Genomic DNA, 115,343 nt, shown 5'->3' with positions numbered 1-115,343 from the left:
GGTGCTTATTATTCTAGTTTTGCAATTAATACAATTGGACATATTCCTACGATGTGGACAGCAGTGTTTTGGGTGCTGGTAGGAGCGTTCTTTGCACTGATCGTTAACCGGGATAAATTTGAATTGGAAGAAAAGAATAGTGCGGATAGTAAATTTAAAGAGCTAATCAACGGAATAACCATTTTAAAAAGAGAACCAAAAGTGGCAATTGCTGGCTGTGTTAGGATTGTTAACCAAGCCTCTCAATACGCTTTTCCACTGTTCTTACCTATTTATTTAGCTGATCAAGGGATAGAAACGACGGTATGGTTAAATATTTGGGGAACGATCTTTATTTCAAATATTGCTTTTAACTTGATATTTGGTTATGTTGGCGACAAATTAGGCTGGAGAAATACGGTTATGTGGTTTGGAGCTGTTGGCTGTGGGTTCTTTACGCTATTAATGTTTTACGTACCACAGGTATTTACAGGTAACGTTTTCTTAATTGGGACAATTGGTATGTTATGGGGAGCTTGTCTAGCTGGCTTTGTCCCATTATCTGCTTTAACTCCTTCTCTAGTTGGTGATGGGGATAAAGGTGCGGCAATGTCCATTTTGAATTTAGGGGCAGGATTATGCGTGTTTGTTGGTCCAGCTCTAGTTACTTTATTCTATGACTTGATTGGTACACAAGGATTAATGTGGTTACTAGCTGCATTATACTTTGTGGCAGCATTTTCAACTAAATTCTTGAAATTACCAGAAGATCAATTGGAAGGTTCAGATAAAGAGGAAGCACACTCTGTTGTGTAATGGAATAATAGTATTGTATGGAGAGCCCAAATTTGACCTCTCCATACAGGATATAAACCAATTATGATAAACTTATAGATAGTAAAATTATTGATTTTTCATAAAAATAGAAAAGTATAATAGCGAAGTATTTGCACGTTTAATTATAACTATTTAAATGAGAGGTGTGCATCGATGAAGAAACTGTTAAATAACCCAACGAATGTGGTAGAAGAGATGCTAGAAGGATATGTAAAAGCACATCCGGATTATATCAAACAATTACCTGAAAACCAACGTTCACTCGTCACAGTAAGGGAAACAAGAGATGATAAAGTTGGTATCCTTATTGGTGGCGGATCCGGGCATGAGCCAGGCTTTATGGGTTATGTTGGAGAAGGGATGGCAGATGGTGTAGCAGTTGGTAATATTTTTGCATCACCCTCACCAGATCCTATTTTAGAAGTAACAAAAGCAATTGATAAGGGTGCAGGAGTTGCTTACTTATATGGGAATTACGCAGGTGATGTAATGAATTTTGGTATGGCGGCTGAAATGGCTGATCTAGAAGAGGAGATTCAAGTGCAAGCAGCATTGGCTACGGATGACGTAGCATCTGCTCCCAAAGAAGAGCAGGAGAAACGTCGTGGAATTGCTGGAGAGCTGTTTATCTTTAAAGCTGCTGGTGCAGCAGCTGAATTTGGCTATGATTTAGAAAATGTCATCCGAGTGGCAGAAAAAGCAAATGCTAATACGCGTTCTATGGGAGTAGGATTGTCTCCATGCTCTTTACCACAAACAGGAGAGCCCAGTTTTGAATTAGGTGAAAATGAGATGGAGATTGGATTGGGTCATCATGGAGAACCTGGTATAGAAAAAGGGCCATTAGAAACCGCTGATCATGTTGCCGAGCGTTTAGTGAAAGATATATTGGAAGATATGCCAATTAATCAAGGGGAGCAAGTAGCTGTTTTAGTAAATGGTTTAGGTTCCACACCACGAATGGAATTATATCTCATTTATCGAAGAGTTGAACAATTACTAGCTGAACGCGGGATCGTCGTATATCGTTCCTATGTCGGGGATTATATTACATCTTTAGAGATGGGTGGATGTTCAGTTACGGTAATGAAGCTAGATGAGGAATTAAAACAGACGATTGATCATCCTGTGAATTGTCCAATGTTTGTTCAAAAATAAAATCCTAATAGGAGGATCAAATAATGGAGCTAACATCTAGAGATTTAAAGGATTATTTCCACTTAATTGTAAATATGGTTGAAGAAGAAAAGGATTATTTATGTGAACTTGATCGTAAAATTGGTGACGGAGATCATGGTGTTACGATGTCTATTGGCTGGCAAGCTGTAAATGAAAAGCTCGTAAATGAGTTGGTTGACGAAGAAGACCCTGCGAAAATAAGTCTTGTTGTTGGGAAGACATTTTTAAGTGCGGTTGGATCATCTGTCGGACCGCTGTATGCAACCGGCTTTATGCGAGGGGCAAAAACGTTGAAAAATAAAAATACACTACATGATAATGATCTTACAGCATATTGGGTAGCTTTTGCAAATGGAATTAAAGAGCGAGGGGAAGCAGAAGTAGGCGATAAGACAATGGTGGATACGCTGGAACCATTTGCCGAATCATTGACATCCCAATTTGCAGACACGCAAGATTTCCTGACCGCTTTTCAAATTGCGGTTAACGATGCAAAAAAGGGGATGGAGTCAACGAAAAAGCTTATCTCAAAGAAAGGACGTTCAAGTCGCTTAGGTGAACGTTCTGTTGGTGCACAAGATCCAGGGGCAACTTCTGTATACTTCATACTTGCGACCTTCTTAAGTTTTATTGAAGAAAGAAAAGCAAAAGTAAGTTAAACATTATTATGAATAGAAGAGAAAACAATAGGAAATGAAAAAAATAGGGTCAGAGATTTTTTTCTGATTCTTTTTTTCGTCCAAATCCAACTAAACGAAAAAAAACGATTAAAAACGAAAGTATTAAAGTTGTTTTTTGTTGTAAATTAATTTAAAATGAAAAAATAAATAGGGAGGATGTTCAACATGAAGATAGGGATTGGCAGTGACCATAACGGATTTGAATTAAAAGAGGCGATTAAAGAATTCATATCAAGTACAGAGCGTGAAGTGGTTGATTATGGTTGTCATTCCTGCAATGCAGTGGATTATCCAGATGTTGCTTTTGATGTTTCGAAGGCGATTAGTGAGGGGGATTTGGATCGTGGTATTTTAATATGTGGAACGGGCATTGGTGTATGTATAGCAGCAAATAAATACCCGGGTATAAGGGCAGCGCTTGCTCATGACACGTATTCAGCAGAACGAGCTCAATTAAGTAATAATGCTCAAATTCTTACCATGGGCGCTCAAATTATTGGTGTTGAACTTGGTAAGAAGGTGGTTGAGTCCTATCTAAATGCAGAATGGGCAAACGGATCAAAACGAAAAGTTGATAAAATTATAGAAAATGAAAATAAATTTTTGCGTGATCATTATCAAGAAGCAGCTGCAGGTAATCAGTGTAGTTAAATGGGAGGTTTCATTTGATGGAAGCTTTATTATTCGATTTCTTAAAAGTTACCGAATTAGCTGCAATTGCATCGAAGCCCTGGGTTGGTAGTGGGGATAAAATTGCTGCTGATGATGCCGCAACGACGGCGATGAGAAGACAATTAAATGCGATGAATATGCAAGGCACCATCGTCATTGGTGAAGGGGAGATTGATGAGGCTCCAATGCTGTATATCGGAGAAAATGTTGGCACAGGGAGGGGGGGGCCAGCAATTGATATTGCTGTCGATCCCATTGAAGGAACTACCCCGACGGTCAATGGCCAACCAAACGCAATTACTGTTATTGCAGCTGCGCCAAAAGGTACGCTGCTTCACGCACCAGATATGTATATGAAGAAGTTAGCAGTTGGTCCAAGAGCAAAAGGGAAAATTAATATTGAAGCGTCTTTGGAAGATAATATGATAGCAGTGGCTAAAGCTCAAAATAAAAAGATTAGTGACTTAACGGTATTCATTCAGCAACGTCCTAGACATCAAGAGTACATTGATGAAATCCGAGATATTGGTGCGAATGTACATTTATTCAATGATGGAGACGTAATCTATGCAACATCTACTTGTATGGAAGATTTAAATATTGATATGTTTTTTGGAATTGGTGGTGCTCCTGAGGGGGTATTAGGTGCCGTTGCAGTTAGGTGCCTTGGCGGTGAGATGCAAGCGAAGCTGATACCAAGAAATGAGACAGAGATCGAACGTTGTTTGGAAATGGGAATAACGAACCCGAATGAAGCCTTATCCCATTCGCAATTGGTTCAAACAGATGAATGCATATTTGCCGCGACAGGAATAACAGCCAATCTATTTTTAAATGGTATAAAAACAGGAAATGGAAACTATTTAACACATTCGATTTTAGTTAACGGGAAGGATCAACAATTACACTATATTGAAAGTATGCATCAGATTCTTGAGACAGCCTAGTGCCTTACTGGTTGAAACATGAACCTGTATAACCCTTTGCCATATGTAGACACTAAGGGAGAAAATATATAGATAGAAATGCGGCATATAGGTTATGTAAACGCAACCGGAAAATCCATTTCTATAATTGACTTTACTCCCGTTCAATTGTAGACTATACTAAGCAATATATTTATTGTATGAGGTGAAAACAATGGTTCAACCAGTACTTACAATTGGAGCAATTTTAGCAGCCATTCTTATTGCGCTTAGTTTCGTTCTTATTAAAGCAACATCGAAGAAAAGCTATGTTGCCTACTTCCCTGGTTTCGTTGTTGCTACAGCAGGAATTGTGTTTCTAGTGTTAGCTACGATGGCTGGCAAGGTAGACATTATGGGAGCTGGTTTTGGTGGCTGGGGTATTGCATCATTATTTGCCGCTGCAATTGGCTTGATTATTACAGCTTTAACAGATTCTTTTGCGAATGCGAAAGCATAAAAGAGCGGATAATATATCCGCTCTTTTTTAATGTTTATTACTGAATTAGATAGGTATTACCTTGTTTCTGCTCCACTTTTCCTTCTTTCATTAGCTTACCCAAGGCTCGTTTAAAAGCAGCTTTGCTTATTTGAAACGTTCCTCGTATATCATCTGAATCACTCTTATCACTAAACGGAATAACACCATTATTGGCTTCTAAGTGTTGTAAAATGACTTCTGCATCTTCATACATACTGTGCTGTTTTAATGGCCGAAGTGAAATATTTAATGTGCCGTCAGATTTAACTTCAATTACTCTGCCAGTAACTTGTTCCCCTAAACGCGGTTCCTCTTTTCGCTCGGTATGATGAATAAACCCACGGTATTCTTGATTCGTAATAACTGCAGACCCTTCTCTGCTTGTATGGTATACGGTTCCTTGTATGGTAGTATTTAAGAGCGAATCAGGTGCTAATTCCACCATTCTTGCCATTACCCCTTCTGATGCTGGTATTGCTAGTAGTCGTCCTTTCCTGTCTTTGCCTAATGTGACAAAAAGACGATCATCCATTTGTGGCCAAACTTCCTCAAATAAAGGAAGATCATCCTTAGAAACGAGGATTTCTTTTGTCGTACCAATGTCAACAAAAACACCAAGATTAGGGAGGACGTTTTTGACTTGTCCCCAACCGTACTCATCCATCTTGACATTAGGCAAATAGGAAGTGGCAACAACCTTTCCTTTTTTGTCCATGTATAAAAAAACATTTACTTCTTGATTCGGTCTTAATTCATTCTTTGCTTCATTGTAATGCAAAAGAACTTCATCCATTTCAAATGTTAGTACATAGCCTGTATCAATAATTCGATCAACGATCATCGTTTGGGTAGTTCCGATTAAATGTTTCAATTACATTACCTTCTTTCTATATGTATTGGAAAAGGGATACTCATCTTAAGAGTACCCCTTTGTTTTTAAAGTAACACATAAGTTTTTCATTTTATTGAGAGTAAAAGCTGGATAAAGCTTTTACTCCTTTTATTTTTACTCCCGATAAATGTTCATCGGGTGGGAAATTCTTATTATCCAATGTTAAAATTAATTAAACTGTATGAAATATGCAGCATGCCATATTTCTCTTTGTTTCATCTTCGATGATTTTTATTTCGAATTTCACTTTAACCGCGGTATATGTTCCACTGGATGTCCTCTAACTTAAGCAACGTAAGCCCTACCTGCTCTTACGTCCTTGCGACCCCGAAGTCGCGCCAGTGTGAATAAGCATCTTCAAAAACATTGTAGAATGCCAGATCACTTATCTGTTACTTCGGTTTATTAACCTTATTATATTCTCATATACTGTTTGAAATGTCAAGAAGGTATGGAATTTTAATGTTTGATAACGAAATGAAATGTTTCTTATGGGTGTATTAGGGGTATTCAACTAACACGGATAAAACGAAAGGATGAGAAAGATGATACGTACGATTTTAATGATTATTGGAGCAATTGTCGTAATTGGTTGGATCGTCTCTTTATTCTAATTAACGATAAGATTCAAACTTTTAAATAGTTAACTCGAAATACTTCCTTTATAATGGATGAAGGGAAAGTCATTTCGGGTTTTTATATGTAGAAGGAGATGATTACATGGATATGCAGTTACAAGATAAAACAGTCATTGTAACAGCTGGGAGTAAAGGTTTGGGGAAAGCTATTGCTACAGCGTTTGCTGAAGAGAGAGCAGTTGTCTATATTAGCAGTCGTAATGAAACAAATCTCAAGCAGGCAGTGAAAGAGATCAAACAGAAGACGGGTAATAATTCCGTTTCTTATGTTGTTTGTGATATGAAAGATCCTCAAGCGATTAAGCAAATGATTCACTCTATTTTAGACCAACGGAAAACAATTGATGTGTTAATTAATAATGCAGGAGGACCTCCAGCAGGAAGTTTTTTAGAAATGAACGATGAAGATTGGTATCACGCCTTTGAATTAAACTTACTTAGTTTTATACGAACGATTAGAGCGGTAGTACCACAAATGCAACAGCAGCAAGCCGGTCATATTGTCAATGTTGCATCGTCATCAATTAAGCAAGCCTTAGATAATTTGGTGCTTTCAAATACAATGCGTCCAGGTATTGTCGGATTATCTAAGACATTGGCTCAGGAACTAAGCCAGGACAATATATTAATCAATACTGTGGGGCCTGGTTCAGTAAAGACAGACCGAATTCTTGATTTAAATCGAAAACAAGCTGGAAAGCTAGGGGTATCAGAAGAAGAAGTAATGAACAAAGCAGAGGCCCAAATACCAATGAAACGTTATGGAAGACCAGAAGAATTTGCAAAAGCAATCCTGTTTTTAGCTTCAGCTTCCAATACGTATATTACTGGGCAGTCACTAATTGTTGATGGCGGGTTAATAAAATCCTTATAATTTAGAGTGAAAGGGAAACCCAGTGTTCCTTACATTGTGTTTCCCATTATATTCGCACTCTTAGTGGAATAGGCTAGTTATTCCCAAAGCAATTAATAGAAGTGGCGGAAGAAACGTCATTCGTTGTAATTGTCTGCTTTTAGCTAACCATATCCCTGCTTTTAATCCACAAAATAGAAATGTACCACTCATTATTGCAATTAAACCAGCTGTTAAAAATGCCCCATAGCCTAACATAGAGGCGCCAATTCCAGCACCGAATGCATCAAGCGCTAATGCCGAACCTAGCAGGATTGCCTCGGTTGGAGAAATAACACCAGAGCGATCTAAGTCAGCTTTATCTGGAGTAGATAGAACAGTGGACAAAATATTTTGATTGGTATCTTTCTCTTCTATTTCTTTTCTGGGAGTGATCAAATTAAATAACGCAAAGCTCCCTAGTATAATTAATATGCTTCCACCAAGCATCCCAGCAATATTTGGAGAAAGAATGGAAGTTAACATATTTCCAATCGTCATTGACAGCAAAACGATAATACCTGAGCAAAGCATAATAATAAGTAATGCATTTAATGGTACACGAATATTTCGCATGCCATAAGTTATACCTACTCCAAACCCGTCTAAGCTAACTGCAATAACTAAAAAAATTAAACCAGTATAAAAAAGCATGGCACCAATTCCTTTATCTATTTCTAAGGTATTGTATGGTTATTTTATATTTGTTGTGCGTATCCAACTTTTTATCATGAGTTAGTTTAGCTGCTTTAATCTGAAACGGAAGGTGAAATGTGATAAGATAAAGGATAGGTCTTTTAAGAAAGGATTTTAAAGATGAGTAAAATAGTTGTTTTAGCTGAGAAGCCTTCCGTTGGCCGTGATATTGCTCGAGTTTTAAAGTGTAATAAAAAAGGCAATGGTTTTATGGAAGGTTCCCAATATATCGTAACCTGGGCGTTAGGTCATCTTGTTACATTAGCAGACCCTGAAGTATATGATAATAAATACAAGACATGGAAGCTTGAAGACTTGCCTATGCTTCCGTCTAATCTAAAACTATCGGTAATTAAGAAAACCGGCAAGCAATTTAATGTTGTTAAGACACAGCTTCATCGTAGTGATGTGAATCAAATCGTTATCGCCACAGATGCAGGAAGAGAAGGAGAGCTTGTTGCCCGTTGGATTTTGGAAAAAGCACGTGTTCATAAGCCGGTTAAACGCTTATGGATTTCCTCTGTTACGGATAAAGCCATTCGTGATGGCTTTCATCAATTAAAGTCAGGTACGAAGTTTGAAAACCTTTATGCATCAGCGGTTGCACGTTCAGAAGCCGATTGGTATGTAGGTTTAAATGCTACAAGGGCATTGACGACGAAATATAATGCCCAATTATCTACTGGCCGAGTACAAACGCCAACCCTTGGGATGATAGCGGCAAGAGAAGAGGAAATCAAATCCTTTATTCCAAAGAAGTATTATGGAATAGCTGCCAGAACAAATCGAGGCTTTTCGTTAACTTGGCAAGATAATAAAAATAATAAACGAATATTTTCCAAAGAAGCAGCACAAACAATCGAACAGAAAGTGAACAATCAACCACTGACAATTAAACATATTGATAAAAAACACAAGAAAAAATCAGCCCCTCAACTTTATGATTTAACAGAATTGCAGCGTGATGCAAACCGTATGTTTCATTTTTCTGGGAAACAGACTTTATCGATCATGCAGAAGTTATATGAACAACATAAGGTTTTAACATACCCGAGAACCGATTCACGGGTCCTTTCAACCGATATTGTTTCTACGTTGAAGGATCGTGTCAAAGCTTGTGGTGTCGATCAATACGCTCGTACAGCGTATAAAATTCTAAACAAAGATTTAAATTTAACAAAATCGGTTGTGGATAACTCCAAAGTATCGGATCACCATGCAATTATTCCAACAGAAGAAAATGTTGTGCTTGCTGATTTAAATGATAAAGAGCGGAAAATTTATGATTTAGTAGTGAAACGTTTTCTAGCTGTATTGTCTGATCCATTTGAATATGAACAAACAACCATCTATGCAGAAACAGAGGGAGAACAGTTTACAGCTAGAGGAAAAGTCATTCAAAAACAAGGTTGGAAAGAAGTTTATAATCATCGTTTTGATGAGGGGGAAGCAGAAGATGATCAACAGTTACCTGCTTTAGAAACAGGTCAAACCCTTTCAAATATAACGTATACCATAACAGCTGGTGAAACGAAACCACCAGAACGTTTTACCGAGGGCTCGCTGTTACAGGCAATGGAAAATCCTGTACGTTACTTGAGTTCAAATGACAAAAAACATGCAAACACGTTAAACAAATCGGGTGGAATCGGTACAGTAGCAACCAGAGCTGATATTATTGAGAAATTATTTAATAACATGTATATGGAAATGAAAGGAAAGTACATTTTTATTACATCGACTGGAAGGCAATTACTCGACTTGGTTCCAGAAGAATTGCGTTCTCCAGCATTAACAGCAGAATGGGAAGATAAATTGACAAAAATTGCAGATGGCAAATTAAACAAAAACCAGTTCATGTCTGAAATTAAAGGTTATACGAAGCAAGTAGTTCAGCAAATTAAATCGAGTCAGGAAAAATTCAAGCATGATAATATGACTGGAACAAAATGTCCAGAATGCGGAAAGTTGATGTTAGAAATTGCAAACAAAAAAGGAAGAATGCTTGTTTGTCAGGATCGTTCCTGTGGCCATAAGAAAAACATTGCTAAACAAACAAATGCACGTTGTCCGAATTGCCATAAACGCCTTGAGCTACGTGGTGAAGGAGATGGACAAATCTTCATGTGTAAATGTGGGCATCGTGAAAAATTATCAACGTTTCAAGCACGTAAAGATAAAGAAAAGAAACATAATGTTTCCCGAAAGGAAGTCAATAAGTATTTGAAGAAACAAGATGAAGGGTTCAGTAACAATGCCCTTGCCGAACAACTTGCAAAATTTAAAAATAAATAAAAAACGTGTCAGATTAAATCTGACACGTTTTTTCTATTTAATATCTTGTTTCTTCGACAATATTGTGGAATTTATCCAATATTGTAACCTTACTAGGACTGTTTTCTTTCGCCATTCGTGTTGCTTCGCTAATCGCTTCATCTTTTGCATCATATAACTCTTCCGGAGCTACATCCTCTAACTTTACGAACCATCCTGTTGCATCTACATTTGGTGTTACCGTATATGTTTTCATTATTAAAACTCCTTTATCTTTATCTAGTGATAATTATGGAATTCCCGCATTTTACAAATTTAAAACCGTAATTGGTAATCAATTCATATTTATAAATTTTCCTAAAATAATATACATTGTCTGAATTTTTCGGTATACTTTTGTGTAATAAAGTTTTTAGAATAATGTCGCAAAATACAGGGAGGAATGAAACAGTGGCGAGCATAAGAGAAAGTCTTTTACATCATATCCAAGATGACGTTATTCAAATGCGCCGTCATTTACACCAAAACCCAGAATTAAGCAACCAAGAAGCGGAAACTTCCCGTTTTATACAAGAAAAACTGAAAACGTATGGAGTAACCTTTCAAGCTGGTTTTGCTAAATATGGTGTGTTAGGAATTATTGAAGGAAAGCATCCGGGAAAGACAGTAGCCTTGCGAGCTGATATGGATGCTCTGCCAATACAAGAGTTAAATAATCACGATTTCACTTCAAAACATGCAGGGATTATGCATGCATGTGGACATGATGCTCATACTGCTATGTTGTTAGGGGCGGGTTATGTCCTCCAACAGATGCGGGAATCATTACATGGGACAGTTCTATTAGTCTTTCAACCTGCTGAAGAGGATTCTCCTGTTGGTGGCTCGAAGGTCATGTTAGATGATGGGGTGTTTCATGAGTATACACCAGATATTATTTATGGACAGCATGTATGGCCAGACCTACCAGTAGGACAGATTGGTATCCGCGATAAAGAAATGATGGGAGCTTCCGATCGCTTTAAAATCATCTTAACAGGAAAAGGTGGACATGCAAGCATGCCACATCAAACCAATGATGTGATGGTTGCGGCAGGCCATTTAATTACAAGTTTGCAAACGATTGTGAGCAGAAGTTTAGATCCATTAGAAGCATCTGTTGTTACCATTGGAACAATCGAGGGTGGAGAAGCACCGAATATCATTCCGAATCAAGTAACACTACAAGGATCAATTCGTAGCTATGCTCCCCATATTCGTAAACGATTAAAGGAACGGTTCTTTACGATTACCAATCAAGTCGCAGAAACCTTTGAAGCAAAGGCAGATATTACTTATTTAGATGGGTATCCAGCTACCATTAATACACCAAAATGGGCAAGGCTTGCTCGAACTTCTGCAGCTCGCGTTCAAGGAGAAACACCAGAAGTGAATCCTTCTTTAGCGGGTGAAGATTTTAGTAGATTTTTAGAAAAATATCCTGGTGCATTTATTTGGCTAGGAACCCAAATAGAAAATGCTGATGAACAGGCACCCCTTCATGATGCTCATTTCCAATTAGATGAACGTGCATTGCCACTTGGAACTTCAATGTTCGTACAAGTTGCTCTTGATACGTTAAATGCGTTAGCAACGGGTGATAGCTAATGAAGGGATTTATTGAAAGCATAACACCTCAGCTCATACAATGGCGCCGTGATTTTCATCAATATCCAGAATTAGGGTTTACCGAATATGTCACGAGCTATAAATTGGCTAAGGAATTAGAGCGGTTAGGGTTTACCATCCATATTGGAAAAGATGTTATGAAACAAGAAGCACGGCTTGGTATCCCATCATCAAAAGAGCTTCAATTTTATGAATCAAAGGCAATCAAGCATGGGGTAGAAAAAGACATTCTTGATCGTATGCAAGGTGGTATGACAGGAGTAATCGCAACCTGGAATACAGGGAGGCCCGGAGATCATGTAGCCTTACGATTTGATATAGATGCACTCCCAATCCAAGAAACTAGAGAAACTTCCCATTTCCCTCATCAACAAGGCTTTATTTCCTTAAATGAGCAAGTAATGCATGCATGTGGACATGATGGCCACATGACCATTGGTCTAGGTGTAGCATCTTTCATTTCGGATTACCACGAACGGTTATGTGGTAAATTCACCTTACTGTTCCAGCCTGCTGAAGAAGGAGGCAGGGGAGCGAAGGCGATTACAGCAAATGGCTGGCTTGATGATGTCGATTATTTTTATTCGGGCCATATTGGAATCGAATCGTTGCCGGTAGGAACAGTTGCAGCAACAGTAGATGGATTTTTAGCATCTTCAAAATTAAATGTAACATTTAAAGGTGTATCCTCTCATGCTGGCATGAAACCAGAACTCGGCAAGAATGCCTTACTAGCAGCATCGTCTGCTGTTTCCAGCTTATATGGAATTTCCCGTCACAGCGGTGGAATTACCAGGATAAATGTAGGGAAAATGATGGCAGGTAGTGGGCGAAACATCATACCTGCTGATGCTTATTTGGAAATCGAGACACGTGGTGAAACAGAAGAAATGAATTCCTATATGCAAAATGAAGCTAAACGCATTATTAAGGCTTCAGCGATGATGCAAGGGGTAGAATATCAAATAGAAGCTGTTGGTCAAACAGAACAACTAAAAGGTAGCAACGAACTTATATCTTCCATTGAAATAGCCTGTGATAAAGGTAAGTATATTGAACAGGTTTGGCCTGTAGCTCTTGTTTCTGGATCCGAAGATGCAAGTTTTATGATGAATCGTGTTCAAGCAAATAACGGGTTAGCCACCTATATGCTGTTTGGTACACCTTTAGATTTTCCACATCATCATCCTTCGTTTGATTTTCAAGAAGATGTATTGCCAGTTGCTGTGGAAGCACTAACGAACATTATACAGACAAATCACAGCAATAAATGATTTGGAAAGGATGGAAAGAATGGCAGCAAAGAAGCAGAAATCATTTATGACTAGCTTTTTAAATAGAATTGAGCGGGTTGGAAATAAGCTGCCTGATCCATTTATACTGTTTATCAGTTTAGCCGGAATTGTCATTTTACTATCTTGGATCATCTCATGGTTTGACGTGACATTTACCCAGCCTGGAGATGGACAGGAAGTAGCCATCAAGAGTTTAGTATCTGAAGAAGGTTTAGAGTATATCCTCACATCTATGTTGGATAACTTTGTAGGTTTTGCACCACTTGGTATTGTTTAGCAACGATGTTGGGAATTGGATTAGCCGATAAAGTTGGAATATTAGAAACGGGGATTAAAAGTACGATATTAAAAGCCCCACCTGCATTCGTAACCTATGCTGTTATTTTTACAGGCATCCTTGGAAATATTGCTTCGGATGCTGCGTTTGTTATTGTACCTCCGCTGGCAGCAATGGTCTTCTATAATATAGGTCGACATCCGTTAGCCGGTTTAGCTGCAGGGTTTGCTGGGATAGGTGCTGGTTTTACTGCCAACTTTATGGTGACAGGAACCGATGCATTGTTATCAGGTATTTCCACTGAAGTTATGAAAACATTAGATGAAAAACATCGTTGTAACGCCGGTTGATAACTGGTATTTCATGATTGCGCCCGTCGTTGTTTTATCTATTATCGGAGCAATTGTGACTGAAAAAATCGTAGAACCTCGTTTAGGCAATTATGAAGGGGAATTGAAGAAGGAATTTGAAGCAGCCAAACCAATGGAAATTAAGGGGTTGAAAAATGCAGCAATTGCCAGCATTGCCTATATAGCCCTTATTTTAATTGTACTATTTTTATCAAACTCCCCACTTCGTAGTGAAGATGGAAGTATTGTGCCTTCTCCATTTTTAAATGGAATTATCCCACTAATTTTAATTTTATTTATTATCGCTGGAGTTGCATATGGTGTAACCGTAAAAAATATTACAAGCTCAAGGGACATCGGAAAATATATGGGGGAAGCGATGAAAGATATGTCTGGTTTTATCGTACTCATTTTTGCTGCGGCGCAATTTATTGCTTATTTTGAGTGGTCAAATATTGGATCATGGATAGCTGTCAGCGGTGCTAATTTTCTTGAGTCCATCGGATTCACAGGGATTACGGTCGTTATTGGCTTTGTGATATTAACAGCGGTACTGAATTTATTTATTTATTTATTTTCAGCGGGTCTGCACAATGGGCGCTAGAGGCGCCTATATTTATTAAGATGTTCTATTTCTTGGATTATCACCCAGCGTTTATTCAGGCAGCATATCGTATTGCAGATTCTTCAACAAATATTATTACACCGATGAATCCATATATTATTATCGTACTTTCCTTTATGCGTGAATACGATAAAAAAGCGGGTATCGGTACATTAATTGCCCTTATGTTACCATATTCAATCTGTTTCTTACTAACCTGGATCGTATTATTACTGTTATTTGTATTTTTAGGTATTCCATTTGGTCTTGGTGTCGAGATTTATCTATAGACTGAATTATCTCTAAGCTGTTTACTTGCAATGCATACGTCATGTATCATTAAATAAGAAGTGGACAAGACTTGTTTTTAAAGAGATAAGGAGGTTAAACTAGATGGCATTTGTAATCTTAGATCCATGTCAAAGTGAAAAGTCAGGTGAATGCGTAAGTGTTTGCCCTGTTGATTGTATAGAAGAAGGCCCTGATCAATTTTACATCGATCCTGATATTTGCATTGATTGTGGTGCCTGCAAAGCAGTTTGCCCAGTAGATGCAATTGAAGAAGAATATGATATAACGGAAGAACAGGAAGTTTTCCTAGAAAAAGCAGAAGCATTTTTTGCAAACAAGTAGCAATCCGATTGATTACTTATATATGCTGTATCGCCTCTATCTAGGTGATTCGGCTTTTATATTTATCAAAGTAAAAGTATAGGCTGGGACAAAACCCTGGTAAGGCGAATCTTCTAATGATAAGAACTGTCTGACATTTATCCTATACACTTAGGGTGACTTACACTGCAGATGCCTGCCTGCTATCTGCGGGTACGGCTTTAGTCAGACAGCTTTCGTTTCACTCAGCTGCCGTATCCATATCTTAAGAACAACCCACACAAAAGCGGGTTCGATCATCAAAATACGATAATAAAACCCGCTTTAGCTTGTTCTTGGCTAATGATGTCCCAGCCTCTACTCTTATTTTTCGTTATCCTCTACTCTAATTGCTAGTTTACTGGCAATCCAACGTTTTGCTGTTTCCTTATCAACAACATACGTTTTTCCTGCACGAAGGAGATCACCATGATAAGCTGTTTGTACATTCATCTTAACCTTCATTCTTAATTACTCCCTTTGTTAAACTAATCCAATTATAGCATGAAATCAGGAAATAATAGATTAGATGAATTTATGTGAACGTAATTCTAAATGAAATGATTCTTTTATGTTTAACTTGTAATTGCTTTTAAAGCCTCAGCTAAATCTGTTGTCGGCTGCTTACAAGCAAAATTCTCGCATATATAGATGGTTGTGGCGTCGTTGATTTGCTCATAAGCTGTTGCAAAGTCAGCAATTCCTTTTGCTTGCTCTTTGTTTTCGAGCGATAAGACAGATACATCAGGTAAGAACATTTCTTGTAATTGTTGTAGAAACGCTTGTTTTTTTGGGTCGGTATCTGATCCAATTACGACGACTTCTTTTGTAGGTTTGTCAATAAGTAGAAGGCTTTGAATAAAGAAGGGGCTAGCAGATGCTTGCCTTTCGATATCCTCATAAAACGTATAAAACATTTCTTCTACATGGTCGAGATAAGTGGTGTTACCTGTTAAGTAGCCGATACGAGCTAGCATAACAGCTGCAACACTATTCCCAGATGGAATTGCACCATCATATACTTCCTTATCTCTAGCAATTAATGCTTCACTATCTTCACCAGTAAAGTAGAAACCACCATTTTCCCTATCCCAAAATAATGCAAGCATTTGATCTGCTAGCTGTTTTGCTTGTTGTAAATAAGCAAGCTTAAATGTCGCTTCATATAGCTCGATATAGCCCCATAACAGAAAAGCATAGTCATCAATATAAGCTGGATATCTTGTATCCCCATCACGATACCTGGCCATCAAGCGACCATGATCAATTAAATGATCCTCTATAAAAGATATTGCTTTCTCAGATGTAGCGATATAATTTTGGTTTTGAAAAGCTTTGCCGGCTTTAGCAAATGCAGCAATCATGAAGCCATTCCAGCTGGTTAGTATTTTATCGTCCACATGGGGATATACACGTTTTTGTCTTTCCGTAAAAAGAGCTTGTCTGGCTGTTTCTAATTTATTCATGATCATCTTTTCTGGGAGTTTCAGTTCTGAAGCCAGTTGTTCGATATTAGCTTCAATCAAATTCGGTATGTTTTTTCCTTCAAAATTACCTTCTGGTGTAATATCATAGCATCTTGTATAGATGTCACCAAGTTTTTCCCCAAGTATGTCGATAATTTCTTGATAATCCCAGACATAGTATTTTCCTTCTATACCTTCTGAATCCGCATCAATAGCTGAATAAAACGCCCCATCTTTGGTGGTCATTTCACGCAAGATAAACGTAATTAGCTGATCACTAATATTCTTGTAATAGGGACGTTGCGTAAGTTGATAGGCTTCTGTATATGCAATTAGCAAAAGTGCATTATCATATAACATCTTTTCAAAATGAGGGATGAGCCATTGCTCATCGGTAGCATATCGAGCAAATCCGAAGCCAATATGATCATAGATCCCACCAGAGCCCATGGATTGAAGTGATTTTTCGGTAATTTTTAAAGCAGCACTGTTATTAGAAAAATAAGCATATCTGAGTAAAAATAATAAATTTTGTGGCATTGGAAATTTGGGAGCTTGTCCAAACCCACCATGTACAAAGTCGAAGCTTTTGCCAAGTTGTTGAAATGCTTGGTTTATATGTTCTTTGGACATACGATTGTTGCTTTTTGAGCCAAGACTTTGTTTAAGAGCTTGTTCGACACTCTCTGTTACTTCGTCTATATGCTCCGGATCTTGTTTAAATTTGCGATAGAGTTGTTGTAGGATATTAACAAACCCTGGCATCCCATATTTTTTATGTTTGGGAAAATAAGTTCCTGCATAGAACGGAATTTTATCTGGTGTCATGAAGATGGATAAGGGCCAACCCCCATGCCTTGTCATCATTTGACATACCTTCATATAAATCGAGTCAATATCTGGTCGTTCTTCTCGATCTACTTTAATCGCGATATATTTATCATTGAGAATGGAGGCAACCTCAGCATCTTCAAATGATTCATGCGCCATAACATGACACCAATGGCAAGTACTGTATCCGATTGAAAGAAAAATGGGCTTCCCCTGTTTTTTGGCAAGTTGAAAAGCCTCTTCGCCCCAAGGATACCATTGAACCGGGTTATCCTTATGCTGTAATAAGTAAGGTGATTTTTCCTTTTGCAACTGGTTTGGCATTGTAAACACTTCCTTCCTATTCACACTATACACGAAATAAAAGGTTTCCAAACAAGTAAAACCTTCATTTAGCAACAGGAATTAATAAGGAAGGAAAGATATTTACGTAAAAAGGTACCCATCAAGAGTACCTTTCATTTCGTACATTTACGATATTTGTATAAATTATGGAGGAGAAAGTGGGATTTGAACCCACGCGACGCTTGCACGCCCTAACGCATTTCGAGTGCGTCCCCTTCAGCCAGACTTGGGTATTTCTCCAAATCAGCTCTATGAATCTATGTTAAACTAAAGAATCCAACAAAAGATATTGTAATAAATAATGACACTATTTACAACTATAATGCTCTCTAATTTGTAGTTTATCTTTTCTTGACTTTCTTCGTTATGGTAACATAGAGTATTAACTAAAAAGAAATGTAGAGGTATGTTTTCTATGAATCACTATATGAAAGAAAGTATTGACCAATTTAAAGAAGCTCATTTAAATAAAGCACGCTTCCTAATTAAATGCCCAGACCAGCCAGGAATAGTCGCTGCGATTTCAGAATTCCTATATAACCATGACGCTAATATCATTGCGTCTGATCAGTATACCATCAATCCAGAGGGTGGACAGTTTTTTATGCGAGTTGAGTTTGAATGTCCAGATTTAAACACAAAAGCAGCAATATTAGAAGCAGAATTTCAACCTATTGCTACCCAATTTGATATGGATTGGAAGCTGCTTTATGTGAGCCAATTAAAAAATATGGCTATCTTTGTTTCAAATGAACCACATTGTTTATTGGAATTATTATGGGAATATCAAAGCGGAGATTTAATGGCTAATATTGCTTTAGTTATTAGTAATCATGAGTCCTCCCGTGAGACAGTAGAGGCACTAGGTATCCCGTTCTATTATATTCCTGCAAATAAATCGATTCGAAAAGAAGTGGAGAAAAAGCAGTTGGAATTAATGGAAACTTATCAGATTGACTTTATTATTTTAGCAAGGTATATGCAAATTCTCACTAGCGATTTTGTCGATAAGTATAAAAGTCAAATTATCAATATACATCATTCATTTTTACCTGCGTTTGTTGGTGCGAAACCTTACGAACGTGCCTACCAACGTGGGGTGAAGATGATTGGCGCTACTTCTCATTATGTTACGAACGACTTGGATGAGGGGCCAATCATCGAACAAGATATTGGTCGGGTTGATCATCGAGATAACAGTAAAGATATGAAAAAGATTGGTCAGACAATTGAACGTACGGTTTTAGCAAAAGCAGTAAAGTGGCACTTAGATGATCGTATTATTGTTCATGATAATAAAACCATTGTGTTTTAGATAAACAACTGTATGTTATAGAAAGCTTGTAAAGATTCTTCTTTACAAGCTTTTTTGTTTTTTAGAGTGAAGATTAATAAATAGGCCAATGGAAGGAATGTTGAAATTCTTTAACAGAGAAATAAATTATGAGAGGAATCGTTACTACAACTTTTAACACTTTTGCTATCTAATAAATAGGAATCAGTTTTAGATTCATCCTTACTCTAGTATATTTTTTGAACCCTACTAAATTACCATTGATTGGAAATTATTGATTATGATAATCTTTAATTGACTACATAGTCATTTATAGAACTTTTTAGTTCTACGAAGGAAAAGGAGGAGGTACAGTGCCAAAATATGCAATTGTTAATCAAGATACCTGCATTGCTTGTGGAAACTGTGAAGATGTAGCTCCAACAATTTTCGAATTGGATGAAGAAGGACTGGCCTATGTAAAAGTAGATCAAAATGAAGGGGTAACACCAATTACGGAAGAAAAACTAGAGCAGCTGGAAGAAGCTCAAGAAGAATGCCCTACAGATTCCATTATTGTAGCTGAGCAGCCGTTTAAGTAACGTTTGTGTTACACAAATTATTTCGAAGGGAGTCTTCTCTATGAATAAAGAGGTAGTTTTATTAAATGAAGTGAAATCATTTGGTACACGGTCGGAAGAATTTTTTCCATTAGCTTGGTATAAAGAAATGCTTGATAATCAGCCTGTTTATTATCATGAACCAACGAAAACATGGAATGTTTTTAAATATAATGATGTAAAGGAAGTATTAAGTAATTATGAATACTTCTCTAGTGAGGGAGCTAAAACAACTATTCCTGTTGGAGCAAGTAATAAAGAAGGGAGTATCCCAGATAAAGTCAATGTTAACTTTGTTGATCCTCCAGACCATCGAAAGCGTCGTTCGTTATTATCAGCAGCTTTTACACCACGAAGTTTAAAAAATTGGGAACCTCAAATTCAACGAATCGCTTCCGAACTTGTGGATGAAATAAAGGAGAAGGACACCGTTGATATCGTCCAATCCTTCGCTGCACCTTTACCGAGTTTAGTAATTGCAGAGTTGTTTGGTGTACCGATTAAAGATAGAGATCAATTTAAGCATTGGGTAGATATAATATTCCAACCTTACACGGAGGAAAATGCCAAAGAAGTAGAAGAGAAGAAACAAATAGCTGCCAAAGAGTATTATCAATATCTCTATCCAATCGTAGCGGAAAAGCGCATAAATCTTACCGATGATATTATTTCAGATCTTATCAGGTCAGAAGTAGATGGAGAACAATTTACGGATGATGAAATTGTCCGCGTAACCATGGCGCTTTTAGGTGCAGGGGTAGAAACGACTGGCCATATGTTGGCAAATACGTTTTACTCGTTACTTTATGACGATTCGTCACTATATGAAGAGCTTCGTAATGATTTAGAACTGGTACCTCAGGCAGTTGAAGAAATGCTTCGCTACCGATTTCAAATTTCTAAGCGGGATCGTACGGTGACACAGGACAATAATCTATTAGGTGTGAACCTTAAAAAAGGCGATTTAGTCATTGCTTGGATGAGTGCTGCAAATATGGATGAGGCAATATTTGAAGATCCTTTCACACTAAATATTCACCGAGAGAATAATAAACGGCATATGACGTTTGGAAAGGGTCCCCATTTTTGTTTGGGTGCTCCTCTTGCTCGATTAGAATTAAAAATTGCTTTAAAAACATTTTTAACCCAATTTTCGAAGATTGAACCGACTGAATCCTTTCAGCTGGAGGAGAATTTAGTTGAATCTGCAGCTGGTCAGTCTTTGAAACAGCTGCCATTAAAATTACATTCATAAAGAATAACCGTGCCAAGGGCTGGCCTTGGCACGGTGTTTATGTTTTTTGGTATGGCAGGTTGTTGTTTAATTTCATTCGTAATTCATCGAGAAATGGATAGTTCTTAAGATTATGAAGCATTCCTCTAAGAATAACAGCTCTTGGTTGTAGCTTCATCAGTTCTTCTTCCATTATACATAAGGATTGGATGCCATCTTCCTTTTCTGCTTCGGTAAACGTACTTTTATTTAGTTTCAATTTCATTTGTTGAATTACCTCTAGCGGATTAACTTCTTCTTGATTCACATCTTCCAAGTATATATCCCATAAATTTTTATTTACAATGGCTTCCACTTTTTGATGCTTTACCCCTTCCATGATAAAATCCATTTGTTTTACTAAAAAAGGAAGTACTTTTTTGATAGGGATTGGAAGCTGTTTTAACATAATTAGTTCCATATATTGTTTAAGCATACCAGTCAAAATAAATGCCCCATCCGCTGCAAAACCACTAATTTCCTGGCCATATATAGCGATTAAATAATTTTTGATACGTTTAATTTGTACAATATTTTGTCGTCGTAAAAACTGATAGATGTTTTGGTCAGACAATCCTGGTAATTCTTGAATTTGCAGTCGATAAAATGCTTGATTCTCCATGTAATGATTTAATTTGATTTCAATTTCTCGAATAAATCTATCTTTATCCGTCAAGGATGTGTCCTGTTCAAGAGCGATAATTTGTTCTTCAATCGAATGAAAGTAATACTTGAGAATATGTAAAAGTAAGTCCTCTTTCGATTTAAAATAAATATATAATGTTCCTTTGGAAATTCCACAAATATTAGCAATCTCTTGCATCGATGTTCGGTTGTAATTTTTCGATGAAAAAAGTTTCATAGCTGTTTTGATAATATGTGTTTCTTTATCCGTGTTCTTTCGCTTCATCACGATCACCTCAGAAAATTGTCCATGGTTAACTTATTAGAGTTTATAATAACATAGGGCAATACGTCTATAAGGGTTTAAATATTTAAGTTTATTCAAGTAATGTTGTAACAAAAAAGCTGCCCCCGTAGTCAGCTTGGATTTTATAAGTACTAGAGTAATTGAAAAGGGTTATATTACCGGTCGAAGGAGTATAAACAAAAATGATCGTGTCTTATATGGATAATAACAATTACGTAATTAAGTTTAGAAAACTATCCTTTTAAAGGCTAGAGTTGAAAAAGCTACAACCCTCACGCTTGTGGGGCTTTACTTCATGTTTATGGTGAATGTAAAAATAATACAGCTTTAATAATATTATACTATAGCACACCAAAGTTCGATTTCAATTTTTAACTCCGGCCATCCTAAAGCAGAAATATAAGCAACTGTCATAGATGGATATGAAGTTTCGAATAACTTACCCCATTGAGGATATAAATGATCCCAGTCTATTTCCTCTGTTGCCCATATATTAACTTTTATAACGTTTTCTTCAGTCAAACCTTCTGATTCAAGTACCTTTTTCATGTTTGCAAAAGTATTTGTTATTTGGGCGTTTAAACTTGAAGGAATATTACCATCCATATCCGTTCCTACTTGGCCTGATGTTACAACTAAACCTGCACCCTTTGGCACTCTAGTGATGTGACTGTAGTTTCCTACTGGTTTTGGCATAAACTCGGGATTAGTTCTAGTGATTTTTTTCATAGTATTACCTCACTTATCATTTTTTCTACTATTTACGCTTCAAATTAGACGGACTTAACCAATTTTTATACATTAGAAAGGGAGAGTATCCTTTTATACTATATCTTTAGGAAGATGAGAGCTTTTGGCTTATTGTTACTATCGACAGAAATGAGGAAATTTTTAAGTCAGATAATTTCCTTTCAAAAAGGGAGCCATCACCATTTTATTCTTCGAATATAATTCTCTGTTTTCCAAAGTGAAATTGCAGTAACAGCCAACCACATATACATAGATCCATAGAGTATCCGTTGTAATAATCCTCAATGATAGGGTGAACAAATTTGGTAAGATGCGAGTTGAAAAGGAACCGTCAATGTCTAGTATATGTATAATGAGCAGCACTTAAAAGGCATCTAATGATACCTTTTAAGTTTTTTTCCCCGCAATATACTTGGGGGATAGTTAGGGAAAGGGGCTGCTCACTTATTAATTTCCCTACTCTAAATTTGATAATCTTTATAAGTTTTACGTTTTCTTTACATGTTTAAGCCCCTTCTGATCTATGCGAGGACAGAGGGGCTAGAGTAAAGGTGTTAAAGACTTTTGAGTCAATGATAGTATTTCTATATATTGATCATCCTAAACCAAAAATTGTATTCTTTGACTAAGAAACTTGTCCAATCAACTTTCTTTTACGCTCATACTATGTAGTAAAAGAAAGGAGGGTTATCTTATGTATTATTATGATCCTTTTGAAAAGAAGCATCACCACTATTGTGATTGCTGTAAAAAGAAATATGATTGTTGTTATGAAGAAGATTATTACTACGATCCTTGTTATCATGACGATCCATGCAAAAAGAAGAAAAAGAAAAAACATTGCAAGAGTTGTGGAAGATACTATTAAAATTTTTTAGGAACCTACGGGTTCCTTCCTTTACCTAATCAACAGTAAAATAGCCCTTTGTACTGATAGAGGGCTAAGGAAAAATTGTTTAAATTGACCATTTAGCCCCTTCAATTAGAGGTATTATGATCAATTTGATTATTGTATCCGTGATTTGGTTTTTAACACTCTGTATTCAACAATTTAGCCTATTGTGGCATAGGACGAAAAACCTTAATTAAAAAAACTTTTTATTCTTTCTTGGTTAAATTAAAACTTTGCTCAATTAAGTTATAAACCTCTTCGTTTGGGTCGGTACGATCTAAAACAAATGAAATCCAATTTTCTTTATCCATATGATATCCAGGTAGAATATTTTTTCCATTTCTTAAACCATCAATTATTTCAGGAGGGCATTTTAAATTCAGAACATCTATTTCTTCATTTCCTTCTAGTCCTAGTTTTTTAGGGAGAACATTCATTATAAGGGCATACCATTTTTTGTTAGATGCATGTCTTAAGATTGCATAGTTTGGGAATTTTTGAAATGGATAATCAGGTGATGTGCCGTATTTTTCTTTGGCGTGCTTAAAGATGGTTTCTCTTGTTATCATACTGAATAATTCCTCCCTTGGCATTCACTAACACAGGTAGTGCAAAGAATACTCAACTTTATTGAATTTATATTGCTCATGTAGATATAGGAGTTTTCAAACTGGCATAACATTTCCTAGTACCACTTTATATCGTTCCTATAATAAACGTAAAGTCAACAAGTTTAACTTTATTTTCAAGATAAGGAAACCCGTCGTTATGTCTCATTTGATAAAATATAACTTCTCTTTTATTTAACCCAATTTCTTTTCTGTTAAACATTCTGCCCTAGTGCTTCTCCAGATTTTTCAGCGCATCATAAATGTTACTCTTTTGCTGTAATTCCCCTTTGATTTTAATTTCTATCAAAGCCACAGCTGTAAATTAATAATTATAATGGGATGATTTGTGTTATTGTTGTATGAATAGATTAAAAAACTCATTGTTTAATAAGAGTTTCTGTTCAATATGAATCACTAAAAAATGTCGACAAATTAAAATAAAAAGCGATTCCTGATAGTATCAAGAATCGCTTTATGTCAATGTGCATATCGGATGCTGGTGAGAGGATTCGAACCTCCGACCCCTTCATTACGAGTGAAGTGCACTGCCAGCTGTGCTACACCAGCAAATTTTCCACATGAATTATAATACTCCTATTCTTTATATCTATCAAGTACTTCGGTTAAAAATCAGGAATTCATAAACAACATAGCGAAAGAATAGAAAAGTAAAATAGGGGGGAGCAAATGTATTCGATAGCGAATTTAATTCATGATTTTAGTGAAAGTAGTTGCTGGGTACAAGACTTGAAAGGCATAAATGAAGGACTTTTGTTTGAGCCCATTGGAGAAGGAGAGTAGACCTCAGCTGAAATAATTTGTCATCTGACCTTTTGGGATAATTACATAATAGAAGAAACGCTACCTCAAATGAAACAAGATGCAGAAATTAGTAGTGTTGGATTTGACGCATGGAATAATTAAGCATCTGAATATGCTTTATCTGGCGTTTCTGGTCATAATTTAATTAGTCAACAAAAAATAATGCGGGAAAAACTAATAAAGGATTTACGTAATAAGACGGAAGATGATTTCTTTACGCCTTTTGCATTTATTGGGGAAACTATAGACCCTTACTCTGGCTACTCACATACAATGTTTAATTATATTGCAGGATTTATCTAGCATGATCAGCATCATCAACAGCAAGTGGATGCCTTTCTTGCAAATAGAACGTTGTAGGTACCGATAATAATTATTCATGAAGTGTTTGAAAGAATTCGCTTTATAAAGTGAGGAATCTTCCCAGTATAATCAAGCTATTTACGTCTGCAGTGTTGGTTGTTTACGGAATAATCTCGGACTTTGCTCTAAGGGAATTCGTGTATCTGCAACACAACAAGTAATTTCCGTAAAAGTAGCGCCAACACATTTGTGTTGGCGCTGTAAATTTAGTTATTTTGATATGTCAATTTTTCATTTCTAACTTCTGCTGCTGCATCGACCATGACTTTTAGAGCTTGAATGGTCTCCTCTTCGCTTCGTGTTTTTAATCCACAATCTGGATTGATCCAAAACTGCTTCGGAGAAATGATCTGTAAAGCTCGGTTAATATTTTCTAGAATTTCTTCTTTGGCAGGTATTCGTGGACTATGAATATCATAAACGCCTAGTCCAATCTCTTTATCATATGTGTGATCTTCAAACGAACCAACCATTTCACCATGACTACGAGATGTTTCAATCGAGATTACGTCAGCATCCAAGGCATCGATCGTATCATAGATATCCTGGAATTCAGAATAACACATATGTGTATGAATTTGGGTGCTGTTACTTACACCAGAAGTAGCTAAGCCGAAGGCATAAACAGCAGCTTCTAAATACCCCTTCCACTTTCGCTCATCCAAAGGTAAACCTTCACGTAATGCGGGCTCATCTACTTGAATAATTTGAATACCGTTTTCTTCTAGCACTTGCACTTCTTTACGTAAAGCGAATGCAATTTGATTTTGTACGGTAAACCGGGCCACATCTTCATGGACAAATGACCAATTTAGTATTGTAACAGGGCCAGTTAACATTCCCTTAACTGGTTTTTTAGTTAATGATTGGGCATAGACACTCTCTTTTACTGTCATTGGTTTATTGAAAGATACGTCCCCGTAAATAAGGGGAGGCTTAACGCAACGCGAACCGTAAGATTGAACCCAGCCAAACTCAGTAACATCAAATCCATTTAGTTTTTCTCCAAAATATTCTACCATATCGGTCCGTTCGAATTCTCCATGAACAAGAACATCCAGACCCAATTCTTCTTGAATTGCAATCCATTTCCTTATATTCTCTTTAATAAATTGATCATATTCCTGATTGGTAATATCTCCTTTACGCCATTTCGTCCTCGTTTGTCGAACAACTGCAGTTTGTGGCAAACTGCCAATTGTCGTTGTTGGAAGTAATGGTAGATTTAGCTTCGTTTGTTGTTGTTTTATTCGCTCAGCAAAGGAGGAATCGCGTACTGCATCAGAAGCAGTCAAGGTAGCTAATGCTTGTTTCACTTGCTCATTTGAACGTGAAGATGCACGAATGAATTGTTGCCGCTCTACACGATTTTCTTTAATGGCATTGGTGATTTTTATTTTTCCATTGTTCCAGCCATTTATTAACGTAACAATTTCGGTTAATTTCTCATCAGCAAATGATAATCCGGCTTTAATATCGTTATTTAGTTTCTCCTCTAACTTCTTCGTTACTGGTACGTGCAAGAGGGAGGAGGATGGCTGTAATATAATTTGGTCTGTACTCACATAAGGTCGAATAGACTCAAGGAATGAAAGTCTCTCCTCAAGATCAGCTTTCCATACATTTCGTCCATTAATAATTCCAGCAGCAAGCACTTTATTACTTGGAAATCCATATTGCTCAATTAGCTCCAATGTATTACCATGAACAAAATCAAGTCCAATAGCATGAACAGGGAAGTTACTAATTGCTTGATAATGAATTACTTGTTCAAAATAGGTTTGTAAAATGATCTTTAAATTTGGAGCGGCTTCGGCAAATTGCTGATAGACTTGTTCAGCCTTTAAAAGAATGGATTGGTCTAGCTGGGTACCGAAGATAGGCTCGTCAATTTGTATCCAAGAAGCTCCCGCTGCCTGAAGTTCCTCTAAGATTTGTACGTATAATGGAACGAATGTATCGATTAATTCCAAAAGGTTTTCCTTTCGATAGCCTTTTGCAAGATGTAAGTACGTAATTGGTCCCAAAAGGACAGGTTTCCCATCGATACCTAATTTTTCTTTTGCTTCCTGATAAAAAGTAAGGGGGCGGTTCTCCGTTAACGTAGGCTTCGAGTTATCTAATTCAGGAACAATATAATGGTAATTGGTATTAAACCATTTAGTGATTTCAGATGCAACGGCATCTTTTGTGCCTCGAGCAATTGCAAAATACGTTTCTAGGTCAACCTTTCCTCCTTGGTAATTAAAGCGATCTGGGACAATACCAAACATTACCGATGTGTCAAGAACATGATCATAGAAAGAAAAATCCCCTACAGGAATAAGATCTACACCAATGTCCTGTTGCTTTTTTAAGCTCTGAAGTCTAATTTGATCTGTTTCTGAGATTAATTGTGCTTCAGTAATTTCACCTTTCCAAAACTTCTCTAACGCTCGTTTCCATTCTCTCTTTTCCCCGATTCTCGGATAACCAAGATTTGAACTAATAGCAGTCATTATCAATTCCTCCAATACTATTTTTTTAATTATGTCATTTTCGATGTGGAAAGAAGTTGTACACGCGCTTGCATATACGTAACCAATTCAATACTTATGTCATAACGCATAAATGGCGTTACAATGTAAATTCCTTGAAAGTGTTCCAATGCCGTATCAAGCAGTTCTTTTGCAATTTGAATTCCTTGATCAATAGAACGTTGTTTATCATCAGCTACTGCTTTCATCCTTTCTCTAATCACATCTGGCATTTTAATTCCCGGCACTTCATTATGCAGGAACTCAGCATTTCTCGAAGATGTAAGCGGCATAATCCCAATGAATATCGGTTTATCAATATGTTTGGTTTTGTTAGCCAACGCAACAATCGTCTCTTTGCTATAAACAGGTTGTGTTAAAAAATAATCCGCTCCACGTTCCATTTTTCGTTCCATTCGTTTTACCGCTTTATCTATGTGGGCTACATTCGGATTAAATGCAGCACCAACTTGAAAGTTTGTTGGTTTCTTTAGGGATTTTCCAGACAACGATATCCCTTGGTTAAATTGTTTGATTAATTTTATTAAATCGAATGACGTAACATCAAAAACGGAAGTTGCTCCAGGAAAATCCCCGATTTTAGTAGGGTCCCCAGTAATAGCAAGTATTTCATGGATTCCTAAGGTATGTAATCCCATAAGATGCGATTGCAGTCCAATGAGATTGCGATCTCGGCAGGTTAAGTGCACTAGCGGCCTTACCCCAATTTCTTGTTGGATTTTTGCTGCTACAGCAATATTACTAATTCGTGGTGTAGCTAGCGAATTATCCGCTAATGTGATCGCATCTACCCCTACATCGTTCAAGGCGTTAATCCCATTTAAGTACTCGGATGTATCTAAATGTTTTGGTGCATCGAATTCAACAATTACAGCATGTCGTTGTTGAACAATATCAATTAGACCTGACTCTGATTGTTCTTTCTGTTCGCTGACCTTAATGGGGCGTGGCTTAACTGGTACAATCTTTTCCTTAATTGGCTTTGTATGTTTGATGGCATCAGCTGCTGCTTTTATATGGGCTGGGGTAGTTCCACAACACCCACCTAGTAAGCGAATGCCTTCGTTGCGAAAATCGGTCGCACAGTTTTTGAAATAGTTCGGTTCATCTTCGTAGATTAATTTGCCGTCACGATAAGCTGGTAAACTAGCGTTTGGATAAGCTGCTAAAAATGCTTTATCTAGTAATGGGACATCTTTCAGTGATTCAAGCATATGAAATGGGCCAAGTCGACAGTTAATCCCCACGATATCCGCGCCAGTATTCTCTAATCGCTTTAGTGCATCGGGTAGAAGTATCCCATTTTGTAAGATACCAGGTTCGTGCATTGATACATTTGCAATAATTGGAAGATTTGTTTCGTCTCTTGCAATCTCTAAAACAGTAATTAATTCTTCAAGATCATAATAGGTCTCTAAGATAAGTCCATCTACACCTTCTAATAATTGGCAGTACAACTGTTCTCGAAAACTTCTTTTGATTTCATCTGTTGTGGCTTGCAGCGTTTGTGTGCCGTGAATACCACCGATAGTGCCAAGAACAAAAGTTTCTTCATTTGCAGCTTGTTTCGCAATTTTTATGGCTTCGGTATTTATCTTTTTTACTTGATCTTCAAGACCATATCTTGCGAGCTTCATATAGTTTGCCCCATATGTATTAGTTTGAATAAGATCAGCACCTGCATGAATGTAAGATTCATGAATATGTGCAATTTGTTCTTGATGAGAAAGATTTAATGCTTCAAAACAATGATCGACCCCATAGGAATAAAGTAAAGTTCCCATTGCACCATCGCCGATTAAGATTCGTTTATCTAATTCGGCTAACAAGTCCATGTTACGTCTCCTTTCCATATGAAAGTTAAAAAAAGGCATCCAAATTAATAAAGGAAATACAAATACCTTAATTTCAATGGATGCCTTTAGTCGTCTAATTAGCATGTTAATCGTTTATTCGGTTTCCCTTGTAAATAATCTTTAACTGTGCTTTTGGTGTTCCAATAAGCACGTCGTTACCCGTTTACATGTTTTTTTCGTTTTGATTGTAACGGGTACCGTTTCTTTTCCGTTGTGTCAATCTGCGTAATTTCTCCTTCATGTATCGTAATTGCTAATGATCCGAATTCAATCTTCTCTAGAGCTTCAGTAATGTCATTGATTTTCTTGTCGTCGATTCGAGCCATCCCATTCCTCCTTTAATTTGTTAACATTACCTATCAAGTAAAAAAGTAAAAACCTCTTTCGATTGAAAGAGGTTTGATTATTGTTTACTAAACAATTCCCATCTTTCAAACAAGTTTCGTTTGCTGGATTTAGCACCTTTACTCGGAATAACAAATAGAGTATGGTTGCCGCAGGATCAATGGACCAGTTTCCTCCCCTGACTCTTGATAGGTTAATATGAAATTTTGATTGTACTCATTATCTTAGAAACGAATGTGGCTGTCAAGATAATTTTCGAAATTCCCAAAAAAGTATTTTTTTAATTTAAGTTTATACAATTTCAAAAATACGGAAATGAAGAGGGGGTACCGTAATTGAAGTTGGTAATTCATCAATTCTATATTTCCTTGCTTGCTGGTTTTGAATATGCCATTCAGTTAGATATTTACAACTGCTTATACGTAGGATATCTCTAGTTATGTTTGCCTCTTTTTCACCCGCATTAAGAAAGAAGACGAGCCGATGATGTCCGTCGTTTTTCTCATATACAATGGTGTTGCTTGCATCATTCGATTGGAGAAATTGAATGTCACTATGGTTACCAAAAAGTGGATTTGTCTTGCGTAAATGAATAAGAGACTGGACAAATCGATACAGTTCTTGTTTTTGCTGGTTAGGGTTCCACTGCATACATGCACGACACCCTGGATCTGTATCACCAGCCATTCCTATTTCATCACCATAATAAATACAAGGTGTTCCAACAAAGGATAATTGAAAAAGGTACAATAGCTTTACACGGGCTTCATTGTCATTTGCTAAAGTTAAGATGCGTGGGGTATCATGACTATCCAATAGATTAAAAGCGACTTCATTCACATTTTGTGGATACATATGTAAAACACTAGTGATGGTCTCGGTGAATGTAGCAGCATTCATGTTTTGTTTAGCAAAAAAGTCAATCGCTCCATTAGTAAATGGGTAATTCATAACGGCATCAAACTGGTCACCGTGTAGCCATGGCATAGAGTCATGCCAGATTTCACCTAGAATATAAACATCTGATTTCACTTCTTTGACGGCTTGTCGAAACATTCTCCAGAAATGGTGATCCACTTCATTTGCAACATCTAATCGCCAGCCATCGATATCAAATGTTTCTACCCAATATGTTGCGACCTTTAATAAATAGTCTCTGACTTCCTTATTCTTCGTATTTAATTTAGGCATTGTAGGCACAAATGCAAATGTATCGTAATTCGGACGTGGTTTGGTTACTATAGGGAAATTCCAAATATGAAACCAATCTTTATAGATAGACACTTCTTGATTTTTCAACACATCTTGAAAAGGTGGGAAATAATATCCACTATGATTAAAGACAGCATCTAGCATTACTTTGATTCCTCGTTGATGGCATTCTTGGACAAATAGACGAAATGTAGCTTTATCTCCAAATTGTGGATCAATTTCCATGTAATCGATCGTATCGTATTTATGATTGGAATATGCCTTGAAGATAGGGGTTAGGTATATCCCATTGATTCCTAAATCGACAAGGTAATCGAGGTGTTGAATAATTCCTTCCAAGTCTCCCCCAAAGAAATTAGTAGGTGTTGGATCTGCAGAGCCCCATGGCAAACTGCCTTTTGGATTTAACTGTTCATTACCATTAGCAAATCGTTCAGGAAATAGTTGGTACCATACCGTATCTTTCACCCAATCTGGTGCATTAAATACATCAATGGAGCTTAAGTAAGGAAAACAAAAATAATTAGCAATATCCGAGGGGAAACTTGCAAATATTCCACCTTCACTATAAATACAAGATTCGTGTTCATTCGAGCAAATAAACGCATAGCGCATTCTACGATAATTCGGTTTCACAGCAATAAACCAATAGTCATGTAAGCTTGTTGTACCGGTTTTTTTCATGTGTTTTGACACGCTCTGCCACTGATTATCTATCCAATCATAAGGATCACCAAATACAAGTTCCACCATTTCTAGATCATTTTTTTTGGTCCGTAGTACTAAATGAAGGGTCTCATTATCATAGGCATACGCAAAATTATCTTTTGGACGATGATAGATTGCTTCTTTATTCATTTTTTACCTCCCTCTGTACAATCGTTTGCGCTAAATACTAATTAATTTTTAAATACATTACCAATGTTTATAATTATCATAGCATTAATGCTATGATAATGTAAGCGTTTTATTAGTTATTAATTAAATAATTAGAAGTTTCTAAAATGGAGTTGTAATTTTTAGGGGAATATGTATAATTAAGTTATAATGATTGCGCAAACGTTTTCATTATTTATGCAGTTCTCTATTAAATCATGGGAGGGGTACAAGTGAAAAAGAGCTTGATTTATTCATTAACAATGGTATTGGTAGCTGTGATTTTAATTGCATGTGGTCCAGATAATACCGAACCAAAAGAAAATTCTACCAATGAAGGGAAATCAGCAGGGGATGAAATGCCGGAGAAGCCAGATTCTCTTAAACTTTGGGTAAATGCCGAGGAAAAACAGCAAGAAGCAGTTCAACAAATTACAAATAAATACACAGAGGAAACCGGGATTAAGGTAGATATGGTTCCTGTGGATATGCTGGAACAAGTGGAAAAGCTTGATGTGGAAGGACCTGCAGGGAATGGTCCAGACATTATTTTTCAACCACATGATCGAATTGGTGATCTAGTACTTAGAGGATTAGTAGATCCAGTTAACTTTGGAAATAAAGAAAGCGGTTACACTGATACCGCACTGCAAGCAGTTCAATTTGAAGATGAATATTGGGGATATCCTGCCGTCATTGAAACGTATGCGATGTATTATAATAAATCGTTAGTAGAAAAAACTCCGGAAACGATACAAGATGTTATGTCAATTGCAGAGAGAGATACAGATACAAGCAAAGACCAATTTGGATTTTTAATGGAAGCAGCTAATTTTTATTTTGTTTATCCTTTCTTTTCTGGGAATGGAGCATATGTGTTTGCAAATGAAGATGGAAACTATGATATTTCAGATATTGGATTAGCTAATGAAGGTTCTGTAGAGGGTGGTCAACTTGTTCAGAAATGGTTCGATAACAACTATATTCCTCAAGATTTAACTCCAGATATTATGAATGGATTATTTCAAGAAGGAAAAGTGTCAACGGTTATCAATGGGCCTTGGATGGTAAGAGAATACTCGGAGGCGCTAGGCAACGACCTCGGTGCAGTTCCATTACCTATTTTGGACAATGGAGAAAACCCGAAATCATTTGTAGGAGTTAAATCATATATGTTGTCGTATTACTCAGACAACAAAGAGTGGGCTGAGCATTTAATGGCATATATTACAAACTATGAAAACTCTATGACATATTACGATATTGCTGGGGAAATTCCAGCCCGTGATGATGCAATGGAGGATCCAGCTATTGCGGAGGATCCGATCTTTTCTGCATTTGCAGAACAAACAAAGTTTGGAGAGCCAATGCCAAGTGTTCCTGCAATGCAGCAAGTTTGGGATCCGATCAACGATGCATTAAATTTTATTTCTAAAGGAGAACCAGTGAAAGATGTCCTTGATGAAGCTGTTGAAACCATTCAGGGTCAAGTAGACGCTTCTGGAGCAAATTAGGAACAATCTATGGGGAGATAACTCACCATAAATGTTTCACTTGATCATTTTAGAATGATCAAGTGATTCGGGAAATATAGGAGGATACTGGAATGGCAACAAATCATAATAGTGGCAGTGCCTGGATAAAAAAACCTCGTAATATTGCTACGATTTTATCAATTATTCCAGGATTAGGACAATTTTATAATCGTCGTTTTTTGAAAGGTATTAGCTTATTGATTGTGACGGTTTCATTCTTAATTACAACATGGAACTATATTGATATTGGAATATGGGGATTATTCACACTAGGAACTATTCCGCGTGACCATCATTCGATTCAATTACTTATACAAGGTTTAATTTCACTCATCATTTTAGGGTTTGGTATTGCAATCTATCTTTATAATTTGAAAGATGCTAGATCAGATGCAATTGCTAGGGAGAATCATAGATCAAATCCAACTTTAATTCAAGGTATGGCTGCCTTTTATAACAATGGTTTTCCATATTTTATGATTCTGCCTGGTTTATTGATGCTTTTATTTATCGTAGTTGTACCTTTAATGTTTATGCTAGCTTTGGCATTTACTGATTACAATCAATACAATGCTCCACCACGTCATTTATTGAGCTGGGTTGGGTTGAATAACTTTGTAGATTTAGCTAATGTGGGTATTTGGAAAGATACATTTTTGAGCGTATTTACTTGGACTGTAGTTTGGACAGTAGTGGCAACGTCTTTTCAAATTATTTTAGGATTGTTTCTAGCATTATTAGTTAATGATAAACGAATTAAATTTAAACGAACGATTCGGACTATTTTAATTCTACCATGGGCGGTACCAGCATTTGTATCGATTTTAATCTTTTCTGCTTTATTTAATCCTACTTTTGGTGCAATTAATCGAGATATACTAAGTCAATTTGAAACCATGATTCCTTGGCTTTCCGATCCATTTTGGGCAAAGGTAGCATTGATTATGATTCAAACCTGGCTTGGCTTTCCATTTGTATTTGCCTTATTTACTGGTGTGCTCCAAAGTGTGCCACAAGATATGTATGAGGCAGCTGATGTTGATGGGGGAAGCCGTTTGCAGAAGTTCCGTCATATTACATTACCACATGTGTTATTTGCAACAGCACCATTATTAATTATGCAATATGCAGGGAACTTCAATAACTTTAACATCATTTATTTATTTAATGAAGGGAACCCCGCTGTGCGTGGGCAAAATGCAGGTGGGACAGATATTCTAATTTCTTGGGTTTATAAACTTACATTTGAGACAAATAATTACAATATGGCTGCTGCAATTACAATCATTATGGGGATTATTATTTCTGTATTTGCGTTTTTCCAGTTTAGAAAAACAGCATCCTTTAAAGAGGAGGGACGTTACTAATGGCTATGTCACAAAAGAAAAAATCGAAAATTGAGGTAACGTTCATTTACTTGTTTTTTCTTATTATGTTCATAATTATTGGTTATCCTTTATTTTGGGCGTTAATGATGAGTCTGAATCCAGGCTCTAATATGTTGGTAACCGATCTATTTCCTGAATCTCCAACACTAGAACATTATAAATGGTTATTTATGGATCCAAACAGTGATTATGTTATTTGGTACCAAAACAGTCTATATGTTGCATTAGTTAATGCGGGTGGATCAGTTATCATTACTTCGTTAATTGCATATGCATTTTCTCGGTATAAATTCATTGGTAGAAAATATGGCTTATATATGTTTTTACTGTTACAGATGTTCCCTGCTTTAATGGGAATGGTAGCACTTTATATTTTGTTGAACACGATTGGATTAACGGATTCGTTATATGGACTTATGCTAATTTATCTAGGAGGGCAAATACCTTTTAATGCGTGGCTAGTGAAAGGGTATTTCGATACGATTCCTAAAGAACTTGATGAAGCTGCAAAAATGGATGGAGCTGGGCATTTAAGGGTATTTTGGACGATTATGTTACCTCTTGCTAAGCCTATTTTGGCAGTAGTGGCTTTGTTTAATTTTATGGCACCTTTTATGGACTTTTTATTGCCACGTATCGTGTTAACTAGTCCAGAAAAATATACATTGGCTTTAGGTTTATATAATTTTATTAATGATCAATTTTCCACTAATTTTACCCGCTTTGCTGCTGGGTCAATACTAATAGCTATACCAATTGCGCTTGTATTTTTACTTTTACAGCGATATTTAATCTCTGGGCTTACATCAGGGGCAACCAAGGGATAGTTTAAAATTCATCCACAATATGTATTTAGTTTGTTATAATAAATGAACAAACAAGCTAGAATCTTATTAAAACATTATCTTAGGAAAACGTAGCGGAGACAGAGGGTGAAAAACGCAGTGGTAACAATAAAAGATGTAGCAAAGGCAACGGGGGTATCACCTTCTACTGTTTCTAGAGTCATTGCAGATAACCCGAGAATTAGCCCAGATACAAAGAAGAAGGTTCGAAAGGTTATGAAGGATTTGGGATACCATCCCAACATAAACGCTAGGAACTTAGTTGCAAAGTCAACAAAGGCAATCGGTGTAGTATTGCCTTCATCAGCAGATAAGTCATTGCAAAATCCGTTTTTTCCAGAAGTACTTCGGGGAATTGGATCGATTACTCACCAATTACAATATTCGATGACACTTTCTAGCGGAGGCACAGAAAGTGAAATATTTACGGAAGTGGAAAGAATGGTTTATGGCAGTTATGTAGATGGGATTATCTTACTTTATTCACGTGTTAATGATCGAATTGTGAATTTTCTACGGGAGAAAGATTTTCCGTTTGTTATTGTCGGCAAGCCGTATGATCATTTGAATGAGATTACCCATGTGGATAACGATAACTTTACTGCCGGTAAGGACATTACTTCCTGTTTAATTCAACAAGGTCATGAAAGGATTGCCTTTATCGGTGGATCAAGGGATTTGTTTGTTACAATGGATCGGGAAGCAGGATATGAAGCAGCCTTAAAAGAAGCTGGAATAGCCGCGGACAAAGCTTACCGTATTCATACTGAGTTCCTCAAGTCTGGAGGAAGGGAAGCAGTTGAGCAATTGCTATCTCTCAAAGTGAGACCAACGGGAATTGTTGTAACGGATGATTTGATGAGCCTTGGAGTACTTAGTACCTTAGAAGAACTTGGTGTAGATGTCCCTGCAGATATATCTTTGGTTAGTTTTAATAATGTGTATTTATCAGAAATTACGAGTCCGTCACTGACAACTGTAGATATTCAAATCTATCAATTGGGTGCTCAGTCGGCTAAAGCATTAATTGAAAAAACGCAGACAAAAGATGAGCCAGCTAAACGGATTATTATACCACACCAAATTGTCCACCGTGATTCCGTTGCAACAAGCAACGGTGCTGGAACATGAGTTGAAGTTTTCCGAAGCGAATAATAAGACCGGAGGAAATCAACGTTTTCATATGATTTCCTCCGGTTATTTATTTGATTGAAAGTTTTGTAGACGATTCATTGAATCGGTGGATATATTCATATCCTCACTCAAATATGCTCCAATCACAGATCCACATACTGGGGGAAGTTTAGGTGTGATAACGGTTATACCCGAAACAATTTTGTTTAATTCCTGTTTGATTAATGTTGGAAATATACTGTTTTGGAATACACCGCCACATACTACAACATTTATTTGTTCTCCTACTGAAAATAGCCGTTTATGAAGAAGGTGAATGTTTCTAGCAATTTCCCAAGCAGCGTCATCTATAATAATTGAAGCAGCCTTATCTCCAGATTGATATGCTTGAAAAACAAGCCTACATACAGATGCAATCGAACGCTTAGGATCGGCATTATGATAAATCTGATCAATTAAATCACGTCCAGTATCCACATGAAAATAATCATAAAGCATCTTTAAAAGCATTGTTTCATTTATCTTACCATCTAGATAATGCAATGCAGCAGCTATTCCTTTTTTTCCAATATCATAACCACTTCCTTCATCTCCCAGTAAATACCCCCAACCGCCAATACGACTCTGTTGTTGGTTTTCGTTTATCCCAAAAGTTAATGATCCAGTTCCAGAAATTTGAACAACGCCGGGCTTTCCTAATGTGCCAGAATAAAGAGCATTAATGGCATCCGGTTGAACCGTCACCCTACAAGCTGATGGAGATAAGGCATCGAGTAGTTGATATAGTTGTGTTTGAATCATCGAGCTACCAGCACCAGCAATACCAGCAAATATGCCAATGAGTTTGGAAAAAGCTTCGGGTGCTTCTTCTTTGAATTGAGAGAAGATCGTTTCAAAAGTATGTGATAACGCTCTTGATGAAACGGTATTCGGATTGGAGGGACCAGTGATACAAGTGGATATTATATTTCCTTCCAAATCAGCTAAAAGCGCAAGTGTTTTTGTCCCGCCACCATCGATTCCAATAATATAACTCATAACAGGTCTCCTTATGTTAGATTCATACTTTCCATAGCAAACTGGAAATTATCCTTCGCATTTTTTTAGAGATGAAAAGCAGCTTTTTAATCTCTAGAATCTTTAACTATTTCTTCCCAACGATTCCTTAATCATAAAAAAATCCCTATTATAAATATATTAGAAAACTTAATTTGTATTATTTTTTTAAATAATTTTTATTCATGATTTGGTAAGGTAACAAATCAGTAATGATGGTTTCGCCAGATAAGGGTGTGAGAATATAACTAGTAGCATCTGGATTACTAGGCATTAATGCATGTTCCTTACATACAATAAAATTAATAGATATTTTCAGGTTGTTGGACTCCATGAATAGAGTGCTTCTGTTCATGCGTTCATATAAAAAAGGCATATAAAGGGGGATTATACAGTGAAAGAGTTCCGTAAAAGCCGATGGATACTTGGGTTACTGGCTTTAGTTTTAATCGGTGTTGTTGCTGCTTGTTCTTCAAATGATGAATCAGAAGAAGAGGAGGCAACGGATTCTTCAGAAACTAGTGGAGAAGGGGGGATTTCTGGTGATTTAGAAATTCAGTATTTTGTTGGGGGATATGGCGATACATGGTGGAAAGAAGTAATTGCTGACTTCAAAGAGAAATATCCAGATGTAAACGTAATCGAACATGCCGGACCGAATATTAACGAAGAAATGCGGTCTCGTTGGGTATCCAATGATCCACCAGATGTTGTATATATCGATGGCGCAGGATCAAGTGAAACACAAATGGTGGAAGATGGACAACTAATGAATTTAACGGAATGGGTAGAGGGAATTGAACTAGATAATGGGGATAAATTAATCGATAGTTTTATCGTAAATCCAGGTAAATTCGATGGTGACATTTATTCACTTCCATTGGTGTTTGATACTTGGGGTACATGGTATGACCGTGCACTGTTTGAAGAAAAAGGATATGAGGTACCGACAGACTTCAATAGTTTTATGAGTTCCATGACTGAGATTAAAGATAAAGAAGGAATCGATCCATTTGTTACTTCTGGTCAACATCCATATTATTTCCTTCGAGGCATGTTATACCCGGCTTTTGGAGCAGCTGGCGGGGATGAACTTCTAGCTGATCTAATTACTGGGAAAGAAGGGGCTTGGACAAGTGATGTCGTGTTAGAGACGATGAAAAAAGTGGAGAAAATGCAACAAGAAGGCATGTTTGATCAAGGTTTAGGTGCTTTAAATCATACACAATCTCAAATGAATTTTCTGTTGCATGAAAATGCTTTTATTCCTGTAGGATTCTGGCTGCCAAATGAGATGAAGAATGATATTCCTGATGGTTTTGAATTTGGATTTATCCCATCACCTATGCAGGATGCTGGAGAGCCATTTGCGATTGTACCGGATTTACGACCATTGGCAATTGCAGAAAATGCAGAGAACCCAAAAGCTGCTAAAGCATTCGTCGAATTTGTCTTCACAAGGGATTATGCGATGTCATTCTCCGAACATACTGGTGCGATCATGAACCTCACAGAGGTGGACTTAACGCAAAGTGATAAGATCCCAAGTTACTTAACAGAAGCAAATGAAATGATCAATGATACAGAACAAGTACAAATTTACGAAAAGCCACACCCGATGAGTGCTGATTTGGAAACACCAATTGGTAATGCGCTGATGTCATTAATGTTAGGAAATATGACAGCGGAGGAATTTGTTCAAGAGGCAGAAAAAGCGGCAGAAACTTATCGGAATAGTAATTAACATGACCGTCCATCAGCAGGGAATTGTATACCTCTGCTGATGGCTTTTCCAAATAGGAGTTAGGTATAAACATGTAAAGCAAATCAGTTATAAGTACAATTTAGCTTTTCGTTATTTTATGTAAATAGTCAAGTTTTCTAACGATTAACAGAGAGAGTGATTGGATGGTACAGTCAAAAAAACAGAAGTATACATTTCTGGCTTTTTGTTTGGTCCCGACATTTATTATGTTCGCAGTCTTTACCCTCTACCCTTTATTCAGTGGACTTTATTATTCATTCTTCGATTGGTCAGGTGCGTCGCAAGATAAAGAGTTTATTGGCTTGGCAAATTACATAACATTAATCAAAGATGCAATTATACCAAATACGATAATTCATGATTATTTTCTAGTTATAACAAAGGTAATTGGAATCATGATTCTTGCTATGTTCTTTGCGGTTGCCTTAACGCAGTTGAAAATTAAGGAAGCACCTTTTTATCGAATTGTTTTTTTCTTTCCTAATATCATGTCTGTTGTGGTTATTGGAATTCTATGGACGTTTATTTATAACCCCAATTTAGGATTAGTAAATTCAGGCTTAGAATTCCTTGGACTAGAGAATTGGGCGCGGCCATGGCTTGGGGATGAGAATTGGGCACTCCCAAGTCTTGTTCTTCCTTCCATTTGGGCTGGGATTGGCTTGTTTATGCTTATGCTCATGGGAGGAATTGCAAATGTATCAAAGAGTTATTATGAGGCTGCTGAGATTGACGGAGCCAATCAATGGCAACAGTTTTGGAAAGTCACCTTGCCGCTTGTTTGGCCGCAAATAAAAATTTCTGTCCTTTATATTGTTATTACAACATTAAACGGTTCTTTTATAATCGTACAAGTTATGACAGGAGGAGGACCGAATAATTCAACGCATGTTATGGGATCTTATCTATATCAACAAGCATTTGTTCAATATAATTTTGGTTATGGTGCCACAATTGGTGTGATGATTTTAATTCTTTCCTTGCTAACTGTATTAATATTACAGTTCTTGCTGCGTAGAGATAAAGTCGAGTATTAAGTAAATTGAGAGGGGGATATGTTTGTGAAACGAAGTATCGGGCAGATCTTAGGCAGAACTGGGATTCGGCTTCCACTTGTTTTATGGACCATTGCTGTATTATATCCGATCTTTTGGATGTTTCTTGGTTCATTTAAATCCAATGCAGAAATTTATCGAAATCCGTGGGGAATACCAGAATCTTTTCATCTACAAAACTTTGTAGAAGCATGGACCAATTACAATATTGATATCAGCGTTTTTAATAGTTTAATTGTAACTGCTATTGGTGCAGTTTTAACACTAGTTATGGCGATTCCGACTGCATATGCAATTGAACGAATTAATTTTCGTGGGAGTAAACTGCTATTTACGTTGTATGTTTCTGGGATGATGATCCCAATGGTGTTGGGGTGGATCCCATTGTTTTTCCTATTAATGCAATTAAATTTATTGGATAATATCTTTGGGCTAGCAATTGTTTATGCAGTAAGTCAATTGCCGTTTTCTATTTTTGTTTTGACAAGTTTTATAAGTACGATTCCTAAGTCATTAGAAGAATCCGCAGCAATGGATGGCATGTCTCCATATCGGGTGTTGTGGAAGATCGTCACACCATTAAGTATGTCAGGAATCATAACAGTGACGATTATGAATGCTATTCAATTTTGGAATGAGTATTTCATGGCACTTATTTTTTTACAGAGCAGTGAGAATTATACCCTTGCGTTAGCTATTGATTATATCAGTAGTGAGGCGCAATATACGAACGCATGGGGAACATTATTTGCTAGTTTGGTGATTGCGATTGTTCCAGTGATTATCCTTTATGCCATCTTCCAGCAGCGAATTGCCAAAGGAATGACAGAAGGTGCAATTAAGGGGTAAAGAAATCGCAAAAACATAAGAAGGTAGAAGGAACCTTGTCTGTAGAATTACCTTGATTTGCATAACATTTTTGATTGTCCACAGTCTAACACGTACTGCGGACGAACACCCCGAGTCTCATCGTGGAATAAAACGCCACTGTGGGGCTCGATGTCTCGCAGTATATTCCATCCCTATATTGAAAATGATTCTCCTTCAATCCCACCTCACTAAGCAGATGATGGGAACTTTCGAGAAGAAGTATTATTAATTACGTTTTGTACCTGTATTCAACTTTGGGGGTATAAGTATATCGGCTATTATCAATCTTTCCAAGTAGCTCCCAATACCCGTATCCAATTCTTATAGGCTACTTTTTCCAAATCCTTATCTGTAAACCCATGTGCTTGAAGTCGCTTCATTAGTTTAGGTAAACCTGTGACATCTTTTAATGAATCAGGAACGGTTGTCCCATCGAAGTCAGAACCGAGAGCCACATGATCAATTCCAAAGTTTTCGGCGATATATGCAATATGTTGGACAATTGTATCGAGGGGAATATTGGTGTCGAATTGTCCGTCTTCTCTTAGCATATTTACTGCATAATTGATACCTACCACCCCATTACTTTTTTTAATTGCTTGAAGTTGCTTATCTGTAAGATTACGAGAAATCGGGCAGATTGCATGTACATTGGAGTGTGTTGCAACAATAGGTGCATCACTCTGTTGGACTACATCCCAGAAACCTTTTTCATTCAAATGAGTGGTATCAATCATAATACCCAACTGATTACATGCATGAACTAGATCCTTACCAGCTTCAGTAAGACCTCCTCCGATATCTGGTGAAGATGGATAGCGAAAAGGGGCCCCTTCTCCATATGCATTTGGTCGACTCCATACAATTCCAAGTGAACGCAAGCCAGCTTGATAAAGAACTTGTAATGCAGAGAAATCTGTATCGATCGCTTCGGCTCCTTCAATATGGAAGATAGCTGCTAAAATCTGATTCTCTAGACAGAACGCTAGTTTTTGTGTATTCGTGACTGTTTGAAAAATGCCATTAGAAGTTGCTTCTAGCTCAACTAACATAGAAGCAAGTTGCATGGTATGATTTAACGCTGTTTGCTGATCAATCTGAGGTGGCAGCGGCATATCATAACCAGTCGACGTTACATACTTTTCAGGGGCGATTTCATAATTGGCGTTTGGAGTGAAGGCCGCAAAGAATCCGCCACCAAATTGATTGTTACGAGCACGAGGTAAATCAATATGCCCATTCGCACCTTTGCTAAAGAAACTATTTTTATCCTCATTTTCCTCATAAAGGCGTAAAAGGGTATCGTTATGACCATCTATAATTGGAAAATTTGTCATAATGCATCTCCTTCTTCCATCGATTTTCAGATATGTAAAGTGTAGCATGAAGTCACCCAATTCGAAATAGATGTGTTCCTAGTGCTTTTTTAATAGCTCTAGGAATAGGATTTCAACTATTGTCCTAATGGTAGTTAGAAATATTCTAGTTCAATAGAATCATTTTTCTAAAAATTTGATTTATTCGACAAATTTGTGCAGATATTTCAAAATTTATCTGCTATTGTCAAGTTAATCAATTACATACTGTGCTCTTTGCATCGATGACCTGAAATACGCTCGGGAAGGCAGGTGTTTTTGTTTCGAATATCACATTCTTTTTTATGTAATGTAAAACGTTGATTGTTAGATGCAGCATGTTATTAGGTAGACTTCCATTTTAGTAGTAACCATTGAAGGAGGTAATACCATTGAAACGTTACCGAGCGATTTTACTCTTTTCCGTAATCCTTGTTTTGGTTATTGGACCGTTCTCTAAGATTTCAGCAAATCAGACAAACAAGGAAGGAACAGGTGACGATGAGATTAGGGAAATCATCGATGGGATGACATTAGAAGAAAAAATTGGACAACTCTTTATTGTTCATGTTTATGGACAAACCCCAACAGATTCTGATTATGAGGAGATAAATCTTCGAAATAATCGCGGAGGGAAGAACTTTCAGGAAGTCATCGAAAATTACCATGTCGGTGGAATTATTTATTTTAACTGGACGGATAATATCGGCATGCCGCTCGATGCGGTTCAAGTAAATAGCTTATCAAATGGATTACAACAAATTGCAATGGATCAGTCGGCAGAAATTCCATTATTTATTTCAACAGACCAAGAAGGTGGAATTGTTCAAAGGGTAACAAGTCCAGGAACTGTCTTTCCAGGAAATATGGCACTAGGTGCGACCCGCTCTGAAGCCTATGCATCCCGTACGGGAAGTATACTTGGCAATGAATTAACGAGTTTAGGAGTTAATATGAATTTCGCACCAACAGTGGATGTCAATATGAATCCAGAAAATCCAGTTATAGGTGTCCGTTCGTTTGGCGAAGATCCAGATCTTGTTTCTAAATTAGGTGCTGCTCAAATTAATGCTTATCAAGATCAAAACGTGATTGCTTCTGCAAAGCATTTTCCAGGACATGGTGATACAGCTGTTGACTCTCATTATGGTTTACCGATTATAGATCATGATTTGGAAACATTACATGAAGTAGATTTGAAACCGTTTAAAGAAGCGATCGATAACGGAATACAATCAATTATGACTGGTCATATCGTAGTTCCTGCATTAGATGATTCAGGATTGCCTGCTACGCTATCGAAACCGATTTTAACTGATTTATTGCGTGAAGAACTGGGATTTGAAGGATTAATTATTACAGATAGTCTTGGAATGTCAGGTGCCAATGTTGTTCCACCAGAACGCGTTCCTGTAGAAGCGTTTAAAGCCGGTGCTGATATTTTACTCAATCCACCGAATGTTGAGGTTGCTTTTAATTCTATGCTAGAGGCAGTAGAAACTGGTGAAATTAGTGTAGAACGGTTGGAAGCATCCGTTCATCGAATACTAGCTGCCAAAATGAATAATGGGTTGTTTAATGACCCATATACAGATCCTGGAGCAATAGAGAGTATTGGATCTTCAGATCATTTAAATGCTGCTCAGGAGATGGCAGATCGTAGTGTAACACTAGTAAAAAATAGTGACGATGTTCTCCCATTCCAATCATCCGACTCCGTTTTTGTGACAGGTCCATCTATGGCTAAGCCAGATAGACTAACAGATTTACTAGTGGATCAAGGAATTCATGTGGAAGGGTTTTCGACAGCTGCTTCGCCAACAGAGGAAGAGATTAATGAAGCTGTTGCACGGGCTGAAGAGGCTGATAAAGTGCTAGTCACAACCTATACAGCCAATACCAATGAACAGCAGCAGCAGTTCGTTCAAGCATTAGAAGACACAGGAAAACCAGTAATTGTTTCCGCTCATCGGAATCCGTATGATGTAATGGCATTTCCTGAAGTGGAGGGGTATCTAAGTACCTATAGTTATATGGATGTATCCATAAATGCTGTTGCTAATGTACTCACTGGCGAGCTAAACCCATTTGGGAAATTACCTGTGACGATCCCAGATATGTATGAGATTGGTCATAGCATAGACTATATTGATACGGAGCTTAGTGCAGATGGAATGAAGGAGTTAGCTGCGGAGCTTGCTAGTCAAGGCGAGTTTTCGAGTGATGTGGAACGTAAATTATCTCTTCATTTAACAGCTGTCAGTCGATTTGAACGTAAACAAGCTGCAGATAAAGTGGTGAAACATATGGAAGGTTTTCAAGATTTGATTCAGCATCAACTAGCAAATAACGCGATCTCCGACAAAGCGTTTAGCTATCTAGATACAGAAGCTATTCACTTAATAGAAACCTGGAATGAAAACGATTGACTTGTTTCAAATAGCAGGAGGAATATACGTTGAATAACAAACAGAGAGAGAGCAGAAATAAACCGTTTTCTAAACGTATCACCATTCGATTCATAACATTACTGTATCTCATGTTTATCATCGTGAGCCAATTGTCATCTCCTACTAGTGCATCCTTTACGGCAACAAGTACTGTTCAAGGAAGTTTGACAGCTCATGAAATAATCCAAGTAGATCATGCAGAGGAGATAAAACAGAAAAAGGAATCATCTGATGATTCTAAACCAGAGCTAAAAGAACGTTCAGAAGAACAAGGGTTAGATCAGAAAAAAGAAGATAAAGAACAAAAGAAAGAAACGGTTGAGGAAAAAGAACAACTGGAAAAGAAAACAGTTAAGGACCAACAATCCGAACCCAAACCATCCTCAAATATAAATCAAGACAAAACAGAAGCTCAAGATGCAAACGACGAATCAAGTACAGTAGACATCGAGGCCTCTGATTCAGATGGGAGTGATAAGCCAAATGAACAGCAGACAGATGCTGAAGCGAATCGGTAATTTACTCACTACTCTTTTATTTATCCTGTTGCTTTGTATGCTATTTCTGGTTCTTGTATCAAAGGCAACTGGCAATGAGGCGAATTTATTTGGTTATCAGCTAAAGACGGTTTTATCTGGTTCCATGGAGCCGAATATTGAAACAGGCTCAATAATAGCTATTCATACGGAAGGGGATAAAACACAATTCCATTCAGGTGATGTCATTACGTTTAGGACAGAAGACGATATGCTGGTAACCCATCGTATAGTAGAAGTTATTGATAATGGCAATCAATATATTACAAAAGGCGATGCTAATGATGGAAAAGACTTAAATCCAGTTCTTTCCCAAAATGTTGTTGGTACGTATAGCGGATTTACGATTCCGTATATTGGTTACATTATGAATTTTGCTGAAACAAAAGAAGGAGCAGCATTATTGTTGATTTTACCTGGAATTCTTCTGCTTGGTTATGCATTATTTACTATTCGCCGAACCATTAAAGAAGTGAAACAACTAATTGATGATAAAAATATGCGAACAGAGTGAATCACAGATTATACCATTTATGAATATAGGGGAGGAATTTTCAATGAATATTAAAAAACAATTAGGAACAGGGATTCTATCAGCGGCACTCGGTTTATCGCTTATTGGCGGAGGAACTTATGCTTATTTCAGTGATAGTGAAACGACGAATAATACGTTTGCTGCTGGCACACTAGATTTGGTAGCTGAGCCTACTGAAATTATTCAAGTTGAAAATATTAAACCAGGAGATTCGATGATTCGTGATTTTGAACTGCAAAATAATGGATCATTGGATATTGATAAAGTGTTACTTGCTACAGATTATAACGTTGCGGATGCGAGTGGCGATAATACAGAAGATTTTGGTCAACATATTCAAGTAGAGTTTTTATATAATGCAGATAAATTGGATGAAGTTATTTATGAAACGACATTAGCTGAGTTAAAAGAAATGACACCGGAAGCCGTTAACGAACACGTATTTGATCCATTGCTTGGAGAACAAGGGCTTCCTGTTGATTCGATTGATGATTTGGTCGTTAAATTTAATTTTGTGGATAACGGAGAAGATCAAAATCAGTTTCAAGGAGATTCTTTGAATTTAGAATGGACTTTCACTGCGACACAAAGTGCTGGTGAGGAAAAATAATTGAACTAGCAATAGATAGGAGTAGTGAGTTGAAATGAAAAAACGAACCATCCCTTTCATGATAGTTATGACGTTGATCCTTAGTTTTTGTATTTCTAGCATGGACATGAGTCATGCAGCTGCAAACCAATTAGTTCCAGATAACCCCAATCGAGTACAAATGCTGGAAGAGCCATTAGCAGATATTGATCAAGCGATAGAAGAAGCTATCTCAGAGCAAGTCATGCCTGGAGCAGTGGTGTTGGTGGCTAAAAACGGAAAAATCGTTAAACATAACGCTTATGGTTATGCGGCGCGCTATACGGATGCTGATTTTACAGAAATGGAGAATCCGGTCATGATGCAAGAAGACACCATTTTCGATATGGCATCGATATCTAAATTATTTACAGCAACTGCTGTTATGCAGTTATGGGATCAAGGAATATTTGAATTAGATGATCCTGTAGCAGAGTATATACCAGAATTCGCTGTCAATGAGAAGGAAGAAGTGACGATCCGTCAATTGCTTACCCATACGTCTGGTTTCGCGCCAAGTCCTTCAGAATCACTATATTTAATAGAAGGGGATCGGGAGGATCGACTAGACTTTGTACTGGAAGAACCATTGGAAAATCAGCCAAATACAGAGTATGTCTATAGCGATGTCAATTATCTAACATTAGGTGTGTTAGTAGAAAGGTTAAGTGGAGTTAGACAAGATGCTTTTGTATCTGAATATATCACCGAGCCACTAGATATGGAAGATACAATGTACAATCCACCTGCTTCATTAAGAGATCGGATAGCTGCTACAGAATACCAGCCATGGACAGAACGAGGTCTTGTATGGGGAAGCGTTCATGATGAAAATGCTTGGTCACTAGATGGCGTTGCAGGACAAGCTGGTATCTTCAGTACAGCTACTGACTTGGCAGCTTTTGCTCAAATGATGCTTCAAGATGGCAATTACAAAGGCGAACAAATTCTTTCTGATAAAGCAGTAGAACTGATGAAAACAAATTGGAATGAGGCTTTTCCAGGACAAGATCAAGGATTAGGCTGGGAGTTAAATCAGAGTTGGTACATGGATGATTTAGCTGAAGTTAATACGATGGGGCATACGGGTTATACAGGCACATCCATTGTTGTCAGCCCAAACCAGAATAGCCTTGCGGTTCTATTAACGAATCGCGTTCACCCTACGCGGGAAACTGTTTCGACTAATCCAATCCGTAGAGAAGTCTCTGAACAAACTGCAGCTGCTATTCATTCATGGAGTGCAGAACAAATGAAGGAAATGGTTGAGATATTGAAAACGAAAGATGCATTTGCTACGAATCGGGCTGCCTATTCCCTTCAGCTTCATTTAACTGCAGTAAGCAGGTACGAAAAGCTAGATAAGTCAGATAAAGTTATTAAGCATCTAAAAGGATTCCAACAACTTATCGATGAGCAGTTAAATCAGGAAATGATAACAGAAGAGGCGTATACGACATTAGCGAATAATACTGCTTATTTACAAAATAAATGGCAAAACTAAATAAGGATGTAGCTATGTTTTTCGTCAGTTGATCTACGGATATGAAGACAGCTAGGAACTCACGTGGAAATAGGATAGTGGGACTAGCTGTCTTCTTTTTTCAAAATCAGCCAAAATAATGTAAGATTCCATAGGAGGGGGAAACAATGAAGAAAGTAGTCATTACACTGTTAAGTATCGCTTTTGTTGTCTACTCTTTATCCGTTGTTATGGCAGATAAAGCTAATGAAACAAATGAATCGGAACCAAGACAATTAAAACTTGGGGTAGAAGTTTTATTAGATGATCAAAAGGAATTAATTGAAGGAAAACGTGTTGGATTAATTACAAATCCTACCGGGGTAGATCAAAATTTAAACAGTATTGTTGACCGACTACACAATGATCCGGACGTGGATTTAACTACACTTTATGGACCGGAGCATGGCGTTCGAGGTGACGCACAAGCAGGGGAATACGTTGAATACTATATCGATGAACAAACGGGGCTGCCTGTATATAGTCTTTATGGAGAAACACGAAAACCAACGCCAGAAATGTTAGAAAATGTAGATGTTCTTTTATTCGATATTCAAGATGTCGGTGCACGTTTTTATACGTATATTTACACCATGGCCTATGCAATGCAAGCTGCACAAGAGAATGGCAAAGAATTTATTGTATTGGATCGTCCAAATCCATTAGGTGGTTATGAAGTAGGAGGGCCGGTACTTGATCCAGCGTACGCTTCATTTGTAGGGAATTATCCAATTCCATTACGTCATGGATTAACCGTCGGCGAATTAGCAAATTTATTTAATGAGGAATTTGAAATCGGTGCCGATTTAACGGTTGTAGGGATGGATGGCTGGGAAAGAGGGATGTATTATGATGATACGAACTTAGAATTCGTATTGCCATCGCCCAACATGCCAACACTAAATACAGCACTCGTTTATCCAGGGTCAGCACTCATTGAAGGAACGAATGTTTCAGAGGGACGTGGAACAACGAAACCATTCGAACTAATCGGTGCGCCATTTATAAATAGTACGGAATTTGCTCAGGCAATGAACGATTTGAAATTACCTGGCGTTATTTTCCGGGCAGCATCATTCACACCAACTTTTTCCAAACATAGTGGGACATTATCTCATGGCGTACAGATTCATGTAATGGATAAAGAGGCTTATCAGCCAGTAGTTACTGGACTTCATATTGTAAAGATGATTCATGACATGTATCCAGAAGATTTTTCATTCCGTGCTGTAAATAGTGATGGAATATCCTTCTTTGATAATTTAATTGGTAACGGATGGGTACGTGAGGCAATTGAAAATGGTGAAACGGTTGGTCAAATGATTGATACATGGTCAGAAGATTTAGAAACATTTAAAGGAACGAGAAGGGATTATTTAATCTATAAAGTGATGGTTGAAGATGTGCAAACAGCAATAGAAGAATGGGATGATAGATCAGCATTTGAAGGAGATGCCAAAGGTAAATTATTGATGCATTTAACAGCAGTTGCTCAGTATGAAGAACAAGGTCAAGCAGCTAAAGTGAGAAAACATCTGAATGGATTCAAGTTATTGCTTGATCAGCAAAAAGAGGAACAAAATATCACGGAAGCTGCGTATAAAAGCTTAATGGATTATACCAATGATATGATGAATCAATGGAAATAAAACAAATAGAGTAGTCCCCTTTCATAAATGGGGACTTTTTTCAGGTTATTTACAATGGGGAGTGATAGTGGTTGTATTTTGCCATTTCCTACAACAAACAGCATATGTGTTAGAAGCGACAATGGGTTTCTCTTGTTTTTATGAATCTTTCATGGGTAAAGGAGCGGTTTTTAATGAAGCGATTGGTTATACTTTTATTTAGTTTAATGATTATTACGATGTTCGGCAAGTCTGAAAATGTGGTGGTAGCAGAAAATAATAATCAGATAGCTATGAACGTTGCAACTTATAATATTGCCGCTGGTAGAGGTACAGATGGGGCGTATGATTTAATGCGAATTGCAGAAGCCATCCGTGAGACAGAAGCTGATATTATCGGGCTGCAGGAAGTAGATATCCATTGGGGGAATCGAAGTAATTATGATCATATGATGGAAAGGCTTGCTGAGGAATTAGATATGTATTATTATTTTGCTCCAATTTACGATTTGGCCCCTGAAACTGGTAGGGAAGAACGCAGACAATTCGGAGTAGGTCTACTTAGTAAATATCCCATTATTGATGCTGCCAATCGAGAAATTACCAGGCTTTCTACACAGGATCCCAATCCAGCACCGAGTCTTTCACCAGGATTTCTAGAAGCTACGGTTAATGTGAATGGTGCTCATGTATCGGTTTATGTTACACATTTAGATTATCGTTCGGACCCGTTTGTACGAGAAATGCAAGTAAGTGATATGAGAGATATCATGCTTGAAAACACATATTCTATATTAGTTGGCGATATGAATGCCAGGCCAACTGCTCCTGAATTATCGCCACTCTTTCAACGATTTACTGATGCGTGGGGAATAAATGAAGCGCCAGGTTTTACCTATCCAGCTACCAATCCAGATCGGCGAATCGATTATATCTTCACTTCTCAACGGATGGAAGTGGAAGGATCGCATACTTATCAAACGAATGCTGCTGATCACCTTCCTGTTGTTGCGGAAGTGAAGGTTATCCCAGGGAATCATTCTAGCTCGATTCGTGGGATGCAATCCTTAGTTGAACAACTGGCAGAACGTGGGGATTTCGCAAACGATCGAACGGTTCGTTCTATTCAGAGGCATTTAGATGTTCTCGCCTATTATGAGAAGAAACAAAGAGAGGATAAGCTAATCAAACATTTACTAACATTTAAGACATTAATCGAACAATTAAACGATCGAGATTGGTTGTCAACGGATGCTTATGAAGAAGTGCTTGCTGATACCAACTATATGATAGAATACTATCAATATGAATGATGTAATAGGACTGGGAAAAACTGTTTAGATTAAGAATTATCCCAATTTAAGAAATGAAGAGAATTATGTCTTTCTGCATGATGGAACGCTTCTTAAGTAAAGGTAGAGAATATTTCGATCTCTTATATAACGGAGAAAGAATCCATTTTGTAAAAAATGGATTCTTTTTATTTCCTGTAAGATGAGTTCATGTATAGCGTGATACAAGCTGTACGAAGACATATAAATCAATCCATCAGATTAAAAGTAAAGACTAATGCATAAAATTAGATAAAATGAAATTTTCTAATTATTATGATAAGATAAACTAGGTATAAGGTAATAAAAAAGGGGAATTTCATCAAAAAAGGAGGAAAAAGATGGAATATGCAATTAGTGGATGGACGTTATTTTGGTTTGCGATACCAATGCCATTACTTGTTGTTTGGGCAATCATTACCTTTTTTAGCGAGAGGGGGAAAGAAGATAAATGAATCCTACACTTTTAACTTTTATTTTCTATCTTATCGTAATGATCGTAATTGGTATTATTACATACCGTATGACAAATACCTTATCGGATTATGTCTTAGGTGGAAGAAAATTAAACAGTTGGGTTACTGCCTTTTCAGCTTCAGCTAGTGATTTTAGCGGTTGGCTGTTAATTGGCTTACCTGGAGCTGCTTATGCAGCAGGTCTTGGTACATGGAGTTTATGGATCGCCATTGGCTTAGCGATTGGTGCCATGATTAATTGGCAGTATGTTGCAAAGCGACTTCGAATCTATACAGAATATACAAATGATTCTATTACGCTTCCTCAGTATTTTGAAAATCGATTCAGAGATAACTCTCATTTATTGCGAGTCATTTCAGCAGCATTTATTTTAGCTTTTTTCCTTTTTTATACTGCTTCTGGTTTAGTTGCTGGTGCGAAGCTTTTTCAGGGAACCTTTGATATGGATTATCATTTAGCACTAACGGTTGGAGCAATTATTATTGTTGCATATACTTTTTTGGGAGGGTTTTTGGCTGTTAGCTACACCGATTTTATTCAAGGTGCATTAATGTCTGCAGCACTTCTTTTTACGTCTATTTATGGATTGATTGAGATTGGTGGATTTAGGGAATTGTTTAATCAACTAGGTCAAATAACACCAAGTCTAATCGATGCATTTGCCGCAACCGAATACAATCAAGTGGAAGGGGTTCTTTGGGAATCTGCAGGTGCAATTGGAGCAGTGGGAATCATTTCTGCTCTTGCTTGGGGATTAGGATATTTTGGGCAGCCACATATACTTGCCCGATTTATGGCGATTCGATCTCATAAGGAAGTTCGTAAAGCCCGGTTAATTAGTGTATCGATGGGCTTAGTGATTCCACTTTACGGGGCGTTGATTGTTGGAATGCTTGGAATTGTAACCTTTGATCAGCCGCTTGCGGATTCCGAGCAAGTATTTATTCAGCTTGTACAAGTGGTATACAATCCTTGGATCGCAGGAGTTTTATTAGCTGCTGTACTTGCAGCCATTATGAGCACGGTTGATTCCCAATTACTAGTATCATCTAGTGCTCTATCTGAGGATTTTTACAGAAGGTATTTCCGCAAAAATGCTAGTGAAACAGAACTCGTATGGGTTGGTCGCATCTCGGTATTAGTTATTGCCGTTATTGCTGTTATGATTGCATGGAATGAAACGAGTTCCGTCCTTGATTTAGTAAGTTATGCATGGGCTGGATTTGGTGCTACATTTGGCCCCGCCATATTATTTTCTTTATTTTGGCGAAAGACCTCCCGAAATGGTGCAGTGGCAGGAATATTAATTGGTGGAATTACTGTATTCCTATGGCCGTTAACTGGCTCCGAGCTCTATGAAATGGTACCAGGATTTGTTTTATCAAGTATTGCTATTGTCTTATTTAGCCTCGTTGGAAAAGGACCATCAAAAGAAATGATAGATGAGTACGATAAAGTCACAGGAGTTAAATAAATACTAGGAGTGGTACAACATGAATCAGGAAAAAATTTATGGAAATACACCATGCTTTTTAGGGGCAACCAAGTTAAAAATAAGTAGTGAACAGATACAAGATTATGACGTATTAATTTACGGTGTTCCTTGGGAAGGTGCTGTTACTTGGGGTGATTACACAGGCTGTGAATTAGGACCAAAAGCCATCCGCTTAAATTCAGCTCGCTATTCGGGGTACTTGCCAGAACTTGATCATATTGACGTACTCTCCCATTATCAACTCGCTGATTTAGGCGATGTCGATGTGGTGCCGGCAGATACGATTGAGACGATGAGACGTATTGAACAGTTTGCAAGCAGCGTATGGGATTCGAAGCGTTTCCCAGTTGCATTTGGTGGAGATCATGGCATCACCTATCCAATCGTGAAAGCATTAAGTGAGCAAGTCGACGGTCAAGTTGGCATCATTCATTTAGATGCTCATTATGATAATTATAAGGATTATGATGGGGATCTTTATGCAAGAAGTACACCATTCCATCGCATTTATGAAAGTGAAAGTGTACGCAATGAAAGTATTGTGCATATGGGAATTCATGGACCGAGGAATGCTCGTGAAACAGGAAAGTACGCAAAAGAGGTAGGAGCAACTACCATTTCGGTACGGGATGTTCGAAAGGCTACCGATATAGCACAGCTAGCTAAGGAAGCCTACGCCATTGCTAGTAAAGGGACCGAAGCGGTATACTTAAGTATTTGTAGTGACGTATTAGATTTTGCATTTAATCCTGGTGGCCCTGTTGATGGGAATGGGTTGACATCTTTCGAGTTATTAGAACTTATTCATGAATTTGCCAAACAAGGGATAAAAGGAATGGATTATGTAGAAGTGTACCCTCAACAGGATACGAATGATAATTCTTCCCATTTTGTAACGTATGCCGTGTTATATGCTTTAGCTGGAAATATCATCCATAAACAGAAAAAATGAAACAGGTAGAAATTATTTATTGGCTTAAGTGTCACAATTTTGATGCTTAAGCCTTTAAGTTGTTTGAGTAGTTCATCTTGCTTGGTCATTTTCAGCTAGTTAAAAGTAAACATCTGAGAGGAAAATCATTCTAAATACACTTGTTGCTTTTATTACAAATTGTTACGATAAAGTTACAGAATGTGTAAAGGAGGAGACAGGTTGACCAAAGATATGGTGGACGATCTGTTGCATGCTATCACTGATGTCATGGATGAACTAGAGGATATACAAACAAATAGCCAGCAAATTGACGAACTATACAGCAATCTAGAAACGAAGATGAACCACATGGAGCTACATATTCATGGACTAGAAAAGAACATAAAACATATAAATGAAAAGATAGCAGTTGTAACAGAAGGGAATTTACAGCAAGGCACAAAAAAGTTAATAGCACGAAAGGTAGTTTATTAAAAAGCGTGCATCTGCAGGCTTATTTTTTTATGTAAGGAAAAATAGAAAAATTGGTGGTTTGACCTTTATAAATCGCCGCCTTAAAGAAAGGAATTACTTCATAAGCGAGAGATACTCCATGTTCTTTGAAAGGTTTTTTTGCTATGATGAATGAAAAAAGGAGGGAGAGAATGGGGAAACGCTCCAAACAATTCATAGAAAAATTACAAAAGAATCGTACACTCATTGGAAGTTTAATATTAATCATAACGTTATTATGGGGATATGCTTGGGTGCTTATGAAGCAAGCATTGGACTACATGGGTCCATTCACCTTCTCTTCGTTTCGATTTGGTGTAGGAGCTATTACCTTATTAGTAGTGGCCTGGATCATGAAAGTGGGGCTGCCACCGAAGCAATACTGGAAACATATATTTGTCATTGGTATATTACAAACGGCTATCGTATTCCTGCTTGTCATGTATGGCTTACGTTTTGTCGATGCTGGTAAGTCATCGGTATTGCTTTATTCCATGCCAATGTGGAGTAGTTTGTTAGCAGCAAAGTATTTAAATGAAAGATTAACCCTAGCCAAATCTTCTGGATTGATTATTGGTATGCTTGGATTATTAACTATCTTAGGATGGGATATTTGGATGGGGCAATCAATCGAGATTATTATCGGGGAAGTATTAATTATTATAGCCGCTATTTCCTGGGCAATAGCAAACATCTATTATCGAAAGAAAGTACAAGATCTCCCACAGTTACAAGTATCCGCATTCCAAATGTTCTTTGGAACGATTGCCATTATGGTTGTTACGCTAATCATGGAACCCAATGAGCAGCTTTTATTAAATGCTCAAAGTATCTATTACATATTATTTACAGGTATTTTTGCCTCGGCGCTCTGTTTTACGGTATGGTTTCTTATCCTTAGTTTAATCGATATGGTATCTGCGACCATCTCGACATTATTAGTACCGATGTTTGGTTTAATTTTCTCCAGCTTCTTACTAGGTGAAAAAATTACACTTGGTGTGTTTGCGGGTTCAGTAATGATCATTATTGGCATCATTATTGCGCAAATTAATCAACCTATGCGTGGGAAACCTTTAGAAGAGTAAGTAGAAATGGTACTTCCGTTTGAAAGTGTTATTTTTTCTAAGAATAAAATATGCTCGGTTTAATCGTTCTATTTGTATTTAAGATATGATAATTAAAGCAACCTAATTTGCCACGGTATTTGTATAGAAGAGGGGGAGTATGACAAGTGAAATCTGAATCAATATATCGATGGAAGCATGGGAAGCAACGTATTCAATCGTACTATGAATCGTATTTAGATACGTTGGCAATAGAATATAAGCGAACATATGTAAACACACGATATGGTAAGACGCATGTACTGACAATAGGTCCGGCGAATGCCAAACCAATAATTATTTTACAAGGAGGAAATGCAATTAATCCGATGACGTTACAGTGGTTTCGGCAATTATTTAAGCATTATAGAATCATTGCTCCTGATACTATCGGACATCCAGGTTATAGTGATGAAGTTCGCATTTCTGCTAAAGACAAGAGCTTTGCAAATTGGATACTAGATATTATGTCGTATTTTCAAGTAGAAAGAAGTGCGTTTATTGGCCCGTCATATGGTGCGGGGATTATTCTTCGGTTAGCAGCTAATTTTCCTGAAAAAATAGATTGCGCAATTCTCGTAAACCCTGCGGGAATTCATTTAGGTCCCAAGAAAGACATGGTCAGAAAGATTCTTATTCCTTTGGTACGTTTTCATCGAACTAATTCAGAAACACATTTACAAAAAATTACAGACCATATGTCTGCTGGTATGATGAGGCAACAAGATCAACAGTTGATTGGCGAGATATTTAGATATGTAAAACTGGAAAGAAATATGCCGAAGTTGACGAAACGAAAAGAACTAGTAAACTATCAAGCACCAACCATGGTTATTACTGGGGAATCAGATGTTTTCTTTCCCGGCGTTAAGATATTCAAGACAGCCCGAAGTATCATTCCTAACCTCATAAGCTTTCATTCCTATGATATGGGGCATTTTCCATCTGATGAGTATCTCTCATCGATTAATTTAGATATAAAAACTTTTTTAACTAGGTATTATTAATAGAGGTAAAGTGTTACACAATGGAATATACGTTTATCGGGTAACACATCAGCCTCCCTAAAAGCTGTATTTGCTCTTAAGGAGGCTGATGTGATGTTGTGCACCCGTAGTAGTCTCCACCAAGTTTTTCAACTTTGCTGTCTAAAAGCTCGTTTCAGACAGCAAAGCAAGTTAAAATTAAAAGAACAATAGGCCAATAGCAATTGGAAAGAAGCTATATAGTAGTATTAGTACACAAAATCCCATGATATCACGTACTTTTAATCCAGCAATTGCAAGCAATGGCAATGCCCAAAATGGTTGAATCATATTTGTCCAAGCGTCTCCCCAGGCAACTGCCATTGCTGTCTTGGCTGTGTCCACACCTAATTCTAGGGAGGCGGGAATCATAATCGGAGCTTGAACCGCCCACTGGCCACCGCCAGAAGGGACAAAGAAATTGACGATACCAGCACTGATAAATGCAAATAACGGGAATGTGAATTCATTTGATATATTCACAAACGCCATCGACATTTGTTCGGAAAGACCAGATGTTACCATCATTCCCATAATCCCTGCATAGAAAGGGAATTGAACAATAATACCACCCGCATTTTTAACCGCACTTGTGACACTATTAAGAAAGCGTCGAGGCGTCCGATGAAAAAGGATCCCTAGAAACAACATGATAAAGTTGACAATATTAATATTTAAATCAAATCCATTTTCGATAAAGAAAAAAACGACAAATGCTAGACCGAATACGCCAATTAACAGGGATAATACTTTACTATTTTCTAATCGTTCCGCTGGCGTTAGCTCTCCCAGTGGTTCTTCTGAATTGTCGATGGAATGATTAATCTCTTCGGGTCTCCAAAGGGTCGCATTCGTATTATGTAGCGGATCTCTTGCCTTCATTAAGAAGCGGTTCAAAAATGGCAATGTAAATAATAGCACTGCTACTATAAATAAGTTGAAACTGCTGAACAAGGTATCAGAAACAGGAATGGTGCCAATCGTATCTTCCAAAAAGTGGCCTGGTGTGGCAATTAAAAGCGGAATGGAAGCAGATAATCCACCGTGCCACAGTAGGAAACCACTGTATGCACTAGCCATTAGCACACGATAGTCAACCGTTGGAACTCGTTTGGCTACATGGATTGCAAACAATGCACCAACAACGAGACCAAACCCATAGTTAATCAAGCATGCAGCAGAGGAAACAAAGGTTACCAATAAAATAGCTTGCGAAGGCGTATCGGCTATTGTACTAAGCTTACTTAATAAACGCTTCACAATGGGGGTATTGGCTAAAATGTAACCTGTGACAACAATGAGCGACATTTGCATAGCAAATGCTAATAAATCCCAAAAACCACCTCCCCAGTACGACACCATCTCTACTGGCGAACTCTCAGTGAATAGTACACCAAGAATAAACACAATAATCGTCAATAGAATGGCAAATAGAAATGCATCTGGTAAATAACGCTGCACCATTCGATCACAAAAACGCGTAATTGCTTTCATCGATTTACTCCTCTCTTCATAGATTGCTTGATAATGAGTAAATTGTTTACTTATGTTACTAGCCTCATTTGGATCAAGCTAGCTGCATTCCGAATTAACTGAGTACTTAGTGCCATTCCTACGGCACTAACCAGCCGCTTCTTTCTCTTTACTAAAAGCGCTTTCTTAAATCATAACAAATCAGTATTCTACATTATATTCTATTTTCCTATGAAAAAGAAAATATTTTATCCAAAAATGATTAAACTTTCTTCCAACATGCCGATATAAGGAATGTAATCATCTTGATGATGAATGTTTCGGCCAAACATTCGTATATTGGATAATAGCTCTCATACAAGAGCTGTTATAGATGAGGCACAAGGACGTACCTCAAAAACACTACTTACATGGAGGTAAGAAAATTATGATTATTAATCACAACATTGCGGCGCTTAACACGCACCGCCAACTATCTGGTAACAACAGTGCAGTACAAAATTCTTTGGAGAAACTTTCTTCTGGTCTACAAATTAACAAGGCTGGTGATGATGCAGCAGGTCTTGCAATCTCTGAAAAAATGCGAGGTCAAATTCGCGGTTTGGAAATGGCTTCTAAAAACTCCCAAGATGGCATTTCATTGATTCAAACTGCTGAAGGCGCACTAAACGAATCACACGCTATTCTACAACGTATGCGTGAACTTACTGTTCAAGCTTCTAACACAGGAACACAGGAATCAGAAGATCTACAAGCAATTCAAGATGAAATCGGGTCACTTATTCAAGAATTAGGTGGAGAAACTGGTAGTAAAGGTATTTCTGACCGTACAGAATTTAACGGAAAAACCTTACTTGATGGCAGTCTAGCTACTGACGGTGTGACTTTCCAAGTTGGAGCCAACGCAGGACAGCAGTTAACTGTTGAAATTGCTGACATGAGTGCAGAGGGCTTAGGTGTAAATGAAATTTCTGTGGTAGATGAGAGTGGTGAAGCATTAGACACTGCTGGTTATGATGGTTTATTAGAGAGCATTGACGAAGCAATTAACACTGTTTCCACTCAACGTTCTAACCTTGGTGCAGTTCAAAACCGTTTGGAGCATACGATTAACAACCTTGGGGCATCTGCTGAAAACTTAACAGCTGCTGAATCACGTATACGTGATGTTGATATGGCTAAAGAAATGATGAACTTTACGAAAAATAACATTTTGACACAGGCTGCGCAAAGTATGTTGGCACAAGCTAATCAACAACCGCAAGGCGTTTTACAACTACTTCGATAAACAATAACAAATAGTAGAAAAAAGGGGTCATTCCTATTAGCGAATGATTCCTTTTTTATTTACAATTAATTCGCAATTTGAATCAAACTATTCCCTTCTTCGTCCGATAATAAATTTAGAGTGATTTTTAAGGTGAATCTTAGGAGGAATAGATTTGAATGAGCTGACAGATCAACAACTTTCACAGGTAAACAATATTGTTCAGACGTTGTTGGAAGCGACTGAACACTTTCACGAGCTTATAAAACGTAAAGAAATGAATCAAAGTATTTATACACTTAGTTCCATCGTTGAGGGGTTTAGTTCAGTCAGTAATGTGATTTCATCACATAGCAATGAGTTAGATAAAAAGCGAAAAAAATTGGAGGCACAGTTACTTCAAACTGCTCAATTGTTGGAAAAGGGAAATACTACAAAGATAAGCGAAGTTTTACAATTTACATTATTACCACTATTGAAATCGATATGTGATATTACTTCGAAAGAATTTGTTGAAATAGAAGAAGATAAGGTTTGTACAATTGGAGTTTTTTCTTCGCATGGCAATCCTAGACGTTTTATTCCGAATCCTCGTTTAAATGCGCTAATTCAAGAAAGTGAGAGGCAACATGCTCGATTGTTATTTTTTGAGTCAACGGATATTGACTTTACTAAGAATGAAATTAATGCCGACATATGTGTAAATAGTAATTGGGAACGCATTCGTGTTCCCTTTCCGGATGTAATAAATAATGTGGGAACGGGAAAACGGTCATTAGCTGAAAGGAAGTTAAGAAGGGTTATTCCATTCACAAGCTATCATGTAGGTAATAAGTTCCAACTGCCGAAACTAATTGCAAAGCATAGAAAATATGCAGAATTACTAGTACCTTTTCAGCTATGCAGAAATGAAAATATTATTTTTGAATTTCTTCAAAAAAACAATAAAGTCGTATTCAAAGCACTCTCAAGTAATAGAGGAGAGAATATTTTTTTCGTTACAAAAAAGGGTTCCAGATATATTTTATCCGAACATAAAAAAGAAAAAGTATTAAGTTATGATGCTTTTACTAATTGGCTGAGGACCGTTATTTTAGGAAAGAAAGATCGCTTCATTATACAGCGTTATATTCATACGCGTACAAAGAATGGTGAACCTTATCATATTCGAGCGCATGTTCAAAAGAATGGAGAAGGTCTTTGGGTATTAACTCATATCTATCCTCGTGTAGGGAATAAAAAAAGTAATTTAAGTAATGTTGCTACAGATGGTAGAGTGGAAGACTTTCATGCTTTTTTAGAACAAGAGTTTGGAAAAAATGGGGCAACATATGAACATGATATCTTACGTCTTTCCCTTGAACTAGCACAGTACCTTGATAAACTTCATTATTTTGCATTGGATGAGCTTGGGATCGACTTAGCGATTGACGAACATGGGAAATATTGGATGCATGAAGCGAATAATGGACCACAAACGGCTTATCATGAAGAAAAGCGTGCAATTAATACAATCGCCTATGCGAGGTATATAGCAAAAAATAAGATTGTTCATAAAGACACGGTTGTTAATAGTGACTTCCAAGCCAATATATCTAACTTAGCTTTTGCTCCAACGAATGGGAATGTACGATTAGCTGTCCTTGAAAAACCAAATATTAATATTAATAAGGAAGAAGAAAATTTTCTAATTGAATTAGCGCAAACTGCAAGAAAAGAGGAAGTTAATTTTTTCACATTTACACCAAATGATATTGACTATAATGAGATGCTAATAAAAGGTAATTTTTTTGAAAATGGGAAATGGGTAGCAAAAATCGTCACATATCCAGAGGTTATCTACGACAGAACAAATTTAAGAGGAAATACAAACGTTTCGTTCTTATATGGAGAGTTAAGTGATATTCAGTTTATTAATAAATGGCCTGTTGAATATCAGTTACGATCAAATATCTATCAAAATCTTCTAGAGGAAGATAACCTTGCTAACTGTATGCCAGCTTTTAAAAGTGTAACTAGAACCAGAGATATATTTCAATATCTAGATAAATATAAAAAAGTTATGCTACGAACGGAAACGGGTTCGTTTTTGGGGGAAGCTCATTATATTAAAAAAATGGAGAATGGGAAGTACCAATTATCGCATGATAAATCATGTAAGGTATATAATGAATTACCTCTATTAAATAAATTCAAAAAATTAATCAGCGAAACAAATTTGGTTATCCAAGAGGATCCAAGAGAAAATTTGAATACAATTAGCGTACATCTAATGGAGAATCCATTTCATGAATGGGAAATGGTTAGTAGTTATGTGAAACTTCATAGCTGTTCAAAAAGTAGTAATGAAAAGGTGAGTTTAACGAATTACCTTCATTCAAAAGAAGATAGCCAAGATATGAACCATATCGAAAAGGATATACGATTGCTTTCAAGTAAAGCTGCTAGTTCTTTAAAAAGGGTATATGGGGAAAAAATTACAGAGGTAGTTGTAGAATTAGGATTGGATGAATCAAAGAATCTATTTTTATTAGAAACAGATCCTCTTGGACCCAATTATATTTACGATAAATTCGAACTATCTAAGCATATTATCCGTTATGTTAATGATTTTGTGACGAAATAAATGCTGGATAACTAAAAATCTTTCTAAGCGAAAAGCTTAGAAAGATTTTTAGATGAATAGTAATTCTAATATATTCTTATTCAAAAACCGGCATTCTCAAGTGGTTGTTTCATCTAAAATTAACTATATGGATATTGTCGTGCTTTATGTTGGATACTAATCCACTTATATGTTGTAAAAGCATCTAAACTCCAGTCACCATTTAAACGACCAAGTCCAGAATTTTTCACCCCGCCAAATGCAACATTTGGTTCGTCATTAATGGTTCCGTCATTAATATGGATCATACCAGTGTCCATTTGCTTAGCAAGTTCAGCACCACGTTCCACATTGCTCGTATGAATTGCTCCACTCAAGCCATAGTCACTATTATTCGCATAAGCAATTACTTCTTTATCACTCGAAACTTTTAAAATGGATACTACGGGCGCGAATAGTTCTTCATTCGCTATTGCCATTTCTGGTGTCACATCGGTAAAGACAACAGGTTCAACGATATTCCCTTCCACGTTTCCTTTAACAAGAGGAGTAGCACCTTCTTTAATTCCTTTTTCAACCAAAGCGACCGTTGCGTTCACTTGTTGCTCATTAATCAGAGGTCCAATAATAGTCGTTGGATCATTCGGGTTACCACAGGTTAACGTTTTTACTTTCGCTGCGTATTTTTCTACAAATTCATCATAAACATTCTCGTGGACAATTAAACGATTTGCAGACATACAAATTTGACCCTGATGGGTGAAGCGACTGAACACGGCAGCACTTACTGCAAGATCAACATCAGCATCATCAAGCACGACAAGGGCGCTGTTTCCTCCTAATTCTAAATGGGTTTCTTTCAAATGTTTTCCAGCGACTGCGCCAATATGTTTTCCAACTTTGGTAGAACCAGTGAAGGAAATAGCACGTGGAATAGGATGCTCGACAAATTGATCACCAATTTCAACAATTTCTGTCGTAATGACATTTAATAGCCCTTTTGGCAGCCCAGCTTGTTCAAAAATTTTTGCAATCATCGTTCCACCTGTAATTGGTGTATGTTCATGAGGTTTTAGGACAACGCCATTCCCAGCAGCTAATGCAGTAGCAACTGATTTCATGGACAAGAAGAACGGAAAATTAAATGGACTGATAACTCCTACAACACCTACAGGAATTCGGTATACACGATTTTCTTTATCATCAATAGGTGATGGGAGTATTTTTCCATCCATACGGAATGGAAAGGTGGAAGCTTCTTTAATAATATTTATTACTAGTCCGATTTCAAATTCAGCCTTTAATCTAGTTCCACCAATTTCTTCGATAATAATTGCAACAATTGCTTCATGGTTTTGTTCGATATACGTGACGGCTTTTTCAAATACTTCACGTTGAACTACTGGATTTGCTTTGGCCCAGATTTTCTGGACTTTGGCAGATGCTTGATAGGCTTGATCCAAATCATTGATACTAGCAGCTTGATAAGTTGCAATAGGTTCGCCATTATAAGGGTTCGTATTTTCCATCTTTGTTGAAGCAGTACCCTCGCGCCATTCTCCGTTAATGTATTGACTACTTAATTCATTGAAATTCATAGGTATCTCTCCTAGTTAGTTTTTTAATTCGAGATTTTCTTTTGCAAGTTGAGCTAATGTATGAATATTACTATTAATTTCCTGCATGGTTGCAGTAAGCTCTTCAATTGCCGCTGACTGGCTATCTGATTCTAAGTTCGCATCTTGTATATACGAATCCAAATTCGAGATTACTCCTTTAATATCGTCGGTAATTGCATGAATTTCTGAGGCTTGTTCCTTGGAGCTTGCTGCCATTTTTCGTATTTCATCAGCAACAACGGTAAATCCCCTTCCGTGTTCACCAGCTCGTGCTGATTCAATTGCTGCATTTAAACCTAATAAATTACTTTGGTCTGCAATGCCCTTTACGACATTAGACACCTTTTCGATATTTTCTACCCGATTTGTCACTTCGGTCGCTTTTTCAGAAACAAACGACATATTACTAGCTAAGCCGGTAATTGATTCCGCCATATCTTGAATCGTATTGGTCACTTCATCAAATACCATGGATAAGTTGGAAGCTACTTCGGACAGTTGATTCGCTTTTTGTACACTCAACCCAACTCCAATTCCTCCAATAACATTCCCTGATTGGTCATGCAGCGGGACAGCACGAGCGATTAAATTCACTCCAAATAACTCAGCAGGAACAATCGCTGCTTGATTTTGATTCTGGCGAATAGCGTTTGTAACAATATCTCCGTCCATTAATGGGTCACCAGGTGTTACTTTTAGAGAAAATGTCTTCGCTGGAAAATTAATTACTAATTTCTCTGTATCATAAATGCCAATCGTTATATCATCATTAATTAATTCCTGAAGAAACGGGCCCACCGTTACAAATGCTTGTAATAATGGATGTACATCTAATTCTTCATTTGTTGACACTACCATTTATCTATTCACTCCTTATCAATTTTTAAACTTCCAGTTACACTGTTTCTCCATTTGTATCGGATGGAAAGGCTGGTTGTTGAAAGGGAGTGGGACTTTGTACACAAAATATACATAAATAGGATAAAAGTCTCAATAAAAAATAACAACGATTACCAATTTATTCTTTACCTTTTGTAATAAGAGCCGATAACAAGGATAGGTAACAAGTTAACTTTTAAACAAAAGGATTACAATGGTGCCAACAACAATTTTCATCCGTTTGTTGCGTGTAAAGTTGAGAGCATAAGGGGTTTATTTAAAGGCTGGTACAATATTTAGCTAAACAATCCGTGAAAAGTGAAACGGTTCACTACGATCGTTTTTTGTCTGAAGTTATCGTTATGGAGCAGCCATTGATTTATGAAAACGAGGAGGTAGCACATTGGATAAGACATCAGTTATAGGTATTATCTTAGGAATTATTGCGGTAGGAGTAGGAATGGTATTAAAAGGAGTACATATTGGAGCTCTTGTGAACCCCGCAGCCATTCTAATTATTCTTGTCGGGACGGCAGCATCAGTCTGTATTGCATTTCCGTTGAGTACGATAAAAAAAGTACCATCTTTATTTAAGATCATTTTTTCTAATGATCAGCATGATGATCCCAAGGACGTTGTCTTGATGTTTACTGATTTAGCTGATCAAACACGAAAAGAGGGGATCCTGTCACTAGAAAAACAACTGCAGGAAGTAGACGATCCGTTTTTAAAATCCGGTTTACAGTTTGTGGTAGATGGCCAATCTCCAGAGTTTATTCGTGAAGTTATGATCGAAAAAATGAATGCGATTGAAAATAGACATCAAGAAGGAATTGCCGTGTTTTCCCAGGCTGGAACGTATGCACCAACATTAGGAGTACTAGGTGCTGTTATTGGTTTAATTGCTGCACTTGGAGATATGCAGGATATGGACGTGCTAGGTCATGCTATTTCGGCAGCTTTTATCGCAACATTGTTAGGTATTTTCACTGGATATGTTTTGTGGCATCCCTTCGCTAATAAGCTCCGTGAAAAGTCGAGGAAAGAAATTCAAGTGAAAGAAATTATGTTAGAAGGGATGCTTTCCATTACTGTAGGTGATTCAGCATTAGTAGTAAGAGACAAGCTAGGATCGTATTTATCCACGAAAGCGTTTATTACCTTACAAGGGGAGGAGGCTGATGCGTAGAAATAAAAAGAAAAATTCGCATCATATCGATGAGTCATGGTTACTTCCTTATTCTGATTTACTAACGTTACTATTAGCATTATTTATTGTGTTATTTGCGATGAGTGAAGTCGACTCGCAAAAATACCGAGAATTATCTCGGGTGTTTCAAAATGAATTTTCTGGCGGCCAATCGATACTTGAAGAGAGTAATAAGGCAATAGAATTACCGAATGAAGAACAAGAAGAGGATAAACAAACGGAACAGAGTGCCAATGAACAAGAGCTACATGAATTACAAACACTACAAAAGCAGATGAACCAGTATATAGAAGAAAAAAATTTAGATGCCATGTTAGCTACCCAATTAACAGATGAAGGCCTGCTGATTACCATTTTAAATGATGTCACATTCGATTCTGGAAGTGCAGAAGTGACAGCGAATGGGGAGGAAATTGCCAAGGAATTGTCTGAATTTCTTTATACGGACCCACCTCATCAAATTGTCATAAGTGGCCATACGGATAATAAACCAATCAAATATGCAGAATTCACATCAAATTGGGAATTAAGTGTAACAAGAGCGGTTAATTTTATGCATTTATTATTAACGAATGAAAAATTAGATCCAACGCGATTCAGTGCAAAAGGGTTTGGAGAACACCAACCTACTGTACCAAATACAACGATCGAAAATCGGGCAAAAAATCGTAGAGTTGAGGTTCTTATCTTACCGAATTATGAAATTAATACAGGAAGTCAAAATGAATCAACAAGGTAATAGACATAAGGGGGAAGTAGAGTGAAGAGCTTATTTCAATTTAAACATTTACAGACGAAGTTATTTGTGGCATTTTCCGTTATTACTTTATTTGTTTTCGTATTGGGAGTGACCAATTATATTGTAATCAATAACAATAACCAAGATACTCATGAAATTATTAAAGAAGAATTGCCAGTGTTAGTTGCTGATGAACAGCTTGCGATTAATATGGCAGAACGTACAAGTCTTATTCGTGGATACTTATTATATGGAGAAGAAAAATATAAGCAGGAATTTAATGATACGTTAGAAGCAACAATGGAATTAGAGAATTTTGTCTTAGAAAACAGTGATTCAGAGCAAGCAAAAGCTCTAATAGATAAGAAGATTGAGTGGGGGCACCTCACCGATGAAGTATTTAAACAATACGATAATGGAAATGAAGATCAAGCACGATTAATTATGACAAATGAAGTGCAGCCAATAGCTAATGAATTAATTCAAGGTTTTAGTGATTTAGCGAAAGCAAAAGAGACAAAGATCAATGAGGTGGGGGAAACAATTATACAATCAGGTGACCAGACAGTTATGATTGGAGGAATTGTTTCCATTGCGGTTGCAGTATTAGGAATTGTGATTGCGTATTTAACTTCAAGAACCATTACCCGACCATTGCAGCATTTAAAGGAACGAATGAATCTAATTGCTGCTGGAGACCTTCATCATGAACCGCTGGAAACAAAATCAAAAGACGAACTTGGCCAATTGATGATTGCAACGAATACGATGAATGAAAACCTTCAGGATTTGTTACATCGTGTTAAACGTGTATCAGATACAGTAAATGAACAGAGCGATGCTCTAAAACAAGCTGCTAATGAAGTACAACAAGGGACAGAACAAGTCGCCGAGACCATGCAGGAATTAGCAACTGGTTCGGAATCGCAAGCTAGCCATGCAGGAGATCTTGCGGGAGTTATGAACGAATTTAATACAAGTATTCAAGAGGTCAATACGAAAAGCGAATCAATTGAATCTGCTTCGATGGATATCCTTCAACAGGCAGAAGGTGGTCAAAAGGTGATGACTACAACTAAACAACAAATGAAGACAATTGATCAATTGGTACAGACTGCTGTTAGACGTGTACAAGGTTTAGATAGTCAATCGCAACAAATCTCTCATTTAGTAACGGTTATTAGCGAGATTGCTGAACAAACGAATTTACTTGCTCTAAATGCAGCGATTGAAGCTGCAAGGGCAGGAGAGCATGGAAAAGGTTTTTCCGTTGTAGCAGACGAAGTAAGGAAATTGGCTGAACAGGTTTCTTCCTCTTTGCAAGATATTACCAATGTGGTTGGTAACATTCAGTCAGAAACGAATCAAGTTGCTACATCTCTACGGGAAGGGTATAGTGAAGTACAAGAAGGAACAAAACAAATGGAAACAACCGGGGAAACCTTCCATTCTATCCATTCCTCTGTAAAAACAATGACAGCCAGTATTTCTACTGTGAAAAATCATTTAGCCCGTATTTCTACTAAAAGTAAGGATATGAATGGATCTATCGGAGAAATTGCAGCGATATCGGAAGAATCAGCTGCAGGTGTTGAACAAACGTCTGCCTCTACACAACAAACAAGTAGTTCCATGCAGGAAGTAACTGCAAATGCAGAACAGCTTGCTAGTTTGGCAGATGAACTAAATGAATTAATGAAACGGTTTAACCTGTAACAGGCTATTAAACATATTGTAATACATCTTTTGACTAACTTAGGTATATAATGAACAAGAAAATCATGGTAAAAATCCATGATTTTTTTGATTGCAGTCCTTGGGAGAGTAATGATCGACAAAAAACACCAAAACTTGTCAAGAAAACAACCTTAAAAAACTTTGACCAAATCTTTAGATTGAGTTATAATTAAAAATCGTTATTAGAAAAATTTATGGATTAAAAGGTAAATGAACAGGGTATAAAAAAGATAATGACTAACTAAATGAGTTTTAAATTCGAGGTGAAAAAAGTGAAGAAATTTTTATCAACCAAAATGGGCTTCTTCGCGGTTGCACTAGTGCTTTTCTGGATAAAAACATATGCAATATATAAAACGGAATTTAGTCTGGGTGTAAGTGGGGCGATGCAAGAATTTCTATTATTCTTAAACCCTCTTAGTTCTGGATTAATTTTTCTCGGACTAGCATTATTTGCGAAAGGTAGAAGAGCTGGTATTTGGATCATCATTGTTGATACCATTTTAACCTTTATACTATATGCTAATGTCGTCTTCTACCGTTTCAACAGTGACTTTATTACAATTCCGACCATGATGCAGACGGATAACTTTGGAAGTATTGGTGGAAGTATAGCCGATCTAGCACAAATGCATGACTTGCTTTACGCAGTAGACATTTTATTCCTTATTGTATTGTTTACGTTCGTACGTAAAAGCTGGACCGTTAGCCGTATGCAGTTGCGTAAGCCTTTTATGGTATTAGCAACAGGGGTATTAGTATTTACTATTAATCTAGGATTAGCTGAAGCTGATCGTCCACAATTATTAGAACGTACATTTGATAGAAACTATCTAGTAAAATATTTAGGTGCGTTTAACTTTACAATCTATGATGCTATTCAAAGTGCTAAGACGTCAACAAGACGTGTATTAGCTGATAGCAATGACATTACCAAAGTAGAAGAATATACCGATGCAAAATATGCAGAACCAAATGAGAAATACTTTGGTAAAGGAGAAGGGAAAAATATTATCAAGATTCACTTAGAGTCATTCCAGTCATTCCTAATTGACTATAAATTGAATGGCGAAGAAGTAACGCCATTTCTGAATGATCTAGTACATGATCAAGAAAAAGGCTTTACGTATTTTGATAACTTCTTCCATCAAACAGAGCAAGGAAAGACAGCTGATGCTGAATTAATAACCGATACGTCACTATATGGTTTACCACAAGGATCAGCGTTTGTAACAAAAGGAAATAATACGTACCAAGGACTGCCAGCAATTCTTGAGCAGCAGCAAGGGTATACAAGTTCTGTCTTCCATGGAGATGGGAAGTCATTTTGGAACCGGGATGAGGTTTATAAACACTTAGGTATTAATGAGTTTTATCATGAAGACTATTATGATATGAGTGAAGAAAATGTCATTAACTATGGCTTGAAGGATAAACCATTCTTCGAACAATCCATGCCATATTTAGAAGATATGGAACAACCTTTCTATGCACACATGATGACATTGACGCATCATCATCCATATCTAATTGATGAAGAAGATGCATCTATTGAACCTGCAGAAACTGGGGATGGTTCTGTTGACCGTTATTTCCAAACGGCACGCTATTTAGATGAATCGTTAGAGCAATTCTTTAATGATCTAAAAGAAAAAGGTCTCTATGAAGACTCGATTATCATGATCTACGGTGACCACTATGGAATTAGTGATAACCATAATCGAGCGATGAAAGAAATAACAGGCGAAGAAATTACATCATTGAAAAACGCTGAATTGCAACGTGTTCCATTCATGATTAAAGTACCTGGAGTGGAAAGTGAAGGAATTAACCATGAATATACCGGCCAAATCGATGTTATGCCAACACTTCTTCATATTCTAGGTATCGACGCTAGTGATTATATCCAATTCGGTACAGATATGTTCTCAGAGGATCATAAAGAATTTGTTCCTTTCCGTAATGGTAACTTTATGACCGATGAATATAGTTATGTTGATGGGAAGTATTATGATAACGAGACAAAAGAAGTGATCAAGGAACCTACGGAAGAAATGAAGAAAATGGAAGATCAAGTTGTCAAAGAACTAGAACTGTCGGATGAAGTCTTATATGGTGACTTGTTACGCTTCTATACACCAAATGAAGAGTGGGAGCCAGTAGATACAGATAATTATTTCTATGGTGGTCCTGATGAAGAGAATCCAAATCAAGATCAAGAAACAAAAGAAGAATAGGAAAAGGGTGCAGCTCATGAGCTGCACCCTTTTTAGATTGTCTAAATTCCTAAGTTATGAGTTAATAGCTAGTAAGACGCAATAGAAAATGATTAGGTTTTTATTAGAAGATGAATCAATTTTCAATAAAATTTACTGATAACAATAACCAAATTGCATAGAAAACACATCAAATGCATTACATCGTACATAAAAAATGACATACAATGCAGTATACAAGCAGTAAGTAAGGCCTGTTTGTATAGTAAAAAGAGAAAATTACCAGGAAACCAAACAAATGTTCTGTTTTTACGTATTTAATCATTCATCTATGGTATACTATTAACAGATAATGTTCTTTGGGATTACAAGGCTAGCCCTATTGATAAGGAGGGGGTGAGCCAATTGAACATTTATGAAGTGATTATGGTGATGTTTTCGTTTGGCACCTTTTTGGTCGCTTTTTTGACACTAATCATTCGAATCATCAATAAAAAATAGACCTCCCTTACGACGACACTAACGCATGAACGGAGAGGCCTATTTCAGGATAGCCGATCCCTTAGGAACCGCTTATCATCGACCACAGTTGCCGCTGTGGTCCTTTTTTAGTATATGCATCCTTCTACCCATAGTATACCACAAACAAAAAGAATAAGCCGACTTATTTGTTCTTGGCATCATATGTAAATAAAAAGTTCACAAATTTGTCACATATGATAATAAATAACAAATTTCGCTAAAATCTTATTTTTGATTCTAGATAATGAAACATATATTGACATAGTTTGACGATGTTTAACAGGATATCGATAGTTATTCGATACAAAATCGACAAAATTGCTAACAAAGCAAAACCTTGACGAATATGAGATAATAGGAATATAGTCATATTATTTTTACAAATTATAGAAAAAATGGATTTGTATCAGTATGAAACCTGCCTCTTCATCGACAACTGGTATATACAAAAAGGAGGGAGAAATAAAGGAGGTACTAAAATGCAAGCAGAATCGGAAGATAAGAAAGAACGCGGTATACACGTATATCCTCACAAAACAAGTGCTTGTCAGATTCCTTATCATCAAAAACAAATTTGTTATTTAGCATCCGTTGTATATCACGAAAGGTATCAGTGCAATTGTTATTCATTCTATAAAGGTCGCGAATACTGGATTGGCGCGCAAATGAATTGGCTGGATACATACCTTAAAAATATGGAATAATAACCATAGAAACAATTCTAAAGGCTGTCGATTAAACATATCGACACCTTTTTTATGTTGCGGGTGCTTATATTTGTTGTATGGAACAAGGGTCTTGCTGTTTATTAGTAATGACTAAAGGAAAGGATAAGTGCTCTTCCTTAAAGTTAAAAGCAAAGATATGCTATATTAAGAAAAGGATTATGTTGAGAAGGGAGATACAGCAATTGGAGACGCAGCAATTAAATCAGCAAAAACCAGCTTTTTATCAAATTCTTTTGGTAACTGGAATCGTCGTCATCGCCTTTAATTTAAGACCTTCCATTACCTCTGTAGGACCTATCATTGGAACGATCCGAGATCAGTTAAACTTATCGAACGGGAGTGTGGGGTTACTAACTAGTTTGCCACTAATTGCTTTTGCAATCATGTCCCCACTCGTGCCAAAGATTAGTAATCGATATACGAATGAACGTGTAATGTTAATTGGCTTAATTGTTTTATTTATTGGAGTTAGTTTACGTAGCTTATCGGTTATATTTTTTCTGTTTGCAGGGACTTTATTAATAGGGTTTGGTATAGCTATTTGTAATGTACTCCTTCCTAGTGTCATAAAGGAAAAATTCCCAGCGAAGGTAGGAATTATGACTAGTGTTTATTCTACAATTATGGGGGGATTTGCAGCAACAGCCTCTGGCTTAAGTGTACCGATAGCAAGCGGACTTAACCTGGGCTGGCAAATTGCTCTCTTTGTATGGGCAGTACCAGCACTCATTGGTATCATTGTTTGGGGTTATCTAGTGAAAAAGCGTGCAAATGAACGATCCTTATACCATTATGTTCAGCCTGTATCCAATCGAATCTGGAAATCGCCATTAGCTTGGCAAGTAGCTGGATTTATGGGTTTTCAATCTTTTCTATTTTATGTTACGATTTCGTGGTTGCCCGAAATTCTCCATGCGTCTGGATTTACTGTGAACACTGCTGGCTGGATGTTGTCTATTATGCAATTTATAGGAGTGCCAGCTAGTTTTATCGTCCCGATGTTGGCTGGTAAATTTAGGTCACAGCAAGGGCTTGTATTAATAATGGGACTGTTTTCTGTTACTGGTTATACAGCATTGTTATTTGGAGAATCATCATTTATGCTGATACTCAGTGTTGTATTAATTGGGGTGGCTCTCGGTGGGACATTTCCATTAGCGTTAACGATTCTTAGTTTACGAGCCCGTAATGGTATAGAAGCAGCACAATTATCAGGAATGGCGCAATCATTTGGTTATATCTTAGCTGCGTTCGGACCATTTTCTATAGGCTTTCTCTATGATCAAACACATACATGGGGTATCCCATTGATAACTTTAGTTACTATTGCCATTATTGTTATCTTATTTGGTATGGGGGCTGGCAGAGATAAATTTGTGTTTGATGAATAAATCAGAGCGTACAATTTTAAGTATTGGATGTGACACTATGCAGGAGAGAGCTTATAGCATGAAGGATTTCTATTTTTGGAAAATCACCCTTAGTTTGGCTTTAGCTTCTTTTTTTATATTTGCGAGTATGTATGCCGTACAGCCACTACTGCCTGTATTTGTTACGGCATTTGATATAGGAGTCTCCGCCTCCAGTTTAACATTGTCGATGACGATTGTAGGTTTAATTATTGGATTAGTTATTTTAGGTTTCTTATCGGATCGAATAGGGAGAACCATATTTATTAAACTATCGTTGATTGGTTCCATACTTCCATTCTTTTTTATGCCATTAACGGATTCTTTTTTTATCTTCGTAATGCTTAGATTTATCCAAGGATTTGCACTTGCTGGATTGCCGGCAGCTGCTTTAGCCTATCTCAGTGAAGAAATTGATCGAAGGAGTGCAGGTGTAGCCACCGCTCTCTATATATCTAGCAATGCTTTAGGTGGAATGGTTGGGAGAGTGGCAACTGGTTATGTAGCAGATACGTTCTCCTGGGAAATTGCGTTTATTGGATTAGCGGTGTTCGGAATGCTTATCCTTATGCTTGTCCATTTCATGCTCCCAAGCTCACGTTTCTTTCAGTCTAGTAGTTTGAGTTTTCGTAAAGATTTAGAAGGATTTCTATTTCATTTAAAAGATCCAAGTTTACTTCTTGTTTTTGGGCTAGGTATCATTTTGCAGTTATCGTTCACAGGGGTGTGGACGTTCTTGCCATTTTATATGCAAGGTGAATCGTTCTCCCTTTCTTTACAAGCTATTTCATATTTATTCTTTGCATATGGGTTAGGCGTCATTGGTTCTCCGTTTGCAGGTTGGTTAGCTGGTATTTTCGGATTGAAGAAAGTTCGTATATCCGGGATTACTGTTTTATCGATAGGGATAGCAATGACGTTAAGTGCTTCCTTGTTTTGGATTATCGTTGGATTATGTGTCACTTGCTTAGGATTTTTCACTGCGCACTCGTTAACAGCTACCGCAGTAAGTGAACAAGCGACACATCATAAAGGAAGTGCTTCAAGTCTTTATCTCGTATCTTATTATATAGGTGTTTCACTTGGTAGTTCTGCTCTTTCCCCAATCTGGGGGAACTATGGCTGGCAAGGATTAATTTTATTTATAGCTGTCTTACCAATTTTCTACCTTTTTGTTGTTCAATTATTACAACGTATGATTCAAAAAAAGTCAGCTAGAAAGGGGGCATAAACATTTGGTTAAACATCTCCTTATTGAAGCGCTCGGATGGATACTTACGGCGATAGGAGCCTATTACATCTATGAAGATTCGAAGCTAATGCTTCCTTATATTAGCTTAGGTATCGGAATTGTCCTTATTCTCTTTAATTTCCCTAAAAGCTTTCGAAAGCAATCATAAAATAAGTAAAATCGAACGTTTATCCGAGTTAAAATGAATTCGGATAAACGTTCGATTTTTTAATCTTTTTGGCGACTCCATTCAAAACTATACGCGTTTGAAGATTCTTTCGGCTAGTAAATGCTGCATATTAGCCAAAAAAGCTGTAGCCGCACTATCAAGAATCTTTGTATTATCGTTTTAATTTACTCATCCTCCCTCATTTTCATAAGAAGGGGGTTATTTTACAAAGTCAGGGAGGTGATTAATATCGATGCCCCAAACAACGGGAAGCAAGAAATACACAGCAATGGTTACAAGAATGATTCCGCATAAATTAAGGGCTATTCCTGCCTTTGCCATATCTGGGATTCGCAAATAATTCGATCCAAACACAACAGCATTCGGTGGTGTAGCAACTGGGAGCATAAATGCGCAAGAAGACGCAACACCTGCTGCTATCATCACTACAAATGGATGAACCCCAAGCGCGACTGCAAGTGCAGCCATAATCGGATACATCATATTAGCTGTTGCAGTGTTGGAGGTGATTTCAGTTAGGAAAATAACTAATGCTGTTACGACAAGTAAAACAATGAAAATATGAATCCCTTGTAATGCAGTTAATTGATTTCCAATCCATTCGGAAAGACCCGATTCAGTAAATCCAGCTGCTACTGCAAGTCCACCACCAAACAACAATAAAATGCCCCATGGTAATTTTACAGCTGTTTTCCAATCTAATAAAAAATCTCCTTGTCTACTCTTAGATGGAATGATAAATAAAATAAGTGCTGCTGTCATCGCAATGATTGCGTCATTGATATTCTCATTCCATTCAACTAAAATAAATGAACGGCTAATCCAAGCTAGTGCAGTTAAGATGAATACGGCAAATACAGCTTTTTCTTCAACAGATGGTTTTCCCAGCTTCCGTTTTTCATCCGTTATAACTGCCTTTCCTCCAGGCAGCTGTTTTAGCTTCGGAGGGTAAGCAATTTTAACCAGGTAGATCCATGCAATAAAGATAAATATCCATGCAATTGGCACACCAAATAACATCCAGGTTGCAAATGATAGTTGAATACCGTACATTTCGTTTATAACGCCAGCAAGTGCCGCATTTGGTGGCGTTCCAATTAACGTTGCAATTCCCCCAATTGATGCTGAATAAGCTATGCTAAGCATCAGGGCCTTACCAAATGCGAAATTTTCCTTGGAAGTATCGATGGAAGGATCATCCTTTAATGCATCTGAGATTTGATAAATAATTGCTAAACCAATCGGGACCATCATCATAGCTGTTGCTGTATTAGAAATCCACATCGATAGAAATCCGGTAGCAACCATAAACCCAAGAATAATTCGATTCGTATTAGTTCCAATGACAGAAATAATGTTAAGCGCAATTCGTTTATGTAGATTCCATTTCTCCATTGTAAGTGCGATCATAAACCCGCCCATAAATAAAAAGATCGTGTCGCTACCATAAGAAGATGTAGTTGTATCAATGTCTAATCCACCAGTTAATGGGAATAGGATGATTGGAAGTATTGAGGTAGCAGGAATCGGTATCGCTTCAGTCATCCACCATACAGCGATCCAAATAGTACTTGCTAACACCGCTAATCCTTCTTTTGAGAGACCTTCGGGAGAAAAAACAAGTAAAGTTAAAATACACAGCAATGGACCAAGAATTAATCCGATTAATTGTGCAGGTTTATAATTACGATGTCCCCCGTTGTGATCACCATTTCCGTTAGATGAACCTGAGGGATCAATCGATCTCCCGGTAGAAATTTTGGAGGATTTGGGCTTAACAAAAAAGGAAAACATATCTTTTACTTCATCATGTTTTTCCCACATCCATTTCCATGTTGTCGAAATCATGTTCCTACCTCCTTTAATATTCATAGTATTTATTATATTCGTAGATTTAATGTTGATCAAGAATTTTTGGTTGCGTTTTCAATAAGTGATTCCCTAAAATACCAAAGGTTCAGTCATTTTTAGCTAAAATATGATATCATTTTACTAATAGGATGTTGGGGGAATGAATATGGAATATCGTTTACAAGCGGTTGGTGATTCGGCTGTTAAAATTCAGGCAGCTGGGGAAGTAACAGAATATATGAATGCCCAAATCCGAAGTATTTGTAATAAGTTGGAACAAGCATCTATTTCTGGTGTTATTGAATGGGTTCCTGCTTATAATTCTGTCACGATCTATTACCAACCAATTGATATATCTTTTCAAAGAATAACCAAAAAACTGGAAGAAATGTTGACAAATCTATCGATCCGTACAACGTCTTCGGTTCGAACGGTGCATGTTCCTGTTTGTTATGGAGAGAAATATGGCCCTGATTTAGAATATGTTGCTGCATATAACCGATTAACTCCCGATGATGTGGTAGCTATCCATCAAAAACCTGCGTATCTAATCTATATGATTGGCTTTCTACCAGGTTTCCCGTATCTAGGCGGTCTAGATAAACAAATAGCCACACCTCGACGAAAAGAACCACGCCCATCAATCGTTAAGGGTTCTGTTGGCATTGCACAGGAACAAACAGGGGTTTATCCAGTTTCATCACCAGGAGGCTGGAATATAATTGGAAGAAGTCCACTGCAATTATTTAATCCGTATGATAAACAGGCGCCATTCTTATTTAAAAATGGAGATCGTATTCAATTTTATGCCATAAGCGAAAATGATTATAGCTATATATTCAATTTGGTTGAAGCAGGAGATTTTAACGTATCCATTAAGGAGGGAGCTTCTGATGACAACAATTGACATTAATTGTGACATGGGGGAAAGTTACGGAGCATTCATGGTAGGTGAAGATGAAACAATTATGAACTATATTAGTTCAGCGAATATAGCTTGTGGGATGCATGCAGGAGATCCACATGTAATGGAGAGAACCGTACGTTTAGCAAAAAAGAACAGGGTTGGAATTGGGGCACATCCAGGTTTCCCTGATATCGCTGGATTTGGCAGACGTATGATGGAATTCACAGAAGAAGAAATCTATCAGCTAATAATCTATCAAATCGGAGGATTACAGGCCTTTTGTTCGGTACACGATGTGACATTAAAACATGTTAAGCCACATGGAGCGTTGTATAATCTTGCAGCACGTGACGAGAAGGTTGCAGACGCAATAGCAAGAGCAGTATATGATTTGGATTCCAATCTGATACTGATCGGATTAGCGAATAGTGCTTTATTATCTGCTGGAATAGCAGCTGGTATAAACGTAGCCTCAGAAGTTTTTGCAGATCGTACGTTTACCGCTGAAGGGTTTTTAACACCAAGGAATGTAAAGGGAGCATTCATCTATGATGTAAAAGACGCAGCGGAACAAATGAAACGAATCGTCGTTGATCAGAAGGTCAAAGCGATCGACGGTACCATTATAGATTTAAAAGCAGACACGATTTGTATACACGGGGATGGCAAACATGCTGTAGCTTTCGCTGAAGCATTGCAAACTACTTTATCTAACAATGGAATTACCATAAAGCGTTTAGGTGAGAAGTAGGGGGAATGTATCATGTATGAACGAATAGCTTTGTTTAAAGTACATAAACCTGGGATATATACAACCTTTCAGGACCTTGGTCGCTATGGATATCAGCAGTTTGGTGTTCCTGTATCGGGGGCGATGGATTATTTTGCATTACAAGCCGCAAATATAGTGGTAGGTAATTCAAGAAATACTGCATGCTTGGAAGTTACACTGGTTGGCCCAAAACTGGAAGCCTGTGACACGATTACAATAGCAATCACTGGAGCAGATTTAGAAGCTAAAATAAATGGAAGAGAAGCACCTATGTATACATCCATTCAAATTCAGGCAGGAGATGTGTTGACATTTGAGGGCCACCGGAATGGCGTACGCTCGTATATAGCGATTGCCGGTGAACTTGATAGTCCCTCTTTCTTTGGTAGCCAATCAGTAGATATAAAGAGTGGATTTGGAACCACATTAGATAATGTACCATGTATTTATGGTTATCCAAGACATGCTCCTAAAAAAATTGGTTTATCAGAGTCTGTCCGGCCAAGGTATCAGAAATCCATTAAGGTAGGGGTTATTGAGGGACCCCATACAGACCATTTCTCTATGGAAGCTAGAAATTTATTTTTTAGACAAACGCATGTGGTAGAAACAAATTCGAATCGTATGGGATACCGGTTACAATCCAAGAAAATTGTAACTAAAAGTCATACTGTTCTGTGGTCTGATGCTGTCCCATTTGGCGGAATACAAATCCCACCAAATGGTCAACCAATTATTCTAATGGCAGACCGTCAAACAACTGGTGGCTATCCACGGATAGGAACTATCTGTAGCGCAGATCTTCCTAAGGTTGCCCAATTGGCACCAAAAGGAAAAATCTCATTTTATCCAATATCTTTAGAAGACGCACAGAAAAGGCAAATAGAATTGAATAATCAATTCTATCAATGGAGTATGTTTCGTAAAGATTTATAAATAATAGGGGGAGTAACGATCATGAAAAAATTGTTACTAACAGGGTTTGCGCCTTTTTTAGATAACCCGGTTAATCCAACCACAAACATTGTAGAACAATTACATAATCAAGTTATCAGTGACTATGCGGTTATTGGACATGTATTGCCAGTTGAATTTCAACAATCTGGATCTGACATGGTTAGATTAATTGAAACCTATGACCCAGATGCAGTAGTATCTTTAGGAGTAGCAGTAGGCAGGAGATTAGTAACTCCAGAGCGAATCGCGATCAACTGTAATGATGGACCAATAGATAATCGTGGATACAAACCGGCAGGGGAGAAGATAGTTGAAAATGGTCCAGATGGTTATTTTTCAACGTTACCAATCCAACATATGGTACAGAACATCAAAAAAGCGAATTTACCAGCTGAAATATCTAATACTGCTGGAACTTATCTGTGCAATAATGTTATGTACCACACTCTGCATTATTTTAAAGAACAAAAACTTCATCGACCGTCAGGATTTATTCATATTCCAGCATCTCATGAATTGGGATTGGAAAGAAATGTACCCAGCTGGTCAAATGAAGATTTAGCTAAAGCTGTGTGGGAATCTATTGCTTGTTTGTAAGTGAGGATAATTGCTACTGTAAGAAAAATGGTTTACAATAACGTAGATATAAATAGATATTTAATATTCTACATAGGTTGAAAAACGAGAGCATTCAGAAGAAGAAACGAAAGGCTGGAGGATATATAATGGACGAACAAGAGAAAGTAATTCGACTAATCGCATTAGATATGGATGGCACATTACTAACAAATGAACATAAAGTGTCTAAAGCCACACGTAAAGCAATTGCTGAAGCTATGGACAAAGGAGTCCATGTTGTATTGAGTACCGGTAGAGGCTTACAATCCTGTTATCCATATGCAGAGTCATTGCAATTAACTTCTTTTATGGTTACAGCAAATGGCGGAGAAATTTGGACAGTAGAAAAAGAATTAGTAGAACAACATTTATTAGCTACAGATAAAATTGAAAAAATGTATGATTTAGCGATAGAATTAGGTTTATCCAGCTGGATGATATCTACAGACGGTGTTTATCGTAACACAAAACCGGAAGATTTTCATGAACATAAATGGTTGAAGTTTGGTTGTGAATCCTATGATAAAGATAAATTAAATCAGATGATGAAAGAGTTATCGTATATGAAGGACTTAGAATTAACAAACTCCCTGCCTACAAACATGGAAGTAAATCCAAAAGGCGTAAGTAAAGCACGTGCACTTCATACCGTATGTAGTAAATTAGGTGTTACTATGGAAGAAATGATGGCTGTTGGGGATAGCTTAAATGATATGAAGATGATTCAAGAAGCTGGAATTGGTGTAGCAATGGGGAACGCTCAGGATGCAATTAAACAAGCAGCTGATTTTGTAACGGATACGAACAATCAAGATGGTGTTGCAAAAGTAATTGAACGGTTTGTGTTATAAAAATATACATTGACTGATGATATTTGGTTGAATTTGCGATATTTCTAAAGAAAAAAGTGTATATTTCAGTCCTATTGAAAAAGCTGACTTTTTGTCAGCTTTTATTTTATTAACATACTAATTATTAAACTTTCATAAATTATTAGTAAGTGGAAAAATGAGAGTATAAGCTTCATGTAATTTGTCTATCCTATATAAGATAAGCAAAACGATGCCAATGTAGTTTATACCTGTAATGGATCCAAGGATCTTTCTTTATTAAGAGGAAAGGCGTATAATAGAAGTGTTACAGGAAAGGAGATGCTTTCATGTCATTTTCACGTGGACCAAAAGAGCCGGTTCAAAAAGTGGAAACAAATGTCTGGTCATGCACGAGTGACAATTGTCAAGGTTGGATGAGGGAATCGTATAGTTTTGAAGATGAACCAAGGTGTCCATTATGCCAATCTTCCATGAAGCAGGAAGTAAGAGTACTTCCTGAGGTTAAATAGCATGCCACAGTATCTCTAAATAAAAGGTTGTTCGGTCTACCCCCTGATAAGTAAATCAGGGGTTTTTTATTTCAATTTTCTGTGGTCAAAATGTTGGAATAATTTAGAACATATTGTTATATTTTTTATAGAGGTTCATACTAGATCTCACCATAAGTGAGCTTTGGAAAAGGAGGAGAAATCATATATGAAATATGCAAATCCGAACACAGCAGGTGCTGTGGTAGACTTCAAGGAAAAGTATGATAACTTTATTGGTGGAGAATATCGTCCACCTGCAAATGGGAAATACTTTGAGAATGTGAGCCCGGTTACGGGAAAGGTATTTTGCGAAATGGCAAGATCTACAAAAGAAGATGTAGAGGCAGCTTTGGATGCTGCACACGAAGCAAAAGAATCATGGGGAAAAACCTCCGTAACAGAACGGGCATTGATGTTAAATAGAATTGCTGATCGTATGGAAGAAAATTTAGAGAAGCTAGCAGTAGCTGAATCATGGGACAATGGAAAGGCAGTAAGAGAAGCCTTAGCAGCAGATATTCCACTTGCAATCGATCATTTCCGTTATTTTGCTGGTGTAATTCGTGCCCAAGAAGGTGGAGTCAGCCAAATCGATCATGATACGGTTGCCTACCATTTCCATGAACCACTTGGGGTAGTTGGGCAAATTATTCCATGGAATTTTCCATTACTTATGGCAACATGGAAGCTTGCACCAGCGTTAGCAGCAGGAAATTGTGTGGTATTGAAACCCGCAGAACAGACTCCAGCATCGATTCATGTTTGGCTGGATTTAATAAAGGATCTCATACCTGATGGAGTCGTGAATGTCATCAATGGCTTTGGAGTAGAGGCAGGGAAACCACTAGCATCGAATAGTAGAATTGCTAAAATTGCCTTTACTGGTGAAACAACAACAGGGCGCCTAATTATGCAATATGCTTCGGAAAACATCATACCTGTAACTCTGGAACTTGGGGGTAAATCTCCAAATATCTTCTTTGAAGATGTTATGGCCAAAGATGATGGTTTCTTAGATAAAGCAATAGAAGGTTTTGTCATGTTTGCCTTGAACCAAGGTGAAGTCTGTACATGCCCATCACGTGCACTCGTCCATGAATCCATTTATGACGAATTCATGGAACGTGCGATTGAGCGAGTAAAACAAATTAAGATTGGTCATCCGCTTGATACGAACACAATGATGGGAGCTCAGGCATCCCAAGAGCAAATGGAAAAAATCCAATCCTATCTTGATATTGGTAAACAAGAGGGTGCTGATGTTTTAATTGGTGGGAATGTGAATAAGCTAGAAGATGAAGAGCTAGAAAATGGTTATTATGTGGAACCAACTATCTTTAAAGGTGAAAATAATATGCGTGTTTTCCAAGAAGAGATATTTGGCCCGGTATTATCGGTCGCAACTTTTAAAGATAAAGAAGAAGCCATGTCAATTGCTAATGATACCTTGTATGGCCTAGGTGCCGGTGTATGGACGCGTGACATGAATACTGCTTATCGATTTGGACGAGGTATTGAAGCTGGGCGAGTATGGACAAATTGCTATCACCAATATCCTGCGCACGCTGCATTTGGTGGCTATAAAAAATCAGGAATTGGAAGAGAGAATCATTTAATGATGCTTGGACATTATCAACAAACGAAGAATTTATTAGTAAGTTATAGTGAACAGCCGGATGGATTATTTTAACTTTAATGAAGGGGTGATAATGTGATTAAACGAGTAACAGCAACAGATGAAGCCCTTGATTTAATAGAAAAATTAAAAGCAGTTCATGGTGATTTAATGTTCCACCAATCTGGAGGTTGCTGTGATGGCAGTTCACCAATGTGCTACCCACGAGATGAATTTAGAGTAGGGGAATCTGATGTATTATTAGGCAGTATAGGGGAAACCCCTTTTTACATTTCTAAAGATCAATATGCGTATTGGCAACACACACAGCTGATCATAGATGCAGTTGATGGTAGAGGCGGGATGTTTTCACTTGAAGGACCAGAAGGAAAACGGTTTTTAACAAGATCACGCGTATTTAGCGAAGCAGAACAAATGGAATTAAATTGAGAGAGGTTCCGCGATACATGCGGACCTCTTTTATGTTTGCTAAATCGCCTTATACATTATTTTAAGTTGCTTATCTAGGTATATATCCTCTTGTAGTAAAAAAGTAGTTATTTTGCGCTGAATTGAGAATATTCTAGTATTTCTAACTAATTGTTCTTTATTAAGTCAATAAACCCGTATTTGGTTGTTTGAATTTGCAGAATAATCGTTTATACTGTCATTAGATGTTCTTATCTAAGAACAAAATAAATCGATTTTATTAAGGAGGCAGTAAAATGCGATATGCTAAAAGTAGTAGGCCAAATAGTATTAAATTCGATCAAGATTATCTTTATGTTAACATAAGAAACATCGATTTTTCCTTTAATTATAATGGTAAAACTTTTACCTATGTTCCATCAGCAGGAAAGGAAATAATTATCAATCAAAAAACGTTAGCACTTGAGAATGCTCGAACTCTATTTGCCTTTGGACATCGAACAGAGACCATCTATTTAAATTTATCCTATTTATTACACATGCCTAGCTTTGTAAAAGAGCTGAATATCATTTTAGCAAATAGAGATTACGCTATTAAAACAGCTGCCTACGCCTCTAATTATACAAACGATTTAATCATTGACCAATTAGAACAATGGAATGTGAAGCGATTAATTGATAAAGCGCTAGATAATAAAGATGAACATGCATTTAATGAGTTACTTAAATTACTTTAAAGAAGCAAAGCAAAAAGGAACTCTCAAGTAAGAGAGTTCCTTTTTGCTTTGTGCTAAACTAGTCTTTCAATTTGTTTAAAATTTCTATCGCTTTTTTAGTAGTATGACCACTTCCACTGCGTTCCTTTGTTTCCTCAATCATCATCGAAATTAAAATATCTTGTTCTTTTGTTGGATAACCAACAAACCAACCATTTTCTTCCCCTTCCCCTTCTGTAGTTAGTTTTAACTCAGCAGTACCGGTTTTTCCGGATAGATCAAAGTTGGCTTCATCTGCATAAGATGCTGCTGTTCCATTTTCTACTACATCTCGTAAATCACTACTTATCCGTTTCGCTTGTTCCGAAGTTAATAAATCTTCTTTCCATATTTGTGACTTTTCCTCATCAGCAAGAAATGTTGGTTTAATCATATCTCCACTATTTATAAAGGTGGTATAAGCAGCAGCAAGATGTAAGGAACTCATTTCGATTTCGCCTTGTCCATAACTCGTGTTTGCAAGCAATACTTCATCATCTAAATTTCCAGAGGATGAAATCGTTGAAGCTGTAATAGGATATTCGTATGGAATATCTTCGCCAATACCAAAGTCTTTCAAACCTGTTACATAAGCTTCAGATCCCATATGAACTGCCTGCATGGCAAAGTAAATATTATCTGATCGCACAAGCGCGTCATGTAAGTCGACCGGACCATTCGATTCGGATACTCTAGTAACCTCATACTCTCCCCAACCTTCTCCATTACTCCATGTCAATCCATTAATTTTTAATCCTTCTTCTGGATCAATGGAGCCATTTTTAAGGCCAATTGCAGCTGTGATTGGCTTCATAACAGACCCAGGGGCATACGTAGAATAGAAACGATTAAGTAATGGATTACGTTCATCATCTTCTAACTTTTGCCACAGGTTAGGTGTTGTTCCGTAGAGAATTTCGTTAGGATCAAATGATGGACTGCTTACTAATCCAAGCGTTTCACCTGTTTTAGGATCAAGGACAGTCGCACTTGCCATATCCCCATCTAATGTTTGATATATTTTCTCTTGAACATTAATATCGATTGTGAGCTTAACATTCTCACCATCTTTAACTTCTGTCTCTGCAAGTACTGTTTCTTTTCCATCTTTGCTTACAACAATCTTATTTCCTTTTTTTCCTCGTAAACGATCTTCATATAATTCTTCTAATCCCCGTTTGCCAATGACATCGGATGCTGCATATTCTCCAGGTTCTTGCTCTTTCAGTTCTTCAGCTGTAATTTGTCCAATATAACCTACTAAAGATCCAACAGCTTCCCCACCTGGATAGATACGTCCAGTAGATTCTTGTCTAGTAATCCCATTGATCTCTACTAGCTTATTCCAAAGTGCTTCTTCGGTTTTGGGGATTTTTGCAATTGGTACAAATAAATTTGGCTCTACCCAACTTGCATTTAGTTTTTCATCGATTGCCTCCACTGAAGTGCCGAGTAGTTCTGCTATCTTTTTCTTATTTTGTTCAGAGTTTTCACCTAACTTTTCCGGTATAATTCCAATTTCATAAATGGTGTCGTTCATTGCTAAAGGCATATTATTACGATCACGAATCTCTCCGCGAGCTGGGGCAGTTGACTGAATAGAAATTTCTCCACCATTTTTCATTTCTGGAAAGATAAAGCCAGGGTTCCATGCAATATACCAATTTTTATTTTCATCTTCTCCCTGTTGAATAAGATTCGCTTTATAGTCAAAGGATATTGGCCCAGCAATGGTTTCCATGCTCACATGAAAGGGAATTGTTACTTTTCCTTCATCCATTGCTGTATCGATGGCTTCTTCACTTAATTTATCAAATTCTACGTTAAGCTTCGAGACATTTAAATCTCCATATATTTTATTATACCTGTCCACATATTCTTCAGTTGAATACGTGTCGGCTGCATCGGAGTGAAGCATTTTATACATGGAATCAAACTCCTGTTCGTTCCAATGGTTTACATACGTTTCGAAACGATCATTTGGTGTAGCCTCGTCCTCTGAACATCCAACAAGCAAGCCAACAAAAAGAACGAAGAAACTTGCGAATAATTTTCTCATAATGACCCCCTATTTCATAACATAATCACATCAATTATCAATCATATGAACGTGAAGCAACATGGATGAATGATTCATCCATGTTTTACCACGTTTTTATCTATATGAAGCTATTTTTCATTCATATGCTCTTTAATCTCTGTTGTAATACGATTGAATTCTGAATCAGATACGACGTAATACCACCGTTCTGGCTGACCAAAGCGTTGCCCATTACCTTCTATCTCCATAGAAGTGATATTTTTTCTTGTTCCACGATAATTACTAAATAGTGTTTGCATGTCATCCATATCAAGGTTTGTTTGGACATTATCACCTAGAATAGTAAGGATATCCCCTACTTTTGTAATGCTGGAAAAACGAGCGCCTTTATTAATTGCTGCTGTAATGACACTTCGTTGCCGTTCGTTTCTGCCTAAATCCCCACGTGGATCATCTTTGCGCATGCGAATATAGTCAAGAGCTTGTTCCCCATTTAACTGAACTTCCCCCACAGGAAACTGAGATCCACCTTGAGAAAATGCAGTATCATTAGTTACTGTAACGCCTCCGAGTGCATCGATACCTTGTTTAAAGCCTTCCATATTGACCTGTGCATAATAATGGATGGGAATATCTAGATTATCTTCTACGGTTTCTACTGAAAGTTCAACACCACCAAATGCATATGCATGGTTAATTTTATCTTTACCTCGTCCAGGAATCGTTACATAAGTATCTCTAGGAATACTTAGCATTTTAATCGCATTTGTATTCGGATTAAGGGATAAAAGCATCATCGTATCAGATCTTCCCTTATCACCAGATCTTTCATCAACACCAAGCAGTAGAATATTTACTGATTCTGTATTATTAAAGACAGCTTCTAATTCTTGCTGTTGTTCTGGGTCCTTATCTCTTTCAAGTGGGTTATGCATGGATTCAACGGTATCGCCAATTTGATCCCAAACATAAAATAAGAAGCCACCAATGACTATAATGAATGCAAGTACAATACCACCAAGCCAAATTGGCCACCTACGTTTTTTTTTATGTTTTTCGACTCGTGACTTCAATTGATTCACCTCTTTATTAACTTAGTGACAGCAATGTTTGAAAATAAAAATAATTCATTGGTAAATTATATCGAAAATAGTGATATTCGTCTATGTCTTATTTCACAACTATTAATTGTTTATTGGTATTGCAGTAATAATATAACGATCAGGGGCATTTCCGACGTAAGAAAATGGATAACACGTAGTCAAGGTTAGTACTTCCTTGGGAGCTGTTGACATGATAATAGAACGATTATCTGCATCAACTACTTTGGTATCTGTAATTCTATAGGTGAAATCACCATAGGGTACTTGTATTGTTAAATGATCCCCAACCGTTAGTTCACCCATTCTTCGAAATACGGTATCCCGATGACCAGATAATACAATTTGGTCTTTTTGTTTAGGGTAAGCAGTCCCCTCATAATGGCCAACACCTTTTTCTAGTTCGTCTTCATCCGTTCCTTCAACAATAGGTAAGTCGGCTTCTAATTTTGGTATATGTAAGATTCCAGCTGTTTCTCCTTTTGCAGGTGTAAAAGCCTTTTTAATATTGTCTTTCTCTAAACTTGTTGTACTTGAATTAGGTTGTTTCACTAAATCTTTAGCCTTTGTTAAAGATGCCTCCTGCTGTTTTTCTGTCGTATACCATTGATAGCCGCCAAAACATAAAAAAACAAAACCAATTGAAATAAGCAGCAAGGCAAATTTGTTCATAGAGATACTCCTTACACATTTTCTTTAAGTATATAAAAAACATACATGGAATAAAAGCTGAAATGGTTGAAATAAAAAAAGCGCCGTAGATTTCTATTCCGATCTTAGTAAAGAACAAAAAAATAAAAAACTTATTAAATTTAAGTAAATAGGAGTTATTAAAAGTATTTTGTTCGTTATATAGAAATAAAGCTTGTTTTTCAATGTTTTCAATCTAAGAAAAATGACCTATACTGCAAGTGTTGTTCGTTATAAAAAACGATATGACCGTATAAGAGAACAACATATTAAATTGAAAAGGGAGGATAGCGGGGGAGTTTTATGAAGAAATATGATATTTGCTTTTATTTTATATTTTATGATAGAGGAGGAAAAAAATGAATTTTAAAAAGAAACTGGGAATGGGTATTGCTACTGCTGTGTTAGGAATTGGATTAATTGGTGGAGGTACGTTTGCATATTTCAGTGATCAAGAAGTGGTTGATAATACATTTGCTGCAGGAACCCTAGATTTAGGGGTTGATCCGACCATTGCATTTGATATTGAAAATTTAAAACCAGGCGACTATATGACTCGTTCTTTTCATATGGCAAATGAAGGGACATTAAATATTGGGAAAGTACTAATGAACACCTCAGCATCTGGAACAGACGAATTTAAAGATCATTTACGAGTGGATTTTCTAACAAGTGATGGAAAACCAATTAATGATTTAAGTGGAAAAACTATTGCTGAATTAGAAACAATGGATCAACTCGATATTACACCAGGTTTTTGGATATGGTGGCCATTTGTAAGGGAAGGGGAAGGAATTCCAACGGGAACCGATGATACCATTCGTATTAAAATAACCTTTGTTGATAATGGAGAGGATCAGAACTTCTTACAAGGAGCGGGATTAGATGTTCAATTTCATCTAGAAGCAGAACAGACGGATGGAGAACGGCGTTAAAGTAGTTGTAGAGGAAGAGAAGCTATGCTTCATACTTCCTCTACATACTTCTTCCACACAACAGCATTAATTAGAAAGTGAGGCAATGGCATGTCATTAAAACAAAAAATGGCAATGAGCATGGCAACAGCATTACTTGGAGTGAGTTTAATTAGTGGAGGAACTTATTCGTATTTCAATGATCAGGAAGAGACAATGAATACGTTCGCAACAGGATTATTGGAATTAGGAATCAATAAGCAATCGATTATTCAAATGAAAGATATTGTACCCGGTGACACGATGGAAAGTGACTTTACCTTAACCAATGATGGAACGATTGACATGAGAGAAATACAATTTCTTACCGACTATAAAGTTATTGATAAAAGTGAGAATAACAATGGGGATAATCTTGCTGATTATATACATGTCGAACTACTACATCATGTGAAAGGGAAAGAAAAGGTTGTTTTTCAAAAGAAATTATCTGATTTGAAGAAGAAGCCCTTTCCTATATTAGATGCATTTCCAACCGGGGGGAATCAAGAGAAGTTCTCGATTCGTTGTACATTTGTGGATAATGAAGGAAATCAGAATCATTTCCAAAGGGATTCTATAGAATTGACATGGATATTCGAGGCAAAACAGCGAGAGGGAAAGTCAAATGTCCAATAAAACCAGATTAATAGCGGAGGGAAAGTTCTGTTCCCTCCGATGTGTCATATATTTAAACGTAAAACAATTATGTTATCCGTTTAAATATATGACACAAAAATGGCAAAGAAAAAAGGTGGGAAGGGCGTCATGAGAAGAAGTAGATTAAATAAATATAAGAAAAAATTTTTTGGCTGGTATCTCATCCTTAAGATTGTTCTCTTATGTTATTTTATTATTTTTCTAGGAAGCTACATGACTTCAAGCACAACGGCCCATTTTAATGATAGGGAGAAAATGAGCGGAATTATAGAATTAGACAATTGGGAAAAAACACCAGAACCACAAAATAACGTTTTGCTGACATTTATCAATTCCCATACGCAAAAAAACAAATCATGTGACTCGACCATGTTAAAGACAAAAATAAGGAATGATGGCCAGGGAGATATGTTGAAATCGGCAACGTATAACGTATTTTATGCTGAACAAGGGATTCCCAGAAAACATGGTGAAAGAGTGAATCTTGAGAAAGACAAAGGCAGTGTTACGGCCTTAAAGCGTACAGAGGTAACTGAGCTAACTGTAACTGTAAGTCGTCCAGGGATTTACCAATTTTCAGTTATACAAGCGGATGGTCAAACAACGTGGAGTGAGAAAATAATCGTGCAGTGCCAGAAAAAAAGCGATCAGCACGGGGAGTCACAAGAAAGAAAAAAGGAAATCGACAAAGATAAATCTAGTACGGAGAACCCAATTGAAGAAAAAGGAAATGAAAAAGAACAGGACTCAAAATCAAACCCCTCAACTGAACAACAGCCAACCTCTCCAGAGAAACAAGCTGAAACATCAAATGATACGAAAATTCAAAACCAAGGAAAACAACCCAGTGAGGCAGCAGATTTAAAAGAAAAAGAGGCAAATAAGGAGGAAGATTAATGAGAAGTAAAACATGGTTTAAATGGTCTAATCATATCATAACAGCCATATTATTTATCATGTTGATAACTGTTGCAGGTATCGTAACCGTTACTAAAATAACAGGCGGTGAACCAGAACTATTTGGCTATCAGTTGAAAACCGTGCTATCTGGATCCATGGAGCCGGGGATCCAAACAGGCTCTATTATTGCTATTAAAATGGTAGAAGATGGTTCTAATTTCCAAGACAAAGATATTATTACATTTATGGAGGAAGATAATAAATTAGTGACCCACCGCATAACAGAGGTAACGGTAACAAAAAACGGTGTCGTTTATAGAACCAAAGGAGATAATAATAACGCAGTGGATACAAGTCCAGTTTTGGCAGAGAATGTCGTAGGGATTTACCATGGATTTACAATTCCTTATCTTGGTTATTTTATCGATTTTGCACAATCGCCGAATGGGAGTATTTTATTATTAATTCTTCCAGGAGTGTTGTTGTTAGTTTATTCAGGATTTTCGATTTGGAGAGCATTGGCCCAACTGGAAGATACCAAAAAATCGGATAATGCCGAAGTTAAGCAGCAGTAGGCATGAATAGGCGAGGTAGATAAGATGAGGTATAAAGTTCTTTTGTTGTTAATACTCACTTTTGTTCTTACATGGTTTGGAATACATCGACAGTTCATCGCTTATGCTGATGATTCGTTATCGATGGAAATTACCCCAAATAAGATCCTATTTGATATTGAAAATATGAAACCAGGGGATTGGGCTCCTCGTACTGTTGAAGTGACTAATAATGGTGCTAACTCATTTGATTATTCGGTTGTGCTTAAAAATAAAGGCTCTGAGAAACTTTTTAATCAATTAGACATTCATGTGAATAGTGGAAATAAAGTATTTTATGAAGGGAAATTACATGAATTTAAACAATTAACATTTCAAGATTTGTCCCCTTCGGATCAACAAGAGGTAACATTTACGGTACGCTTTCCTGAACACCTTGGAAATAACTATCAAGCATTGAATACTACATTTTCACTTGTATTTATAGCAGAAGGGGAAGGGAATAGCACGGATGAACAACATATCGTAGGCAAAGTTAATAGTGATAATAATGGGAATAATGACGGAGGAACGCTTCCAAATACAGCGACAAATATATTTCTTTATGTAACACTTGGCTTTATATTCATTGCTATCGGCGGGTTTTTATATCTTATAATAAGGATGATGAAAAGAATGAATGTATCATCAAAGCTATAGTTGTACAAAAACTCGACAAGTAGTCTCAATTTTTAAATTCAACGTTACAAAACTAGTTGAATTATGACAAAACAAGCTAGAGATTACATACACTTAATATAGTATGATAGTCATAAAGAAAGGTGGACAGAAAAAGGCAAACGTGCTGAAAGGTACGGGCGCAAAGTCACAGATCTAAAACATACATGTTATGATGGCTGGACTTCCTGGATATTAATTGGGGGATGATAACGTTGATGAAGCAAGTATCGTTAGATTCAGAGTGGGTAGAATTAATAAAACAGGCCAAAAGTATGGGGATACCTATAACAGATATCCAATTATTTTTACGTCATACGCGTAAAGGAAAGAATACCTGACCTTGAACGAGAAATGGTTATAGTATATCTCACCTGATTTATGGTATAATCCGACTTGAAAGAGGGTGAGAACTTGATCGGTGAAAAAATAAAAAAATTACGGAAAAACCAGAATATGTCTATTTCAGAATTAGCTGAAAAGGCTGGAGTTGCTAAATCTTATTTAAGCTCAATTGAACGCAGTATACAAATTAATCCATCGATCCAGTTTATCGAAAAGATTAGCAAAGTCCTAGGCGTCTCCGTAAATGAGTTAATAAAAGAAAATTCTAAAAAGCATCATGAGGAATTGGACGATGAGTGGCTTGAAATTGTTCAAGAGGCAATGGAGTCTGGAGTGTCAAAGGAACAGTTCAAAGAATATCTGGAATTTAACAAATGGAGAATAAATAAAAATTGATTGCCACGGCTAAATGCTTGTGGCTTTTTTATGATTTGAAAAAGAACTATTAAAGACTTTAGGCGCTCTCCGTTACCATTTTCTTCGGTTCTTGCATAGGATAGAGGAGAGGGAGAAAGAACTTCGGTGGTTTTTGTTTAAATTTAAAAATCGACATATGGGTCAGAAAAAAGGCATCATTTACGTATGTTTTATTAAAATATCGTTAAATTTTCAAAAATACGACATCGTTCGACAGATCATTGTCTTGTTTTATGTTATAGTGCTATTTATCTATAATTTAATGAAAAGGTAAAGGGCGGGAATATAATGGGCGAGCAAGAGAAGTATAAGAACTTGCTAAGAAAAGTAATTCAAGAAACAGAAAATCATAAAATACAAACTTCCGAAGAAATGGTGAAAGCGTTAGTTCATGAACTTGGCAATAACCAATTAACGAAGCTTCCGCAACAGCAGTCATTCGCGGATTAATAAAAGCAGTGTTTTCTTTCTACATAGAAAACACTGCTTTTTATATCCATAAATTATGGTAAAATAGACCTTGTTAAAAAAAGCTTTACGTAAAAGCATTGTTATGGAAGTGAATGATGGAGAAAATAAAGTCAGTGTATTTCACGTTTATTAGACATTCCCTGTTGGTTGTGCTACTTTAATGAAAGTGAAGGAAAGGTTGGTTGTTATAAATGGTGCAGACTATCCCTATTTTTATTAAAAACATATCGATTTATGCAGAAAATGAAATGGTGAAATCAGGTTCCATTTTACTAATGGATGGAAAAATAGAGGCTATTTATTATTCAGATAATCAGCCAAATAGTTTACCAGATCATGTGCAGATTATAGATGGGAACAAATTAAATGCGATTCCAGGATTCATTGATGGTCATATTCATGGTGCGAATGGTGCAGACGTAATGGATGCTACAGAGGAAGCGTTAGATACAATGGCTTCTGTACTGCCTAAAGAAGGTACGACGAGCTTTTTAGCAACAACGATTACGCAGTCACCGGAAAATATAGATCAAGCGTTACGAAATGTTGCCCAATATTCGAGTAAAGCTGGTCAGGCAGAAATAATTGGTGTGCACTTAGAAGGACCATTTATAGAAAAGAAAAAGGCTGGGGCACAGCCAATGGAATATATTGTTGAACCGAATGAAGATGTCTTTGAAAGATGGCAAGCTATATCTGGAAACTGCATTAAAACAATTACAATGGCACCAGAGCTGGATCCGGAAGGAGTATTTATAAAAAGACTAGCAGATGCTGGGATAAATGTTTCAGCGGGACATACAAATGCAGGTTTTGACACAATAAAAAAGGCCGTTGAGTATGGCGTCAGTCAACTTACTCATTTGTGTAATGCAATGAATGGAATACATCATCGGGATATTGGGGCAGTAGGTGCTGCGTTTAAACTCGAAGACTTACGTGCAGAATTAATAGCAGATGGAATTCATGTTACGGATGAAATGCTGCAAATGATTTATCAAAATATGGGCAGTGAAAGACTTATTTTAATCACAGATGCGATGCGGGCAAAGTGCTTGCCTCCAGGTGGATATGAATTAGGTGGACAACCTGTTAATGTTACTTCTGATCGAGCATTATTAGCAAACGGAACTTTAGCTGGAAGTATCCTGAAGATGTATGAAGGTGCCCAACAAATGCTTCATTTTAGTGATGTTACTATTGACAATATTATTGAAATGACGGCGAAGAACCCAGCTAAGCAAATTCATATGCACGAATCAAAAGGTAGTATAGCAATCGGAAAGGATGCAGATATTTTATTAGTTGATGATAACTTATCAATAAAGTATACCATTTGCCGAGGAGTAGTCGCTTATAAGGAGGATACAAAGGATGGAATTATTAAAAGTTAGCAATTATGATGAAATGAGTGAACGGGCATGTTCATTTATCATTGAAAAAATAAATCATACATCATTACCGGTGTTAGGATTAGCCACTGGATCAACGCCGGAAGGTTTATACCAACATTTAATAAGATCTTATCAAAATGATGAAGCTTCATTTAACCATGTACATACATTTAACCTAGATGAATATGTTGGACTGCCCAAAGCTGATAAAAATAGCTATGATTACTATATGAATGAAAAATTATTTAAACACATAGGTATTCCGCGTGAACAAACACACCTGCCAAACGGGAATGCTCCTGATCTCAAGCAAGAAGCTTCAGATTACGAGTCGCTTATCCAACAAACGGGAAATGTAGATATACAAATTCTTGGACTTGGTTTAAACGGTCATATTGGATTCAATGAACCAGGAACTCCATTTTCAAGTAGAACCCATGTTGTTGATTTAGATGATTCTACTCGTGAAGCCAATGCACGCTTCTTCTCATCCATTAATGAAGTTCCTGAGCAGGCAATCACGATGGGGATTGAAACAATCATGGAAAGCAACGAAATTATTTTATTAGTCTCCGGAGAAAGTAAAGCAGCAGCACTTGCAAGGTTGATGGACGGTGAAGTATCGGAAGATTTCCCTGCCTCTATCCTTAATAGGCATCCAAATGTACGAATAATAGCGGATGTAGCTGCGTGTTCATCTTTATAATTTTTTACAACCGAAAAGCAAGTCAAAGGTAGTTTAGATAAAGAATAATCCGAACGATTTATCTGCATATACGAGTATATTTGGCAGGTAGTTCGGATTGTTCGTTTTTTAATTCCTAACGAATAGCGTTGTCGTAAATTATAGCAAGTGAAAAAGGCTTGGCTCCAGTGGGAACCCTTTGGTTGTGATCATCCACACGGATGAGTGGTTATACTTACCCGATACCGAGTCAGTTGAGACCGTGCTCGGGAAAAGCACGGTCTATTTCAGATTTAGAGCTATTCGTTTAGGTTATATCTCAACATCTTTTACGTCGCTCTGTCTATTTCAATATACGTTGTATCTGTGTTTTGAATAGTTGCTTGATCACTTGTAAGTTCAATGATCATTTCTTTAAACGTATGTTCTTCCCCAATAGTTACATAGACAATAAATTCAACTTTATCACTATAATTGATTGTTTCAACGATATGCTCGGACTGACGTAAAGCATGTTCTAGTTTTCCAGATAAAGTATAATCAACAGTTATTGAAAAACCCTGCATGCGTTGTCGTTGGATAACACCTGTTGTTTTGATTGCTTGTGTAGTGGTATTTCCATAAGCCCGAATTAATCCACCTGCACCAAGTTTAATCCCGCCAAAGTAACGTGTTACGACTACGACAGTATCTTTTAATTGCTGTTTCTTCAGCACCTCTAAAATAGGAACACCTGCAGTACCACTTGGCTCGCCATCGTCGTTCGCTTTTTGAATTTGGTCATGCTCACCGATTAAATAGGCAGAACAGTTATGAGTTGCATCGTGATGCTTTTTTTTAATCCCCTGAATAAATGCTTGAGCTTCTTGTTCTGTTTCTGCTCGTTTAACATAGCCTATAAATCGCGATTTCTGGATAATGATTTCATCATTCCCTTGTTTTTTTACAGTGAAGTAGTTATCTAACAACTTGCATTCTCTCCCTTTTATCAAGCATGATAGAATTAGAACTAAAAAGTTAATATAATTGAGTAAAAAGGTTCATTATAATTAATCCGTAAGTATGCTAAAAGACCCTATAAAAAATATGAATAGTTGCGTATAATTATAACATAGGTTGGTGGAAGAAATGGCGCAGAGAATTAGTGATAGAGCATTAGATTTTATCATTAACGAAATGATAGAAGTAGTAGAAAACAGTAAAGACGAGATTTTTAATATAAGTGAAGAAGCTAGACAAGAGCACGAGCACCTCATCAAAGAATTAAAAGAGACAAAGGTCAAAGTAGCGCAACATATTGATGATGGAGACCAGCTAGAGCAAAAAGTCAGATTTTCCAGGCAACGATTAGCCGAAGTTAGTAAATATTTTGATCGCTATTCTGAAAATGAGATCCGAGAAGTTTATGAGATGACTCATGCCATGCAAACAAAATTAGCGGTTCTGCGTCAAGAAGAAAGTGTACTGCGTGAAAAACGAGATGATTTAGAGCGACGATTAATTTCTTTAAGTCAAACGATTGAGAGAGCAGAAGGATTAGCTGGAAAAATTTCCGTTGTACTAAATTATTTACATGATGATTTCCGCCAAGTGAATGAAATGATTGAAGAAGCAAAAGAAAAGCAAGAATTTGGTTTGAAAATTATCGAAGCCCAAGAAGAAGAGCGTAGAAAAATATCTAGGGAAATTCACGATGGACCAGCACAGATGCTTGCTAATATATTATTACGGTCTGAAATAGTAGAACGTACTTTCCGGAAACGAGAAGTGGATCAAGCATTAAGTGAAATAAAGAGTGTACGAAAAATGATTCGCTCTTCATTGTATGAAGTTCGGAGGATTATTTATGATCTCAGACCAATGGCCTTAGACGATCTAGGATTAATCCCAACGATAAAAAAATATGTCGCGACCATTTCTGATTATCATGATCTCAAGATTGAATTTAACTCAATGGGTGAAGAAATGCGTTTAAACCAAAAATATGAAATCGCATTTTTTCGGCTAGTTCAAGAAGCTTTACAAAATGCTGTAAAACATGCAGAAGCTTCATTAATTCAAGTTAAACTTGAAATAGGTAAGAATAATTTAACCATGGTGATTAAGGACAATGGCAAAGGATTCGATCCTGGGATGAAACGTGATAAATCTTTTGGTTTAATTGGTATGCGTGAACGTGTAGAGATGCTAGAAGGGACAATGGAGATTAATTCTAGTATTGGAAAAGGTACAACTATATTAATTAAGGTTCCCTATGTGCCTTCTTAAAGGTATAATAGGTAAAATAAAAGTACTAACTACCTTATAAGATTTTATAAAATATAGATAAAGAACTGTTCTATCATAGTAAACTACTAGGGTAAATAAATAGAATATATGATGTAGGAGGAACATGTAGAATGAATACAGAAAGAAAAATAAGTATTGTTTTAATTGACGACCATAAGCTTTTTCGTGAAGGTGTTAAAAGAATATTAGACTTCGAACCTAGCTTTGAAGTTGTAGCTGAGGGGGACGATGGAACAGTAGCTGCTAAGTTAGTTAAAGAAAATAACCCAGACGTTGTTTTAATGGATATAAACATGCCAAATATGAACGGCGTTCAAGCTACATCTGATCTTGTTCGTTACTTTCCTAATACAAATGTAATCATTCTCTCCATCCATGATGATGAAAGCTATGTAACCCACGCTTTAAAAACAGGTGCACAAGGATATCTATTAAAAGAGATGGATTCAGATGCATTAATTGATGCAATTAAGGTAGTGAGTGATGGAGGTTCTTACCTACATCCTAAAGTAACACATAACTTAGTAATGGAATATCGTCGATTAGCTAAAGAGAATTCATCGAATATTTCAGAGAATGGGATTGAATACCGTAAACCATTACATCTATTAACAAAAAGAGAATGTCAAGTGTTGCAATTATTAGCAGATGGAAAGAGTAACCGTGCTGTAGCAGAAACACTTTATATTAGTGAAAAAACGGTGAAAAACCATGTTAGCAACATCTTACAAAAAATGAATGTTAATGATCGTACACAGGCTGTTGTTTCAGCTATACGTAAAGGATGGGTGGAAGTAGTCTAACAACTATTTCTTTTGATTGTTATGGTTCTCGTTCTTGTTCCTTATAAATATGATAGATACTATACTCTAAGATTTCATATCTTAGAGTATTTTTTATGATATGCATCATCTTATTAATGCATTTTTTTTCGTGTTCATGTAAAATAAACATGTCTATGTACTTATAAAAGTGAAAGCTTTATCTTTAATGCTTAAGAAAGAGGAGAAGGTTTACATGAAAGTTGCTGTAATGACTGACAGCACAGCATATATAACCAAAGAAATTCGTGATCAATACGAAATTCATATGGTACCACTGAGTGTCCAATTTGAAGAGGAATCATATCAAGAGGAAATCGATATAACAACAACCGAATTTTACCGAAAATTAAAAGAATCAAAAGACCTGCCGAAAACATCTCAACCTTCCATTGGATATATTACAAAAAAATTAGAAGCATTAGCTAAGGATTATGATGCTGTCATCTCGATTCATCTATCGAGTGGCATTAGTGGTACCTTTCAGGCTGTTGCTAGTGCTGGTACGATGGTAGATGGAATTGATGTTTATACGTATGATTCAGAAATAAGCTGTATGGCACAAGGGTTTTATGTGCTAGAAGCGGTTGAAATGATTCAAAAGGGGAAAGAACCTGAAGAAATTTTTCAACGGCTCGATCAAATGAAAGAATCGTTGTGTGCTTATTTCATGGTAGATGATTTAAGTAACTTACAACGAGGTGGACGGCTAAATGGTGCCCAAGCTATTGTTGGAAGTCTATTACAGGTAAAACCTATATTACATTTTGTTAATAAGGTAATTGTCCCCTATGAAAAGATTCGTACAAAGAAAAAAGCTATTAATCGCATTCTTGGCTTACTTGAAGAGGACGCTGCGAAAGGAAATAATTTAAAGGTAGTTTTTATTCATGCAAATAGAAAAGATGCAGCTATTGAATTACAATCTTCCTTCCTAGAGAAATATTCGGAAATGGATACTTCTATCAGTTATTTTGGTCCGGTTATAGGTACGCATTTAGGTGAAGGAGCCCTAGGAATTGCATGGTATAGAAAATAATGAAAGCAACGTACTGCTGGGAAATCCGGCAGTACATATTAAAAGGAGTTGATGCCACCTGGAAAAAGATCGTATTTCTTCTATGGAACATGTAAAGTTGTATTGTTCTGGAAAACTATTATTACGAAATGAAATCCCTCTTCAAGAATCTCAATTTCAAACATACCTTTCTCAAAATCTCATTCTTCCTGTTCCATCTATTGTTATAAAAAACATGTTTATTCGAATATGTCAGCGATGTGGAAATCAGCGAAAGTCGCTTTTTGCTAAAACAGTCTATTACGACAACTATACGGTCGATTATTATTGTCGTAAATGTATTGAAATGGGAAAAGTTACTGAAAGTAAACCTCTCTATCGCTGGAATGGAAAACAACCAATTTGGAAAAAACATAAAGCAGCATGTACATGGGAAGGAAAGCTTACCTCTGCTCAAACTGTGGCAGCAAACGAAGTAGTCCAAGCTGTTCAAAACCAAAAACAACTTCTCATCTGGGCAGTTTGTGGAGCAGGAAAGACAGAGATGCTTTTTCATGGAATCGAAGAGGCACTCCGTCTAGGGAAAAGAATATGTATAGCTACTCCTAGAGCAGATGTTGTTCGTGAATTAGTTCCCCGTATGCAAACAGCCTTTTCTTCTATTGATATACAAGGACTCTATGGCGAGAGTAAAGATAAAACTGGAACTAGTCAAATTATTATTTCAACTACGCATCAATTAATACGTTTTGACCAAGCTTTTGATGTCATGATTATTGACGAATTGGATGCGTTCCCATTCCATGCCGATCCGTCTCTTCCTTATGTTGCCAAACGTGCTACCAAGCTGAAAAGTACAACTATTTATTTAACTGCAACCCCTCGACGTAAACAACAATTTGAACTAACGGCAAAGCGCTTACCTCATATTTTCGTAGCCAAACGATTCCACGGATACCCACTACCAGTTCCTTCATTAAAAATGTGTTTTCCTTTACGAAAAGATCTTAGTAAAAACAATTTACCCCGAGCTTTTTCACAATGGTTACAGAAAAGAGAAAGAAAAGGACGACAACTGCTTATCTTCCTTCCTACGATTGAGTTAACAGAGAGATTAGTACCTAAGATAACCGGTTTGTGTAAGTGTTATCGTATGATTTCTAGTCATGAACAAATCGCCGCAGTTCATGCATCGGATCAAGATCGCGCGAGCAAGGTTAATCACTTTCGGAATGGAAAAGTCAAGGTTCTACTGACAACGACAATACTAGAGCGAGGTGTAACATTTCCTTCTGTAGATGTAGTAGTCATCGATGCAGGACATCATGTTTTTGATAAGGCAGCACTTGTACAAATTGCTGGAAGAGCAGGTAGAAGTGCATCTGATCCAACAGGAGAAGTAGTTTTTTTTCACGATGGAAAGACCAAGGCAATGAATGCAGCGATTCAATTAATAAAAACAATGAACAAACGAGGGGGCTTTTAAATGCAGTGCCTTTGGTGTGGACAATTTATTATACAAGAACTGTCATGGGGTAGTCTGATTCTTCCCAAACGTAAATCACTGTGTGAAGAATGTAATCTGCGTTTAATCCAATTGGAAGATAAGCGCTGTGTAAAATGTAGTAAAAATTGTAAAGCAGCGCTTTGTACAGACTGTTCCAATTGGAAAGCTCATCAAAATACACTGCAATTTAATTATTCTATATTTACGTATAATGAGATGATGCAGAAGATGGTTAGTCGATGGAAGTATCGTGGGGATGCTTATTTAGGGAATGCGTTTAGAGGAGATATGGTGTATTCTTTCAAAAAGCGATTCAACTTTATAAAAAAACATGCAGTGATCGTTCCTATTCCTATTAGTAGGGATAGGTTAAGCGAACGAGGATTCAACCAAGCAGAAATGCTTGCTGGTTTTCTGCCAATGAAGATCATGCCAGCTTTAGAGAGAAAAGATAGTGAAAAACAATCAAAGAAAACACGAAAGCAACGAATAAATACAACCAATCCGTTTTCCTTGAAAATAGCTATTAACAAACCCGTTATTCTTGTCGATGATATATATACAACGGGGAGTACGTTAAGGCATGCATCAAACAAATTAACAGAATATGGTTGTCCGGAAGTTTATGCATTTACACTTATCCGAGGATAAAATAGTGTGTTAAACTTTAAAGAAATGAGGGAAATTCATGTCTGAATTAGCAAATTGCACAAGATGTGACCGCTTATTTGTCAAGGGAATTCGAAACGTTTGCTTCAACTGTTATAAGGAAGAAGAAGCTAGTTTTCAAACTGTTTCTTCGTTTTTACGTAAACAACAGAACAGGCAAGCAACCTTAGAAGAAATCGTTGATGAAACTGGTGTAGAAGAACAACTGATCATTAAATTCATAAAAGAAGGACGACTTCATCCAGCATCGTTTCCCAATTTAACATATCCTTGTACGCATTGTAAGAAACCAATTTCTTCTGGGAATGTATGCAAGCAATGTTCGGAAGCGTTAAGGAGGGACTTGGAATCATTTGAGGAACAGGAAAAACGAACAAATCAAAGCATGGAAAAGAGAAAGACATATTATATGTTTGATTCATAAATCGTTTAACAATTTCTTAAGATTGGTCGATATAAATATAGAATCAAAAGCACGGGAATATAAACGAGCTATTAACGAGGTGAATGCGAATGAAAATTAATGGACCAAATCAAACAAATTTTAATCCGTATAAACAGCATTTACAAAAACAAATAGAATCCAAGCAAGCAATGCGACAAGATCAGCTGGAAATTTCTAAGCAAGCGAAGCAGCTACAGGAAGAAGAGAAATCCAATCCTATAAGAGAAGCTCATGTCGCGAAAATAAAAGAAGCAGTGGAAAGTGGAGAGTATAGGATCAATTACGAGAAAACGGCTGAAAAAATGATGGATTATTGGTCTGGAAAAGAATCGTAATAGTAAGTCAGTAAGGGGGGATTTACTTGTCTATAGAAAAGATTAAAGCGTTATTGCTTACATTAGTCACTCTACATCAAGAACTAATTGCTATTTCTAATCAAAAGACAGAGGCAGTTAAATCAGGGAATTTAGAAAAGTTACAGCAAGTTTTAGTTAATGAGCGAAAACAAATACGAAAAATAGAAAAAGCAGAAGAGGGCCGTCAGCTTGTTGTAGCAGACTGGTTCGAATCCCAACGTCTTAATATAGAGCCAACCATCACAAGATTAGTTGAAGCGATTAATTGTGATGAAACGAGAAAAGAGTTAACAGCAGCGACGAACCAATTGACAGAAGCTATTACAACATTAAAACAACAAGAACAGTTAAATATGGCACTAATTAATCAGTCGATGCAATTTATTCAGCTTTCTATGGATCTTCTAAACCCATCTTTAAGTCAAATGAATTATGGGAGATCAGAAACAGAGTCTACGGGTTCCATTAAAAGATCCGTCTTTGATTCAAAAGCGTAAATATTCTAGGTAAATCAGGAGGTAAGACATGAGTACCTTTCACGGATTAGAAATGGCAAAACAAGCATTATTTGCACAACAGTCAGCACTTTATACAACTGGTCATAATATTTCCAATGCGAATACGGAGGGATATACAAGGCAACGGGTTAATTTTGAAACAATGAATCCATACCCTTCTGCTTCAAGAAATCGTCCACAAATTCCTGGTCAGATGGGTACAGGAGTAGAAGCTGGGTCGGTACAACGAATACGAAATCAATTTTTAGATTATCAATATCGAGCGGAAAATAGTAAAGCGGGTTATTGGTCAACAAAATCGAATGCATTAAGCCGAATGGAGAGTATCATGAATGAACCGTCGGAGAGTGGGCTTTCTTATACAATGGACCAATTCTGGAATTCATTGCAAGATTTAGCAGTTAACCCGGATGATGCTGGTGCAAGGACAGTGGTTGCTAATCGTGGTCAGATGGTTGCTGAAACGTTTAATTACCTATCCGATTCCTTATCGTCGATTCGTTCAGATTTAAAGGAACAGATTGATGTAAGTGTTAAAGACGCGAATTCTGTATTGCGCCAAATTAATAATATCAATAATCAGATTAAGGAATTAGAGCTTCACGGCTATTTGCCGAATGATTTATATGATGAAAGAGATCGTTTAATCGATCAACTTTCCGGCATGATGAACATTAAGGTGAGTTACTCGAAAAGCGGGGAAAGTTCACCCGAAATTGCAACTGGTTTGGCGACGATAGAAGTTATTGATGATAAAGGAAATTCATTTACTCCACCTGTTACATTACTTGATGGAAATAATGGTGAAGGCAAAGTAAATGAATTATCTGTAAGTTACGGTGAAGAGCCGTATTCAGCTGTTGAAGGTGTCAGTGTGAATGGGCAGCCTATTAATATACTTCATTCTAATGGTTCACTAAAGGGATTAATTGATTCCTATGGTCATGATTTCAAAGCAACTGGAGAGATCCAAGGAACGTATACAGAAATGTTAGAAGATCTTGATACAATGGCAAATGCTTTTATTGAAGCGTTTAACCAAGTACATCAAAGTGGACAAGGATTAGATGGTACAACAGGTATTTCATTTTTTGAATATAAGGAAGGAAAAGCTGGAGCAGCAGGAATTGTGGTGAACCAAGACATACTAGATCACCCTGATTTAATAGCAGCAAGTACGAATGATACAGATGGTCAAGGCGATAATGCACTTCATTTAGCGGATGTATTTGATGATAAGCAGTTAACGGGCTCTCCTTTGGGAGAGAATACGTCGATTAATAGTTTTTATCAGTCTCTCATTGGTGAGATGGGGGTAGAGGCGCAAGAGGCTAATCGTATGACTAAAAATACAGCCACTTTAACTTCACAGGTACAAGAACAACGAATGGCTGTTAGTAGTGTTTCATTAGATGAGGAAATGTCGAATATGATTAAGTTTCAACATGCTTACAATGCTGCTGCCAGAAGTATGACAGCAATGGATGAAATGCTGGATAAAATCATTAATAGTATGGGGCTTGTAGGAAGGTAGGGAGAATGGATGCGGATAACCCAGAGTATGCTATCAAATAACATGTTACGTAATTTGTCAAATAGCTATGCGAAGTTAGATACATATATGAATCAGGTTAGTACAGGTAAGAAAATTAACCGTCCTTCCGATGATCCTGTTATAGCAATGAAGGGGATAAATTATCGGAGCCAAGTAAGTGAAGTAGATCAATATTTGCGTAATACGAATGAAGTACACAATTGGATGGATAATTCTGATGCAGCATTGGACAAAGCTACTCAGACAATGCAAAAACTACGTGAACTAGCGGTACAGGCAAGTAATGGGACATATGATGAGGAAGAAAGAGAAAATATAAAAAAAGAAGCAGAGCAACTAAAGGAACATTTAATCGATATAGCCAATACACAAGTAAATGGGAAATATATCTTTAATGGTACTAATACAACAGAGCCTCCATACGCAGATGGGAATTTTACTGCGAATTTAGATAAAGTATCTATTGAAGTGGCAGCAGGTACAAAACTGCAGGCAAATGTTAATGGGGAAGATGTATTCGGTAATGACCTTTTTGCAAATATTGATACATTTATTAATCAGTTAGGCGAAGGGGATCAAGCCGGAATCGAGAGCAGTATTGAGACACTTGATGGCGGAATTAATCAAATTATTAATGCTCGAGCAGATTTAGGAGCGAGAATGAATAGGTTAGAATTAGTTGAAAATCGGCTCAGTGAGCAAAAAATAATAGCTACTAGCACAATGGCAGAAAATGAAAATGTTGATTATGAGGAAGCCATTACAAATTTAATTACACAAGAGAGCCTACATCGGGCAGCTTTATCAGCAGGTTCAAGAATTATTCAACCTTCTCTTGTTGATTTCTTACAATAAATCAAATTGGAGACCCCTGCCCCTAATAAGGGGTGGGGGTTTTAACTCGGAAAAGGTGGTATTGGTTATGAATATACCTCAATTACGGATGCATTCACAAATGGCTCAAATACAAATAAGCCAAGAATCTGGGGAACAAACTATTCGCCAACCCAAAGCAGATGTTACGATTCAACAACCCAAACCGGAGGTTTCTATTACCACTACCCCTGCAAAATTAAGCATTGATCAGTCCAAAGCGTTTGCTGATATGAATTTAATGCATATATTCCAGCGCAATAAAGCATTTGCTCAAGAAGGACAAACCAGTGTGCTGGAAGGGATAAGCAGGCGTGTAAGGCAAGGTAATGAGCTTATGAAATTAGAAAATGAAGGGTCACCGATAGTGAACCAAGCTGTTCAAAATGCTCACCCAAAAATGAAAACACTAGGTATTACCTTTATCCCTTCTCTCTTTTCAGTGAAACTGAATTCGCAGCCAGCAGAAGTAAATATAGAAGTAGAAACAAAACAACCAATTATAAATGCAACACCTAATAAAGTTGAACACCGATATGAAAGAGGTAATGTCGCGATTGAAATGAAGCAATACCAGGATTTAACCATCGAGGTTATTCAACTAGAATCATAAAAGGAGGAAGACACCATGTTAGTCGACACAAAATATTTCGGTCAGACAGAAATCGACCCGGCACATGTAATCGTATTTCAGAATGGCATACCTGGATTTAATCAAGATAACCAATTTATTTTACTAGATTTTCCTGACCATTCATTATTTCAAATTCTACAATCAATTGATACAAGGGATACTGCGTTTTTTGTGATAAATCCGTATAGTCTTTTTCATCATTACGAATTTAGGTTAGACGATAGTAGTATTGAGACATTGCAACTATCCAATGAAGAGGATATTGTCGTACTCTCCATTGTTACACTAAAGCGTCCTTTTGCTACAAGTACTGTCAACTTAAAAGCACCAATTATTATTAATTCAAAGAGGAATCTCGGCAAGCAGTATATTATAAATGCAGTAGAATATCCGAGCAGAGCTCCGATTACAACGAATGATCCTTCCAAAGTGAAAGGGGAATCATCATGTTAGTACTATCAAGAAAGGAAAATGAGGCTATTCAAATCGGAGATAAAATTGAAGTGAAAGTGTTAGCCATAGAAGGAGACCAAATAAAAATTGGAATTCATGCACCTAAATCAATTGATATCTATCGAAAAGAAATTTATTTAGATATTAAAGACGCAAACAATCAAGCTGTGAATATCTCTAGCGATTTAGTAGATCTGTTAAAAGAAGAGTAATGAAAGAGCTTCATATTCCAGTGCGACAGGCCGATATAAAGAGAAAACAGAGGGTTGTGAAGGGATATGGGGATACAGTTAAATGGACTTCATGTGGGTACACATATACAACTGGGAGGCGGAAAGGACAAACCTGTAGGGGGGACGGAACAACCTCAAAATGATTTATCTGTAAATGAAGAAGAAATAAAAACAGCCGTAGATGAACTAAATAACTTCATTGAACCACTTCGTACTGATTTACGGTTTGAATATCATGAAAAACTGAATGAATACTATGTTACTGTTATTAACCCATTAACAGAAGAAATACTCAAGGAAATTCCACCTAGGAAAATGCTTGATGTATATGCCGGAATGGCAGAATTTATGGGGTTACTAATTGATAATAAAACTTAAAAACGAAGGGGTGAATCACTATGCGTATTGGTGGTTTAGCAACAGGGATGGATATTGATAACTTAGTAAATAAACTAATGAGTGCGGAACGTATACCATTAGATAAAATGGAGCAAGAACGAACAACGCTGGAATGGAAACGTGATGCTTTTCGTGAGGTCAACACAAAATTATCTGAGTTAGAAGCACTCATGTTTGATATGAAATTGAGCCCTACATATAATGCGAAAACAGTTAGTTCTTCTCATGAGGATGCAGTAACAGCTACTGCTTCAACAAGTACTGCTAACGGTACGTATCAAATCAATGTTAAAGAATTAGCAACGAATGCGATTAATGTAAGTGCGGAAGAAATTGATGCCTCTGCTATATCAGCTGGACAGGAAATCACGTTCTCTACCGTTGACGAAAACGGTGAAGCAAATGAATATACGTACACCGTAGAAGAAGGAGAAACACTGACGGAAGTACTAAAACGCGTATCTGCTGATGATAATAATGTCCGGATGTTTTATGATGAACAGACAAATAAAGTGATAATGGAAACGTCAAGAACTGGAAATTACAATGAGCGTGGAGCTGAAATTCAATTCACAGCTAATTCGTTTTTCAGCTCAGTTCTTAAGATGAATATGGATAATGAAAAAGGCGGCACAAATGCAAAGTTTGAATACAATAACAGTGGTTTGGAGATGGAATCTAAAACAAATGCATATTCATTAAATGGAATTAATTTTGAATTTAAAAATACAACAAATGATTCCAATGCAACATTAACGGTTATCAACGATGTAGAAGGCTCATTCCAGTCAATTATGAAGTTCGTTGATAAATATAATGAAGTGGTTGAGGCGTTAAATTCTTCCCAAAAAGAAGAAAAGTATCGTGATTATCCACCGTTAACAGAAGAACAAAAGAAAGAGATGTCAGATAAAGAAATTGAACTCTGGGAAGAAAAGGCAAAAAGTGGATTATTACGTGGAGAATCGACTATTTCAAGTGGATTATTTGATCTAAGGCAGAGCTGGTATTCCAATGTAGATACTGGAGGAGAGTATAATTCGATCACGCAAGTAGGAATGAAGACATCTAGTAATTACTTAGATGGCGGCAAATTAATTGTAGATGAACAAGAACTAAAAAAAGCATTAAGGGAAAATCCAGCAGATGTTCAAAAGCTATTCTCAAATAATGAAGAGGGAGCTTCACGTGGAATTATCCACCGTCTCGATGATGCATTATCAACCACTATTGGCCGAATTGGTGAAAAAGCAGGAAGTACAGGACAAACATTAGAGAATTATTCATTAGGAAAAAGAATGAAAGATTTAAATACACGTATTTCTGATTTTGAAAACCGATTAGTACAAGTCGAGTCGCGTTATTGGAACCAGTTTACTGCTATGGAAAAAGCCATTTCGAGAATGAACCAACAATCTGCGCAATTGATGTCTCAGTTTGGCAGTGGGATGTAATTTGACGATGAGGGAGGGAATGGAATGTCACCAAATAAGCAACATCAGGCGTATCAAGACAATGCAGTTAATACCGCCTCAGGTGCAGAACTTACTTTAATGCTTTATAACGGTTGCATGAAGTTTGTTAAACAAGCAATAAAAGATGTGGAAGCAAATCATTTTGAAGAAAAAAATACAAATATTCAAAAGGCACAGAACATCATACAGGAATTAATTATAACCTTAGATCCAAAGATCGAAATATCTAATCAATTCTTACCGCTTTATGATTATATGTTGTTCCGATTAAAGGAAGCAAATATTAATAATAATGTGGAATACCTACAAGAAGTATTAGAATTGATTACTGATTTTAGAGATACTTGGAAGCAAGTCATTTTGGAAATTAGAAAGAAACAATATGCACAGGGTGCTCATGTCTGATGAATCGGTTAACTACTTTATATCAAATCACATTAGAATTAAAAGAAGTCTTAGATAACAGTTCAGAGTACAAACAAAGAGAGTCCCTTATTTCGAGGGTCAATACATTAATTGAGCAGCGTGGCAAAGAAATGGAACAGATAGTCCCCCCTTTTTCTGATGAAGAAAACCGGATGGGAAAAGCAATAGTAGCATTACATCAGCCAATTGAAACATTAATGCATCAACTATTTAACGAGTTGAAGTCAGAAATGCGTCAAGTAAAAAAACAGAAAAAATCGAACCGACAATATAAAAACCCTTATGCACAAATGCAATCCATTGATGGAATGTTCTTGGATCGAAAAAAATAAATATACGTTAACTTATCATGTTAAACGAGTGGCTTGGATAGTTCTTCAAAAAAGCCCTCGTTTCTCTCTTCTAAGAAACGAGTGGGAATAGCTCTTCAATACGTGTAAATATATTGCATCTGCTTTATCAATGTTTAAATCATTTCTATACAGGATAGAAGTAACTATGGGATTGTAAATTTGATTAAGAAATTGTAAACCGTCTAACCCTATAGGAGGCAAGGAATTGACGGTTTTTCAATCAATTATATTTACAATTTCATGTGTTTAGAAAGGAATTTCATTGGGAAACGTTGTATAATATATATAGAAGCTTATAAGCTTAAAAGGAGGACACTTTCATGAAATTTAACATTCGTGGTGAAAACCTTGAGGTCACAGGATCTATTCGGGATTATGTAGAAAAGAAGATAAGTAAACTAGAAAGATACTTTGATACACCACCTGCATCCGAAGTACATGTTAATTTAAGTGTCTATAATGATGAACAGAGAATCGAAGTAACCATTCCAATGACCAATTTGTTACTACGTGGTGAAGTACAACACGTAGATCTATACGCAGCGATTGATCTAGTCGTAGACAAATTGGAAAGACAGATTAGAAAACATAAAACGAAAGTGAACCGTAAATTCAAACAAAATGGTGCTGCTAAGCATGTATTTGCTGAATTAGAAAAGGAAGCAGCTAATGTAGCTCTAGAAGAAGAAACAGATGATATTGAAATTGTTCGAACAAAAAGGTTTGATTTAAAGCCAATGGATTCTGAAGAAGCTGTGTTGCAAATGGACATGTTAGGTCATGCATTTTATGTATTTGAAAATGCAGCAAACGGAGATACAAATGTTGTGTATCGTCGTAATGATGGAAAATATGGTTTGATTGAACCAAATGCATAATCATTGAAGTGAGAGGCAGTCCAATTGGGCTGCCTCTTTTAGTTGAGAATAGTAGGTATAAAATGAAGGAGTTGTCGAAATTTGTTGATTAAAACACTAAATTTCAAAAACAGGAATGACGAATCTATGTTTTTTGATAGAATGCTTCATTATCAAATATAAATACGTTCTAATTTCTCGAGAATTTTGTCGAATACACACCTAAAATTTAAAAATAGACATTAGCCCCATTTTCATATTCATGTTATAACTTAGCTAGTACTACAGGAGGTGAAACATTGATCGGTGAAGAAAAACTAAGTCACTTGAGTAAAAAAGTAGAGCAGCATGAAATAACACTTGTAAAGCTTGTGGAAATGATATCTACATTAAATCGTAGGTTTTTGGAAACAAGTGTAAAAGAAAAGTAAATGGACATGTAAATTCTCCGCTTTAAAAAGCAACATTCCTTTCCAATGTATCCTCTCCTATCCTCACCCAAAAGAGTGGTTCATCCCCGAACTACTCTTTTTATGTTCTATTTGTTGGTGATGTCCTTAGTTGTCATCTTTCTCTAGAAAGTGTTATGATTGATCATGGACTCTATTATTAAACAGTAAACGGAACGAAATAATGAATAGTAAACATTTTTATAATAAATATTGAGGTGCATGAACAATGGCAGGAATACTGCAGAAAATATTTGGTGATGGAACACAAAGGCAACTGAAACGATTACAAAAAACAGTAGATGAAATTGAAGCTTTAGAACCTGAGATAGAAAAGCTTTCCAATGAAGAAATTCAAAATAAGACAGAACAGTTTAAAACGCGTTATCAAAATGGCGAGACTTTAGATGATCTGCTTGTTGAGGCATACGCAGTTGTCCGTGAAGGATCGAAACGTGTGCTAGGTATGCGGCCTTTTCAAACTCAGCTAATGGGTGCAATCGCATTACATGAGGGGAATATTGCTGAAATGAAGACAGGTGAAGGTAAAACACTTGCATCGACGATGCCAGCATATTTAAATGCCCTATCTGGAAAAGGTGTGCACATTATTACTGTCAATGATTATTTGGCAAGTCGTGATGCTCAAGAAATGGGAGAACTTTATCAATTTTTGGGGTTAACGGTTGGCTTAAATGGAAATGGCTTATCTAAAGAACAAAAGCGGGAGGCCTATCATCAGGACATTACGTACGGTACGAATAATGAATATGGCTTTGACTATTTACGAGATAATATGGTCCTCTATAAAGAGCAGATGGTTCAACGGCCATTGAACTTTGCAATCATCGATGAGGTAGACTCAATCTTAATCGACGAAGCCAGGACACCATTAATTATTTCTGGTTCTGCAAAAAAATCGGCTTCTCTGTATCAAAGAGCGAATAGTTTTGTTAGTACACTTTCAAAAGAAAGTGATTATACCTATGATGAAAAAACAAAAGGTGTGCAACTTACTGAAGAAGGGATTAATAAAGCTGAACGTTTTTTCTCTATCGAGAATTTATTTGACTTAAATAATGTGTCACTAACACATCATATTAATCAGGCATTAAAAGCTCATGTTTCCATGCATCGTGATGATGATTATGTTGTCGAAGAAGGAGAAGTTGTTATTGTTGACCAGTTCACTGGACGTTTAATGAAGGGTCGACGTTATAGTGATGGATTGCATCAAGCAATTGAAGCTAAAGAGGGATTACAGATTCAAAACGAAAGTATGACATTGGCATCCATTACTTTTCAGAATTTCTTCCGGATGTATAATAAACTGGCAGGTATGACTGGTACAGCCAAAACAGAAGAAGAAGAGTTTAGAAATATATATAATATGGACGTTATTGCTATTCCAACGAATAAACCAATTATTCGTGATGACCGTGCAGATTTAATCTATAAGTCGATGGAAGGGAAGTTCCGCGCTGTTGTCGATGAAATTAAAGAACGACACGAAGCTGGACAACCAGTTCTTGTAGGGACAGTTGCCGTAGAAACTTCGGAATTGATTTCAAAATTATTGAAGAAAGCTGGAGTTAAGCATGATGTCTTAAATGCAAAAAACCATTTCCGTGAGGCTGAGATTATTGAGAACGCTGGACAGCGTGGTGCAGTAACGATTGCTACCAATATGGCTGGTCGTGGGACGGATATTAAACTTGGTGATGGGGTAGTAGACCTAGGTGGACTTGCAGTTATTGGTACAGAACGTCATGAGTCACGACGGATTGATAACCAATTACGTGGTCGTTCTGGGCGTCAAGGAGACCCTGGTTTGTCTCAATTTTACCTCTCCATGGAGGATGAACTCATGCGTCGATTTGGATCCGATAATCTAAGATCGATGATGGAACGTTTAGGCATGGAAGATGATCAACCAATTGAAAGTAAAATGGTTTCTCGCGCTGTTGAATCTGCACAGAAACGAGTGGAAGGGAATAACTTTGATGCTCGTAAAACGGTGTTATCCTATGATGATGTCTTACGCGAACAAAGGGAAATCATTTACAAGCAGCGTTTCGATGTGATTGAATCCGAAGATAATCTACGTGAGATTATTGAAAACATGATTATTTCTACATTAGAACGAGTAGTGGCGACACATACGCAGGATGATGATGAGGACAATTGGGATTACAAAGCGATTGCTGAGTATGTGCAAGGTAACTTATTAGATCCAGAGCAGATTTCGGAAGATGATTTGAAAGGAAAAGATCAAGAAGAAATTAATGAGTTGATCATGGAGAAAGTAAGAGCTCGTTATGATGAAAAAGAAAATGAACTAACCGAAGAGCAAATGCGTGAGTTTGAGAAAGTTATCTTGCTTCGAACAGTTGATACAAAATGGATGGACCATATTGACCAAATGGATCAACTACGTCAAGGGATACATTTACGAGCATATGGACAAAATGATCCGCTTCGTGAATATCAGTTAGAAGGATTCGCCATGTTTGAAGAAATGATTGAAAGTATTGATGAAGAAGTCGCCAAATATATTATGAAAGCTGAAATTCGTGACAACCTACAACGTCAGGAAGTTGTGAAGAATACACAAGCTGTCTCTGGTAATCAAGAGGAGAAAAAGAAAACAAAAAAACCGTTTGTGAAACAGCAAGATATTGGACGAAATGATCCATGTCCTTGTGGTAGCGGAAAAAAATATAAAAATTGCCACGGAAAATAAAAGCTATCATTGAACACTCCGCTGCATCGTAGTGGAGTGTTTTCATGAATGAATAATACTTGAGGTGATCAATAATGGAATTAGTTGATATCAAAAATGAACTGGATCAGATGAAGCGTCGTATTAATGATTTTAGGGGGTCTCTTTGACTTAGATACAAAGAGTAGTCGGATTAAAGAATTAGAGCTACAAATGGCGGCTCCAGAATTTTGGGATGATCAAGATACCGCTCAAGCAGTGATCGCTGAAGTGAATAATCTAAAAGAATATGTGAACAATTTTAAAGAGGTAGAAGATCTGCATGATAATTTAGAAGTATCTTATGAACTTGTAAGAGAAGAAAATGACCGCGAATTATTTGAGGAATTAACATCCGAAATGAAAGCACTAAGAAAAAAACTCAATGATTTTGAGTTGCAAATCCTGTTAAACGAACCTTATGATACGAATAATGCCATACTTGAACTTCACCCAGGTGCTGGCGGTACAGAGTCACAAGACTGGGGAAGTATGCTATTACGAATGTATCAGCGTTGGGCAGAGACGAAGGACTTTAAAGTGGAAACGTTGGATTATTTAGCCGGTGAAGAAGCTGGCTTAAAAAGTGTAACCCTATTAATTAAAGGGCATAATGCATATGGTTACTTAAAAGCTGAAAAAGGGGTACATCGATTAGTGCGTATATCACCTTTTGATTCTTCCGGCCGTCGTCATACATCGTTTGTTTCCTGTGATGTAACTCCTGAAATGACGGATGATGTCGATATTGAAGTGAAAACAGAAGATATTAAAGTAGATACTTACCGAGCTAGTGGTGCAGGTGGTCAGCATGTAAACACAACCGATTCGGCTGTGCGTATTACGCACTTACCTACTAATGTAATTGTAACCTGCCAGAATGAACGGTCGCAGATTAAAAATAGGGAAGCTGCTATGAAGATGTTGAAATCAAAATTATACCAATTAGAAATAGAGAAACAACAGCAGGAGTTGGCTGAAATTCGCGGCGAACAGATGGAAATTGGCTGGGGTAGTCAGATTCGATCCTATGTATTCCATCCATATTCCATGGTAAAAGATCATCGCACCAATGTAGAGGTTGGTAATACGCAGGGAGTAATGGATGGAGATCTTGATCCGTTTATTGATGCTTATTTACGTCATCAAATGAAGTAAAAGCTTTAGTCTCTATAACAGACAGCGCTTTTTTTCATAAAATAGACACAAATAGTAAATGGCTTGGGCTTGCAGCTTTCCTGCTAAGTTTAATGAAAAAAATGGAAATGGAAAGTGTTTTAAAATAAACAGATATGGTTATAATAAAATTGATAAACCATTACACTATTTCTGTTAGGGGGATTGAAGCTATGAAAAAATGGTTGTTAACAATGCTTTTCGGTTCTGCCTTAGTGCTAGGTGCATGTGGCGGCGGGGACGACGGTGCATCAGAAGAACCAGCAGATAACGGAGATACAGGAACGGAAGAACCTTCCGGAGAAGGTGGTTCTGTAGATACTGCAGCAGCTGAAGAAGTATTTGAAAGTAATTGTGCATCCTGTCATGGTGCTGATCTCTCTGGTGGTCAAGGACCTGATTTAACTCAAGTTGGTTCTCGACTTTCATCAGATGAAATTGCAGACATCATTAAAAATGGTAAAGGTAGTATGCCAGGAGGTATGGCTACTGGTGAGGACGTACAAATTCTTGCAGATTGGTTAGCTCAAAAGAAATAATAACCTAGAAGCTTGTCTAATTGTAAACAATTGGACAAGCTTTTTAAATGGGTAAGAAATCAGACTCTTTTGTAGCGGAACTACAGAAGACATTGCTTGTTCTTATACGAGTAAATATACCTAGTTTAAAATCCCTCTCTAAGCATAATTCCCTTTCTTTCTATAATATATGACAAAATATTTCATGAAACACCGACTTTTGAAATACAAATGTAATAATTTTATGTCTAAAAATCGTGGCGAAAGATGTTATAATGATGAAGTATCATGTACATATCCTATTTAAATTATGTAGATGAAAAGATAAATAGAGCATACATCAA

At 36.9% G+C, this 115,343-nt stretch carries 109 protein-coding genes, 2 tRNA genes, 2 pseudogenes and 2 riboswitches (1 of these 115 only partly in view); of the genes and pseudogenes, 88 read left to right on the top strand and 25 right to left on the bottom strand.

What is annotated here, in order from left to right; all coding sequences use genetic code 11:
* The 6 genes from JKP73_RS01730 to JKP73_RS01705 form a co-directional block, all read left to right on the top strand.
* Positions 1-795, top strand: the 3' portion of a protein-coding gene (locus JKP73_RS01730; RefSeq protein WP_021289207.1) for an MFS transporter. 483 nt of this gene lie to the left of the window's left edge; only the last 795 of its 1,278 coding nucleotides appear in the window; its start codon lies beyond the left edge, outside the window; its stop codon occupies positions 793-795.
* A 174-nt stretch (positions 796-969) separates the two neighbouring features.
* Entirely contained in the window at positions 970-1,974 is a 1,005-nt protein-coding gene (locus JKP73_RS01725) for a dihydroxyacetone kinase subunit DhaK (protein ID WP_021289206.1), read from the top strand.
* Positions 1,975-1,997: 23 nt separating this feature from the next.
* Positions 1,998-2,654 (top strand): dihydroxyacetone kinase subunit DhaL, encoded by a 657-nt coding sequence (gene dhaL / locus JKP73_RS01720; RefSeq protein ID WP_200410826.1) that lies wholly within the window; start codon positions 1,998-2,000, stop codon positions 2,652-2,654.
* A 186-nt stretch (positions 2,655-2,840) separates the two neighbouring features.
* On the top strand, positions 2,841-3,326 hold the full coding sequence (gene rpiB, locus JKP73_RS01715; RefSeq protein ID WP_021289204.1) for a ribose 5-phosphate isomerase B: 486 nt from the start codon (positions 2,841-2,843) through the stop codon (positions 3,324-3,326).
* Between the two features lie 17 nt (positions 3,327-3,343).
* Positions 3,344-4,294 carry a class II fructose-bisphosphatase gene (glpX, locus tag JKP73_RS01710; protein ID WP_021289203.1) on the top strand — a complete coding sequence of 317 codons (951 nt, stop codon included), beginning with the start codon at positions 3,344-3,346 and terminating at the stop codon, positions 4,292-4,294.
* 193 nt (positions 4,295-4,487) lie between these two features.
* Complete coding sequence (locus JKP73_RS01705; protein WP_021289202.1) at positions 4,488-4,772, top strand: hypothetical protein; 285 nt, start codon at positions 4,488-4,490, stop codon at positions 4,770-4,772.
* 37 nt (positions 4,773-4,809) lie between these two features.
* Here JKP73_RS01705 and JKP73_RS01700 read toward each other — a convergent pair whose 3' ends face one another.
* Complete coding sequence (locus tag JKP73_RS01700) at positions 4,810-5,664, bottom strand: CvfB family protein (protein WP_021289201.1); 855 nt, start codon at positions 5,662-5,664, stop codon at positions 4,810-4,812.
* Positions 5,665-6,405: 741 nt separating this feature from the next.
* Between JKP73_RS01700 and JKP73_RS01695 the strand changes: the two genes are divergently transcribed.
* Positions 6,406-7,197 (top strand): SDR family oxidoreductase, encoded by a 792-nt coding sequence (locus JKP73_RS01695; protein WP_188943100.1) that lies wholly within the window; start codon positions 6,406-6,408, stop codon positions 7,195-7,197.
* Positions 7,198-7,257: 60 nt separating this feature from the next.
* Here JKP73_RS01695 and ytaF read toward each other — a convergent pair whose 3' ends face one another.
* A complete protein-coding gene (gene ytaF, locus JKP73_RS01690; RefSeq protein WP_038242877.1) occupies positions 7,258-7,869 on the bottom strand; it encodes a sporulation membrane protein YtaF in 612 nt (203 codons plus the stop codon).
* A gap of 162 nt (positions 7,870-8,031) precedes the next feature.
* Between ytaF and JKP73_RS01685 the strand changes: the two genes are divergently transcribed.
* On the top strand, positions 8,032-10,206 hold the full coding sequence (locus JKP73_RS01685) for a DNA topoisomerase III (protein WP_200410825.1): 2,175 nt from the start codon (positions 8,032-8,034) through the stop codon (positions 10,204-10,206).
* A gap of 37 nt (positions 10,207-10,243) precedes the next feature.
* Here the strand turns inward: JKP73_RS01685 and JKP73_RS01680 are convergent, their stop codons facing one another.
* Positions 10,244-10,441, bottom strand: coding sequence for a DUF2188 domain-containing protein (locus JKP73_RS01680; RefSeq protein WP_021289197.1), 198 nt, complete (start codon positions 10,439-10,441; stop codon positions 10,244-10,246).
* 194 nt (positions 10,442-10,635) lie between these two features.
* On the opposite strand from JKP73_RS01680, the gene JKP73_RS01675 reads away from it, so the two are divergent.
* From JKP73_RS01675 to JKP73_RS01660, 4 genes and pseudogenes are all read left to right on the top strand, one after another.
* Positions 10,636-11,832, top strand: a complete 1,197-nt coding sequence (locus JKP73_RS01675; protein ID WP_234447036.1) for a M20 metallopeptidase family protein — start codon at positions 10,636-10,638, stop codon at positions 11,830-11,832.
* A complete protein-coding gene (locus JKP73_RS01670; RefSeq protein WP_200410823.1) occupies positions 11,832-13,127 on the top strand; it encodes an amidohydrolase in 1,296 nt (431 codons plus the stop codon). Before JKP73_RS01675 ends, JKP73_RS01670 begins: the two co-directional genes overlap by 1 nt.
* 19 nt (positions 13,128-13,146) lie before the next feature.
* A pseudogene (locus JKP73_RS01665) lies at positions 13,147-14,669 on the top strand (AbgT family transporter).
* Between the two features lie 103 nt (positions 14,670-14,772).
* Positions 14,773-15,012 (top strand): ferredoxin family protein, encoded by a 240-nt coding sequence (locus tag JKP73_RS01660; RefSeq protein WP_021289194.1) that lies wholly within the window; start codon positions 14,773-14,775, stop codon positions 15,010-15,012.
* 342 nt (positions 15,013-15,354) lie between these two features.
* On the opposite strand, the gene JKP73_RS01655 is transcribed toward JKP73_RS01660, so the two are convergent.
* The 3 genes from JKP73_RS01655 to JKP73_RS01645 all read right to left on the bottom strand — a co-directional run bounded on the left by JKP73_RS01655 (position 15,355) and on the right by JKP73_RS01645 (position 17,912).
* Positions 15,355-15,495, bottom strand: a complete 141-nt coding sequence (locus JKP73_RS01655) for a hypothetical protein (protein ID WP_187370449.1) — start codon at positions 15,493-15,495, stop codon at positions 15,355-15,357.
* Between the two features lie 110 nt (positions 15,496-15,605).
* Positions 15,606-17,651: a thioredoxin domain-containing protein gene (locus tag JKP73_RS01650; protein ID WP_160806634.1), complete on the bottom strand. Its 2,046-nt coding sequence runs from the start codon at positions 17,649-17,651 to the stop codon at positions 15,606-15,608.
* Positions 17,652-17,819: 168 nt separating this feature from the next.
* A tRNA-Ser gene (locus tag JKP73_RS01645) sits at positions 17,820-17,912 on the bottom strand.
* 175 nt (positions 17,913-18,087) lie between these two features.
* Between JKP73_RS01645 and purU the strand changes: the two genes are divergently transcribed.
* From purU to JKP73_RS01630, 3 genes are all read left to right on the top strand, one after another.
* On the top strand, positions 18,088-18,987 hold the full coding sequence (gene purU, locus JKP73_RS01640; protein WP_188943103.1) for a formyltetrahydrofolate deformylase: 900 nt from the start codon (positions 18,088-18,090) through the stop codon (positions 18,985-18,987).
* A gap of 332 nt (positions 18,988-19,319) precedes the next feature.
* The gene (locus tag JKP73_RS01635; RefSeq protein ID WP_038242907.1) at positions 19,320-19,547 is read left to right on the top strand and encodes a ferredoxin; all 228 of its coding nucleotides are present in this window, start codon (positions 19,320-19,322) and stop codon (positions 19,545-19,547) included.
* Positions 19,548-19,587: 40 nt separating this feature from the next.
* The gene (locus JKP73_RS01630) at positions 19,588-20,820 is read left to right on the top strand and encodes a cytochrome P450 (protein ID WP_021289189.1); all 1,233 of its coding nucleotides are present in this window, start codon (positions 19,588-19,590) and stop codon (positions 20,818-20,820) included.
* A gap of 37 nt (positions 20,821-20,857) precedes the next feature.
* Here the strand turns inward: JKP73_RS01630 and JKP73_RS01625 are convergent, their stop codons facing one another.
* Together JKP73_RS01625 and JKP73_RS01620 are read right to left on the bottom strand one after the other, a co-directional pair.
* Positions 20,858-21,748, bottom strand: a complete 891-nt coding sequence (locus JKP73_RS01625) for a TetR/AcrR family transcriptional regulator (RefSeq protein WP_188943105.1) — start codon at positions 21,746-21,748, stop codon at positions 20,858-20,860.
* Between the two features lie 357 nt (positions 21,749-22,105).
* A complete protein-coding gene (locus JKP73_RS01620; protein WP_021289187.1) occupies positions 22,106-22,498 on the bottom strand; it encodes a RidA family protein in 393 nt (130 codons plus the stop codon).
* Positions 22,499-23,232: 734 nt separating this feature from the next.
* On the opposite strand from JKP73_RS01620, the gene JKP73_RS01615 reads away from it, so the two are divergent.
* On the top strand, positions 23,233-23,397 hold the full coding sequence (locus JKP73_RS01615; RefSeq protein ID WP_200410822.1) for a hypothetical protein: 165 nt from the start codon (positions 23,233-23,235) through the stop codon (positions 23,395-23,397).
* Between the two features lie 220 nt (positions 23,398-23,617).
* On the opposite strand, the gene JKP73_RS01610 is transcribed toward JKP73_RS01615, so the two are convergent.
* From JKP73_RS01610 to JKP73_RS01585, 6 genes are all read right to left on the bottom strand, one after another.
* Positions 23,618-23,980 (bottom strand): MmcQ/YjbR family DNA-binding protein, encoded by a 363-nt coding sequence (locus JKP73_RS01610; RefSeq protein WP_021289185.1) that lies wholly within the window; start codon positions 23,978-23,980, stop codon positions 23,618-23,620.
* 536 nt (positions 23,981-24,516) lie between these two features.
* Positions 24,517-24,589 (bottom strand) — tRNA-Thr (locus JKP73_RS01605).
* Positions 24,590-25,413: 824 nt separating this feature from the next.
* Complete coding sequence (gene metE / locus JKP73_RS01600) at positions 25,414-27,708, bottom strand: 5-methyltetrahydropteroyltriglutamate--homocysteine S-methyltransferase (RefSeq protein ID WP_286191304.1); 2,295 nt, start codon at positions 27,706-27,708, stop codon at positions 25,414-25,416.
* Positions 27,709-27,734: 26 nt separating this feature from the next.
* Complete coding sequence (locus JKP73_RS01595; protein ID WP_188943109.1) at positions 27,735-29,579, bottom strand: bifunctional homocysteine S-methyltransferase/methylenetetrahydrofolate reductase; 1,845 nt, start codon at positions 29,577-29,579, stop codon at positions 27,735-27,737.
* 176 nt (positions 29,580-29,755) lie between these two features.
* Positions 29,756-29,926, bottom strand: coding sequence for a YezD family protein (locus JKP73_RS01590; protein ID WP_021289181.1), 171 nt, complete (start codon positions 29,924-29,926; stop codon positions 29,756-29,758).
* Positions 29,927-30,021: 95 nt separating this feature from the next.
* A riboswitch (SAM riboswitch) is annotated at positions 30,022-30,140 on the bottom strand.
* A 96-nt stretch (positions 30,141-30,236) separates the two neighbouring features.
* Positions 30,237-32,015: a glycoside hydrolase family 13 protein gene (locus tag JKP73_RS01585; protein ID WP_038242921.1), complete on the bottom strand. Its 1,779-nt coding sequence runs from the start codon at positions 32,013-32,015 to the stop codon at positions 30,237-30,239.
* A gap of 251 nt (positions 32,016-32,266) precedes the next feature.
* Between JKP73_RS01585 and JKP73_RS01580 the strand changes: the two genes are divergently transcribed.
* The 4 genes from JKP73_RS01580 to JKP73_RS01565 all read left to right on the top strand — a co-directional run bounded on the left by JKP73_RS01580 (position 32,267) and on the right by JKP73_RS01565 (position 36,932).
* Positions 32,267-33,547 (top strand): sugar ABC transporter substrate-binding protein, encoded by a 1,281-nt coding sequence (locus tag JKP73_RS01580; protein WP_200410821.1) that lies wholly within the window; start codon positions 32,267-32,269, stop codon positions 33,545-33,547.
* Between the two features lie 92 nt (positions 33,548-33,639).
* A complete protein-coding gene (locus JKP73_RS01575) occupies positions 33,640-34,935 on the top strand; it encodes a carbohydrate ABC transporter permease (RefSeq protein WP_021289178.1) in 1,296 nt (431 codons plus the stop codon).
* A gap of 5 nt (positions 34,936-34,940) precedes the next feature.
* Positions 34,941-35,783, top strand: coding sequence for a sugar ABC transporter permease (locus tag JKP73_RS01570; protein WP_031335001.1), 843 nt, complete (start codon positions 34,941-34,943; stop codon positions 35,781-35,783).
* Between the two features lie 117 nt (positions 35,784-35,900).
* On the top strand, positions 35,901-36,932 hold the full coding sequence (locus JKP73_RS01565; RefSeq protein WP_188943396.1) for a LacI family DNA-binding transcriptional regulator: 1,032 nt from the start codon (positions 35,901-35,903) through the stop codon (positions 36,930-36,932).
* 66 nt (positions 36,933-36,998) lie between these two features.
* On the opposite strand, the gene JKP73_RS01560 is transcribed toward JKP73_RS01565, so the two are convergent.
* Together JKP73_RS01560 and JKP73_RS01555 are read right to left on the bottom strand one after the other, a co-directional pair.
* On the bottom strand, positions 36,999-37,973 hold the full coding sequence (locus tag JKP73_RS01560; RefSeq protein WP_188943111.1) for an N-acetylglucosamine kinase: 975 nt from the start codon (positions 37,971-37,973) through the stop codon (positions 36,999-37,001).
* A 178-nt stretch (positions 37,974-38,151) separates the two neighbouring features.
* On the bottom strand, positions 38,152-38,346 hold the full coding sequence (locus tag JKP73_RS01555) for a hypothetical protein (protein WP_200410820.1): 195 nt from the start codon (positions 38,344-38,346) through the stop codon (positions 38,152-38,154).
* Positions 38,347-38,412: 66 nt separating this feature from the next.
* On the opposite strand from JKP73_RS01555, the gene JKP73_RS01550 reads away from it, so the two are divergent.
* The 3 genes from JKP73_RS01550 to JKP73_RS01540 all read left to right on the top strand — a co-directional run bounded on the left by JKP73_RS01550 (position 38,413) and on the right by JKP73_RS01540 (position 41,660).
* A complete protein-coding gene (locus tag JKP73_RS01550; protein WP_369759829.1) occupies positions 38,413-39,735 on the top strand; it encodes an ABC transporter substrate-binding protein in 1,323 nt (440 codons plus the stop codon).
* Positions 39,736-39,899: 164 nt separating this feature from the next.
* The gene (locus JKP73_RS01545; protein ID WP_188943114.1) at positions 39,900-40,793 is read left to right on the top strand and encodes a carbohydrate ABC transporter permease; all 894 of its coding nucleotides are present in this window, start codon (positions 39,900-39,902) and stop codon (positions 40,791-40,793) included.
* 24 nt (positions 40,794-40,817) lie between these two features.
* Positions 40,818-41,660: a carbohydrate ABC transporter permease gene (locus JKP73_RS01540; protein ID WP_038242925.1), complete on the top strand. Its 843-nt coding sequence runs from the start codon at positions 40,818-40,820 to the stop codon at positions 41,658-41,660.
* A gap of 302 nt (positions 41,661-41,962) precedes the next feature.
* On the opposite strand, the gene JKP73_RS01535 is transcribed toward JKP73_RS01540, so the two are convergent.
* Positions 41,963-43,018 carry a dipeptidase gene (locus JKP73_RS01535; protein WP_200410819.1) on the bottom strand — a complete coding sequence of 352 codons (1,056 nt, stop codon included), beginning with the start codon at positions 43,016-43,018 and terminating at the stop codon, positions 41,963-41,965.
* A gap of 410 nt (positions 43,019-43,428) precedes the next feature.
* Between JKP73_RS01535 and JKP73_RS01530 the strand changes: the two genes are divergently transcribed.
* The 13 genes and pseudogenes from JKP73_RS01530 (at position 43,429) to JKP73_RS01475 (ending at position 57,177) form a co-directional block, all read left to right on the top strand.
* Complete coding sequence (locus JKP73_RS01530; RefSeq protein WP_074436638.1) at positions 43,429-45,465, top strand: glycoside hydrolase family 3 protein; 2,037 nt, start codon at positions 43,429-43,431, stop codon at positions 45,463-45,465.
* Positions 45,466-45,494: 29 nt separating this feature from the next.
* A complete protein-coding gene (locus JKP73_RS01525; protein WP_021289169.1) occupies positions 45,495-46,004 on the top strand; it encodes a hypothetical protein in 510 nt (169 codons plus the stop codon).
* Positions 45,970-46,536, top strand: a complete 567-nt coding sequence (gene sipW, locus JKP73_RS01520; protein ID WP_038242926.1) for a signal peptidase I SipW — start codon at positions 45,970-45,972, stop codon at positions 46,534-46,536. The genes JKP73_RS01525 and sipW (JKP73_RS01520) overlap by 35 nt, the downstream gene beginning before the upstream one ends.
* 43 nt (positions 46,537-46,579) lie before the next feature.
* The gene (locus JKP73_RS01515) at positions 46,580-47,167 is read left to right on the top strand and encodes a CalY family protein (RefSeq protein WP_038242928.1); all 588 of its coding nucleotides are present in this window, start codon (positions 46,580-46,582) and stop codon (positions 47,165-47,167) included.
* A 34-nt stretch (positions 47,168-47,201) separates the two neighbouring features.
* Entirely contained in the window at positions 47,202-48,689 is a 1,488-nt protein-coding gene (locus JKP73_RS01510) for a serine hydrolase domain-containing protein (protein WP_200410818.1), read from the top strand.
* A gap of 146 nt (positions 48,690-48,835) precedes the next feature.
* Positions 48,836-50,092 (top strand): annotated as a pseudogene (locus JKP73_RS01505) (exo-beta-N-acetylmuramidase NamZ family protein); the annotation flags it as partial.
* 6 nt (positions 50,093-50,098) lie between these two features.
* Positions 50,099-50,356: an FIMAH domain-containing protein gene (locus JKP73_RS23700; RefSeq protein ID WP_373308302.1), complete on the top strand. Its 258-nt coding sequence runs from the start codon at positions 50,099-50,101 to the stop codon at positions 50,354-50,356.
* A 173-nt stretch (positions 50,357-50,529) separates the two neighbouring features.
* On the top strand, positions 50,530-51,648 hold the full coding sequence (locus JKP73_RS01500) for an endonuclease/exonuclease/phosphatase family protein (protein WP_234447035.1): 1,119 nt from the start codon (positions 50,530-50,532) through the stop codon (positions 51,646-51,648).
* A gap of 469 nt (positions 51,649-52,117) precedes the next feature.
* A complete protein-coding gene (gene putP / locus JKP73_RS01495; protein WP_021289161.1) occupies positions 52,118-53,617 on the top strand; it encodes a sodium/proline symporter PutP in 1,500 nt (499 codons plus the stop codon).
* 19 nt (positions 53,618-53,636) lie between these two features.
* Complete coding sequence (locus tag JKP73_RS01490; RefSeq protein WP_160806622.1) at positions 53,637-54,590, top strand: agmatinase family protein; 954 nt, start codon at positions 53,637-53,639, stop codon at positions 54,588-54,590.
* A 201-nt stretch (positions 54,591-54,791) separates the two neighbouring features.
* The gene (locus JKP73_RS01485; RefSeq protein ID WP_021289159.1) at positions 54,792-55,046 is read left to right on the top strand and encodes a hypothetical protein; all 255 of its coding nucleotides are present in this window, start codon (positions 54,792-54,794) and stop codon (positions 55,044-55,046) included.
* A gap of 170 nt (positions 55,047-55,216) precedes the next feature.
* Positions 55,217-56,152: a DMT family transporter gene (locus JKP73_RS01480; RefSeq protein ID WP_160806621.1), complete on the top strand. Its 936-nt coding sequence runs from the start codon at positions 55,217-55,219 to the stop codon at positions 56,150-56,152.
* A 146-nt stretch (positions 56,153-56,298) separates the two neighbouring features.
* Complete coding sequence (locus JKP73_RS01475) at positions 56,299-57,177, top strand: alpha/beta fold hydrolase (protein ID WP_200410816.1); 879 nt, start codon at positions 56,299-56,301, stop codon at positions 57,175-57,177.
* Positions 57,178-57,354: 177 nt separating this feature from the next.
* Here the strand turns inward: JKP73_RS01475 and JKP73_RS01470 are convergent, their stop codons facing one another.
* On the bottom strand, positions 57,355-58,689 hold the full coding sequence (locus JKP73_RS01470; RefSeq protein ID WP_021289155.1) for a short-chain fatty acid transporter: 1,335 nt from the start codon (positions 58,687-58,689) through the stop codon (positions 57,355-57,357).
* Between the two features lie 406 nt (positions 58,690-59,095).
* On the opposite strand from JKP73_RS01470, the gene hag reads away from it, so the two are divergent.
* Entirely contained in the window at positions 59,096-59,956 is an 861-nt protein-coding gene (gene hag, locus JKP73_RS01465) for a flagellin Hag (RefSeq protein WP_021289154.1), read from the top strand.
* 154 nt (positions 59,957-60,110) lie between these two features.
* Positions 60,111-62,561, top strand: coding sequence for a YheC/YheD family protein (locus JKP73_RS01460; RefSeq protein ID WP_188943126.1), 2,451 nt, complete (start codon positions 60,111-60,113; stop codon positions 62,559-62,561).
* A gap of 119 nt (positions 62,562-62,680) precedes the next feature.
* Here the strand turns inward: JKP73_RS01460 and JKP73_RS01455 are convergent, their stop codons facing one another.
* Both JKP73_RS01455 and JKP73_RS01450 read right to left on the bottom strand, forming a co-directional pair.
* Entirely contained in the window at positions 62,681-64,138 is a 1,458-nt protein-coding gene (locus tag JKP73_RS01455) for an aldehyde dehydrogenase family protein (RefSeq protein ID WP_021289152.1), read from the bottom strand.
* A 15-nt stretch (positions 64,139-64,153) separates the two neighbouring features.
* Positions 64,154-65,017: a methyl-accepting chemotaxis protein gene (locus tag JKP73_RS01450; RefSeq protein WP_021289151.1), complete on the bottom strand. Its 864-nt coding sequence runs from the start codon at positions 65,015-65,017 to the stop codon at positions 64,154-64,156.
* 424 nt (positions 65,018-65,441) lie between these two features.
* Here JKP73_RS01450 and motA point away from each other — a divergent pair, with 424 nt between their 5' ends.
* The 9 genes from motA to JKP73_RS01405 all read left to right on the top strand — a co-directional run bounded on the left by motA (position 65,442) and on the right by JKP73_RS01405 (position 74,999).
* On the top strand, positions 65,442-66,227 hold the full coding sequence (motA, locus tag JKP73_RS01445; protein WP_021289150.1) for a flagellar motor stator protein MotA: 786 nt from the start codon (positions 65,442-65,444) through the stop codon (positions 66,225-66,227).
* The gene (gene motB / locus JKP73_RS01440; protein ID WP_021289149.1) at positions 66,220-66,987 is read left to right on the top strand and encodes a flagellar motor protein MotB; all 768 of its coding nucleotides are present in this window, start codon (positions 66,220-66,222) and stop codon (positions 66,985-66,987) included. The genes motA and motB overlap by 8 nt, the downstream gene beginning before the upstream one ends.
* 21 nt (positions 66,988-67,008) lie before the next feature.
* Positions 67,009-68,703, top strand: a complete 1,695-nt coding sequence (locus JKP73_RS01435) for a methyl-accepting chemotaxis protein (RefSeq protein WP_021289148.1) — start codon at positions 67,009-67,011, stop codon at positions 68,701-68,703.
* Between the two features lie 293 nt (positions 68,704-68,996).
* Positions 68,997-70,961, top strand: coding sequence for a lipoteichoic acid synthase (ltaS, locus tag JKP73_RS01430; protein ID WP_200411067.1), 1,965 nt, complete (start codon positions 68,997-68,999; stop codon positions 70,959-70,961).
* 375 nt (positions 70,962-71,336) lie between these two features.
* Positions 71,337-71,441, top strand: a complete 105-nt coding sequence (locus tag JKP73_RS23355; RefSeq protein ID WP_238323669.1) for a putative holin-like toxin — start codon at positions 71,337-71,339, stop codon at positions 71,439-71,441.
* 500 nt (positions 71,442-71,941) lie between these two features.
* Positions 71,942-72,166: a hypothetical protein gene (locus JKP73_RS01420; protein ID WP_021289146.1), complete on the top strand. Its 225-nt coding sequence runs from the start codon at positions 71,942-71,944 to the stop codon at positions 72,164-72,166.
* A gap of 206 nt (positions 72,167-72,372) precedes the next feature.
* Complete coding sequence (locus tag JKP73_RS01415; protein WP_021289145.1) at positions 72,373-73,581, top strand: CynX/NimT family MFS transporter; 1,209 nt, start codon at positions 72,373-72,375, stop codon at positions 73,579-73,581.
* Positions 73,582-73,618: 37 nt separating this feature from the next.
* On the top strand, positions 73,619-74,830 hold the full coding sequence (locus JKP73_RS01410; protein WP_200411066.1) for an MFS transporter: 1,212 nt from the start codon (positions 73,619-73,621) through the stop codon (positions 74,828-74,830).
* Between the two features lie 4 nt (positions 74,831-74,834).
* A complete protein-coding gene (locus JKP73_RS01405; RefSeq protein ID WP_021289143.1) occupies positions 74,835-74,999 on the top strand; it encodes a hypothetical protein in 165 nt (54 codons plus the stop codon).
* 219 nt (positions 75,000-75,218) lie between these two features.
* Here the strand turns inward: JKP73_RS01405 and JKP73_RS01400 are convergent, their stop codons facing one another.
* Positions 75,219-76,868, bottom strand: coding sequence for an SLC13 family permease (locus JKP73_RS01400; RefSeq protein ID WP_200410815.1), 1,650 nt, complete (start codon positions 76,866-76,868; stop codon positions 75,219-75,221).
* A gap of 169 nt (positions 76,869-77,037) precedes the next feature.
* On the opposite strand from JKP73_RS01400, the gene pxpB reads away from it, so the two are divergent.
* The 9 genes from pxpB (at position 77,038) to JKP73_RS01355 (ending at position 84,269) form a co-directional block, all read left to right on the top strand.
* A complete protein-coding gene (gene pxpB / locus JKP73_RS01395; protein WP_021289141.1) occupies positions 77,038-77,778 on the top strand; it encodes a 5-oxoprolinase subunit PxpB in 741 nt (246 codons plus the stop codon).
* Positions 77,765-78,529, top strand: a complete 765-nt coding sequence (locus JKP73_RS01390) for a LamB/YcsF family protein (RefSeq protein ID WP_021289140.1) — start codon at positions 77,765-77,767, stop codon at positions 78,527-78,529. The genes pxpB and JKP73_RS01390 overlap by 14 nt, the downstream gene beginning before the upstream one ends.
* Before the next feature lie 12 nt (positions 78,530-78,541).
* The gene (locus JKP73_RS01385) at positions 78,542-79,486 is read left to right on the top strand and encodes a 5-oxoprolinase subunit C family protein (RefSeq protein WP_021289139.1); all 945 of its coding nucleotides are present in this window, start codon (positions 78,542-78,544) and stop codon (positions 79,484-79,486) included.
* 21 nt (positions 79,487-79,507) lie between these two features.
* Positions 79,508-80,104: a pyroglutamyl-peptidase I gene (locus JKP73_RS01380; RefSeq protein WP_021289138.1), complete on the top strand. Its 597-nt coding sequence runs from the start codon at positions 79,508-79,510 to the stop codon at positions 80,102-80,104.
* Positions 80,105-80,232: 128 nt separating this feature from the next.
* Entirely contained in the window at positions 80,233-80,976 is a 744-nt protein-coding gene (locus JKP73_RS01375; protein WP_021289137.1) for a Cof-type HAD-IIB family hydrolase, read from the top strand.
* Between the two features lie 308 nt (positions 80,977-81,284).
* Positions 81,285-81,467 carry a cold-shock protein gene (locus tag JKP73_RS01370; protein WP_021289136.1) on the top strand — a complete coding sequence of 61 codons (183 nt, stop codon included), beginning with the start codon at positions 81,285-81,287 and terminating at the stop codon, positions 81,465-81,467.
* A 187-nt stretch (positions 81,468-81,654) separates the two neighbouring features.
* Entirely contained in the window at positions 81,655-83,178 is a 1,524-nt protein-coding gene (exaC, locus tag JKP73_RS01365; protein ID WP_021289135.1) for an acetaldehyde dehydrogenase ExaC, read from the top strand.
* 21 nt (positions 83,179-83,199) lie between these two features.
* The gene (locus tag JKP73_RS01360) at positions 83,200-83,553 is read left to right on the top strand and encodes a DUF779 domain-containing protein (protein ID WP_021289134.1); all 354 of its coding nucleotides are present in this window, start codon (positions 83,200-83,202) and stop codon (positions 83,551-83,553) included.
* 275 nt (positions 83,554-83,828) lie between these two features.
* Positions 83,829-84,269, top strand: a complete 441-nt coding sequence (locus JKP73_RS01355) for an IDEAL domain-containing protein (RefSeq protein WP_021289133.1) — start codon at positions 83,829-83,831, stop codon at positions 84,267-84,269.
* Positions 84,270-84,327: 58 nt separating this feature from the next.
* Here the strand turns inward: JKP73_RS01355 and JKP73_RS01350 are convergent, their stop codons facing one another.
* The 3 genes from JKP73_RS01350 to srtD form a co-directional block, all read right to left on the bottom strand.
* Positions 84,328-86,346, bottom strand: a complete 2,019-nt coding sequence (locus JKP73_RS01350) for a penicillin-binding transpeptidase domain-containing protein (RefSeq protein WP_021289132.1) — start codon at positions 86,344-86,346, stop codon at positions 84,328-84,330.
* 110 nt (positions 86,347-86,456) lie between these two features.
* Positions 86,457-87,401, bottom strand: coding sequence for an LCP family glycopolymer transferase (locus JKP73_RS01345; protein ID WP_021289131.1), 945 nt, complete (start codon positions 87,399-87,401; stop codon positions 86,457-86,459).
* Positions 87,402-87,512: 111 nt separating this feature from the next.
* Positions 87,513-88,100, bottom strand: coding sequence for a class D sortase, LPxTATN-specific (gene srtD, locus JKP73_RS01340; RefSeq protein WP_200410814.1), 588 nt, complete (start codon positions 88,098-88,100; stop codon positions 87,513-87,515).
* A 377-nt stretch (positions 88,101-88,477) separates the two neighbouring features.
* Here srtD and JKP73_RS01335 point away from each other — a divergent pair, with 377 nt between their 5' ends.
* The 10 genes from JKP73_RS01335 to nagB all read left to right on the top strand — a co-directional run bounded on the left by JKP73_RS01335 (position 88,478) and on the right by nagB (position 95,235).
* Positions 88,478-89,053 (top strand): TasA family protein, encoded by a 576-nt coding sequence (locus JKP73_RS01335; protein WP_021289129.1) that lies wholly within the window; start codon positions 88,478-88,480, stop codon positions 89,051-89,053.
* Between the two features lie 90 nt (positions 89,054-89,143).
* Positions 89,144-89,710 carry a TasA family protein gene (locus JKP73_RS01330; protein WP_021289128.1) on the top strand — a complete coding sequence of 189 codons (567 nt, stop codon included), beginning with the start codon at positions 89,144-89,146 and terminating at the stop codon, positions 89,708-89,710.
* 129 nt (positions 89,711-89,839) lie between these two features.
* The gene (gene tapA, locus JKP73_RS01325; protein ID WP_200410813.1) at positions 89,840-90,628 is read left to right on the top strand and encodes an amyloid fiber anchoring/assembly protein TapA; all 789 of its coding nucleotides are present in this window, start codon (positions 89,840-89,842) and stop codon (positions 90,626-90,628) included.
* Positions 90,628-91,206, top strand: a complete 579-nt coding sequence (sipW, locus tag JKP73_RS01320; RefSeq protein WP_021289125.1) for a signal peptidase I SipW — start codon at positions 90,628-90,630, stop codon at positions 91,204-91,206. The genes tapA and sipW (JKP73_RS01320) overlap by 1 nt, the downstream gene beginning before the upstream one ends.
* A 24-nt stretch (positions 91,207-91,230) precedes the next feature.
* Complete coding sequence (locus JKP73_RS01315; protein ID WP_041203035.1) at positions 91,231-91,884, top strand: LPxTATN C-terminal sorting signal domain; 654 nt, start codon at positions 91,231-91,233, stop codon at positions 91,882-91,884.
* 125 nt (positions 91,885-92,009) lie between these two features.
* Positions 92,010-92,094: riboswitch (cyclic di-GMP riboswitch) on the top strand.
* A gap of 26 nt (positions 92,095-92,120) precedes the next feature.
* Positions 92,121-92,243, top strand: coding sequence for an anti-repressor SinI family protein (locus tag JKP73_RS01310; protein WP_148530708.1), 123 nt, complete (start codon positions 92,121-92,123; stop codon positions 92,241-92,243).
* Positions 92,244-92,316: 73 nt separating this feature from the next.
* A complete protein-coding gene (locus JKP73_RS01305) occupies positions 92,317-92,643 on the top strand; it encodes a helix-turn-helix domain-containing protein (RefSeq protein WP_021289122.1) in 327 nt (108 codons plus the stop codon).
* A gap of 309 nt (positions 92,644-92,952) precedes the next feature.
* A complete protein-coding gene (locus tag JKP73_RS01300; RefSeq protein WP_021289121.1) occupies positions 92,953-93,114 on the top strand; it encodes a hypothetical protein in 162 nt (53 codons plus the stop codon).
* Between the two features lie 212 nt (positions 93,115-93,326).
* On the top strand, positions 93,327-94,529 hold the full coding sequence (gene nagA, locus JKP73_RS01295) for an N-acetylglucosamine-6-phosphate deacetylase (protein WP_200410812.1): 1,203 nt from the start codon (positions 93,327-93,329) through the stop codon (positions 94,527-94,529).
* The gene (gene nagB / locus JKP73_RS01290; RefSeq protein WP_021289119.1) at positions 94,510-95,235 is read left to right on the top strand and encodes a glucosamine-6-phosphate deaminase; all 726 of its coding nucleotides are present in this window, start codon (positions 94,510-94,512) and stop codon (positions 95,233-95,235) included. Before nagA ends, nagB begins: the two co-directional genes overlap by 20 nt.
* A gap of 308 nt (positions 95,236-95,543) precedes the next feature.
* Here the strand turns inward: nagB and JKP73_RS01285 are convergent, their stop codons facing one another.
* Entirely contained in the window at positions 95,544-96,182 is a 639-nt protein-coding gene (locus JKP73_RS01285) for a YigZ family protein (protein ID WP_188943146.1), read from the bottom strand.
* 160 nt (positions 96,183-96,342) lie between these two features.
* Between JKP73_RS01285 and JKP73_RS01280 the strand changes: the two genes are divergently transcribed.
* From JKP73_RS01280 to cccB, 22 genes are all read left to right on the top strand, one after another.
* On the top strand, positions 96,343-97,482 hold the full coding sequence (locus tag JKP73_RS01280) for a sensor histidine kinase (protein ID WP_021289117.1): 1,140 nt from the start codon (positions 96,343-96,345) through the stop codon (positions 97,480-97,482).
* A gap of 131 nt (positions 97,483-97,613) precedes the next feature.
* A complete protein-coding gene (locus tag JKP73_RS01275; RefSeq protein ID WP_021289116.1) occupies positions 97,614-98,306 on the top strand; it encodes a response regulator in 693 nt (230 codons plus the stop codon).
* Positions 98,307-98,520: 214 nt separating this feature from the next.
* Positions 98,521-99,363 carry a DegV family protein gene (locus tag JKP73_RS01270; protein ID WP_200410811.1) on the top strand — a complete coding sequence of 281 codons (843 nt, stop codon included), beginning with the start codon at positions 98,521-98,523 and terminating at the stop codon, positions 99,361-99,363.
* A gap of 82 nt (positions 99,364-99,445) precedes the next feature.
* Positions 99,446-100,828 carry an ATP-dependent helicase ComFA gene (locus JKP73_RS01265; RefSeq protein ID WP_021289114.1) on the top strand — a complete coding sequence of 461 codons (1,383 nt, stop codon included), beginning with the start codon at positions 99,446-99,448 and terminating at the stop codon, positions 100,826-100,828.
* A complete protein-coding gene (locus JKP73_RS01260) occupies positions 100,829-101,500 on the top strand; it encodes a ComF family protein (protein ID WP_038242956.1) in 672 nt (223 codons plus the stop codon).
* 37 nt (positions 101,501-101,537) lie between these two features.
* Positions 101,538-101,942: a TIGR03826 family flagellar region protein gene (locus JKP73_RS01255; RefSeq protein ID WP_021289112.1), complete on the top strand. Its 405-nt coding sequence runs from the start codon at positions 101,538-101,540 to the stop codon at positions 101,940-101,942.
* A gap of 89 nt (positions 101,943-102,031) precedes the next feature.
* Positions 102,032-102,298 (top strand): flagellar biosynthesis anti-sigma factor FlgM, encoded by a 267-nt coding sequence (gene flgM / locus JKP73_RS01250; protein ID WP_021289111.1) that lies wholly within the window; start codon positions 102,032-102,034, stop codon positions 102,296-102,298.
* Positions 102,299-102,324: 26 nt separating this feature from the next.
* Positions 102,325-102,816 carry a flagellar protein FlgN gene (locus tag JKP73_RS01245; protein ID WP_234447034.1) on the top strand — a complete coding sequence of 164 codons (492 nt, stop codon included), beginning with the start codon at positions 102,325-102,327 and terminating at the stop codon, positions 102,814-102,816.
* Positions 102,817-102,844: 28 nt separating this feature from the next.
* Positions 102,845-104,371 carry a flagellar hook-associated protein FlgK gene (gene flgK / locus JKP73_RS01240; protein ID WP_200410810.1) on the top strand — a complete coding sequence of 509 codons (1,527 nt, stop codon included), beginning with the start codon at positions 102,845-102,847 and terminating at the stop codon, positions 104,369-104,371.
* A 9-nt stretch (positions 104,372-104,380) separates the two neighbouring features.
* Positions 104,381-105,247, top strand: a complete 867-nt coding sequence (flgL, locus tag JKP73_RS01235; protein ID WP_021289108.1) for a flagellar hook-associated protein FlgL — start codon at positions 104,381-104,383, stop codon at positions 105,245-105,247.
* 67 nt (positions 105,248-105,314) lie between these two features.
* Complete coding sequence (locus JKP73_RS01230) at positions 105,315-105,878, top strand: DUF6470 family protein (protein WP_021289107.1); 564 nt, start codon at positions 105,315-105,317, stop codon at positions 105,876-105,878.
* A gap of 15 nt (positions 105,879-105,893) precedes the next feature.
* On the top strand, positions 105,894-106,352 hold the full coding sequence (gene fliW, locus JKP73_RS01225; RefSeq protein WP_021289106.1) for a flagellar assembly protein FliW: 459 nt from the start codon (positions 105,894-105,896) through the stop codon (positions 106,350-106,352).
* Positions 106,346-106,564, top strand: a complete 219-nt coding sequence (csrA, locus tag JKP73_RS01220; protein ID WP_021289105.1) for a carbon storage regulator CsrA — start codon at positions 106,346-106,348, stop codon at positions 106,562-106,564. The genes fliW and csrA overlap by 7 nt, the downstream gene beginning before the upstream one ends.
* A gap of 66 nt (positions 106,565-106,630) precedes the next feature.
* Positions 106,631-106,963, top strand: a complete 333-nt coding sequence (flaG, locus tag JKP73_RS01215) for a flagellar protein FlaG (protein WP_021289104.1) — start codon at positions 106,631-106,633, stop codon at positions 106,961-106,963.
* Between the two features lie 20 nt (positions 106,964-106,983).
* Positions 106,984-108,438 carry a flagellar hook-associated protein 2 gene (locus tag JKP73_RS01210; RefSeq protein WP_021289103.1) on the top strand — a complete coding sequence of 485 codons (1,455 nt, stop codon included), beginning with the start codon at positions 106,984-106,986 and terminating at the stop codon, positions 108,436-108,438.
* Between the two features lie 24 nt (positions 108,439-108,462).
* The gene (gene fliS, locus JKP73_RS01205) at positions 108,463-108,864 is read left to right on the top strand and encodes a flagellar export chaperone FliS (RefSeq protein ID WP_038242958.1); all 402 of its coding nucleotides are present in this window, start codon (positions 108,463-108,465) and stop codon (positions 108,862-108,864) included.
* The gene (locus tag JKP73_RS01200) at positions 108,864-109,217 is read left to right on the top strand and encodes a flagellar protein FliT (protein WP_021289101.1); all 354 of its coding nucleotides are present in this window, start codon (positions 108,864-108,866) and stop codon (positions 109,215-109,217) included. The genes fliS and JKP73_RS01200 overlap by 1 nt, the downstream gene beginning before the upstream one ends.
* Positions 109,218-109,558: 341 nt before the next feature.
* On the top strand, positions 109,559-110,116 hold the full coding sequence (gene hpf / locus JKP73_RS01195; RefSeq protein WP_021289100.1) for a ribosome hibernation-promoting factor, HPF/YfiA family: 558 nt from the start codon (positions 109,559-109,561) through the stop codon (positions 110,114-110,116).
* A 278-nt stretch (positions 110,117-110,394) separates the two neighbouring features.
* On the top strand, positions 110,395-110,526 hold the full coding sequence (locus JKP73_RS23350; protein ID WP_267903247.1) for a hypothetical protein: 132 nt from the start codon (positions 110,395-110,397) through the stop codon (positions 110,524-110,526).
* Between the two features lie 247 nt (positions 110,527-110,773).
* On the top strand, positions 110,774-113,287 hold the full coding sequence (gene secA, locus JKP73_RS01190) for a preprotein translocase subunit SecA (protein ID WP_021289098.1): 2,514 nt from the start codon (positions 110,774-110,776) through the stop codon (positions 113,285-113,287).
* A gap of 74 nt (positions 113,288-113,361) precedes the next feature.
* A protein-coding gene (gene prfB, locus JKP73_RS01185; RefSeq protein ID WP_101953529.1) for a peptide chain release factor 2 occupies positions 113,362-114,463 on the top strand; the annotation gives its coding sequence in 2 pieces (ribosomal slippage) (positions 113,362-113,433 and positions 113,435-114,463; 1,101 coding nt in all).
* A gap of 191 nt (positions 114,464-114,654) precedes the next feature.
* Positions 114,655-115,020 carry a cytochrome c551 gene (cccB, locus tag JKP73_RS01180; protein ID WP_021289096.1) on the top strand — a complete coding sequence of 122 codons (366 nt, stop codon included), beginning with the start codon at positions 114,655-114,657 and terminating at the stop codon, positions 115,018-115,020.
* Positions 115,021-115,343 lie beyond the last annotated feature (323 nt).

Origin of the sequence: Virgibacillus salexigens, from assembly GCF_014905415.1 — a bacterium.
GTDB classification, from domain to species: domain Bacteria; phylum Bacillota; class Bacilli; order Bacillales; family Amphibacillaceae; genus Virgibacillus; species Virgibacillus salexigens.
This window is presented reverse-complemented; position numbering and strand designations above follow the sequence as displayed.

What these genes read in the sequence shown, in the direction of transcription:
- JKP73_RS01725 (WP_021289206.1), top strand. Translation starts at nt 970, where the DNA reads ATGAAGAAACTGTTAAATAACCCAACGAATGTGGTAGAAGAGATGCTA.
- dhaL (WP_200410826.1), top strand. Translation starts at nt 1,998, where the DNA reads ATGGAGCTAACATCTAGAGATTTAAAGGATTATTTCCACTTAATTGTA.
- rpiB (WP_021289204.1), top strand. Translation starts at nt 2,841, where the DNA reads ATGAAGATAGGGATTGGCAGTGACCATAACGGATTTGAATTAAAAGAG.
- glpX (WP_021289203.1), top strand. Translation starts at nt 3,344, where the DNA reads ATGGAAGCTTTATTATTCGATTTCTTAAAAGTTACCGAATTAGCTGCA.
- JKP73_RS01705 (WP_021289202.1), top strand. Translation starts at nt 4,488, where the DNA reads ATGGTTCAACCAGTACTTACAATTGGAGCAATTTTAGCAGCCATTCTT.
- JKP73_RS01695 (WP_188943100.1), top strand. Translation starts at nt 6,406, where the DNA reads ATGGATATGCAGTTACAAGATAAAACAGTCATTGTAACAGCTGGGAGT.
- ytaF (WP_038242877.1), bottom strand. Translation starts at nt 7,869, where the DNA reads ATGCTTTTTTATACTGGTTTAATTTTTTTAGTTATTGCAGTTAGCTTA.
- JKP73_RS01685 (WP_200410825.1), top strand. Translation starts at nt 8,032, where the DNA reads ATGAGTAAAATAGTTGTTTTAGCTGAGAAGCCTTCCGTTGGCCGTGAT.
- JKP73_RS01680 (WP_021289197.1), bottom strand. Translation starts at nt 10,441, where the DNA reads ATGAAAACATATACGGTAACACCAAATGTAGATGCAACAGGATGGTTC.
- JKP73_RS01670 (WP_200410823.1), top strand. Translation starts at nt 11,832, where the DNA reads ATGAAGGGATTTATTGAAAGCATAACACCTCAGCTCATACAATGGCGC.
- JKP73_RS01660 (WP_021289194.1), top strand. Translation starts at nt 14,773, where the DNA reads ATGGCATTTGTAATCTTAGATCCATGTCAAAGTGAAAAGTCAGGTGAA.
- JKP73_RS01655 (WP_187370449.1), bottom strand. Translation starts at nt 15,495, where the DNA reads ATGAAGGTTAAGATGAATGTACAAACAGCTTATCATGGTGATCTCCTT.
- JKP73_RS01650 (WP_160806634.1), bottom strand. Translation starts at nt 17,651, where the DNA reads ATGCCAAACCAGTTGCAAAAGGAAAAATCACCTTACTTATTACAGCAT.
- purU (WP_188943103.1), top strand. Translation starts at nt 18,088, where the DNA reads ATGAATCACTATATGAAAGAAAGTATTGACCAATTTAAAGAAGCTCAT.
- JKP73_RS01630 (WP_021289189.1), top strand. Translation starts at nt 19,588, where the DNA reads ATGAATAAAGAGGTAGTTTTATTAAATGAAGTGAAATCATTTGGTACA.
- JKP73_RS01625 (WP_188943105.1), bottom strand. Translation starts at nt 21,748, where the DNA reads ATGAAGCGAAAGAACACGGATAAAGAAACACATATTATCAAAACAGCT.
- JKP73_RS01620 (WP_021289187.1), bottom strand. Translation starts at nt 22,498, where the DNA reads ATGAAAAAAATCACTAGAACTAATCCCGAGTTTATGCCAAAACCAGTA.
- JKP73_RS01610 (WP_021289185.1), bottom strand. Translation starts at nt 23,980, where the DNA reads ATGATAACAAGAGAAACCATCTTTAAGCACGCCAAAGAAAAATACGGC.
- JKP73_RS01595 (WP_188943109.1), bottom strand. Translation starts at nt 29,579, where the DNA reads ATGGACTTGTTAGCCGAATTAGATAAACGAATCTTAATCGGCGATGGT.
- JKP73_RS01590 (WP_021289181.1), bottom strand. Translation starts at nt 29,926, where the DNA reads ATGGCTCGAATCGACGACAAGAAAATCAATGACATTACTGAAGCTCTA.
- JKP73_RS01585 (WP_038242921.1), bottom strand. Translation starts at nt 32,015, where the DNA reads ATGAATAAAGAAGCAATCTATCATCGTCCAAAAGATAATTTTGCGTAT.
- JKP73_RS01575 (WP_021289178.1), top strand. Translation starts at nt 33,640, where the DNA reads ATGGCAACAAATCATAATAGTGGCAGTGCCTGGATAAAAAAACCTCGT.
- JKP73_RS01570 (WP_031335001.1), top strand. Translation starts at nt 34,941, where the DNA reads ATGTCACAAAAGAAAAAATCGAAAATTGAGGTAACGTTCATTTACTTG.
- JKP73_RS01560 (WP_188943111.1), bottom strand. Translation starts at nt 37,973, where the DNA reads ATGAGTTATATTATTGGAATCGATGGTGGCGGGACAAAAACACTTGCG.
- JKP73_RS01555 (WP_200410820.1), bottom strand. Translation starts at nt 38,346, where the DNA reads ATGAACAGAAGCACTCTATTCATGGAGTCCAACAACCTGAAAATATCT.
- JKP73_RS01545 (WP_188943114.1), top strand. Translation starts at nt 39,900, where the DNA reads ATGGTACAGTCAAAAAAACAGAAGTATACATTTCTGGCTTTTTGTTTG.
- JKP73_RS01535 (WP_200410819.1), bottom strand. Translation starts at nt 43,018, where the DNA reads ATGACAAATTTTCCAATTATAGATGGTCATAACGATACCCTTTTACGC.
- sipW (WP_038242926.1), top strand. Translation starts at nt 45,970, where the DNA reads ATGAACAGCAGACAGATGCTGAAGCGAATCGGTAATTTACTCACTACT.
- JKP73_RS01515 (WP_038242928.1), top strand. Translation starts at nt 46,580, where the DNA reads ATGAATATTAAAAAACAATTAGGAACAGGGATTCTATCAGCGGCACTC.
- JKP73_RS01510 (WP_200410818.1), top strand. Translation starts at nt 47,202, where the DNA reads ATGAAAAAACGAACCATCCCTTTCATGATAGTTATGACGTTGATCCTT.
- JKP73_RS23700 (WP_373308302.1), top strand. Translation starts at nt 50,099, where the DNA reads ATGGTTGAAGATGTGCAAACAGCAATAGAAGAATGGGATGATAGATCA.
- JKP73_RS01500 (WP_234447035.1), top strand. Translation starts at nt 50,530, where the DNA reads ATGAAGCGATTGGTTATACTTTTATTTAGTTTAATGATTATTACGATG.
- putP (WP_021289161.1), top strand. Translation starts at nt 52,118, where the DNA reads ATGAATCCTACACTTTTAACTTTTATTTTCTATCTTATCGTAATGATC.
- JKP73_RS01490 (WP_160806622.1), top strand. Translation starts at nt 53,637, where the DNA reads ATGAATCAGGAAAAAATTTATGGAAATACACCATGCTTTTTAGGGGCA.
- JKP73_RS01480 (WP_160806621.1), top strand. Translation starts at nt 55,217, where the DNA reads ATGGGGAAACGCTCCAAACAATTCATAGAAAAATTACAAAAGAATCGT.
- JKP73_RS01470 (WP_021289155.1), bottom strand. Translation starts at nt 58,689, where the DNA reads ATGAAAGCAATTACGCGTTTTTGTGATCGAATGGTGCAGCGTTATTTA.
- hag (WP_021289154.1), top strand. Translation starts at nt 59,096, where the DNA reads ATGATTATTAATCACAACATTGCGGCGCTTAACACGCACCGCCAACTA.
- JKP73_RS01455 (WP_021289152.1), bottom strand. Translation starts at nt 64,138, where the DNA reads ATGAATTTCAATGAATTAAGTAGTCAATACATTAACGGAGAATGGCGC.
- JKP73_RS01450 (WP_021289151.1), bottom strand. Translation starts at nt 65,017, where the DNA reads ATGGTAGTGTCAACAAATGAAGAATTAGATGTACATCCATTATTACAA.
- motB (WP_021289149.1), top strand. Translation starts at nt 66,220, where the DNA reads ATGCGTAGAAATAAAAAGAAAAATTCGCATCATATCGATGAGTCATGG.
- JKP73_RS01420 (WP_021289146.1), top strand. Translation starts at nt 71,942, where the DNA reads ATGCAAGCAGAATCGGAAGATAAGAAAGAACGCGGTATACACGTATAT.
- JKP73_RS01410 (WP_200411066.1), top strand. Translation starts at nt 73,619, where the DNA reads ATGCAGGAGAGAGCTTATAGCATGAAGGATTTCTATTTTTGGAAAATC.
- JKP73_RS01400 (WP_200410815.1), bottom strand. Translation starts at nt 76,868, where the DNA reads ATGATTTCGACAACATGGAAATGGATGTGGGAAAAACATGATGAAGTA.
- pxpB (WP_021289141.1), top strand. Translation starts at nt 77,038, where the DNA reads ATGGAATATCGTTTACAAGCGGTTGGTGATTCGGCTGTTAAAATTCAG.
- JKP73_RS01390 (WP_021289140.1), top strand. Translation starts at nt 77,765, where the DNA reads ATGACAACAATTGACATTAATTGTGACATGGGGGAAAGTTACGGAGCA.
- JKP73_RS01385 (WP_021289139.1), top strand. Translation starts at nt 78,542, where the DNA reads ATGTATGAACGAATAGCTTTGTTTAAAGTACATAAACCTGGGATATAT.
- JKP73_RS01380 (WP_021289138.1), top strand. Translation starts at nt 79,508, where the DNA reads ATGAAAAAATTGTTACTAACAGGGTTTGCGCCTTTTTTAGATAACCCG.
- JKP73_RS01375 (WP_021289137.1), top strand. Translation starts at nt 80,233, where the DNA reads ATGGACGAACAAGAGAAAGTAATTCGACTAATCGCATTAGATATGGAT.
- JKP73_RS01370 (WP_021289136.1), top strand. Translation starts at nt 81,285, where the DNA reads ATGTCATTTTCACGTGGACCAAAAGAGCCGGTTCAAAAAGTGGAAACA.
- exaC (WP_021289135.1), top strand. Translation starts at nt 81,655, where the DNA reads ATGAAATATGCAAATCCGAACACAGCAGGTGCTGTGGTAGACTTCAAG.
- JKP73_RS01355 (WP_021289133.1), top strand. Translation starts at nt 83,829, where the DNA reads ATGCGATATGCTAAAAGTAGTAGGCCAAATAGTATTAAATTCGATCAA.
- JKP73_RS01350 (WP_021289132.1), bottom strand. Translation starts at nt 86,346, where the DNA reads ATGAGAAAATTATTCGCAAGTTTCTTCGTTCTTTTTGTTGGCTTGCTT.
- srtD (WP_200410814.1), bottom strand. Translation starts at nt 88,100, where the DNA reads ATGAACAAATTTGCCTTGCTGCTTATTTCAATTGGTTTTGTTTTTTTA.
- JKP73_RS01335 (WP_021289129.1), top strand. Translation starts at nt 88,478, where the DNA reads ATGAATTTTAAAAAGAAACTGGGAATGGGTATTGCTACTGCTGTGTTA.
- JKP73_RS01330 (WP_021289128.1), top strand. Translation starts at nt 89,144, where the DNA reads ATGTCATTAAAACAAAAAATGGCAATGAGCATGGCAACAGCATTACTT.
- tapA (WP_200410813.1), top strand. Translation starts at nt 89,840, where the DNA reads ATGAGAAGAAGTAGATTAAATAAATATAAGAAAAAATTTTTTGGCTGG.
- sipW (WP_021289125.1), top strand. Translation starts at nt 90,628, where the DNA reads ATGAGAAGTAAAACATGGTTTAAATGGTCTAATCATATCATAACAGCC.
- JKP73_RS01315 (WP_041203035.1), top strand. Translation starts at nt 91,231, where the DNA reads ATGAGGTATAAAGTTCTTTTGTTGTTAATACTCACTTTTGTTCTTACA.
- JKP73_RS01310 (WP_148530708.1), top strand. Translation starts at nt 92,121, where the DNA reads ATGAAGCAAGTATCGTTAGATTCAGAGTGGGTAGAATTAATAAAACAG.
- JKP73_RS01300 (WP_021289121.1), top strand. Translation starts at nt 92,953, where the DNA reads ATGGGCGAGCAAGAGAAGTATAAGAACTTGCTAAGAAAAGTAATTCAA.
- nagA (WP_200410812.1), top strand. Translation starts at nt 93,327, where the DNA reads ATGGTGCAGACTATCCCTATTTTTATTAAAAACATATCGATTTATGCA.
- nagB (WP_021289119.1), top strand. Translation starts at nt 94,510, where the DNA reads ATGGAATTATTAAAAGTTAGCAATTATGATGAAATGAGTGAACGGGCA.
- JKP73_RS01280 (WP_021289117.1), top strand. Translation starts at nt 96,343, where the DNA reads ATGGCGCAGAGAATTAGTGATAGAGCATTAGATTTTATCATTAACGAA.
- JKP73_RS01275 (WP_021289116.1), top strand. Translation starts at nt 97,614, where the DNA reads ATGAATACAGAAAGAAAAATAAGTATTGTTTTAATTGACGACCATAAG.
- JKP73_RS01270 (WP_200410811.1), top strand. Translation starts at nt 98,521, where the DNA reads ATGAAAGTTGCTGTAATGACTGACAGCACAGCATATATAACCAAAGAA.
- JKP73_RS01265 (WP_021289114.1), top strand. Translation starts at nt 99,446, where the DNA reads ATGGAACATGTAAAGTTGTATTGTTCTGGAAAACTATTATTACGAAAT.
- JKP73_RS01260 (WP_038242956.1), top strand. Translation starts at nt 100,829, where the DNA reads ATGCAGTGCCTTTGGTGTGGACAATTTATTATACAAGAACTGTCATGG.
- JKP73_RS01255 (WP_021289112.1), top strand. Translation starts at nt 101,538, where the DNA reads ATGTCTGAATTAGCAAATTGCACAAGATGTGACCGCTTATTTGTCAAG.
- flgM (WP_021289111.1), top strand. Translation starts at nt 102,032, where the DNA reads ATGAAAATTAATGGACCAAATCAAACAAATTTTAATCCGTATAAACAG.
- flgK (WP_200410810.1), top strand. Translation starts at nt 102,845, where the DNA reads ATGAGTACCTTTCACGGATTAGAAATGGCAAAACAAGCATTATTTGCA.
- flgL (WP_021289108.1), top strand. Translation starts at nt 104,381, where the DNA reads ATGCGGATAACCCAGAGTATGCTATCAAATAACATGTTACGTAATTTG.
- JKP73_RS01230 (WP_021289107.1), top strand. Translation starts at nt 105,315, where the DNA reads ATGAATATACCTCAATTACGGATGCATTCACAAATGGCTCAAATACAA.
- fliW (WP_021289106.1), top strand. Translation starts at nt 105,894, where the DNA reads ATGTTAGTCGACACAAAATATTTCGGTCAGACAGAAATCGACCCGGCA.
- csrA (WP_021289105.1), top strand. Translation starts at nt 106,346, where the DNA reads ATGTTAGTACTATCAAGAAAGGAAAATGAGGCTATTCAAATCGGAGAT.
- flaG (WP_021289104.1), top strand. Translation starts at nt 106,631, where the DNA reads ATGGGGATACAGTTAAATGGACTTCATGTGGGTACACATATACAACTG.
- JKP73_RS01210 (WP_021289103.1), top strand. Translation starts at nt 106,984, where the DNA reads ATGCGTATTGGTGGTTTAGCAACAGGGATGGATATTGATAACTTAGTA.
- fliS (WP_038242958.1), top strand. Translation starts at nt 108,463, where the DNA reads ATGTCACCAAATAAGCAACATCAGGCGTATCAAGACAATGCAGTTAAT.
- JKP73_RS01200 (WP_021289101.1), top strand. Translation starts at nt 108,864, where the DNA reads ATGAATCGGTTAACTACTTTATATCAAATCACATTAGAATTAAAAGAA.
- hpf (WP_021289100.1), top strand. Translation starts at nt 109,559, where the DNA reads ATGAAATTTAACATTCGTGGTGAAAACCTTGAGGTCACAGGATCTATT.
- secA (WP_021289098.1), top strand. Translation starts at nt 110,774, where the DNA reads ATGGCAGGAATACTGCAGAAAATATTTGGTGATGGAACACAAAGGCAA.
- cccB (WP_021289096.1), top strand. Translation starts at nt 114,655, where the DNA reads ATGAAAAAATGGTTGTTAACAATGCTTTTCGGTTCTGCCTTAGTGCTA.